The organism is Streptomyces maremycinicus (assembly GCF_001184025.1).
GTDB classification, from domain to species: Bacteria; Actinomycetota; Actinomycetes; order Streptomycetales; family Streptomycetaceae; genus Streptomyces; species Streptomyces maremycinicus.
Genome location: NZ_BBYG01000011.1, coordinates 198,916 through 314,258, shown reverse-complemented (window position 1 = coordinate 314,258; position 115,343 = coordinate 198,916). Strand labels below are relative to the sequence as shown.

The window sequence follows — 115,343 nt, the reverse complement described above, 5'->3', positions numbered from 1 at the left end:
GCCCGGTCGTTCTTGAAGGTGTTGGCGACCGAGGTCCAGAACGACGGGCTGTACTGCATGTCGGGCATCGGCTTCTGGCAACTGGCGTGCACGTCCGAGCAGCCCGCCGAATTGCCGGTGTACTGACCTTGGCTCCAGTGCAGTTCGACGACGGGCGTCATGCCGTGCGCCTCGACGCGGGCCACCAGGTCCTTGACCGCGTCGACGTAGCGGGTGCCGCCGTAGGCGGAGTCGATGTTCGAAAGGCCCAGCCAGCACTCCTCGTTGAGCGGGATGCGCACGGTGTCGACGTGCCAGTCGGCGATCGCCCGGACGGCGGCGTCGTCCACCGGGCCGTCCCAGATGCCGCGTCCCTGGACGCACATGAACTCGCCGCCGGAGCGGTTCACTCCGAGCAGCCGGCGGGTGTCGCCGTCGGCGTCCACGAGCCGGTTGCCCGAGACGTGCAGCGCGGGGGGCTCGTCACCGGTGTCCGGCGGTTCCGTCGTGGGTGGCGTGGTGGGTGTGGGCGTGGGAGTCGGTTCGGTGGCCGCGTTGCACCTCGTGCCGTTGAGCTCGAACGCCACCGGTACGGTGTTCGCCTTCGCGGCGGTGGCGGCGATGAAGCCCGCGCTGACGCTCGCGCCGGTGCCCAGGGAGCCGTTCCAGCTCTCGTTCGCGGCGGTGACGGTGGTGCCGGACTGGGACCACTTCGCGCTCCAGCCCTGAGTGATCTCCTGGCCGTCGGCGAAGTCGAAGGTGAGGTTCCAACCGGTCAGAGCCGCCGCGTTGTTGGTGATCTTCACGGCGCCCTGAAAGCCGGCGTCCCATTGGCCGGTGACCGAGTACTCGACCGTGCACACGGGCACGGCTCCCTGCGCCGTGACGACCGGTGTCAGGGCGCCCGCAACGAGGGCGACCGTACCGGCGACGGCTAAAAGTACTGAACGCGGGGGGTGTCGCATGAGCGACTCCTTGCAGCTCAGGCGCGTCGTGAAAGGACGCGTCGACTGATGGAACCGCTCCCACTGGTGCCTCGAAGCTAGCGCCAAGTGTCGGCAAAGAACAGAGGCGTCACTGACTTTCCCTCAACATCGGCCGTCGAATCTTTTCGACTCTTCAAGCACCTTGACCGCTCCGACCCCCGTCCCCACTATGGGAGCGCTCCCACTGGTTCAAGGCTTGTTGCTCCTCCCCCACCTCTCCGAGCCGCAAGGAGGAACCAGCACCATGGATCCCTCACGCAGACGCCGCGGGGCGCGGCGCCTGTGGACCGCCGCCCTGGCGGCCCTCGCGCTCCCCCTCGCCATGCTGAGTACGAGCACAACTCCCGCTCAGGCAGCCGCACTTCAGTGCAGCGTCGACTACAAGACCAATGACTGGGGTTCCGGGTTCACCGCGGATCTGACCCTCACCAACCGGGGCACCGACCCGATCAGCGGCTGGGCCCTGACGTATTCCTACGCCGGCAACCAGAAGCTGACGAACGGATGGAACGGCAACTGGTCGCAGTCCGGTCAGCAGATCACGGTGAACAACGCCTCGTACAACGGGACGATCGCCGCCGGTGCCGCGGTCGGCACGGGCGCGCAGTTCACCTACAGCGGCACGAACGCCGCGCCGACGAGCTTCGCGGTCAACGGCACCACCTGCGCCGGCGCCCACCAGCCGCCCGTCGCGGTGCTGACCAGCCCGACCGCGGGCGCGGTCTACACGCAGGGGAACCCGGTCCCGCTGGCGGCGACCGCGGCGGCGGCCGACGGCGCGACCATCAGCAAGATCGAGTTCTATGACGACACGACCCTGCTGGGCACGGACACGAGCTCGCCGTACACCCTGTCCGCCACCGGCTTGTCCGTGGGCAGTCATTCTCTGGTCGCCAAGGCGTACGACAGCCTGGGCGCGTCGGCGTCGTCGACCCCGGTCGGCATCACGGTCGCCTCGGGACCGGCCGTCGTCGCCTCCACCAACCAGCTCGCCGTGCAGCAGGGCAGGACGGGCACCTACTCGCTGAAGCTGTCGACCCAGCCCTCGGCCAATGTGACCGTCACGACCGCCCGCACCGCCGGCAACACGGGCCTGACGGTGACGGGCGGCGCGAGCCTCACCTTCACACCGTCGAACTGGAGCGCCGCCCAGAACGTGACCATCACGGCCGACGCCTCCGGCACGGGCGCCGCGACCTTCGAGTCGACGGCCACCGGACACGCCAAGGCCTCGGTCACGGCCACCGAGATCGCGGGCACCAAGGCGTACGACGCCCGGTTCCTCGACCTCTACGGCAAGATCACCAACCCGGCGAACGGTTACTTCTCCCCCGAGGGGATCCCGTACCACTCGGTCGAGACATTGATCGTCGAGGCTCCGGACCAGGGGCACGAGACCACCTCCGAGGCCTACAGCTACCTGCTCTGGCTCCAGGCGATGTACGGGAAGATCACCGGCGACTGGACCAAGTTCAACGGCGCCTGGGACATCATGGAGAAGTACATGATCCCCACCCACGCCGACCAGCCGACCAACTCGTTCTACAACGCCTCCAAACCGGCGACGTACGCACCCGAGCTGGACACCCCGAACGAGTACCCGGCGAAACTGGACACCGGTGTCTCGGTGGGACCGGATCCCATAGCCGGTGAACTGAAGACCGCGTACGGCACGGACGACGTCTACGGCATGCACTGGCTCCAGGACGTCGACAACACCTACGGCTACGGCAACTCGCCCGGCAAGTGCGAGGCGGGTCCGACGGACACCGGCCCGTCGTACATCAACACCTTCCAGCGCGGCGCGCAGGAGTCGGTGTGGGAGACGGTGCCGCAGCCGACCTGCGACGCCTTCAAGTACGGCGGCACGAACGGATATCTCGACCTGTTCACCGGTGACGCCTCCTACGCCAAGCAGTGGAAGTTCACCAACGCCCCGGACGCCGACGCGCGAGCCGTGCAGGCCGCGTACTGGGCGGACATCTGGGCCGAGGCGCAGGGCAAGGGCGGTGACGTCTCCGCGACCGTCGGCAAGGCCGCGAAGATGGGTGACTACCTCCGCTACGCGATGTACGACAAGTACTTCAAGAAGATCGGCAACTGCGTCGGACCGACCGCCTGCGCGGCCGGCACCGGCAAGGACGCCTCGCACTACCTGCTGTCCTGGTACTACGCCTGGGGCGGCGCCACGGACACCAGCGCCGGCTGGGCCTGGCGCATCGGATCCAGTCACACCCACGGCGGCTACCAGAACCCGCTGGCCGCCTACGCGCTCAGCAGCTACGCGGACCTGAAGCCCAAGTCGGCGACGGGCCAGGCGGACTGGGCGAAGTCCCTGACCCGGCAGCTGGAGTTCTACCGCTGGCTCCAGTCCAGCGAGGGCGCCATCGCGGGCGGGGCGACGAACAGCTGGGCGGGCCGCTACGCGACGCCGCCGACCGGGACGTCGACCTTCTACGGCATGTACTACGACCAGCAGCCCGTCTACCACGACCCGCCGTCCAACCAGTGGTTCGGCTTCCAGGCGTGGTCGATGGAGCGGGTCGCCGAGTACTACCAGCAGACCGGGAACGCGAGCGCCAAGGCGGTTCTCGACAAGTGGGTCGACTGGGCGCTGTCCAAGACCACGATCAACCCGGACGGCAGCTTCCTGATCCCCTCCACGCTCCAGTGGTCGGGGCAGCCGGACACCTGGAACGCGACGAGCCCCGGCGCGAACACGGGACTTCACGTCACGGTCGCCGACTACACCAATGACGTCGGGGTGGCCGCCGCGTACGCCAAGACCCTGACGTACTACGCCGCCAGGTCCGGTGACACGGAGGCGAAGACGACCGCGAAGGCCCTCCTGGACGGGATGTGGGCCAACAACCAGGACGCCCTCGGCATCGCGGTGCCGGAGACCCGCGCCGACTACAACCGCTTCGACGACGGCGTGTACGTCCCCGGCACCTTCAGCGGCAAGATGCCGAACGGCGACACGATCAACTCCTCCTCGACCTTCGCCTCCCTGCGGTCCTTCTACAAGAACGACCCGGCCTGGTCGAAGATCGAGAGCTATCTCGCGGGCGGAGCCGCGCCCGTGTTCACGTACCACCGCTTCTGGGCCCAGGCGGACATCGCCCTGGCCATGGGCTCGTACGCGGAGCTTCTCGAATAGTCCCCCGCCGAGCGCGCCGCGGGCAGGGCGGGGTTCGGCTGCGGGCCGGAAGTGACCGGCCCGCAGTACCCCCGCCCCCGGTCGCCCCTTCGGGCCGGGGGCGCGGGGTGGCCCCACCCCCCCCGTCGGCGTGCTCGAAGGCTCCGCGTACGCGGCCTCGTCACCGGACGACGAGGCCACCCGGCCGGGCGGTCCCCACCCGCACAGGGGACCGCCCGGCCCTCGCGCGCTCCTCTTCACGGAAGGACCCCCACCGTGCGAAGAACCCGTATCCTCACGGCCGTTCTCGCGCTCGCCGCCGGCCTCGTCGCGGGAAGCCCGCCCGTACTGGCCGCGGACGGCAGCCCGCGGACGGCACCGGCCGCAGAGTCGTACACCTGGAGGAACGCCAGGATCGACGGCGGCGGCTTCGTGCCCGGCATCGTCTTCAACCGCAAGGAGAAGAACCTCGCCTACGCGCGCACCGACATCGGCGGCGCGTACCGCTGGCAGGAGTCGAGCAAGACCTGGACCCCGCTGCTGGACTCGGTCGGCTGGGACGACTGGGGGCACACCGGCGTGGTGAGCCTGGCCTCCGACTCCGTCGATCCGAACAGGGTGTACGCGGCGGTCGGCACCTACACCAACAGCTGGGACCCGGGCAACGGGGCCGTGCTGCGCTCCGCCGACCGGGGCGCCAGCTGGCAGAAGACGGACCTGCCCTACAAGCTGGGCGGCAACATGCCCGGCCGCGGCATGGGCGAGCGCCTGGCGGTCGACCCGAACAGGAACAGCGTGCTGTATCTGGGCGCGCCGAGCGGCAAGGGCCTGTGGCGGTCGACGGACTCGGGCGTCACCTGGTCGCAGGTGACGAACTTCCCCAACGTCGGCAACTACCAGCAGGATCCGACCGACACCAGCGGGTACGCCAGCGACAACCAGGGCATCGTCTGGGTCACCTTCGACGAGTCCACGGGGACGTCCGGCACCGCGACGAAGACGATCTACGTCGGCGTGGCGGACAAGGACAACGCGGTGTACCGGTCGACCGACGCGGGCGCGACCTGGACACGGCTGGCCGGGCAGCCGACGGGATACCTGGCGCACAAGGGCGTGCTGGACACCGTCAACGGTCACCTGTTCCTCGCCTACAGCGACAAGGGCGGGCCGTACGACGGCGGCAAGGGCCGGCTGTGGCGGTACGCGACGGCGACCGGGACCTGGACGGACATCAGTCCGGTGGCGGAGGCCGACTCGTACTACGGCTTCAGCGGGCTGACCGTCGACCGGCAGAAGCCCGGTACCGTCATGGCCACCGCCTACAGTTCCTGGTGGCCGGACACCCAGATCTTCCGCTCGACGGACAGCGGCGGCACCTGGACCAAGGCGTGGGACTACACCTCGTACCCCGACCGTGCGAACCGGTACACGATGGACGTCTCGTCGTCGCCGTGGCTGACCTGGGGCGCCAACCCCTCGCCGCCGGAGCAGACGCCCAAACTCGGTTGGATGACGGAGGCGTTGGAGATCGACCCGTTCAACTCCAGCCGCATGATGTACGGCACGGGCGCGACGATCTACGGCACGGAGAACCTGGCCGACTGGGACAGCGAGGGCCGGTTCACCATCAAGCCGATGGTGCAGGGGCTGGAGGAGACGGCGGTCCTGGACATCGCCTCCCCGCCGTCCGGCGCGCCGTTGCTCAGCGCGCTGGGCGACGTCGGCGGCTTCCGCCACACGGACCTGACGAAGGTGCCGTCGATGATGTTCACCTCCCCGAACTTCACCTCGACGACGAGCCTGGACTACGCCGAGACGAACCCGAACACCGTGGTCCGCGTCGGCGATCTGGACTCGGGGCCGCATGTGGCGTTCTCGACGGACAACGGCGCCAACTGGTTCGCGGGGACGGACCCTTCGGGAGTCAGCGGGGGCGGGACGGTCGCCGCGGCGGCGGACGGCAGCCGCTTCGTCTGGAGCCCGGCGGGCGCCGGAGTGCAGTACACCACCGGTTTCGGCACCTCGTGGCAGGCGTCGAGCGGAATCCCGGCCGGGGCGATCGTCGAGTCCGACCGGGTCGACCCAAAGACCTTCTACGGCTTCAAGTCGGGCAAGTTCTATGTGAGTTCGGACGGCGGCGCGACCTTCACCGGGTCCGCGGCGGCCGGTCTGCCCGGCGGGGACAGCGTGCGGTTCAAGGCGTTGCCGGGCACGAAGGGCGATGTCTGGCTGGCGGGCGGGGCGAGCGACGGAGCGTACGGTCTGTGGCACTCCACGGACTCCGGCGCGACCTTCACCAAGCTGTCGGGGGTCGAGCAGGCCGACACGATCGGGTTCGGCAAGGCCGCGACGGGCGCGTCGTACCAGACCCTCTACACCAGCGCGAAGATCGCCGGTGTCCGGGGCATCTTCCGCTCGACGGACAAGGGCGCGACCTGGACCCGGATCAACGACGACGCCCACCAGTGGGGTTGGACGGGCGGGGCGATCACGGGTGACCCGAGGGTGTACGGGCGGGTCTACGTCTCGACGAACGGCCGGGGCGTCGTCTACGGCGACATCTCCGACACCGGCGGCGGGGGCACGGATCCCACCGATCCGACCGACCCCACGCCGACCGGTGCCTGCGCGGTGACGTACACCGTCACCAACCAGTGGTCGGGCGGTTTCCAGGCGGACGTCGAACTCGCCAACACCGGCACGAGCGCCTGGTCCGGCTGGAGCCTCGGCTGGACCTTCCCGAACGGCCAGACCATCGGCCAGCTGTGGAACGCGGTCCACACCCAGTCGGGTCCGGCGGTGGCGGCGAGGAACGTGGGCTGGAACGCCGATGTGGCGGCCGGTTCGTCCGTGAGCTTCGGCTTCACGGGCAACTGGACGGGCACGAACACGAAACCGACGGCGTTCAAGCTGGGTGAACAGAGCTGCGCGGTGAACTGACCGCCGCCGCGGCGGGTGCGCGTCCCGGGGACCGGTCCGGGACGCGCACCCTTCGCGCGCTCAGGGCGTGTAGACCGCCGGGCGGGGTGCGGTCGGCATGCCGTTGCCGAGGAAGTAACTCGGGTGCGGCGGCTGGTTGTAGGCGGTGTTCTGCCAGGCCAGGCCGGTGCGGTACATCGTGTCGTGGAGCAGGGTCGTGATCCGTGTCGTGGTCTCGTACGGCGTGGAGTAGATACGCAGGGCCGTGTTGTCGCTGGTCGGCCAGACGACCTCCTCGCGCCAGTCGCCGAGGATGTCGCCGGACAGCGACGGGGTGGCCTTGGTGCCGTTGTTGGAGTGGACGCCCGAGCCGGTCAGCAGGCGGGTGTCCGAGGACGTGCCGTACTTGTCGATGTGGGTGGCGTCGAGGAGCTCACGGACGGGGTCGGCGTCCCACCAGGAGAGGAAGTTGACGGAGGACGGTTCCCGGCCCTTCGTCGCGCCTGCCTCGTCCCGGATCGAGGTGTCGGAGGCCGACCAGACCTCGGCACCGTCGTTGCCCGCCCAGATGTCGCCGGCGACCCCGCGGCCGTTGTCGCAGCAGGCGGCCAGCTTCCAGGCGACGGTGCCGTTCGCCGGGTGGATGTACAGCTCGGCGGGCTGGCCGGTCGACTCCGAGACCTTGAAGTACTCGAGGCCGGCGTGCGAGGGATCGAGGTCGCCGAGGTGCTGGGCGTCGCCGTGTCCCGTCTTCGTGGTCCACAGGCCGTTCCCGTTGTCGTCGACGGCCATCGCGCCGTAGACGATCTCGTCCTTGCCGTCGCCGTCCACGTCCCCGACGGAGAGACTGTGCGAGCCCTGGCCGTCGTAGCCCTTGCCGGTGTTGGTGGAGGAGCTGGTGTCGAAGGTCCAGCGGCGGGTGAAGGCGCCGTTGCGCCAGTCCCAGGCCGCGATGACAGAACGCGTGTAGTAACCGCGGGCCATGATCAGCGAGGGCCGGGCACCGTCCAGGTAGGCGGTTCCCGCGAGGAACCGGTCGACGCGGTTGCCGTAGGAGTCGCCCCAGGAGGAGACCGTGCCGCGGGCCGGGACGTAGTCGACGGAACTCATCGCCCTGCCGGTCTGCCCGTTGAACATGGTCAGGTACTCGGGGCCGGACAGCACATAGCCGCTGGAGTTGCGGTAGTCGGCGGAGGAACTGCCGATCACCGTGCCCGTGCCGTCCACCGTCCCGTCGGCCGTCTTCATGGCGATCTCGGCCTTGCCGTCGCCGTCGTAGTCGTAGACCTGGAACTGTGTGTAGTGGGCGCCCGAGCGGATGTTGCGGCCGAGGTCGACGCGCCACAGGCGGGTGCCGTCGAGCTTCACGCCGTCCACGACCGTGTTGCCGGTGTAGCCCGACTGGGAGTTGTCCTTGGCGTTGGTGGGCTGCCACTTCAGGACGATGTCCAGGGCGCCGTCGCCGTCCAGGTCACCGACCGAGGCGTCGTTGGCCTCGTAGGTGTAGGCGACACCGTCGGGGGTCGTGCCGCCGGCCGGCGGGGTGACGGGGACGTCCTTGTAGCCGGTGCGGAACTGGATCGCGTGGACGGAGTCGGCCTGCTCGACGCCGTTCACGATCGCGCGGACGGTGTAGTCGGCCTGCGCCGGGGCGCCGGAGTGGAAGTAGTTCGTGGAGCCGGTGACCGGGGACGCGTTGACCTTGGTGCCGGCCCGGTAGACGTTGAAGGAGACGCCGTCGGGGTCGGTGCCGAGCCAGCGCCAGCTGACCAGGTTGCCGCTGTCGGTGTGCACGCTGACGACACCCCGGTCGAGGGCCTCCACCTGGCGGGCCGTGGCCGCCTCGGCGGTTCCGGCGCCGGCCCTGGTCAGCCCGGCGCCGACCAGGGCCGTGGTGGCGACCAGCGCCGACAGGACGGCCCAGCGTCCGCGGCGCCGGCGGGGCGAGCGATCCGCGTGCGGAGGGGACGGTGGCAGTGACGGGGAACGCGGGGAAGAAAGGGAGTGCGGGTGCGGGTGCTGCACGGGGCGTACCTCCCGGGAGGGGCGGATGGGTTCCGCCTCTCAGTTGCCGCCGGGGAAGGGCGAGTTGCCGTACACCGCGGCCAGTTCCGTCACCGTCCGCGCGATCCGCTCGCGCAGTTCGGGCGGGCCGAGCACCTCGATGTCCGCGCCCAGGCGCAGGAATTCGGCGTGGGCGTGCTCGACGGACTCGATGGGGATCCTGGCCACCGTCCAGCCGTCCGCCCCGGCGGGACCGTCGAGTCGCACCGCACGGGCGAGGGTCACCCCCGGTGCCAGCCGGACCACCGCCTCCACCCGGTCCCGGTACAGCCGCTCGTGGAATCCCTGCTGGTACGCCGTCCAGTGGGCGGCCAGGTCGAAGCCGTCCGGCCGGGTGAACACCTCGTCGCAGGCGGTGAGCCGGAGGATCTGGTCGACCCGGAACGTGCGCGGGCCGGGGCCTGCCACGACGTACCAGCGGCCCGCCTTCAGGACCAGGCCGTAGGGCTCGATCCGGCGTTCGACGTCGGTGGGCTCACGCCAGCGCCGGTATCCGATGCGCAGCGTCCTGCTGTTCCACACCGCGTCGGCGACGGCCGCCAGATACCGCGTCCCGTCCGTTCCCGCGTCCGTGTACCAGCCGGGCGCGTCCAGGTGGAAGCGGCCGCTGATCCGGTCCGCGTGCGCCCGCAGTTCCGGCGGCAACGCGGCGCGGACCTTCAGCTGCGCGGCGGCCAGGACCTGGCCGAGACCCAGCTGGGCGGCGGGACCGGGGGCACCGGCCAGGAAGAGGGCCTCCGCCTCGTCGGCCGTCAGTCCGGTCAGGCGGGTGCGGTAGCCGTCGAGCAGGCGGTACCCCCCGGCGTGACCGGCGTCGCCGTACAGCGGGACGCCCGCCGCGCCCAGTGCCTCCACGTCCCGGTAGACGGTGCGCACCGACACCTCCAGCTCCTCCGCCAGCTGGGCGGCGGTCATCCGGCCCCGGGTCTGGAGCAGCAACAGGATCGAGACGAGTCGGCTGGACTTCACTGACACAGGATGTCAGTGAAGCGGGCCTAGCGTCCTGCCCATGACCTCCGTCTCCCAGGATCCGCGTCCTCCCGCTCCCTCCACCGCCCCTCCCTTCGCGGAGAAGCAGCTGACCGTGCTCCCGCCGATCGAGGTGGCGGGGCGGTGGATCAAGCGCTACCACGTCACCTCCGACCCGGCGGGCATCGCGCCCGAGGTGGAGCGGGCGGCGTACGCGATCCTTCCCGAGCTGCTGCCGGCGCCCGACGGGACGCCGCCCGCCGGCTTCGTCGTGCTGCACCGGGGCGACGACGACGGCGCCTACCTCAACGCGTACAGCTGGGTGTGGGACAACGTCCTGCACTTCCGGGGAGCGGCCGCCGGCCAGCCGGTGCTCGACTGTCCGGACGACGACCCGAGCCGTTTCGTCACGACCGCGACCGACCGGCCCTGGATCGGCTGCGTCTGGGAACTGCCGCCGATCCTGCACGAACGCAACGCGTGGGTACGGCACATACTCACCCCCCGCGCCCCCGAGGTACCGGACCTCGACGCCTACCTCACCGATTCCCTGCCCGCAGGAACGACCGGAGTCCGCTCATGAGCGGCCGGCACGACTTCGACTTCCTGCACGGCGGGTGCGAGGTCCGCCACCGCCGGCGCACCGAGTTCCTCGACCCGGGGAGCGACCGGGAGGAGTTCGCCTCCACGACCCGGTGCCGGCCGCTGTTCGACGGGGCCGCGAACGTCGACGGGATCGACATGCCGCACCTCGGGGCGAGGGGGCGGACGCCGAGGCTGCGGCGGGGAGACCCGGCTGACCACCTGGGTCATGGACTTCACGCGTCCTGGAGCGGGCCGGGAACCGGTTTGCGGAACGCACTCAGCGTGAACGCGGGGTCCGGGCGGGGCCGGTCCTGGTCGGGCAGGGCGGCGAGCCGGGCGGCGAACTCGTCGGCCAGGGGGTGACCGGGCGGCAGGGTGACGAACCAGCCGCGTCGCAGGTCCGTGATGGCGCGGCGCGGGCTGCGGCCCTGCCCCCGCCCGTCGAAGCCGGCCTGCCCGGCCGGGACCAGGCCGGCTCCGACGGCGTACGACGCCACCTGCGCCGCGGTGTCGGAGGCCGGCCGCCGCGGGCGGGCGGACAGCACGACATCGATGTCGCTGCCCACGTTGTGGGAGGCGCCCTTGTCGACGGTGGTGATGTACACGCCGCCGGGCCGCAGCACCCGCGCGCACTCCGCGACGATCCGCCGCGCGTCGGTGGCGTCCTCGACGAGGTGCAGCAGCCAGACGCTGCTGACGGCGTCGAACTCCTCGTCCCGGAAGGGGAGTCGGCGGCCGTCGGCGAGGACGACCGCTCCGGGCAGCCGGGCGGCGGCATGCCGGACCATGGCGGGCGCCAGGTCCACGCCCGTCACCCGCAGGCCGGGCCGTCCGGCCGCGAGGCGCCGGGTGACGATGCCCGTGCCGCAGGCCACGTCCAGCAGGCTGCGCGCCCGCGTCGGTACGAGGCCGAGGACACCCTCCGCGGCGGCCGCCGCCCGGGGCTCACCGCCGCGCCAGGCGTCGTAGCGGTCGGCTTCCTCGTCGTAGTCCAGCACCCGCGCCCCCGTTCCCTCACCGCCGCGCCTCGCCCGTACCGTCACCGCCGCGCCATGCCCGGACCGTCCCGGACCGGGCCGCACCGGTCCCACCTGCCCCGCCGTCCCACCTCACGCCGAACCGCCCGTCGCCGGCGTCAGCGCGCTCCGTGCGCGGGTGCCACGGCCTCCACCCGTCGTGCGAGTTCGACGTCCAGCTCGGTGACGGCGCCGCCCGCGCTGTGGGTGTTCACGGCGAGGGAGACCGAGTGGTAGCCGAGGGTGAGCTCCGAATGGTGATCGAGCTCGTCCTGGATCCGCGCGACATGGACGACCAGGGAGGCCGCGGCGAAATGGGAGTCGAGGCGGTAGGCGCGGGTGAGGCGGTCGCCGTCCAGGGACCAGCCGGGCAGCTCGGACAGCCGGTCCTCGATCTCCTTCTGCGACAGCGGTTCGACGGCCATGGCACGGCTCCCTTCCTGATGTCGCGTACCTGTCCAGCGTGCCACAGGAGCGCCCTGACGGCCCTGGCCGAAGAGCCGCCACCCGGCCCGGTCGCGGAGGGATCGAGGGGGCGCAGACCGCCCCGGTGCGCCAGGCGTACGGACGCCGGCTCGGGACCCGGCAGCGGTCGGGTCCGGCAGCGGTCGGGTCCGGTCGACAGGGTCGCGGGGCCGGCTGCTCGCCGAGCGCCGGCTCACGCCCACCGCGCCCCCGGCGACGCCCGTCCGTCCGGGCCGGCCCGGACGCCACGTACCCGGCCCGTGGGCCGCGCGGATCTGGTCGAGGGAGTCGAGGGAGGACGACTCGACCGCGCGGCCGAGGGTGTCACCGAGCGCCCAGCCGAGCGGACGGCCCCGCACCCGGGCTCGGAACACCGTCGTCGACTCGCGGGACTTCAGCCGGTCGTTCACCGGCGTGCTCCTCAACTACGGTCTTCCGTATGACCATTGTCCCGGCGGGTGCGCACGCCGCCTCCGCCGCACCTGATGACCGGGGCGTCGGCCCGCTGCTGCGGGCCTGGCGGGAGCGGCGGCGGCTGAGCCAGCTGGAGCTGGCCCTGCGCGCGGACTCCTCGGCCCGGCACATCAGTTTCGTCGAGACCGGCCGTTCCCGGCCCAGCGAGGAGATGGTGCTGCGGCTCGCCGAGCACCTCGACGTGCCGGTGCGTGAGCGCAACGCGCTGCTGCTGGCGGCCGGTTACGCCCCGCACTACCCGCAGACCCCGCTGGACGATCCGGCGCTGGACGCGCTGCGCGCCGGCCTGGAGCGGCTGCTCCAGGGCTACGAGCCGTATCCGGCACTGGTGTTGGACGCGCGGTACGACGTGGTGGCGGCCAACCGCGGGATCACCATGCTGCTGGACGGCGTCCCGGAGTCGTTGCTCACGCCCCCGCTCAACGCGATGCGTCTCACCCTGCACCCGCGGGGTCTCGCACCGCGCATCCGCAACCTGCGTGAGTGGCGCGGTCATCTGCTCGCGCAGATGGAGCGGCAGATCGCGCTGTACCGCTCGGCGCCGCTGCGGGAGCTGTACGAGGAGGTCGTCGCCTACCCGGTGGCGGAGCGCGGGCCGGCGACGGCAGGGGGGCACCTGGCGGACGAGCCGGAGGAGCCCGTGCCGCCCTTCGCGCTGCCGATGCGGATCGAGCACGGGGGACGGGTGCTCTCGTTCATCTCGTCCGTCTCCACCTTCAACACCCCCATGGACGTGACGGTCGCCGAGCTGGCCGTCGAGACGTTCCTCCCGGCGGATCCGGCCACGGTCAAGTACCTCCACTCGCTGGTCGGCTGACGGCGCCCGGCCACGGATCCAGATGAACGTTCGACTCCGTTCCTGTGAGAGCGACGCCCGGACGTGCCACACTGACCCGCGTACCTCGACGCGTAGGGGAGACGTGGGGTGAGTGAGCGACGGCCCGCACCCACGGTGGGCCAGGTGGTCCTGGGCAGGCGGCTTCAGGAGTTGCGGGAGGCGGCAGGCCTCGGACGCGAGGAGGCGGCCCGCGCGCTGCGCGTGGCCCCGGCGACCGTACGGCGCATGGAGACGGCCGACGTCGCACTGAAAGTCCCTTATGTGCAGGTGCTGCTGGAGACGTACGGCGTCGGTGCCGAGGAGGCCGAGGCGTTCGTCTCGCTCACCGAGGAGGCCAACCGGCCCGGTTGGTGGCAGCGCTACCACGACGTGCTGCCGGAGTGGTTCAGCCTGTACGTGAGCCTGGAGGGCGCGGCCCGGCTGATCCGCTCGTACGAGCCGCACTTCGTGCCCGGGCTGCTCCAGACGGAGGCCTACGCACGCGCCGTGCTGGAGGCCGGGACCGTCGGGCAGACGACCCCGGAGTCGATCGAACGGCACGTGGCGCTGCGCCTCGCCCGCCAGCGGCTGCTGGAGGCCGCCGACCCGCCCCATCTGTGGGTGGTGATGGACGAGACGGTGCTGCGCCGTCCGGTCAGCGTGGACGCCACCGTGATGTCCCAACAGCTCGACCGGCTCATGGAGTTCGCCGAGCGCGACCGGATCACCTTGCAGGTCTCCGAGTTCGCGGCCGGCCCGCATCCGGGGACGTCGGCGCCGTTCTCCCTGTTCCGTTTCGCCGAGCCCGAACTGCCCGACATGGTCGTCACGGAGTACCTGACCGGCGCGCTGTACCTCGACGACCGCACGGAGGTCTCCGCGCACCTGGAGGTCCTCGACCACATGACGACGCACGCCGCGTCCGCGCAGCACACCAAGAAGATCCTGCGGGACGCCCGCGCGGCCCTGTGAGGCGCCGCGCCGCCCCGGGCCCCGTCCGGGTCCCTGACGGGCGCTTACCGATTCCCGACCCCTGGCTCCTGACTCTCCTGGAGGCGAGACCCGCATGACCGGATCCGAGCCCGAGCGGGCCCCCGCCCGCATCGACACCAGCAGGCCGCACCCGGCCCGGGTCTACGACTGGTGGCTGGGCGGCAAGGACAACTACCCCGTGGACGAGGAACTGGCCCGCAGGATCCTCGCCGTGGACGGCACGGTGCTGCGCGGTGCGCGAGCGAACCGCCGGTTCATGCAGCGGGCCGTCCGCGCGGCCGCCGAGGCCGGGATACGCCAGTTCCTCGACATCGGCACCGGCATCCCCACCCAGCCCAACCTGCACCAGGTGGCGCAGGGCGTGGCCCCGGAGTCCAGGGTCGTGTACGCCGACAACGACCCGATCGTGCTGCGCCACGCGGAGGCACTGCTGCACGGTTCGGCCGAGGGCTCCACCCGGTACGCGCACGCCGACGTCCGTGACCTCGACACCCTGCTGCACCGGGCCGCCGAGACCCTGGACCTCACGCGGCCGGTCGCGCTGTCGCTGGTGGCGCTCACGCACTACCTGGACGACGATCCGGCGGGCGACGACGTGCACGGCCTGCTGAAGAAGTACGTCGCCGCGCTCGCGCCGGGCAGTTGGCTGATCCTCTCCCAGGTCACCCCGGACCTGAACCCGGCGGCCATCGAGCAGGCCGCGGAGAGCTTCCGGCGCAGCGGAACCCCTTTCCACCCGCGTTCCCTGGCGGAGTTCGCCCGCTTCTTCGAGGGCCTGGAGCTGCTCGGTCCGGGCGTCATCCCGGTCTCCGGCTGGCGCCCGGAACCGGAGGACGTGGCGGTCCAGGCGGAGGGCATCGTGCCGGTGTACGCGGGGGTCGCCCGCAAGCCCTGAGCCGGTACCGGACGCGCGTTCCGGGCCGGTGGGGGTCGGGTGAAGGCCCGCGCCCGCACCCCCGGCGCCACCGCCCCCTCCGGTAGCATCGGTGACCGGGAGCCGACGGTGCGTCACGGGCGGGCGCTGCGGGGGAAGCGGGCATGGTCAAGAGGTACGTGGTCGCGCCGCGGGGCGGTCGTGGCACCCATCCCGACATCGGGTCCGCGCTGCGCGCCGCGACCGCGCGGGGCCGCGCCGCCCGGGTGGAGATCATCCCCGGCCACTACGCGGAACGGCTGGCCGTCCGGGGCGAGATCGAACTCGTCGCGCTGGGTGACGCCGGCTCCGTGACGGTGAGCGTTCCGCGCGGCACCGTGCTCGACGCCTCGGGGTCGATCATGGTCCGCGGTCTGGTGCTGGTCGGCCGGGACGCCGAGGCCGGTGTCGTCGACTGCCGGGCGGGCACCCTCGCCCTCGACCGGGTGGCGGTCCGGGCGCACGACGGGGTCTGCGCGCACGCCCGGCCGGGCACGTCCATGACGCTCACCGACAGCGATCTCCGGTACGGCCGGACCGTCTTCGCCGGTGCCACCGGGCTGGTCGAGCGGTGCCGGTTCACCGCCGCCGCCGACAACGCGGTCGCGGTGATCGAGAACGCCCGGGTGCTGGTCCGGGACAGCCGGTTCGACGGCAGCCGGATCCACGGCGTACGCGTCAGCGACGCCTGGGCCCACCTCGTCGGGTGCGAGGTCACCGGCGCCGAGCAGGCGGCCGTCATGGCGGACAGCCGGGCGGAACTGACCGTCGAGGGGTGCACGGTCGTCGCCACGCACCTGGCGGGCCTCGCCTTCATCGAGCAGTCCCGGGGCTCGGTGCGGGACACCCGCGTCACCGACGCCGAGAACGGGATCCTGGTGGCGAGCGGCGCCGACCCGGTGGTGCGCGGCTGTGTGTTCGCCGACTGCCGCGACACCGGCATCCACGTCCAGGACTCGGGCCGCGGCACCTTCGAGGACTGCGAGATCACCGGCGCGGGAAACGTCGGGGTGCTGTCGACCCGGGGCGGCGCCCCGCAGGTGACCGGCTGCCGCGTCTCGGCGGGCAATGTCGGCATCGCCGTCACCGACAAGGCCCGAGGCCGCTTCACCCGCGTGGACGTGCGCGACCTGACCGGCGTCGCGCTGCGGGTCTGGGACGAGAGCAAGGCCGAGTTCGCGCAGGTCCGCGTCGAGCGCTGCCCGTTCGGCCTGGAGACGCGGGGCAACGGCGGGACGACGGCCGCGCTCACCGACGCGCGGATCCTCGACTTCGACATGGCCGCCGTGGCCGCCGTCGGGCAGTCCCGGGTGACGCTGAGGGGCGTGTCTGCGGAGCGCGGCCTGCTGGGGTTCGGCGCGGGCGAGGAGGCCCAACTGCACGTGCACGACAGCGGGGTCTCGGCCGTGAGCACCGGTGGCGCCCTGGCGTTCGGCACGGCGCGGCTCGTCGCGCGGAACCTCACCGTCACCGGCGCGGAGTCGTACGGCCTGTGCGGGACGGGTTCCGCGTATCTGGACGTCGCCGACAGCCGTTTCGAGGACTGCGCGGCCACCGGCCTGCGCTGCGACGACGCGTGCGGCGGCCGGCTGGCGGACTGTGCCGTGACCGGCACGACGGCGGTGGCCGTGCAGCACAACGGCCGCGTCAGGCTGGTGGGACTCCGGACGGCGCTGCCGGTCAGCGAGATCACGGAGCCCGCCCCGCCGCCGACGATCGTCAACCACTACCACGGGCCGGTCTTCGTCGAGGCCGTCCACAGCGCCCAGTTGGCGTGGAACAACACCCACGTCATCCAGCAGCAGACCGGGCACAGCAACGACAGCGATCAGGACGGAGTCGGCCGATGAACGACCCTCAGCAGGTGCACCACTACGACGGTCCGGTGTTCCAAGGAGGCGTGTCGAACTCCCAGTTCGCCTGGAACAACGAGACGGCCACCCAGAACCAGCAGCTCAACGGCCCGGTCGCGGCGGGACATGAGGCACTCGCGACGCTGGTGTCCGAGCTGCTCCGGCAGCTGCCCGCGGCCGGTCTCGGCGCCCAGGAGCGCGAGGACGCCGAGAGCGCCGCCCAGGAGGTCCTCGCCGAGATCACCGGCCCGGAGCCGCCCGAGCCGGGCCGGCTCCGCCGCTCGGTGACCATGCTCAAGGGGGCCCTGGCACCCGTCGCCACCGGACTCGCGGCCGGGACGGCGGTCGGGGCGCAGGAGTGGGCGCAGTCCGCGATCAGGGGCCTGGCCGGACTCGTCTGAGCGGTCGGGCCCCGCCCGGCGGGGCCCGACGGCACGACGGGGCGCGGGGGCCTCGTGCGGCTCCCGCGCCCCGCACCCGGTGCGGCGGACTCAGGCGAGCTTGGCCGACAGGGTGATGGTCGTGCCGGTGAGGGCCTGGCTGACCGGGCAGTTCTTCTTGGCGTCCTCGGCCGCGGCGGCGAACGCGTCGTCGTCGAGGCCGGGGACGGTGCCCTCCACGGTCAGGTGGATGCCGGTGATGCCCTCGCCCGGCTGGAAGGTGACGTCCGCGGAGGTGACGAGTTTGGTGGGCGGCGTACCGGCACCGGCCAGGCCGTGCGACAGCGCCATCGAGAAGCAGCTGGAGTGGGCGGCGGCGATGAGCTCCTCCGGGCTGGTCTTGCCGTTCGCCTGCTCGGCGCGCGAGGGCCACGACACCGGCTGCTGACCGATGCCGGAGGAGTCGAAGGTCACGACCCCGTTGCCCTCGAGCAGGTTGCCTTCCCAGACGGTGTGTGCGGAGCGCGTGGTTGCCACGACGAATCCTTTCGAACTGTGATGGTGGAGACAGCGGGCGGTTCCGTTGACGGATGCCTGGCACCCATCCGATCACACCCGGCGTCGATCCACCCAGCGGACACCGACTCCCCGTGGGGGCTTCGGCGGTCCCGCGGTCCGGCTGACGAACGACTTCGGGAGGGTCCGCTCCGGCCACCGGGCCCGCCGGTGACGCGCCCGGTACGGCGAGCCGTTCACCGCACCCGGAACACCGGCCCCTTCGCGGTGAACGGCAGCCGGCGACCCTGCGGGATCAGGTACGCGTGCTCGCGCCGTACCCGCAGCACGTCGCACCAGCCGTCGGTGATGACGAGCAGCGGCGCACCGGGCGGGAAGTCGTCGGCGCGGTGCAGCAGGTCGATGCCGGGCTGGAGGACCGTGCCGCCGCGGCCGTGCACCCGGACCCGGCCGGCGATCTCGGTGACCGGCAGATAGCCCGCGTCGTGCGCGGCCGCGTCGCAGAACACGACCCGGGCGGCCGGGACGTCGCGGGCCTCGGCGTACGAGGCGATGGCGCCGAGCGCCTTGCCGAGCAGGGTGCGGTCCATGGAGCCGGAGGTGTCCAGGACGACGCCGAAGGTGCAGCGGGCGATCTCCTCGGGCGGGCGGTACCGACCGGCGCGCGGGATGTCCGGCGTGGACGCCTGCCGGCGGGCGGGCCGGGCGTAGCTGCGCACCGACTCGGGGCGGGGCACGAACTCGTCGAACCAGCGCGCCAGTCGCGCGTCCCAGGGCAGCGGCGGGTGACTGAGGGCGCGGATCTCCTCGACCAACCCGCCGGGCAGGAAGCCGCGTTCCTGCCGCTGGTGCAGTTCGAGGCCCTGGGCGAGGCCGCGCCGGTAGAAGCCGTCGAGGTCGACGTAGTCGTGGGGCGGGCCGAGCGGGGCGCCCAGGATGTCGCCGAGGCCCTTGCCGCGCAGCGTCGCCAGTCGCCGCATCCGGCGCAGGTCCACCGTGATGCGGTCGTAGACCTCCTCGGCGGACAGGCCCGCCAGCTCGGCGTCGTACAGGAGCCCTTCGGGCATGGTGCCGATCTGCATCTCGCGCAGCCAGCCGTTGATGACGTAGTCGCAGGCGACGTTGAAGAGATAGGGGTCGCGGGTGCCGCAGCGGTCGCCGTGGCGCAGGGCGGCGTGCAGCATCTCGTGGGCGAGGACGAACCGCCACTCCTCGTCGTCGTAGCGGCGAAGCGGGTTGATGTAGATCTCGCCCGCCTCCGCGTTCACCGCGGCGATCGAGATGCCGTGGGCGCGGGCGAGTTCGGCGTCGGCGACCAGCCTGATGCCTGCCGCGAGGCCGCCCAGCAGCGGGTAGGACGAGACGAACCAGCTCAGCGCGCGTTCCCAGGGGCGGCGGACGGTCACCTCGCCGGTGAGGGACTCGCGGCGGCCGCCCGCCATGTCCATCGCGGCGGACACGGTGCGGGTCAGGGCGGTGGCGAAGGCCAGCGGCCAGTCCGGCATCGGCTGCCCGGACCAGGTCCACCGCACGAGCACCTGGTCGGCGGCCGTCCCCGCGGTGCCGCAGTGTTCGTAGGCGGCCGGGATCCCGGTGCGCCGCCAGCGGTCGGCGATCTGCTCCTCGTCGCCGCCCGGGTAGGACGACGGCAGCCCGTCGGGGGCGCGGCCGACGGGGAAGGCGAGCAGAAAGCGGTTGACGACCGTGCAGCGCGCGGCGAGGTCGTACCGGTCGGGCTGGTCACGCTCGTTCGCCGACGCCGGGAGGTGTCCGAAGGCGAGGTGGAGGGCGGCGTGCGCGAGGGACCAGGCCCAGTGGGCGGGATCGGCGATCCGGGTGGGGTGGGCGTGCAGGGTGCCGTTGGAGTCGGCGCGGACGAGTCCGTCGCGGGGAGCCATGGTGCACTCCTCGCGGCGGCAGAGGTCGAAGTCGACGGCGGCCAGCGCCGGGTTGCCGCGCAGCGCCACCCTTCCCGACTCGAACGCCTCCGCCGCGAGGTCGCGCTTCTTCTTGTCGCGGTCCTCCCGTCTCACCGGCGCGCCTCCACCAGGCGGGGCATGTCCCGGGCCGCCTCGACCAGGAACCAGGCGGGCAGCACCGGGTTGCCGTCGGCGTCGGAGGCGATGACGGTCTGGGCGACCTCGACGGAGATCTCGGCGAGCTGTACCAGCAGCGACTTGGCGCGGTACGCGGTCTGCCGGCCCTTCGTCGACATGTGCTCGCGGACGGCGGGGAGTTCCTTGACCAGGCGGCCCCGGAACGAGTCGGCGAGGTAGTAGAGGAGGTCGCGGTCCTCGACCCCGCGCGGCCAGGGGGCCTCGCCCTTGAGGATGGCCTCGATGCCGTACCGGCTGCGGACGATCTTGACGTAGCCGCGGAAGGCGGTGGCGTGCGCGGGCGTCAGCGTGCCGTGCGCCAGCACCGTGAGGGTGTCCTCGTCGAGGTCGGGCCCGAAGGAGTGCAGCGCGTCGGAGAGCATGTGCCAGGAGCGGGGGGTGGAGAACGGCTCCTCGGTCTTCGGCGGCTTGGACCACAGGTGGTCGGGCCGATCGGTGAGGTGGTCGAGGATCCACGGGTGGATGCCGTTGCCCGCGGCCCATGTCAGCCAGTCCTTCGCGGAGGCCTCCAGATGGACATGGGTGAGGCGGTTGACGAGCGCGGAGGCGATGGGCCGGGCGAGCGCGTTGTCCGTGGCCCGGTTCCCGGCTCCGATGACGATCGAGCCCTCGGGGAGCTCGTAGGTGCCGATCCGCCGGTCGAGGATGAGGGAGTAGAACGCCTTCTGCACATCGGGCGTGGCCGCGTTCAACTCGTCCAGGAACAGGCAGTAGGGCTCGTCCCGGGCGATGGCCTCGGGCGGGCAGAAGACCGACCGGCCGTCGCGGATCTGGGGTACGCCGATCAGGTCCTCCGGCGCGAGCTGGGTACCGAGCAGGCTCACGCACTCCAGCCCCAGCGACTCGGCGAACTCCCTGACCAGGGAGGACTTTCCGATGCCGGGGGCGCCCCAGAGGAACACCGGCCGCACGGTGGCGAGGCCGAGGAGCAGTTCGGGGACACGGGAAGGCGTGACGGTGACGGCAGCCTGCAAGGCAGGGGCTCCTCGAGGGACGCGGAAGGGGCGCGAGTGCGCGGGATCCGGAGACGACCGGACCGGTACCGACAGTGTGTGCGTACGGCTCCCCGGGCGCAGCCCAATTTCAGGCGGCGCGCTCCTCCGGCGCTCTGTCGAGCGGCACCTGGGGGCCGTCGGTCTCGCGCAGCCAGCGGCGCAGCACGCGGTGCACCTGCTCCGCGCCGGTCAGCTCCTCGTCCTCCGCGACGGGTGCGGACAGCGCGAGCGGGGACAGCAGGAACGGTCTGGACTGGGCGCCACCGAGGCCGCCGTGGGAGCCGATCTGCTCCTCGAAGGCGAGGACCTCGCCGTCGGCCGGGTCGTGGAAGGAGTTGACCATGATGTCGGCGGTGTGCGGGAAGGAGTGGGTGCGCCGCACGGCGTCCGCGGCGCCGGGCCCGAAGGCGGCCAGCGGGCCGGGCGTCCGGTCGAGTCGGTCGAGCGGTATCTCCGCGCCGTACGCGCCGAGGACGACCCCGCCGTGCTCCTCGCTGCGCACCAGGAGGAAGCCGATGCCGGGGTGGTTGGCGAGGGTGGTGAGCAGGGCGGGGTGGCGGGCGTCGATCTCCTCCTTGCTCATCCGGTGCGGCACGTCCGGGAAGGAGATCAGGCCGAGGTTGCCCGAGGCCAGCACGATCGGTTCCGAGCGCCGGCCGACCGGGCGCCGGCGTCCGCCGGTCTGCTCGACGGGCCGGCGCAGCGCCGCGCGGACGGCCGCCCGGGCCTCGGCGCCGCTGTGGGTGCGTTCGGCCTTGCGCGACACGGGCAGCCCGCAGCCGGCCCGCACCAGGTCGCCGAGGGTGAGGCCGTAGCGGGCGCGGAACGTCTCGCCGGGGCTCTGGCCGTGGTCGGACAGCACGACGATCCGGTACGGGCGGGGCGCGTGCTCGGCGACGTTCTCGATGAGCGCGAGGGCGCGGTCGAGGCGGCCGAGGACCTGCTCGGTGTCCCGGCCGAGCGGCCCGGAGTGGTGCGCGACCTCGTCGTACGCCACCAGGTCGGCGTAGACGGCGGTGCGGCCGGCGAGCATGTCGCCCATCACCGCGGCCACCACGACATCGCGTTCGACGACCGTCGCGAAGGCGCGGACCAGCGGGTAGAGGCCGCCGCGTCCGACGCGTGGGCGCTCCTTGCGCAGCCGGGCGCGGAGGGACTGGCCGGTCTCGCGGCCGACCTCGGCGACGAACGACAGCGCGGTGCGCACGGCGTTGGCCGGGTCGGAGAAGTAGGCGAAGTAGCCGGCCCGGGACCGGGTCTCCCGGCTGCGCCGGCGGGTGGCGATGGACAGCACGAGGGCCTGCTCGTCGGCGCCGCCGCCGAAGAGGTTGCCGCGGCTCGCGCCGTCGGCGGACAGCAGGCCGCCGTCACCGGTGTGCTCGACCGCGCGGCGCTGGAGTTCGGCGGCGCTGGTGGGGCGGTTGCAGACCATCACCTCCCCGGTGTCCTTCTCGTACCAGCGGAAGGCGGGCACGTCGTGGTTGCTGCCGTGCAGGATGCCGAGCTGGCTGGCGCCGGTCTGGCTGGACCAGTCGGTGTGCCAGGCGGTGAGCCGGTGGGTGGGGCGGGGGGCGCCGGTTCCCGTGCGGCCGGGCGCACGGCCCTGCCCCGGGTCGCCGCCCAGCCATCGGGCGACCGTCGGCATCAGCCCCTTGCGCACCGCCGCGGCCAGCACGTCGTGGCCGACGCCGTCGAGTTGGAGGAAGACGGTGCCGGGGGTGGCGGGACAGGCGGCGCCGTCTCTTCGGCGGCGGTCGGCGAGCCGGTACAGGCGGCGGCGGTAGGCCTCGTCGTCGCGTACGGCCAGGGCGCCGCCCGTCGCGGAGGCGACCGCGGACATCACGGCGGCGACGATCACGGCGGTCTCCGGAGCGGCCTCGCTCTGCCCGGAGGGGTTCAGCCGCAGGGCGAGCAGCAGCAGCGAGCCGTTGAGGAAGAACACCAGCAGGCCGAGGACCAGCGCCGGGACGAGCAGCAGCAGGCGCACCAGCAGCGGCCAGGCCAGGGCCGACAGCAGTCCGAACGCCCCCGCTCCGACGGCGGCGGTCCTGGCGATGGTGGTGGCGCTGTCGCCTCCGGGGGACTGGAGCCGGAAGTCGGGCAGGATCCCGGCGAGCGCCAGCATGGTGAGCGTGGAGACGATCCACACCGCCGCGCTCCGGCCGGCCTGACTGGCGGCACGCCGCCACCGCACCCCTCGCACGCCCCGTACACCTCACGTTCCGGCCCCGACACCCGGGGGCCGCCTCCACCCTGTCATACGGCGCCGGCAGGCACTCCGCGGCTATCGCCCGTCGTAGCCGGCCGTCGGCATCGACAGCCTCCGGTGCACCCGGGCCTTCATCTGGGCGTCGTAGGCGGGCTCGGCGCTGCCGACCGTCTCCACCCGCACACCGCGCCGCGCGCACTCCGCGGAGAACTCCTCCACGGAACTCAGCGCGCTCTCCAGCACTCGGCGGCTGGGCGCGACGAACAGGTCGACGCCCGCCCGGATCCCGTCCCACAGCACGCAGTGGTCGGCGCGCAGCCCGCGGACCAGCAGTTCCCGGCCGACCACATAGCCGCGCTCGGCGGCCCACCGCGCGCACATGGCGTGCTGGCTGCGGGAGTCCACCAGGAAGGGATCGGCGTCCAGTTCCTCGAGCGGCGTCAGACTCGCGATCGCCGTGACCCGCATGACCCGCACCGGTCCCATGGCGTCCCCCCTCACCTCCGGGTTTCGCCGCCGACCCTACTCCTGCCCGTAGGCTTCGGGGGAGTCGCGCGAAGGAGGCAAAGAGGTGGCGGTGGAGATCACGTGGTGGGGGCACGCCACCTGTACGGTCGAGGATTCGGACGTACGTGTGCTCACCGACCCCCTGTTCGCGCGCCGTCTCGCACATCTGCGCCGCCGCCGGGGCGCGCTGCCCCCGCCCGACGCCTGGAGCGCGGACGTGGCGCTCGTCTCCCACCTGCACGCCGACCATCTGCACGTGCCCTCGCTGGCGCGCCTTGCGCCGGGCACGCGCCTGCTGGTGCCCCGGGGCGCGCCGCGCGCCGTGCCCGGGCTGCGCCGGCTGCGGCATCTGCGGTTGAGCGAGATGGCGCCGGGGGACGAGGTCACCGTGGGCGACGTGCGGATACGGGCCGTGCCCGCGCACCACGACGGGCGGCGGCTGCCGGTCGGGCGGCACCACTCCCCCGCGCTCGGGTACGTCGTCGAGGGCGAGGCCCGGACGTACTTCGCCGGGGACACCGGCCTGTTCGACGACATGGCCGAGCAGGTCGGACCGGTCGACGTGGCACTGCTGCCGGTGGGCGGCTGGGGGCCGTATCTCGGCGAGGGGCACCTGGACGCGGGGCGCGCGGCCGAGGCACTGGTCCGGCTGGCGCCGCGCACCGCGGTCCCGGTGCACTACGGCACGTACTGGCCGATCGGCATGGACGCCGTGCGCCCCCATGAATTCCATGCGCCCGGCGAGGAGTTCGTCCGGATCGCGGCGGAGCGCGCGCCGGGAGTGGCGGTCCACCGGCTCGCGCACGGGCAGAGCGTGCGCCCGGGAGTCCCGCGGTGAAATGGTGGCTCGCCGCGACCGTGACGGTCGTGCCGACGGAGGCCACCCAACAGGCCCTCGGTTATCCGTCGTTGTTCCTGCTGGTGCTGATCGGGGCGCTGGTGCCGGTGGTGCCGACGGGGGCGCTGGTGAGTACGGCGGCGGCGGTCGCCGTCCATCAGACGGTGCCGTTCGCCCTGTTGATGGTGTTCGTGACGGCGTCGCTCGCGGCGTTCTGCGGTGACGCGGCGCTGTACTGGCTGGGCCGGCGCGGGATGCGGTCGAAGAACGGCTCGCGCTGGCTGGAGGCGATCCGCTCGCGGGCGCCCGAGGAACGGCTGGAGCAGGCGCAGGACAAGCTCGCCCGTCACGCCACGGCCGTCCTGGTGCTGTCCCGGCTGGTGCCGGCGGGCCGGATACCGGTGATGCTGGCCTGTCTGATGGCGAAGTGGCCGCTGCGCCGTTTCGCGCGGGGCAATCTCCCGGCCTGTCTGGCCTGGGCGGCGACCTACCAGCTGATCGGGATACTCGGCGGCTCGCTGTTCCCCGAGCCCTGGGAGGGCGTGGTCGCCGCGGTCGCGCTGACCGTGGTGGTCGGAGCGGCCCCGAGCCTGTGGCGCCGGGTCCGGGGGGCCAGGACCGCGTAGGCCGAGCGGGGCGGCGGCCGGGCCCGTGGCGGGGCTACTCGAGGACCCTGGCGCCTCCCACCGGCAGGTCCCACAGGTCGTCGCGCTCCAGCCCCGCCTTCTCCCAGGCCGCCCGCACGCGTGTGAGGGGTTCCAGAACGGGCTCCGCGGACAGCACGAACGTGCCCCAGTGCATCGGGGCCATACGGCGCGCCCCGAGGTCGAGGGCGGCGCGGACCGCCTCCTCCGGGTCGCAGTGGACGTCGCTGAGCCACCAGCGGGGGTCGTACGCGCCGATGGGCAGCAGGGCGAGGTCGATGCCGGGGTAGCGCTGTCCGATCCGGGAGAACCAGTGGCCGTAGCCGGTGTCCCCGGCGAAGTAGACGCGCCGTCCGTCGGGCGCGGTGAGCACCCAGCCGCCCCAGAGGGAGTGACAGGTGTCGGTGAGGGAGCGCTTGGACCAGTGGTGGGACGGCACGAAGTCGAAGCGGACACCTGAGAGTTCGGCCGCCTCCCACCAGTCCAGCTCGGTGACCCGGGTGAACCGGCGGCGCAGGAACCAGCGTCCGAGCCCGGCCGGCACGAACACCGGCGTGTCGCGCGGGAGGCGGCGCAGCGTGGGGGCGTCGAGATGGTCGTAGTGGTTGTGGCTGATGACGACGGCGTCGACGCGCGGGAGCGCCTCCCAGGGCACGCCCACCGGGGTGATCCGGGCCGGGGTGCCGAGGATGCGGCGGGACCACACGGGGTCGGTCAGGACGGTGAGACCGCCGACGCCGATCACCCAACTGGCGTGCCCCGCCCAGGAGACGGCGACGGTACGGGTGTCCGCCCGGGGCAGCGGGGCGGGTGCGAAGGGGAGCCGGGGAATGTCGGCGAGGCCGTCCCTGCCGGGGCGTACGGAACCCTCGCGGGCGAACCGGGCGAGGGCCTTGAGGCCGGGCAGGGGTGAGGTGAGCCGGTCGTGGAAGGTGCGCGGCCACACGCGGCGCTCCCCGATCGGGCGGGGCTCGGCGAGCGGCGGGGCGGGGGGCGCGAGCGGGGACAGGGGGGTCGGGGCACCGGCGTCCTCGGTGGTCACCGTGCTGGTGGTGGTCGACTCGGACTGCTGCGTCATCGAGGAGGCTCCCATCGCTGAGCGTCGTCACGGAGATCGTCGAAGACCGACCTCAAGAGCATCAACGCGCGTTGCACGTGTGGCAGTTCCAACGGTGTGGGTGAGGTGAGGGCTTCCGTGCGCTGCGCGTCCGTACCGTCCAGCAGCATGCCGGTGGACAGCCGGACGCGCAGGGCCCCGAGTTCGTCGCCGAAGCGGTGCCCGCCCGGCGCGGGCATCCGGAGCCGGGCGGAGAGGAAGTCCTCCAGGTCCTGGGCGTCGCCGACGCCGTGCGCCGCGAGCGCGGTGCGCAGCGGGCCGAGATCGGCGTACAGGTGGCGGCCGGCCCGGGGAGGCAGGGCGAGGCCGCCCGCGGCGACCACGGTGGCGTGCACGGCGTCCGCCACGCGCGCGTGCAGGCGTACGGCGGCGGCGACGCGCGCGGTGACCGGCTCGGGCTCGGTCAGGGCGTACCCGGCCGCGGCGGCGACCGGAGCGGCCACGCGCGCGCCCAGCGCGGTGAGGACGTCGAGCACCCGCGCGTGCAGGCCTTCCCCGGTGGCCGAGGCGGGGAAGCGGGCGACGGCCGCGGGCCAGCCGGTCGGCAGCAGCGCGCCGGCGAGGTCGCTGACGACGGTGACCTGTTCCGGAAGCATCTCGGACGGGCTGACCAGCACGGTGTCCTGCGGGGTGTGCAGCGTGTCGCGCCAGGTCTCGTCGCTGACCAGGTGCAGGCCCTCGCCCGCGGCGGCCTCCACCGCCTCGTGCAGCACCTCGGGCGGCGCCACGGTCGCGGTGGGGTCGTCGGCGACGGACAGCACCAGCAGCCGCGGGTCGCCGCCCTCGGCGCGCACCCGGCGCACGGTCTCCAGCAGGGCGTAGGGGTCCGGGACGCCCCCGCACTCGGCGGGCGTCGGCACATGGAAGACGGGCCTGCCCAGCAGGCGGGCGTACGGCGCCCACCAGGCGGCGCAGGGCCGGGGCACCAGGACGTCGCCGCCCAGGGCTGCGGTCAGCGCGAGCAGCAGGGCGGGCGCGCCGGGCCCGGCCACGATCCGTCCGGGCTCGGCGGGGGTCCCGCGCCGCTCCCAGTAGCCGCGGGCGGCGTCCAGCAGCGCGGGGCCGCCGCCCACCGGCTCGGCCTCGGCGCGGCCCGCGGCCCGGGCGAGCACCGAGACGAGTTCCGGCAGCACCGGCAGGCCGTCCGAGGGGAGCGGCGGGCCGTAGCGGACGGGCCCGTGGTCCTCCGCTGCCGTCCGCCGCATGTCGTCCTCCGCGCAGTCCGTCCTTGCCGCCCTGTCCGGCCCTGATCCCCGACGGTCCCGGTGTCTGCCCGGTCCCGGTGCCTGCCGCTCCGGGTGTCCCGCCCGGCTTCGGTGCCCGGTGGGTGCCGGGTCCGGGGCTGTGCCGTACCCGGCCGTCGGACGTCGTCGTGGGTCGGGTGGGGTGGCCCGTCCCGTGCGGGGACCGGTCGCCCCGCGGGGCCGCATGCCCGTACGAGGCCGATCGTGCCCCTGCGCTCTGAGTACCCCGTGGGACCTCACCCCATGGCCGCCCCACGCGTTGCGCCGGTCACAACGCGGGCCGGGCCGGCTCTCGGCCGGTCAGACCCTGCCCTCGGGGTCCCGGCGGCGCAGCCGGTGCACCGCCGCGCCGAGCGCGCCGGCGATCAGCAGGCCACCGGCGGCGAGTGCGGGGACGGAGTCGGTGAAGGCGCCGCCCTCACCGGCCTGAACCCCGTGCCCGACGGTGGCGGGGGCGCAGTCCTCCTCCAGGGGCGCGGCGGCGTGGGGCTCGGCGGCGTGGGGCTCGGCGGCGCGGGGCTCGGGCGGGGAGCAGGGCCGGACGGTGCGGCAGGCGTCGCCGCCGGCCGTGGCGGGGTCCAGCGCCGGCGGACACGGCCGGGCGGGGGCACAGGACGCGGCGGACGCCGACCCGCACGGCGGCGGTGTGCCGCGCGCGACGTCCAGGGTCGCGCTCCACGGCTTGCCCTGTCCGCCGGGCGCCGCGGGACAGGTGCCGTCGACGGTCCAGGCGGCGTCGGGACCGACCGCGTCCGGGCTCACCTGGAGGTCGTCGGCGGGCGCGACACGGGCGGTGCCACGGTAGGCGGTCCCGGTCTGCGCGCCGTCGGCGCCGGGGACCTTGCTCAGTTCGACGGTGCCCTCGGCGAAGGCCTGCGAGGTGGCGTCGAGGCTCTCGGGCGCGGTCGCGCCGAGCGGCCCGCAGGAGACGGACACGGTGACGCTGCCGCCCGGGGCGACGCTGCCCGGGCTGACCTCCGCCGCCGGGTCCGCGGACGCGGTCGTTCCGACGGCGACCAGGGCGGCGCCGGCCATGGCGAGGGCGGAGAGGAGATGGGCGGTGCGACGCATGGGACGGTTCCTTCGGCCGACGGCTGCGGACGGGGCGTTGCCGCCCACAGCCATCAGAGCCCGAGGACCGGCCGGCCGCGCGCGGCCGGACGCCATTCGGACGCCTTTCGCAGCCCATGGGCAGACACGAACCCCCGACCGGGTGACCACGACCACCCCGCCTCCGCCGGACTTCGGCACCACCCGACGACGCCGGATTTCGGCGAACACCGACCCGCTCGGCGCGCGCCGACGGGCCCGGCGTACTGCGGCAACGGGCCCCGGGGAGCCCCGCCACGCTCCCGGCGAGCGCCGATGGGCTCCGAAAGCCCCCGATGAGCCCCGACGGGCCCCGACAGCGGCTGTGTACGGCGGGCCTCGACGGGGTCCGGCGGGCTTGGACGGACCCCGACGGGCCGCGACGGCTACGGGGACCGGTGAGTGCCCGCGGGCTCGGGCCGGCGCCGACAGGCTCGGCGGGCTCCGGCGGGCGCCGGTCGCGTCTCGCTGTCACGCCGGGTCGTTCAGGACCTGTTCGCGCAGGCGGTTGCAGCATCGGTTGATCAGCCGGGACACATGCATCTGCGAGATGCCCAGCCGGTCCGCGATCCGGCTCTGTGTCATGTCCTCGAAGAACCTCATGTACAAGATCGCCCGCTCGCGCTCGGGCAGCGCGGCGAGGCGGGTCCTGACGGCCTCCCGGTCGACGACCGTGCCCAGCGCCGGGTCCACCGCGCCCAGTACGTCGCTGAGCGAGTAGCCGTCCTCGGCGCCCGGCAGGTCCGCGTCCAGCGACAGCGCTGTGAAGCTCTCCAGCGCCCCCATCCCGATGCGTACGTCCTCCTCGCTGAGCTGCGCGTGCTCGGCGATCTCGGCGACGGTGGGCCGCCGTCCGGAGACGGTCTGGGACAGGTCCTGGTCGGCGAAGCGCACCCGGTTGCGCAGTTCCTGGACGCGGCGCGGCACGTGCAGGGTCCACATGTGGTCGCGGAAGTGCCGCTTGATCTCACCGGTGATGGTGGGGACGGCGTAGCTCTCGAACGCGTTCCCGAGTTCGGGGTCGTAGCGGTCGACGGCCTTGACCAGGCCGAGAGCGGCGACCTGACGCAGGTCGTCGAAGGCCTCGCCGCGGCTGCGGAAGCGGCCGGCCAGACGGTCGGCCATGGGCAGCCAGGCCTCGACGATCTCGGAGCGGAGCGTGTCGCGTCGGGGGCCGGGGGGCAGGGTGGCCAGCCGGCGGAAGGCGTCGGCGGTGTCGGGGGCGTCGTCGTGCGGTCGGCGCTTCGCGTTCGCTCTGTTCGGCATGGGGTGTGGCAACTCCCTCGGAAGTGCTCTGGGTTGGCCGGTCACCGGGGAAGCGCGACAGCGGCCCGACCGGGCTGCCGGGGGACGCGAAGTCGCGGCCTCTCACGGACGTGCCTCCGGTCCGAAGCACTGTGGCGCGCCTGCCCCGGACTCCCCCCGCCAAACACCCGCCCAGGTTTTCCGGCGGCCCCTGGGGTCACACGGAACGGAACACGACCTTCACATCGTGTCCATGTCCCCTGCCCAGGAGGTCACTTCCATGAGCGTCAAGGTCTCCGACCATGTCCTTCAGCGGCTGCGGGAGTGGGGGGTGGAGCAGGTCTTCGGCTATCCCGGCGACGGCATCAACGGCCTGCTCGCCGCCTGGGGCCGGGCCGGGGACGAGCCCCGTTTCGTGCAGTCGCGGCACGAGGAGATGTCCGCGTTCCAGGCGGTCGGCTACGCCAAGTTCAGCGGCCGCCTCGGGGTGTGCGTGGCGACCTCGGGGCCCGGTGCGATCCATCTGCTCAACGGTCTGTACGACGCGAAGCTCGACCATGTGCCGGTCCTCGCGATCGTCGGCCAGACGCACCGTTCGGCGATGGGCGGCTCGTACCAGCAGGAGGTGGACCTGCACACCCTGTTCAAGGACGTCGCCTCGGAGTTCGTCGAGACGGTGACGGTGCCCGAGCAGTTGCCGAACGTCCTGGACCGGGCGATCCGCACCGCGTACGCCCGCCGCTGCCCGACCGCGGTCATCATCCCCGGGGACGTGCAGGAGCTCACCTACGCGGCGCCCACCCACGAGTTCAAGATGGTGCCGTCCAGTCTCGATCTGAGCGCCGGGACGACGATCCCGTCGGAGGAGGCCCTGAGCCGGGCCGCCGATCTCCTCAACTCGGGCGACAAGGTGGCGATCCTGGTCGGTCAGGGCGCCGCCGGGGCCCGCGGCGAGGTCGAGCGGATCGCCGAGCTGCTCGGCGCCGGCGTCGCGAAGGCGCTGCTCGGCAAGGACGCCCTGAGCGACGAACTGCCGTATGTCACCGGCTCGATCGGCCTGCTCGGCACCCGCCCGTCCTACGAACTCATGCGTGACTGCGACACCCTGCTGACGATCGGCTCGTCCTTCCCCTACTCGCAGTTCCTGCCGGAGTTCGGCAAGGCCCGGGGCGTGCAGATCGACATCGATCCGCACATGATCGGGATGCGCTACCCGTACGAGGTGAACCTCGTCGGCGACGCGCGGGAGACCCTGCGCCGGCTGATCCCCATGATCAGGGGCGAGGAACGCGGCCGGGAGTGGTTCGACACCGTCTGTGACAACGTCCGGCGCTGGGACGACGTGCTGGACCGGCGGGCACGGGTGTCGGCGGACCCGATCAACCCGGAGTACGTGGCCCGCGCGCTGTCCCCGCTGCTTCCGCCCGACGCGATCGTCACCTCGGACTCGGGCTCGGTGGCGAACTGGTACGCCCGCCACCTCACGCTGCGCGACGGCATGCGCGGCTCCCTCTCCGGCACGCTGGCGACGATGGGCTGCGGTGTGCCGTACGCGATCGGCGCGAAGTTCGCCCATCCGGACCGGCCGGTGATCGCGCTGGTCGGGGACGGGGCGATGCAGATGAACGGACTCGCCGAGCTGATCACGGCCGCCAAGTACCGGGACCGCTGGTCGGACCCGCGGCTGGTGGTCGCGGTGTGGAACAACCGCGACCTCAACCAGGTGACGTGGGAGATGCGCGCGATGGGCGGCGCCCCGTCGTTCCTGCCCTCGCAGGAGCTGCCCGACGTGTCGTACGCGGCGTTCGCCCGCTCCCTGGGGCTGACCGGAGTGCGGGTGGAGACGCCGGAGGACGTCGAACGCGGCTGGCGTACGGCCCTGGAGGCGGACGGACCGGCGGTCGTCGAGTTCCTCACCGATCCGGCCGTGCCGCCGGTACCGCCGCACGCCACCTGGGAGCAGATCGAGGCCACGGTCGCCTCGGCCCTCAAGGGCGACGCGGACGGTGGCTCCATGATCAGGCAGGGCTTCATGGCGAAGGTGCAGGAGTTCCTGCCGGGGCGGCAGGAGAAGTAGCCCGGCCTTGCCGAACGGCCGACGCGCGGTTGCGGCGGACAGCGGACCAGCCCTTCTGTCGCGCTCGGTCGTTCGACATGGTCGGTAAACTGACGCCCGATGCCGGAAACCCGTCAGCCCTCGCCGACGTCCACCGAGCGGGACGAGCCGATCCTGCGAGGGGGCGCGTGGCTGCCGCACGGCTACCGGCTCGACCCTCACTCGCATGCTCACGGGCAGCTCGTGTACGCCGCCGCCGGCGCCCTGGCCACCGCGACGGAACGCGGGACCTGGGTCGCCCCGGCCAACCGGGTCACCTGGACGCCGCCGCGCTTCGCCCACTCCCACCGCTTCTACGGCCGGACCGACGTGCGCCTCGTCGTCGTCCCGCTCGAACAGTGCGGCGGGCTCGTGCGTCACCCCAGCGTCTACGCGGTCAGCCCGCTCCTGCGGGAGGCCCTGCTGGCCCTGACCGACGGTCCGGAGAGACGGCCCGGCGCGCACGGGCGGCTGCTCGCCGTGGTCGTGGACGAACTCGCGGACGCCGCCGAGCAGTCCCTGCACCTGCCCGAGGGCCGTGACGACCGGCTGCGCGCCGCGACCGCGCTGCTGCACGAGGATCCCGCCCGGCCGGCCACCCTGGCGGAGCTGGGCCGCGCGGTGGGGGCGAGCGAGCGCACGCTGAGCCGGCTGTTCCGCACGGAACTGAGCATGAGTTTCCACCGCTGGCGCACCGTCCTGCGCATCCATCAGGCCCTGGCCCGTCTCAGCGACGGCATGTCCGTCACCGAGACCGCGGTGGCCTGCGGCTGGTCCAATCCGTCCAGCTTCATCGACGCCTTCTCCGAGGTCGTCGGTCAGACGCCCGGCCGCTACCGGGCGGACCTGCGCGACGGCCGGTAGCCGCGGATCCACCGCCGCCCCGTCCACCTCGGATGCGGTGAACCGGAGCGACCCCGTGTCGGCCTCCTGTCCTCGGGTACGCGGTGCGCACCGACCGAGAAGGACCCGAAGAAGGATCCGAGGAACGACCTGAGGAAGGTCCTGGAGGGAGAGACATGCAGCGAGGCAGCGACCGGCTGAGCGTGCACCGGGACGACGAGATGAAGCACGAATTGCAGGGTCTGCTGAGGTCCGGACACCCCACGCGGGTGGAGGAGTGGCACGACCCCGAACCGTCGGCCGAGGACGACCCCGAGCTCTGGGGCGGGCCGGTGGTGCCCGGCAGCTCCCGGGCGACGCTGGAGACCGTGCGGCTGGAGCTGGCGCGGACCCTGGGACGGAGTTCCTTCCCCGCTGGCGCGGGCGCGCTCGCCGTGGGCCTGCGCCGCAAGAACGCGCCGGACGCGCTGGTGGACGCGGTACGGCAGCTGCCGGGCAAGGACCGGTACACCAACGTCCAGGAACTGGCCGAGGCCCTGGTGGGCCGCGGCCGGTGACGGCGGGCACCGCAGCAACGACAGACACCGCGAGGACACGGAAAGGACGTTGAACCCCATGCGCATCGCGTTTCTGGCGGCGCCCGAAGGCGTCGAGCAGGTCGAGCTCACCGATCCCTGGCAGGCGGCGGCGGACGCGGGCCACGAGCCCGTCCTGGTGTCGACCGAGGCCGGCGAGATCCAGGCGTTCAACCATCTCGACAAGGCGGACACCTTCCGGGTCGACGAGGTGGTCGGTGACGCGTCCGCGGAGTCGTTCGGCGGGCTGGTCCTGCCGGGCGGCGTCGCGAACCCCGACTTCCTGCGTGGCGACGACAAGGCCGTGGCGTTCGTCAAGGACTTCTTCGAGCAGGGCCGCCCGGTCGCCGCGATCTGCCACGCCCCCTGGACCCTCATCGAGGCGGACGTCGTACGGGGCCGGGTGCTGACCTCGTGGCCCAGCCTGCGGACGGATCTGCGCAACGCGGGCGCCACCTGGGTCGACGAGCAGGTCAAGATCTGCGACCACGGGCCGAACAAGCTGGTCACGAGCCGCAAGCCGGACGACCTGAAGGCCTTCAGCGGGGCGTTCCTGGAGGTGTTCGCACAGCAGGCGGGCTGACCGCGGGGCACCGGCGGCGGGCCGTCGGCGGTCGGCATCGGTCGACGGCCCGGCCGCGCGGGTCGTCCGGCGGCCGGGCCGCGCGCGCTGTGCGGTCGGGTGGCTCCGGTGGGCTCAGGCCCCGCCGGGGCCGCTCGCCGTTCCCGGGCCCCACTTGCCGACCGGGGTCTCGGCCCCGCCGACCGGAGTCTGCGCCGGGGCGCCCTCCGCGCCCGTCCGGCTGCCGGCCGGGGTCTGGCGCGAGCGGGCTCGGCCGGCTTCCACGGCCCGTTCCCTCGCCCCGTCCCGGGTGCGGCCGGGCGAGACGAAGCGGCGCGGGTTGCGGCGCAGGTACTCGCCCTCCAGCTGGGCCATGCGGCCGTTGTGGGCGCGCAGGGCGTCGTTCGAGCCGTACAGCAGGGTGTCGTGGCGCGTGCGGTGGATCGTCTCCAGCTCTTTCATCAGCTGCTGGTCGTCCAGCCGGTCCGGGTCGACTCCGGTCATGGTCATGCCCCGCTCGTCGTGTCGTCCGTGCGGTTCGGGTGTCCCACCCGTGAGCACGTCTCCGCATCCACTGTACGAACATTCGGGTCGGCGGGCCCCCGGGCCGCCGCGCGGGCCCGCCCCGCCCGGCCCCCGCCTACCTGGCCCGCTCCACGCGCCGCTCGTCCCACACCGGCTCGGCGGTCTCCCGGATCCGGCCGTCGCTGCCGAAGACCAGGTAACGGTCGAAGGAGCGGGCGAACCAGCGGTCGTGGGTGACGGCGAGGACCGTGCCCTCGAAGGCCTCCAGGCCCTCCTGGAGGGCTTCGGCGGACTCCAGGTCGAGGTTGTCGGTGGGCTCGTCGAGGAGCAGCGCCGTGACTCCTTGCAGTTCCAGCAGCAGGATCTGGAACCGGGCCTGCTGGCCGCCGGACAGCCGGTCGAAGCTCTGTTCGGCCTGCTGGGTCAGCTCATAGCGGCGCAGCCGGGACATGGCCGCGCCCCGGTCCTGGGAGTGCTCGCTCCACAGGATGTCCAGGAGGGTGCGGCCGAGCAGCTCCGGATGGGCGTGGGTCTGCGCGAAGTGTCCGGGCACCACGCGCGCGCCGAGCTTCCACTCCCCCGTGTGCGCCACGGTGTCGCCGGCCAGCAGCCGCAGGAAGTGCGACTTGCCCGAGCCGTTGGAGCCGAGGACGGCGACCCGCTCGCCGTAGAAGACCTCCAGGTCGAAGGGCTGCATCAGACCGGTCAGCTCGAGTCCCTTGCAGGTGACCGCGCGCACGCCGGTGCGGCCGCCCTTGAGGCGCATCGTGATGTCCTGCTCGCGGGGCGGCTCCGGCGGCGGGCCGGCCTCCTCGAACTTGCGCAGCCTGGTCTGGGCCGCCGCGTAGCGGGAGGCCAGCTCATGGCTGATGGAGGCCGCCTGACGCAGGCTCAGGACCAGCTTCTTCAGCTGGGCGTGCTTCTCGTCCCAGCGGCGGCGCAGCTCCTCGAAGCGGGCGAAGCGTTCGCGGCGGGCCTCGTGATAGGTGGCGAAGCCGCCGCCGTGCACCCAGGCGTCGGCTCCGGCCGGGCCGGGCTCGACGGAGACGATCTTCTCGGCGGCACGGGAGAGGAGTTCGCGGTCGTGGGAGACGAACAGGACCGTCTTGCGGGTCTCCTTCAGCCGCTCCTCCAGCCACCGCTTGCCGGGCACGTCGAGGTAGTTGTCCGGCTCGTCGAGCAGCAGCACCTCGTCGGTGCCGCGCAGCAGCGCCTCCAGCACCAGCCGCTTCTGCTCACCGCCGGAGAGGGTGCGCACGAGGCGGAACTGGGCCTTGTCGTAGGGGACGCCGAGCGCGGCCGTGGTGCACATGTCCCACAGGGTCTCGGCCTCGTACCCGCGCACCTCGGCCCAGTCGGAGAGGGCCTGCGCGTACTGGAGCTGCGCGGCCTCGTCGTCGACGGCCATGATCGCGTGCTCCGCCTCGTCGACGGCCCGCGCAGCCTCGCGGATACGGGGCTGGGCCACGGACACCAGCAGGTCGCGGACGGTCGTCTCGTCCCGCACGGAGCCCACGAACTGGCGCATCACCCCGAGACCGCCGGACACGGTGACGGTGCCGCCGTGCGGTTTCAGCTCGCCCGAGATCAGCCGCAGCAGGGTCGTCTTGCCGGCGCCGTTGGGTCCGACCAGCGCCACCACGGCCCCTTCACCCACCCGGAAGGACACGTCGCCGAGCAACGCCCTCCCGTCGGGGAGGTAGTACTCGAGGTGCGCGGCTTCCAGGTGTCCCATGAGGACGCATTCTGCGGGCCGTCCACGGGATGCGGCAAACCGTTATGCGCGGCCCGGCCGGGGAGGCGGACCGTCGCCCGTCAGCCGCCGGCGCCCGGCACCGGCTGTCCCGCCGGGCCGCCCTCGCCCGCCGGCGCGACCGTCGCGCCCGCCCAGGACAGGGCCTTCCAGCCGTCGGCCGGGGAGCCTTCGAGGACGACGGTGCCGGTGTTGGCGAGGCGGTTCGCCGCGGCGAAGGGAATGTCGACGTTGTCGGCGCGGGTGGCCGCCCAGGCGCGGATCGCGGCGCCGTGGCTGACCATCGCGACGGTGCCCGCCCCGCTCGCCGCGGCCTCGGCGATCACTGCGTCGTACCGCGCCAGGAACTCGGAGCCGCTCTCGCCGCCCGGCATGCGCAGCCCGACGTCGCCCGCCGCCCAGGCGAACACCGTGCGCATGTAGAGCTCGCCGCGCTCCGAGTTGCCGGACACCATCTCCAGGTCGCCCGCGGAGATCTCCCGGATGCCGTCGCGGACGAGGATCTCCAGACCGCGCGCCTCGGCCAGCGGGGCGGCGGTGAGCCGGGTGCGCAGGAGGGTGGAGACATAGAGGGCTTCGATGTCCTCGTCGGCGAGGGCCCGCGGCAGCGCGGCGGCCTGCTGTGCGCCGAGTGCGGTGAGGCCGGGGCCGGGCACGGCCGTGTCGAGCAGGTACTCCACGTTCGTGGGGGTCTGGCCGTGGCGGACGAGCAGCAGGCGCATGCGGTGACCCTCCGGTCTCGACAGCCGCCCCGCGCAGGAAACGGCCACTTCAGGGTACCCGCAGCGGATGATGTCCGACGTCGATCTCACCGTCCTCAAGCCCGGCCGGCACGGCCTGCGCGATGCGTTCCTCGCCCTCGACGACCAGGTGTTCGCGTTCGCCGCCGAGCGGCACTGGCCGGCCGCCGAGCCGGTCCTGCCGCGACTGAGCCGCAGCGCGAACCACGGCCTGCTCTGGTTCGCGACGGCGGCCGTCCTCGCCGCGTCCGGCACGCCCCGGGCCCGCCGCGCCGCCGTGCGCGGGCTGACCTCCCTCGGCCTGGCCTCCCTCACCATCAACACCCTCGGAAAGCGCTCGGTGCGCCGGTCCCGGCCCGTGCTGGACGCGGTGCCGCGGGGGCGGCGGCTGAAGCGGCAGCCGATCACCACCTCCTTCCCCTCCGGTCACGCCGCGTCGGCGGCGGCCTTCGCGGCCGGGGTCGCCCTGGAGTCGCCGGAGTGGGGCGCGGTGGTGGCGCCGGTCGCGTTCTCGGTGGCGATGTCCCGGGTGTACACGGGCGTCCACTTCCCGAGCGACGTGCTCGCGGGCGCGGCGCTGGGCGTGGGCGCCGCGTTCGCCGTCCGGCACGTCTCGCGGCTGCGGCGGCGACGCCACCCGGAGCCGCGGCACGACGGCACGGAGGTCGAGGCCATGGAGCTCGAAGGCGTGGACGTCGAGGGCACGGACGTCGAGGGCACGAAGGGCGAGCGGGCGAGCCTCGACTGACTTGGCGTCAGTTCACATGGCAAGACGAATGGTCTCAGCATCCGAGCATCGGCGTACGGTGTGGGAACCGGGGACCCGGTTCGTCGAGAAGGGGTAGAGCCATGTCGAAAGCACAGGAGACGGCCGTCTACACGCACGGACACCACGAGTCGGTGCTGCGCTCGCACACCTGGCGGACCGCCGCCAACTCGGCGGCCTACCTGCTCGGTTCACTGAAGCCGCACATGAGGATCCTGGACATCGGCTGCGGCCCGGGCACCATCACCGCCGACCTGGCCGCCCTGGTCCCCGACGGACACGTCACCGGCGTCGACCACGCGCCGGGGATCCTGGAGCAGGCGCGGGCCACGGCCGCCGAGCGGGGCCTGACCAACACCGACTTCGCGGTGGCCGACGTCCACGCCCTGGACCACCCGGACGACACGTTCTGCGTCGTCCACGCCCACCAGGTGCTCCAGCACGTGGGCGACCCGGTGCAGGCGTTGCGCGAGATGCTGCGGGTGACGAAGCCGGGCGGCTACGTCGCCGTCCGCGACTCGGACTACGCGGCGATGACCTGGTACCCCGCCTCGTCCGGGATGGACGGCTGGCTGGACCTGTACCGGCGGGTGGCCCGGGCCAACGGCGGCGAGCCGGACGCGGGACGCCGGCTGAAGTCCTGGGCGCTGAGCGCCGGATTCACGGACATCACGGCCACCTCCGCCACCTGGACGTTCAGCACGCCCGAGGAGCGGGCCTGGTGGAGCGGCCTGTGGGCCGACCGGACCGTGGCCTCCGCGTACGCGGAGCGCGCCACCCGGGGCGGCCACGCCACGGCGGAGGAACTGCGCGCCGTGGCGGAGGCCTGGCGGGAGTGGGGGCGGCGGGAGGACGGCTGGTTCGCCGTCCTGCACGCGGAGATCCTGTGCCGCAAGGCCACCTGAATGGCCACCTGATCCGCGGGCGGTTCGGGGACGTTCCGTAAAGGAAACGAGAATGATTCCTGCAATGCGGGAAACACGCATTGCAGGAGGTTGACACTATGGTTCCCGTTCTGCTGGTTCTGCTGCTGGTGCTGATTCTCTTCGGTGCCGGATTCGCGGTGAAGTTGCTCTGGTGGATCGCGCTCGCGGTTCTCGTTCTCTGGCTGCTCGGCTTCCTGGCTCGCGGGACCACGTCCGCGGGAGGCAGGGGCCGCTGGTACAGGTGGTGAACCGAAGGCGGCGAAGCACCACCCGCTTCCCCCGGGCGTGAGCGACTCACTCCCGGGGAAGCAGCGGCCCCAACGGCCCGAGGTCCAGATTCAGGTCCTCGGGCCGCAGTCCGTAGCGGTCCCGCAACTCGCCCATGCGGTCGTCGAGCAGCATCAGCGTGAGCCCGATCCGCTCCTCCTGCTCCTCGTTCAGGTCGCCCGTGTCGAAGCGGCGCAGCGCCTGCCGTTCCATCAGCTGGCGCAGCAACTCCACGACGGTCAGAACGAGTTTCACCAGATCGCGCTCGACCGTGTCGGGCTCGAGGTCGAGATGCTTGCGGCGTTCGGTCACAGCGACTCCCCCCAGGGCGACGGCACCTGCTCGTTGACCGAGCTGATCAGCGCGTTGAGATCGATGCGGACCAGGTCGACGTCCGCGATGCGCAGGGTGATGTCCCCCGTGATGACGACCCCGCCGGCCAGCAGCCGGTCGAGCAGGTCGACGAGGGCGACCTCGCGGCGCTCCACCACGGTCATGCGCCCTCCCCCGGCTCACCGGCGGATTCCACGAAAGAATAGGCAGCCCACGGTCCCGTGAGTTCCACTCGCATTCCGGATTCCTCCCCCTTGGTGCGGTCCACCATTTCCACGAATTCCTCGGAATCCGCGCGGGGGACGAGATAGGCGGCGTTGAGCACATTCTGTCCGGACGCCTTGGACAGGGCGGAGTTCTGCGGCGGGTGGAGCCGGGAATCCTCGGCGTGCGCCGACAGCGTCTCGTGGAGACTTCCGGCGAACCGCTCGGCACGCTGCCAGGTGTCGTCCTGGGCCTGGGCCTTCCTGCGCCGCTGCATCAGGTAGTCCCGGCCCGAGGCGGGCTTCGTCACCGCCGCCTCGGGCTCCTGCGCCTCGGGCTCGACATACACCTTCACGCCCCACTCCACCCGCCCGGCGAGGCGTTCCAGGACGCGCCGGAAGTCCTCCTCGCGCTCCTCCATCATCACGCGGACGCCGCTGTCGTCCCGGAACACCGTGGCGAGCCGGAGCGGCAGCGGTGTGGTGACGGCCGTGAGGGCGTCGATCACCTGCTGATGGGCACGGGCGGTCTCCGTCAGCCAGTCCAGGTCCTCCAGACGGCGCCGGAGCGGCTCCTCGGCGAAGTCCCGCTCCGGCACATGGCTGACCACGGCGATCAGGCCGCGGTGGGTGAGCAGTCTGGGCGGATCGCCCGCCACCCCCGACAGGTCGGCCTGGAGGGGCGCGCCAAGGGGGTGACAGACGGCGTACACGTACCGCAGTCCGGTCATGGTGACTCCTCTCGGACGTCCTCGGGGGCGCGGCTCTCCTTCGAGGCGCGCCCCTCCTTCAGGGCCCGGCTCTTCTCCGGGGCACGACCCAGCTCCAGTTCCTCCAGCCGGGCCAGCCGTTCACGCAACTCGGCGTTCTCACGCGCGAGTTCGTTGCGGCGGGCGCCGGAGGACAGGGCCGGGTCGTCCTCCCACCAGTCGATGCCCATCTCCTTGGCCTTGTCGACCGAGGCGACGATCAGACGGAGCTTGATGGTGAGCAGTTCGATGTCGAGCAGGTTGATCCGGATGTCGCCCGCGATGACGATGCCCTTGTCCAGGACACGTTCCAGGATGTCGGCCAGGTTGGCGCCGCCGCCCTGGCCGTACGGCTCCGGCATCCGGCTCGGCATGCTCATCGCCGGCTCCTCCCCCTGCCGCGGCGGGTGTCCTCGGCCTGGGGCTCCTCCTCGGGCTCCTCCTCGTACTCGTCGTACTCGTCCTCGGCCGCCTCGGGCTCGCCCTCCTCCTCTTCCTCTTCCTCGTCCTCGTACTCGCCCTCGGGCTCGGCTTCCTCGTCCTCGGGCTCGTCCTCGGCGTACGGGCCGTCCTCCTCGTCCTCGTACTCCTCCTCATCGTCCTCCCGGCCGCCGTCCTCGGCATCCCGCGCCTCGGCGCCCTCCTCCGGCTCGCCGTTCTCCTCGGGCTCGCCGTTCTCGTCGTTCTCCTCGTCCTCCTCGGCCACCGCGTCCTCGTGGGACTTGACGACCTCGCCGTCGCGGATCTCACCGCGCCAGCTGTCCTGCGCCTCCCCCTTGATGGTGATGAAGCGGGCGTAGTTCTTCAGGTCGAGGCGGGCCCGGCGGCCCTGGGCGCGCCAGATGTTGCCGGTCTTCTCGAACAGACCCGTCGGGTAGTACTCGATGACCAGCAGGATCCGGGTGAGGCTCGGGGCGAGCTCATGGAAGGAGACGACACCCTTCGTGGTGCCCTTGGCGCCCTCCGAGGTCCAGGCGATCCGGTCGTCCGGCACCTGTTCGGTGGTCTTCGCCTTCCAGCTCCGGTTGGACCAGAAGACCTTCGCCTGCCAGTCGCTGGTGGTGTCGTCGGCGCGGTTCGCGCTCTTGACGCCCTTGGCGAAGGTGCTGAAGTCCTGGTACTGCGTCCACTGGTCGTAGGCGGTGCGCAGCGGCACGCCGACGTCGATCGTCTCCATGATCACGGTCGGCTTCTTGCCGGCGCTCTTCTTGCCCTTGCCGCCCTTGCCACCGAGGTTCTTGAACGCCCCGGTCACCTTGTCCTTGATCCGCGAGCCGCCGAGCTCCATCGCGGTGCGCAGCGGTCCCTTGCCCTCGGCGACCTTGCGGCCGCCTTCGAGGGCGAGCTTGGCGAAGCCGGGGCTGTTGCCCTCGGCGATGTCGTTCAGCTTGGCGGTGGTGTCCCCGAGCTTGTGCCCGACGCCGGTCAGCAGGCGGGTGGCCTGCGCGGCGAGGTACTCCTGCACCTCTGCCTTCAGCCGGTCGGCGGCCTCGCTGTTGGCGACTCCGGAGAGCGGGTTGCCGCCGCCCGCCGACTTGCCGGCCGCGGAGGTCGCGGACTTGGCCGATCCGAGGGTCTCGGTCATCGGTCGTCGCCTCCCTTCGGCCGCCGGGCCCGGGTGCCGGTACCCGAGGCAGCCCTCGATGCGGTCCTCGCGCCCGTCTTACGGGTCGACGCGGTCTTCTTCGCGGCGGTGGCGCGGGCCGGAGCCTTCTTGGCGGGCGCCTTCTTCGCGGGGGCCTTCTTGGCCGTCTTCTTCGCGGGCGCCTTCTTCGCGGGCGCCTTCTTGGCGGGCGCCTTCTTGGCCGTCTTCCTCGGCGGCTCCTCCTCGCCCTCTTCGTCCTCGTCCGCTTCGTCCTCGTCGGCCTCGTCCTCGTCGGCCTCGTCCTCGTCGGCCTCTTCGGCCTCGTCCTCGTCGGCCTCTTCGGCCTCGTCCTCGTCGTTCTCGGAGCCCTCCGGCTCCTCGTCCTCGTCGGCGTCCTGAGGCTCGTCGTCGTACTCGTCGTCCGCCTCTTCGTCCGCCTCGTCGTCCTCCCGGCCGCCGGGCACGACGCCCTCGAGCTGGTCGCGCACCTCGGCCGTGCGGCCGTGCAGCCGGTCCGCGAGCGCGTCGATCTGGCGCTCGACCATGGCGCCGGAAGCGGCCTTGCCGACCCCGCGCAGATCCTGGCGCAGCTGGTCCCCGATCTCCTTGAACTGCGGGTTGTCCCGCAGTTGCTGGGAGACCAGGTCCGCGATGCCCTTGGGGGTCAGGTTCAGCTTCTTGCCGGCCACGAAGGAACCGACGGCCAGCGCCAGTTTCAGTTTCTTGGTGCGCCCGAGGAGATATCCGGCCCCGACCGCGAGTCCCACTGCCGTCCGGTTCATCCTGTCCACCCGTCGTCCGTTCCCGCGCTTCTGCGCGTAGCGCTCTCCAGCCGGTCGAGGAGTACGTCCTCCTCCTCGTCGAACTCCTCCTCAGTGATCTCGCCGGCGTCCAACCGCTGCTCCAGACGGGCGAGTTCGGCTCTGACCGTGGCGGGGTCGTAGTAGATCCGCTCGGCCTCCTTGACCACCTGTTCGATCACCCAGCCGCTGCCGCGCACCGGGGCGAACGGCAGCAGCAGCACCTCTGAGATGAGTCCCATGGCGCACCTGCCTACTCCGTCCCGGCGTCCGCCGTCGCGGCCGGGCCGGGCTCGACGAAGCTGTACGGCGGCAGCGGCCCGTTGACCCGCAGTTCGAGGTGCGGACGGCCCACCCGCAGCTCCTCCGCGGCCTCCAGGAAGCCGGCCGCCGCGTCGCGCTCCACCAGGAACGAGACGTTGACCAGCCAGCCCGTGGACTCGGGGCCCACGCTGGTGGCCGAGGCCAGCGGCGTGAGGCTCTGCTGCACGTCGGCCGCGTCCTCGGCCTCCTTGGCCTTGACCGCGGCGGCGACCATCTCGCCGAGCTGGATCTTCTGCTCGTAACTGCCGCCGCCCGCCTGCCGGTTGGACTCCGCGAGGCCACGCAGTTCGGGGCTGTCCGCCATCACCTGGTGCAGGACCGCCTCTTCGACGTGCGAGGCCTTGATGTTGTACTCGACCTTGCCCTCGAGGGCCCGCAGGCGCTCCTCGTAGTGCTCGGCGCGCTCGGCGAGGACCCCGGTGACCGAACTGTCGTCGGGCGCGACACTGCCGAACCGCATGGGCAGCACGCAGCCGTCGGCACCCGCCTCGGCGAGCACGGTCTGGTGGGCGAGCAGCTCCCTGCGTTTGGGCCGCAGTCCCTCGGGGGCGTCGCTGACGATCGCCGCCAGGGTGCCCTCCTTCAGGACGCGCACCGGCAGGGCGGGGTCGCCGACACCGGACAGCCCGTCCGGAAGGTCCGCGTGCGAACTCGCGACGATGCCGTACACGTAGGTGCTCACTCCTGCTCCTCCTTACGGCGCGCGGTGGTGCTCTTGCGCGTCCGCGGCCGGGGTTCCCGCTCCTCCTCCTTGGAGGAGCCCTCGTCACGGGCCTGCTTGAAGGCGCCGGAGATGGTCTCCGCGGCGCCGGAGAGCGCGCCCTTGGACTTGCCGCGCGCGCCGGACTCGGTGATCTCGCCGACCAGGTCGGGCAGGCCCGGGCTCTTGCGCGGCCCCGCCTCCAGGTCCAGTCGGTTGCACGCCTCGGCGAAGCGCAGATAGGTGTCCACGCTGGCCACAACGACCCGTACGTCGATCTTCAGGATCTCGATTCCGACCAGGGAGACCCGTATGAACGCGTCGATGACGAGACCCCTGTCGAGGACGAGCTCCAGCACGTCGTAGAGGCCGCTGGAGCCGCCTCCACCACCGGACTGTTGTGCCGGGACAACGGTCATGTCGACCGCTCCTCCTTCTGTGTGGATGATCGGGAACGAATGCGGGCCGACGGCCTAGCGGCCGCCCGGCCGATGGGAGTCGGAGCGCCCCCGCTCGTAGCGGCGAACGCGCCGGTAGCCGGTGAGCTGCCCCTGGGGATCGAGATCCACCTGGTAGCTCGCCATCAGGCTCATCGTGTCGGGCACGCGGGCGAGCTCCAGGACCTCGACGTCCAGGGACCAGCCGTCCTCCGTCTGCTCGAAGGAGGAGACGCTCTCGGCGGTCATGCCCGTCAGCTCCGTGAGCTGGGCGCGCGCCTCGCGCAGCACCTCCATGGGGCTCGGCCGGTCCTCCGCCACGTCGTCCTTGCCTTCCCTGTTCGTCGTGGTCCGGGCACGCTCCGGACTCTGTGTTCTCTTTGTTCTCTGGGGTCTCTGGGGCTTCTGGGTTCTTTGTGAAGTCTTATGTGGTTCGCGTGATGCATGTGACTCTGATGTGTCTTTTGTGTTCACCATGGCCACCTCTTCTTCCGGGTGGCCCGAAGGCTCTTGGCCAAACCTTCACGAGGCACGGAGTGCGTCGAGCCGGCGCCTGGCGGGGCCCAGGGCGCGTCCGCGGCCCGGCAGCGCCGACCAGGGACGGGTGTGGGCCTGCTCGGCCGCGTCGGCGATGGTCCAGCGGCGCGGACCGAGCTCCGGATCGCCAAGCTGCTCCCAGCTGACGGGCATGGCGACCGGCGCCCCGGGCAGCGCGCGCACCGCGAAGGGGGCGACGGCCGTCTGCGCGTAGCCGTTGCGCTGGACGTCCAGGTAGAGCCGGTCGCCGCGGTCCTTCTTGCGGGCGGCCGTGGTCAGCCGGTCGGGGTGCTCCGCGACGAGCAGCTCGGCGGCGTCCCGGGCGAAGCCGCGCACCGCGTCGAAGTCGTCGCGCCCGTCGACCGGGACGACGACGTGCAGTCCGCGGGAGCCCGTCGTCATCAGGGCCGAGGGCAGCCGCAGCTGGTCGAGGAGCTCGCCGAGCTGTTCGGCGGCCTCCCGGACGGCGGCGAAAGGGGAGCCGTCGGCCGGGTCGAGGTCGAAGACCATCAGGTCCGGACGGTCGACCCGGCCGACCCGGGAGAGCCAGCGGTGCGGGGTGAGACAGGCCTGGTCGGCGAGGTAGGCGAGGGTGGCGGAGTCGTCGCAGACGGTGTGGCGGACGGTGCCGTCCTCCTTGGCCACCTCGGCCCGCGTGATCCACTCCGGGTAGTGCTCGGGGGTGTTCTTCTGCATGAAGCGGGGGCCTTCGATCCCGTCCGGATGCCGTTCCAGCATCAGCGGACGACCACGCAGCTGCGGCACCATGAAGGCGGCGACCGACCGGTAGTAGGCGACGAGGTCGCCCTTGGTGTACTGCTTCGCGTCCTCGCCGCCCGGGAAGAGCACCTTGTCCGGCCGGTGGACCTCGACGCTGCGCCGGCCCACCCGCACCTTGCGTACGTCGTCACCGCTCACGGCGCGATCGCCTGCTCCACCAGCAGCCGGGCGGACGCGGCGATCGACTCGGCGTCGATGCCCGCCGCGTGCAGCTGCTCGGCCGGGCTCGCCGAGCCGGGCATCGTCCGGACGGCGAGCCGCACCAGCCGGGGCACCGGCCGCCCGTCGAGGAAGGCGTCGAGGACCGCGTCCCCGAGACCGCCCTGCTCGTGGTGGTCCTCCACGCTCAGCAGCAGACCGGTCTCCTCGGCCGCCTGCCGCAGCGTCGCCCGGTCGACCGGCTTGACCGAGTAGAGGTCGACGACCCGGACCGCGATGCCCTCGCCTTCGAGCGCCTCGGCGGCCTTCAGCGCCTCGTGCACGGTGACGCCGGCCGCGACGATCGTGAGCCGGTCACGGTCCGAGGAGCGCAGCACCTTGCTGCCGCCGACGGGGAACTCCTCGTCCGGCCCGTAGAGCACCGGGTCGGCGCCGCGTGAGGTGCGCAGATAGCGGACACCGTCCAGGCCGGCCATGGTGGCGACCAGCCGCGCGGTCTGGTGGGGGTCGCAGGGATAGAGCACGGTCGAGCCGTGCACGGCCCGGAACATCGCCAGGTCCTCCAGACCCATCTGCGAGGGCCCGTCCTGTCCGATGGCGACCCCGGCGTGCGAGCCGACGAGGTTGATCCCGGCCCCGCTGACCGCGGCCATCCGCACGAAGTCGTGGGCGCGGGTCAGGAAGGCGGCGAACGTGGAGGCGTACGGCACCCAGCCGCGCGTCGAGAGACCGACCGCCGCGGCGACGAGCTGCTGTTCGGCGATGTAGCACTCGAAGAACCGGTCGGGGTGCTCCTTGGCGAAGGCCTCGGCGCGGGTGGAGTCGCTCACCTCGCCGTCGAGGGCGACCACGTCCTCGCGGGCAGTGCCGAGCGCCGCGAGGGCCTTGCCGTAGGCGTCACGGGTCGCCACACCCTTCTCGCGGTCCTCTCCCTCCCAGCGGGGCAGCACGAGGGGCCCGGTGGGGACGGAGTGCAGCATGCGGGCGTCGGCCGGCTCGCGCACCCGGACCCGCAGGTCACGGACGCCGCCCAGTTCCGCGACCGCCTCGTCGGCGTCGGGCAGCGGCTTGCCGTGCATGCCCTCGCGGTCCTCGACGGAGCGGACGCCCTTGCCCTTGAGGGTGCGGGCGAGGATCGCGGTGGGCTGCCCCAGGGTGGAGGCGGCCTCGCCGTAGGCGCGGTCGACGGCGTCCACGTCGTGCCCGTCGATCTCTATCGTGTGCCAGCCGAAGGCCTGGAAGCGGCGGGCGTAGGCGTCGAGGTCGTGGCCGTGCCGGGTGGGGCCGCGCTGGCCGAGCCGGTTGACGTCGACGACCACCGTGAGGTTGTCGAGGTGTTCGTGGCCCGCGTGCTCGGCGGCCTCCCACACCGAACCCTCGGCGATCTCGCTGTCGCCGCACAGCACCCACACGCGGTAGCCGACGCGGTCCAGCCGCTTGCCGGCCAGCGCGATGCCGACGCCCACCGGGAGCCCCTGGCCGAGCGAGCCGGTGGCCGTCTCGACCCACGGCAGCCGCTGCGGCGTCGGGTGCCCCTCGAGCCGGCTGCCGAGCGCGCGGAAGGTCAGCAGCTCCTCGTCGTCGATGGCTCCGGCGGCCTTGTAGGCGGAGTACAGCAGCGGGGAGGCATGGCCCTTCGAGAGGACGAAGCGGTCGTTGCCCGGGTGCGCCGGCCGGTCGAAGTCGTACCGGAAGTGGTTCGCGAGCAGGACGGCCATCAGGTCCGCGGCCGACATCGAGGACGTCGGATGCCCGGACCCCGCAGCCGCGGCGGCGCGTACGCTGTCGACCCGCAACTGCTGGCCGAGTTCGATGAGTTCGGCGGTGTCCATCGGGCTACCGGTCTCCTTCCGCGCTGTCGTCGCCGGAGTCGGGCTCGTTCCCCGCCCCGTCCCGGCCGGACGGCTTCCGCGCCGGCCCGGTGCTGTGCCGGCCCACCTCGGGGGTCGGCGAGTCGATCGACTGGGAGCCCTCCTCCGGCGACGACTGGCCCACCCGGGCCCCGCTCCCGCCGCCCGAATGCTGTCCCACCTCGGGGGTCGGCGAGGTGATCGACTGGGAGCCGTCCTCCGGGGAGGGGTGGTGCTCGCCGGACCCGCCGGCCGCCTTCTTCGCGTCGTTCGCCTCGTTCACTTCGTTCCCGTCCTTCATGTCGTTCGCCTCGTTCCTGTCGTCCGTGGTCGTGACGTGTGTGGTCGTGACGTGTGTGGTCGTGCCGTGCGTGGTCGAGCCGTGTGTGGTCGAGCCGTCCGTGGTCGGGTTCGAGCCGTCCGTGCTCGGGCCGTCCGTGCTCGGCTTCGAGCCGTGCGTGCTCGGGCCGTCCGCGCCGTCCGTGCCGTGCACGTCCGCCGCGGTGGCCGCGCCGGGGCCGGATGCCGAGCGTTCGCGTGCGATGTCCCCGGGTGCCCGCGCCAGTTCCGGCGACGCCGTGTCCAGCGGCACCGACCAGGACCGCACCAGCCCCAACTGGACCTCCTGACGCGGGAGTACGGCGTCCAGCAGCCAGTCGGCGGCGACCCGCACGCGGTTGCCGGGCATGGCGGCGAGATGGTAGCCGCGGGTCACCGCGCCGGCCGCGGGGCCGGAGAGATGGACGCCGAGCGGATTGGCCGCGGCCTGCACCCCGCCCAGGTCCACGACGAACCCCAGGTCCTTGTGTCGGTAGGGCCGCAGACCTGCCGCACCGCCGCCCTCGACGAGCGAGGCGGCGACATTGCGCCCGGCCACCTTGCCCTGCCGCCACGCGTGCTGCGCGGTCATCGGCGTGTACTCCCCGGGCCGCTCCAGATCCGGCACGGCGGCCGCGTCGCCGCACGCGAACACCTCGGGCCTGCCCGGCACCTGAAGGGTCGGTTCGACGAGCAGCCGACCGCGTTCCATGGGCAGCCCGAGCCCCTCGGCCAGCGGATCGGGCCGGACGCCCACACACCAGGCCAGGGTGCGGGTGCCGACGAACTCGCCGTCGGTCAGCAGGACTCCCTCGCGGGTCGCCTCCTTGACCGAGGTCCCCGTCCGCACCTCGACGCCCCGTTCGCGCAGCACCCGGTCGGCGGTGCGGGAGAGCCGTTCGTCCAGCTCGGGCAGGACGCGCGACGCGACGTCGAGCAGCAGCCAGCGCGGCCGCATGCCCTGGCGCAGGGGGTGCGCGCGGACCAGGGCGTCGGTCAACAGCTGGCCCTGTGCGGCGACTTCGGTGCCGGTGTAGCCCGCGCCGACGACGACGAAGGTGCAACGCGCCGTGCGTTCCGCCGCATCGGCGCCCGAGGCGGCCAACTCCACCTGCCGGGTGAGGTGATCGCGCAGGTAGAGGGCTTCGGGCAGACCGCGGAAACCGTGTGCGTGCTCGGCGACGCCGGGAACGGGCAGCAGCTTGTTGACGCTGCCGGCGGCGAGCACGAGCCGGTCGTAATCGAGGGTGCCCCGGTCGCCCTCGGGGTTGGTGTAGTGGACGGTGCGCGCGTCGAGGTCGATGTCCGCGGCCTCGCCGAGCACCGGCCGCACCTCACGCAGGGTGCCCGACAGGGAGACGGTGACCCGGCGCGGCTCGAGGATGCCCGCCGCCACCTGGGGCAGCAGGGGCACGTACAGGAAGTAGTCGGTCGGGTTGAGCAGTGTGATGTCGGCCCGGCCCCTGGCCGCCCGCGCGAGGGTGCGGGCCGCCCGGTAGCCGGCGAAGCCGGCTCCGACGATCACGATGCGGGGACGCCTCAAGGTGGGCCTCCGAAGGGGTGCGGGCGGTGTGCGTACGGAGGTTTCCGCGTCCCCCAGGCAGGAGCCCCCAAACGTTGCGCCGGTGTCCCCTCCGGGCCGCCGGTGTCCGGAACGCGACGGCCGCGGGGGGAGGCCGGGAACGCCCGCAGACGCCGGGCGGCCCCGCGGCAGCAGGTGCCGCGGGGCCGCCCGGATGCCGAACACGTGACGCGGGCGCGTCGCTTCGGCCGCGGTGCACCGCGCGTCAGAGCCGGTGCGGCCGCTCGGGGTCGATGTCGTCGGCGCGCGGTGCGCCGCCCGGCTCCGGCACCTGGGCGCCGGGCGCGGTCGGCGGCATCGGCGGGTAGGGCAGGCCGGTACCGCCGGGCGGTGCGGCCGGCGGGGTGCCGCCGACGACCCGGCCGGGGCCCGCGTCCGGCGCGGTCCCGACGCCTGCCGCGGCCGGGGACGAGGCGTGCGGCCTGGCGGCGCCGCGCAGCAGGTACGCCACGGCGGCGAGGATCGCGGCGGTGATGAGTGCCGCGGCCCAGTCCGGCAGGCCGATGTCGAGGGCGAGCCCCACCGCGAGGGCGACGGCCGCGCCCGCGTAGAGGGCGACGGCGCCGGACGCCGCGTACATCATGGCCGTACGGCGCTGCTTGCGGGTCTGCTCGCGCAGTTCCTCGCGGATCGTCTCGCGCGCCACCTGCGCCAGCTCGTCGACCAGATGCTTGTCCAGATGCTCCAGGTGATCCATGCGCTCCATGGGCCTCGGGTACCCGCTGTCATCGACGCTTAACTCCGTGGACGCGCCCGCCGGAGCGTCGGGGAGCGGGCGGGAGCGGGGAGCGGGCGGGGATCGGGTGAAGGGATCACCTCGCCGGGGTCGTCCCAACTAGGCTCGTCCGCATGGACATTCTGGGAGCCACACTGCGTGTCTGTGTCGACGATCTGGAGAGCTCGGTCTCCTTCTACGAGCGGCTGGCGGGCACCGGCGCGCTCCGCTTCGAGCGGGGCGGGGTACAAGTGGCCGCGGTCGGCTGCTTCCTGCTGATGAGCGGGCCCCCGGCCGAACTGGAGCTGCTGCGCAAGGTGGCCGCGACGATCGCGGTAGCGGACGTGGAGGAGGCCCACCGGACCCTCACCGCGCTGGGCGCGGATGTCATCGCCGGTCCGGTACCGACCCCGGTGGGCCGCAACCTGATCGCCCGGCACCCGGACGGCACGGTGTACGAGTACGTCGACCGGCGCGGATCGTGAGGCGCCGGGCGCGGGGAAATTCCGTGGGCGGCGGGTCGTCGCGGACGTAGAGTCGGGCGTTCGACGACAGGCGCGAAGGAGCGGCAGTGAGCGAGCAGCACACCTACCGGGTGATCGTCCGAGGCACCTGGGACGGCCTCACCGACGAGAGCCGGTCCCGCCTCCTCGCCGAGGCCGCCGACCACGGTCTGACGAGTATGCGGTTCACCGAGGAGGGCACGCTGTCGTACGAGCCGTCTCCGCTGAAGCACTTCTCGATGCGGTACGTGGTGGTGTCGGACGCGGCGGACGGCGAGGAGATGGCGGGCGCGCTCGCCGAGGAGCGCGCCGAGGCGACGCTGCGCGAACTCGGCCACGGCTTCACCGGGCTGCGGTCGACGGTCACCGACCTCGACACGATGAAGATCAACTACAAGTCCGCATCTCGACGGTGATCGCCCACCGCTCGTGGTCCCGCCAGGCTCCGTCCATGTAGATCATCTTCGGGGAGAACCCCTCCTTGCGGAAGCCGCAGCCACGGGCGAGGGCGATCGAGGCGACATTGCCGGGCTGCGCGTTGATCTCCAGCCGGTGCAGCCGCATCGGACCGAACGCGTGGTCCATCACGAGGTCGAGCGCCTCGCGCATCAGCCCGCGCCCGGCCGCGTGCGCGAAGGCCCCGTAGCCGAGGGCTCCGCACTGGAAGCCGCCCTCGACGATGTTGTTGATGTTGACGAACCCGGCGACCGCCCCGTCCTCCAGGGTGCACACGAGGAAGCCGGCCTTCGACGGGTCCTCGATCAGCCGGCCCGCGTAGGCCGTGTACGCGTCCGCGGTGAGCGGCGGGAACAGCCACGGGTGGTGCAGGTCCTTGCTCTCCCGCGCGCGGGCGGTGAACTCCGGCCCGTCCTCGTGGGTGAAGTGGCGTATGCCCACGCGGGGGCCCTCGGCGAGGTATCGGGATGCGGTGTGCGGCATCGGCACAGCCTACGACGAGGTCACTTGCGGCGTTTCCTGAAGTACGCGAAGGAGGCTCCGCACAGGGCGCCGATGATCCACATCGCGAGGAGCGCCGTCCACAGCGGCACCGTCACCTCGGGGACCAGCAGCCGGATCTCCGTGGGGCTGGTGTTCTGGAAGATGAAGACCAGGGTGAGGACGGCGAGCGCCAGGACGACGATCCGGCCCGGTGTCAGAGCCTCGTTCCTGCTCCTGGAGGTCTTCGGGCTCATGCCACCAGCCTGGTCCCTGCGCCGCTCGCCCGCACGGCGAGACGCGCCCTCCGGGTGAGGCGCTCCCCGGATCAGCGCAGGGCGGGAGCGTCGAGGGTCAGGGTGCCCTCGTCCGCGTCGAGCACGGCGGACACGCCGAAGGGCACGGTCAGCGCCCCCTCGCAGTGACCGAACCCGAGCTCCTCGACGACGGGGACGCCGAGGCCGCCGAGCCGGTCCACGAGCACCGGGCGCAGCTCCTCGTAGGGGCCGCAGCGGTCCCAGGAGCCGAGCGCCACCCCCTCGACGCCGTCCAGCCAGCCGGTGCGCAGGAGTTGCGTCAGGGCCCGGTCGACGCTGTACGGCCGCTCGCCCACGTCCTCCATCAGCAGCAGCCCGCCGCGGGCACCCGCCCGGGTGTGCGGGGTGCCGTGGCCGGTGGCCAGCAGGGCCAGGCAGCCGCCCAGGGTGACGCCCCGCGCCCGGCCCGGCGCGATGGCCGTACCTGCGGAGGCGAGCGTGCGGACGGTATCCGGGGCGAACAGGGTGGCCCTGAGGTGCTCCTGCCCCCGGGCGCTCTTGATGAAGTCGATGCCCGCGGCCGCGGGCCCGTACAGCGTGACCAGGCCCAGCCGCAGGGCGAACGCCTCGTGCAGGGTGGTGCTGTCGCTGAAGCCGACGAACACCTTCGGTCCGGCCGCCCGCATGGCGTCCCAGTCGAGCAGGTCGACGATCCGCTGGGCGCCGTAGCCGCCGCGTGCGCACAGCACGGCGTCGACGCCCGGATCGCACCAGGCCCGCTGGAGGTCGGCGGCCCGGTCGGCGTCGGTGCCCGCGAGGTACGGCAGCCGGTCGTCCCGGTCCAGTGCGTGCGGGGCGACCACCGGGTCGAGGTCCCAGCCGCGCAGCAGGTCGAGGCCGGCCTCCAGCCGGTCCTCCGCCACCGGTCCGCTGGGCGCGACGACCGCGACCCGGGCGCCGGGGGCGAGCCGGGACGGCCGCACGAGTTCCTTCACCGCACAAGCTCCAACCTGGGGATTCCGGGCGGGCACAGCCCGAACACCTGAGCGTACAGCGACAGCTCGGCCTCCAGGGCGCGCACCGTCGTTGCCGCCTGCCGGAACCCGTGTCCCTCCCCCTCGAACGCCAGGTACGCGTGCGGGACCGGCCGTCCGGCCAGCCGGGCCAGGAACCGCTCGCACTGGGCGGGCGGACAGATCACGTCGTCCAGCCCCTGGAGGAGCAGGAACGGCACGGTGATCCGGTCCGCGTGCTCGATCGGCGAGCGTTCCGCGTAGCGGGCGGGCACCTGCGCGAGCGGCCCGACGAGACTGTCCGGGTAGCGCGACTCGAAGTCGTGGGTCTCCCCCGTCGCCCAGCCCACCAGGTCCAGCACGGGGTAGCGGATCGTGCCGCAGGCGTAGACGTCGGTGGCGGCCAGCGAGACCGCGGCGGTCCAACCGCCCGCGCTGCCGCCCCGGACGGCCAGCCGCCCGCGGTCGGCGGTGCCCTCGTCGGCGAGCGCCAGGGCGACGGCCGCGCAGTCCTCGACGTCGACCACGCCCCACTGCTCGCGCAGCCGCTCCCGGTACTCCCGCCCGTACCCGGTCGAGCCGCCGTAGTCGACCTCGACGACCCCGATGCCCCGGGAGGTGAAGTAGGCGATCTCCAGATCCAGCACGAGCGGGGCGCGGTCGGTGGGCCCGCCGTGCGCCCACACGACGTAGGGCGGCAGTTCGTGGCCGGGCGCGACGTGTCCGGGGTGGTGCGGCGGATAGACGTGGGCGTGGACGTCCCGCCCGTCGGGGCCGGTGAACGTGCGGATGCGGGGCTCGGGGTAGTGGGCCGGGTCCACCGCGTCGTCGTGCGCGGCCCCGATCACCCGGGCCCGGCCGGTGCTGGCGTCCAGCTCCACCACTTCGTACGCGCTGCGCGGACTGGCCGCGACGGCGACGACACGGTCGCCCTGCACCGCGAGGGTGGGCGCGAACTCCGTCCACGGTCCGGCCGCGTCGACCAGCTCGCCGGTCTCCGGGTCGAGGATCCCGAGCACGGTGGCCCCCCGGCCGTGGACGACGGCGACGAGGCCGCTCTCCAGCGGCGCGAACCAGCGCTGCCCCAGCTTCCACAGGGCGCCGCCGAACTCCTCCTCGCGGGGGCAGACGGGCCGGTGGTCGCGGTACAGGTTCCACCAGCCGCCGCGGTCGCTCGTGTACAGCAGGCGGTCCGCCGCGGGCTGCCGTCCGTCCTCCGCGGACCGCTCCCCGTCGCCCGCGGACCGTCGGCCGTGGTCCGGCGACCTCGGCCCGTACGCCGTCACCGGCATCCAGTCGACCTGCGCGATCGACTCCCCCGGGCCGCCGGCCACCACCCGGGCGCCGCTCAGGGTGCCGTCCCGCGCGACGTCGGCGACGACCACCTCCGTGCCCTCCCACGGCATCCGGGGATGGTCCCAGGCCAGCCAGGCGGCCCGGCGCCCGTCGGACGAGAGACGCGCGCCGGTGACGAACCGGTGCCGCCCGTCGGTGAGTTCACGCACGGCGGCCCGGTCGTCGGCGGCCGAGCCGTCCAGCGGCACCGCGGCGAGCACCCGGCGCACGTCGGTCGGCCCCTCGCCCGTGAACTCCTCTAGCACGCACCACACCTCCCCGCGCGCCGTCAGCAACTGCGGCTCCACCCAGCGCAGTCCGCCTCCCACGGACGAGACGGGGGTGAGCGGGCGCGGGCCGCCCCCGGACGCCGACCCGGGCTCGTACACATACAGCCGCTGATCGGCGAAGTGCACGAAGACCACCAGGATCCGGCCCTCGTGCACGACTCCGGCCCAGGGCTGTCCGCCGTACTCGACGACCCGGCTGCGGACGTTCCAGGGCGCCGGCAGTACGGACTCCTCCGTACCGTCGGGCCGGCGCCGGACGAGGGTGCGGCGGCCGTGCTCGGCCGGCCTGGGCGCGGTCCACCACACCTCGTCGCCGACCCAGCCGACGTACTCGGGGCGCCCGTCGTGCGCGGCCGCGAGGGCCGCGTCGATGGGCGAGGGCCAGGAACCGTACGGCAGGACCTGCACGTTCTCCCCGTTCTCCTAGGCGGTCCGCAGGAACCGGTCGAGCACCCGGACGCCGAAGTGCAGCGCCTCGACCGGCACCCGCTCGTCGACGCCGTGGAAGAGCGCCTGGTGGTCGAAACCTTCCGGGAGCTTCAGCGGGGCGAAGCCGTATCCGGTGATGCCGAGCCGCGAGAACTGCTTGGCGTCCGTACCGCCGGACATGCAGTACGGCACCACGTACCCCTCGGGCGCGAACTCCTCGACGGCGGCACGCATCCGGTCGTAGATCGGGGCGTCCACCGGTGCCTGGAGCGCCACTTCGCGGTGCTCGAACTCCCACTCGACGTCGGGGCCGGTGAGCCGGTCGAGGGTGGCGACGAACTCGTCCTCGCCGCCCGGGAGGTAGCGGCCGTCCACGTGCGCCACCGCCTCCCCGGGGATCACGTTTACCTTGTAACCGGCTCCCAGCATGGTCGGGTTGGCGCTGTTGCGGACGGTCGCCTCCACCAGGGCGGCCGCCGGGCCGAGCTTCGCCAGCAGCGCGTCCACGTCGTGGAGGTCGGCGTCGACGCCGTACAGCGCGGCCAGTTCGGTGAGGGCGGCACGGACCGTCGGGGTCAGCCGCAGGGGCCACCGGTGCTCGCCGATGCGCGTGACGGCGGCGGCCAGGCGGGTCACCGCGTTCTCCCGGTTGACCTTGGAGCCGTGTCCGGCGCGCCCGCGCGCGGTGAGCCTGACCCAGCCGGTGCCGCGCTCGCCCGCCGCGATGGGGTAGATCTCCCGCCCGGCGCCGTCGTGGAAGGTGAACGCCCCCGATTCGCCGATGGCCTCGGTGCAGCCCTCGAACAGCCCCGGATGCCGGTCGGCGAGGAACCCGGAGCCGTCCTCGGCGCTGGCCTCCTCGTCGGCGGTGAAGGCGACGACGAGGTCGCGCCGGGGCCGGACGCCCTGCCGGGCCCAGGCCCGCAGCACCGCCAGGATCATCGCGTCCATGTTCTTCATGTCGACGGCGCCGCGCCCCCACACGACCCCGTCCCGCACCTCGCCGGAGAAGGGGTGGACGCTCCAGTCGGCGGCTTCCGCCGGGACCACGTCCAGGTGACCGTGGACGAGCAGCGCGTCCGCGGCCGGGTCGGTGCCCTCGATCCGGCCGACGACGTTGGTACGCCCCGGGGTGCGTTCGAGGAGTACCGGCTCGATGCCCGCCTCGGCGAGGAGTGCGGCGGTGTACTCGGCGGCGGGCCGTTCCCGGCAGTCGCCACCGCCCCGGTTGGTGGTGTCGATACGGATGAGATCGGAGGTGAACCGGACGACCTCGTCCCGCGCCCGCGCGTCAGCCATACTGCTCCTCGATCGCGGCCGACACGATCGTCGTGACCGCCTTGAAGGTACGGATGCCCTCGTACATGGTGCCGCTGGTGTACGCGATCCTGCGCTCACCGGTCCGGGCGACGCCGGGCACGACGGTGGCCGCCATCGCGAGGTGCTCGGCGTCGAACTCCACCGCCACCGTGAACGGACCCTCGTCGACCGGCTCCTGACGGACCGCCAGCTGCACTGCCTCCTTCGCCGCCGCGCGGATGTCGGCGGCCGTGCGGGCCGGGGTACGGCACACGGCCGCGTACCGCGACACGTGGTCCTTGACCGCGACCTTCAACGCCTCCGGCGCGTACCCGAGCGCGTCCTCACAGGCCACGTCGTCACCGGTGACGAGGACGACCGGTACGCCGTACTCGGCGACCACCCGCGCGTTGAGCAGGCCCTCGCTGGCCCGTTCGCCGTTCAGCCAGACGCCGGTGAGGGAGTTGGCCAGGTAGGTGTGGGCGAGGACGCCCTCCATGCCGGCGCCCGCGTGGTATCCGACGAACGCGATGCCGTCCACGTCCCCGTGCTGGACGCCCTCCACCATGGAGAGGGACTTGTGCCGGCCGGTGAGCATCTCCACCCGCTCGTCGAGCTGTTCGAGCAGCAGGTTGCGCATGGTCCAGTGGGCCTCGTTGACCAGGACCTCGTCCGCCCCGCCGTCGAAGAAGCCGAGCACGGCGGCGTTGACGTCCGAGGTGAACATCGACCGGCAGCGCTGCCACTCCGGCGTCCCCGGCAGGACGTCGGCCGGCCAGGTGACACCGGTGGCGCCCTCCATGTCGGCGCTGATGAGGATCTTCACGTCCGGCCCCCGTCCTCTACGGAGATCCGAGCCTAGCGGGACACGCTCGGGTTTTCCGGGGAGCGACTCCCCCGACCGCCGCGACCGCACCGATCGCCCTGGCAGTCCGGGTGTCCGGGCTGTCCGGGCTGTCGCGCAACGGCCCGCCCGTGAAGACCCCTTCGGGCGAGGGACGCCGATGCGGCCGACCGCGCCCGTGTGGTGATGTGGGGACCCACGCCTTCACCGCAGTGCCACGAACGGGGACCCGGCCATGACCACGCACACCGCCCTGCCACCGGAACGCTTCGAGGCCGACCGGCCTCGTCTGCGGGCCGTCGCCTATCGCATGCTCGGCTCGCTCGGCGAGGCGGAGGACGCCGTGCAGGAGACATGGCTCAGGGCGGCCCGGGCGGACGTCGGTGACGTGGAGAACCTCAGCGGGTGGCTGACCACGGTCCTGGGCCGGGTGTGCCTGAACATGCTCCGCGCCCGCGGAACACGCCCCGAGGTTTCGCTCGACGCCCGGGTGGCCGAGCCCGCGGTCGCCGCGGCGGCGGGCGGCGACCCCGAGGAAGAGGCGGTGCTCGCCGACTCGGTCGGGGTGGCGCTGCTGGTGGTGCTGGACACGCTCACCCCGGCCGAGCGGCTGGCGTTCGTGCTGCACGACCTGTTCGCCGTGCCCTTCGACGCCATCGCCCCGATGATCGAGCGGACCCCGGCCACGACACGGCAACTGGCCAGCCGGGCCCGACGCCGCGTCCGGGGCGGCGCGCCGGATGCCCCCGCCGCTCCCGGCACCGTGGCCGACCGGGCCAGGCAACGCCGGGTCGCCGACGCGTTCCTGGCCGCGACGAGGGGCGGCGACTTCGAGGCGCTGCTCGCCCTGCTGCACCCGGACGTGGTCCTGACCGCCGACCGCTTCGTCGTGCCGACGCCGGAGCCCGTCACGGTCACCGGTGCCCGGCCCGTGGCGGAGGGCGCGATGGCGGCGACCGGCCGGGCCCGGTTCACCGGCCTCGCCCTGCTCGACGGCCGGGTCGGCCTCGCGATGGCGCCGCACGGCAGGCTGCGGCTGGTCCTGCTGTTCACGATCAGCGAGGGCGGGATCACCGGGATCGACGTGGTGGCGGACCGCGAGCGGCTGGACGCCATCGAGGTGGCGGTGCTCGACACCGTCGGCGCGGGGGCCGCGGGAGCCGTGGCCGCCGACGACTGACGGCGGCTGACGAACGGGCGGGGGCCGGCCCGGTCTCCTGGTCGGCCCCCGCCCGTCCCTCACCCGCTGCCCCGCTGCCCCCGCTCAGAAGGCCAGCACCAGCGAGGCCACCGCCGGGGCCGCGTAGACCAGCGGGAACGGCAGATGGGCGAACCAGCGGGCGCGCAGCACGGTGCCGGCGGCGCCGAGGAAGTACAGGACCAGTCCGATCGCGGCGAGCACACCGATCACGGGCACGAACAGTCCGACGAGCAGACCGGCCGCGCCCGCGGCCTTGGCGGCGCCGAGCCACGGCCACCACGAACGCGGCACTCCGTAGTCGGCCAGCGGCTTCACCGTCCACTCGGCGCCGAGCAGGATCGAGGCGGCCGAGAAGCCCGCCATGACGGCTCCGACGACGGTGACGACGACGTACGCGGTGCTCTGCTCGATGATCATCTCAGCGGCTCCTCGAGGGGTTGGTCGGCGTTCCTTCACCCCCCTGACACGCCGCCGCGCGCAAGTGTGACCGCCCCGGGAGCCCCTTTCGATGTGACAGCGGTCACCCGACGCGGGCGGCCACGTGCCACTTCGAGGGCAGTTCGATCCGGGTGCCGTCGGCCGTGAACTCGGTGGTGACGAGCGGAAGTTCGCCGGAGGCCAGCACGGTGAGTCCGGCGCTGCCCAGATAGGCGGGCACCGCGTCGTCGGCCACTTCGCCGGGGGTGAGGCCGTGCCGGAAGACCGGCGCGAGTTTCGGCGGCGGACCGTCCGGGCTCTGGGCCAGTCCGCCGAGGACGGGACGGGCGGCCTCCGACAGTTCGACGAGGAAGAGCCGGCCGCGTTCGCCCAGCAGCGTGGCGAGCCCGTCGACCAGCGGCTGCCGGTCGTCGGGTGCGCACTGGTGCAGGACGCCCCTCATGTAGACGTTGGCGTCGCCGAGTTCGGCGTGCAGCGTCCCGGCCGCGCCCTTCTCGGCCGCGTCCAGCAGCCGGTACGTCGCCTGTCCTGCGCGGTCGGCACGGCGGGCGTGGTCGAGGGCCGCGGCGGACAGGTCGGCGCCGACGACGTGCGGGAAGCGGTCGGCGAAGTACCGGGTCTGGGTGCCGTTGCCGCAGCCGACGTCCACCAACGCCAGCCCCGGGTCGGCGAGATGGGGTTCGAAGAGGGCCAGGTGGAGGGCGGCGGTCACCTTGGGATCCGCGTCCCAGAACACCTCGCCCGGTTCCTCCGGAGCCTCGCGCCAGAATCCCTCCCACGCCTCCCGGTACCGACTCGTCACGCTCATGCACAACTCCCCAGGACGCAAGGCCGATCCGTCGTGAGTGACGGGCGAGTACGGTCTATCGCTCCCTGGTCGGCGCGACAAGCGCGGAGGCCGTTCCTTCACGCCGCGTTCGAGGTCCGTCCGCCGTCCGGCGCACCCCGGCCGGCCCGCTCAGCGCCCCGCGGCCCGGCCTGGCAGCGTCAGTTCGAACCACACGGTCTTTCCCGCGGCCGTACGGCTGGTGCCCCACTCGCGGGCCAGCGCGCTCACCACGCGCAGTCCTCGCCCGGCCTCGTCGCCGGGTCCCGCGCTCAGCAGGGTCGGCAGTTCGTGGTCGTCGTCCTCGACCTCGCACAGCAGCGTGTCGCCGCGGACGAGACGCAGGGCCACGGGGCTCCGGCGGGAGTGCAGCAGGGCGTTGGTGACGAGCTCGCTCACCATCAGCTCGGCGGCGTCGGCGAGCCCGGCCAGGCCCCAGTCGTGCAGGTGTTCGCGGACCACCGTGCGGGCCCGGCCGACCTCCGCCGGGTCGAGCGGGAAGCGCCATTCGGCGACGTCGTCCGGCTCGATGCCGTTGAGACGTGCCATCAGCAGGGCGACGTCGTCCTTGCGGCCGCCGCGGGTGTTGAGGGCGCGGATGATGGTGTCGCAGGCGTCGTCCATGGAGGCGGCCGGGTGGGCGGCGGACTCGCAGAGGGTCGCGAGCCCCACGCCGATGTCCTCGCCGCGCACCTCGACCAGCCCGTCGGTGCACATCACCAGCCGGTCCCCGGGCTCCACCCGCACGCGTACCGCCTCGAAGGGCACCCCGCCGACCCCGACGGGCGCTCCGGTGGGCAGGTCCAGGAGCTCGCTGCGGCCGTCGACGGCACGCACCAGCACGGGCGGGATGTGACCGGCGTTGGCGAGGTGCAGCTCGCCCTCGATCGGATCGTAGACGGCGTACAGACAGGTCGCGAGGTAGGTGTCGCCCAGCCGTTGCGCCAGGTCGTCGAGATTGCGCAGGAGTTGGGAGGGCGGCAGGTCGAGGGCGGCCATGGTCTGCACCGCCGTGCGCAACTGGCCCATCATGGCGGCCGAGTTGAGTCCGTGTCCCATCACGTCGCCGACGACGAGGGCGGTGCGCGCGCCGGGCAGCTTCACCGAGTCGAACCAGTCGCCGCCGACCCGTCCGAGCAGCGTGCCGGGCAGATAGCGGGTGGCGATGTCACAGCCCGCCATGCGTGGCGGGATGTGCGGCAGCATGCTGTCCTGGAGGGTCTCGGCGACGCTCTCCTGGTAGGTGTACATGCGCGCGTTGTCGAGCACCAGGCCCGCACGGGCGGCGAGTTCGGCACCGGTGGCCCGGTCCATGTCGTTGAAGAGGGCGCGCTCGGGGTGGCGCAGCAGGATCATGAAGCCGAGGACGACGTCACGGGCCTTCAGCGGGACGACCAGCATGGAACGGCCGGTGATCAGGGGCCGGATGTCCCGTTTGTCGAACTGCGAGGCGATGGCGTGGCCCAGTTGCTCGCTGATCCGGGGCACGAGGACGGGCTGTCCGGTCGTCATGCACTGGAAGAACGGGGTGTGCGCGGGGAACGGCATGGCCTCGCCGACGGGTACGACGTCGTCCCAGCGGCCGGGTTCGTCGGTGTGTTCGAGGGCGACCCGGTGCCACATGGTCGTCGTGTCCGGCACGCCGTCGGGGAATCCCTCCCCGGCGACGACCTGTTCCCGCAGATAGGTGCCGGCGACGTCGGTGAAGCGCGGGACGACGGCCTTGCTGACCTCGACGATGGTGCGGGAGAGGTCGAGGGATGTGCCGATCTTCGCGCTGACCTCGTTGAGGAACTCCAGCCGCTCGCGGACGGCGACGTACTCGAGGTCCTCGCCCTCGTCGGCCGGGTCCTGCGGTAAGGGAGCCCCGTCGGCGGCGGCGCGGGCCGCCCGCTCACGGCGCGCTCTGCGCTCCACGCGCCGGGCGACCCCCCAGTCGGGGGTCACGGGCACCCGGTCGTTCTGACTGAACTCCAGGACCGGGTAGCCGAGTTCGAGGATCTGGGCGACGATGCGGGCGCTTTCGCCGACGCTCATGCTGGGCAGGATCTCGGGCAGCCGTCGGGCGAGTTCCGCGGCGCCGGGGAAGTCGGTGTGCAGGGCGAAGGCGGGCGCGATGCGTTCGACGGCCAGCGGGTCCGCCGGGTCGTCCCGGTGCAGTCCCGCCGCGTCCGCCGCCAGCACCAGCAGCCGTTCCGCGCCCGGCCCGACCAGCGGGTACGCCCACCACAGCACGTCGACCCGGCCGCGGTCGCGGTCCTGCCCCGGCACGGTCAGCCGGGCCCGCCCGGCGGCCGGGTAGCCCAGACCCCGGTCGAGGGAGGAGTCGAGGCCGGGCCCGAGCCCGTCGTAGGCCGCGTGGTCCCCATAGCCGCCGTAGCCGCCGTAGCCGCCGTAGCCGCCGTCCGGAAGATCGTCGTCGGGTTCGGGGAGCGCGCCGGAGACGGGGAGCAGGTCGATCGCGGGCCGGCCGAGCGCCTCCTCCTTGACGACGCCGAAGAGCCGGCGCGCGCCGGTGCTCCAGTGCGAGACGAGCCCCTCGCGGTCCACCACGACCACGGCCAGCGGGACGCGCCCGGCGTCGTCGGCCTCTTCCCCGCCCTCCGGGTGAGGGGACGCCCCCGGCGCGTCGCGCACCGTCCCGGCCGCGCCGCCGCCTGCTCCGCGGCGGGGAGGTACGTCCCTCTCGATGCCACGGTCCATGGCCCAGGCCCTCTCTCCCCAGAGCTGTGCAAGATCTGTCCCGCCGTCACCACCGTACGGCGCACGTCGGTCGGCATGTGCGGCAATCCTGGAATTGGTTTCAGCCGGGCGCGCCGGGGTACGCCGCACGTCCGGGCGTCCGCTCCGGGCGGTGTCAGTCCTCGTGACCGAGCTGGAGGTCGCGTTCCGTGCGCCCGCCGCCGGCCACTTGGAGCACGGTGGCGACCGGCGGGTAACCGGCGGCGATGACGGTGTACTCGCCGCTGGACCGGTCGACGAAGCGGAAGGTGCCGTCGGGCCCCGTGGTGAGGGTGTCCACGACGTTGCCCGCCGCGTCCAGGAGGGTCACGCGCGCGTCCTCGACGGGCCGCCCGCCGGTGGCCCGGACCGTGCCGCGCAGCAGGGCGCCGCCGGCGAGTTCGATGTCCTGGCGGGTCTCCCGGGCGGCCTGGACGCCGACCGGAACGGCGGCCGGGCGGAAGGCGGGCGCGCCGGCGGCGAGGGTGTACTCCCCGGCGACGAGTTCGGGGATGAGGTAACCGCCGTCGCGGCCGCTGCGGGTACCGGCGACCACCTCGCCGTGGATGTCGGTCAGGGTGACGGTGGCGTCCCGGACCGGGGAGCCGTCGGCGCTCAGCACGTTCCCGGCGAGACGTCCGGCGCCGCCGAGGACCACGTCCAGTTCGACGGGGCGCTCCGCGACGGTGACGGGGACGGCCCGCGGCTGGTGGCCGCCGGCCGCGGCGATCAGGACGTAGGTCCCGGAGCCGGGCGCGGTCAGCGCGAACCGTCCGTCGTCACCGCTCGCGTCCCGGCCGATCTGCTGTCCGCCCACGTCGATGAGCGTGAGCGCCGCGCGGGGCACCGCACCGCCGTCCGGGTGCCGCACCGTGCCGCGGACGGGGGTGCCCGCGGTGGGCGGCGCGTGCGGTGTGAAGGGCTGTGTGGCCGCCGGGTCCCCCAGCACGGGTTCCGCTGTGGCGGCGGTCTGGGAGACCAGCGGTTTCTCCTCGAGGAAGAAGGCGACGAGCAGGCCGAGGACCAGCACCGGCACGAGATACAGGAAGATCCTCGGCATGGCGTCGGCGTAGGCGCGGATATAGGGATCGCGCAGCTGCGGGGGCAGGGCGTGGACGAGCTGCGGCGTGAGGGACTCGGGGTCCGGCAGGCCGGCGCCCGTGCCGGCGGGCAGGCGGGTGCGCAGGGCGTCGGTGAGCCGGTCGGCGAAGAGCGTGCCGAAGACCGCTGCGCCGACGCTGCCGCCGATCTGCCGGAAGTAGTTGTTGGCGCTGGTGGCGGTGCCGAGGTCGGCCGGGCGCACCGAGTTCTGCACGGCGAGGACCAGGACCGGCATCACCAGCCCGATGCCGGCGCCGAGGACGGCCATCCAGAGGCTGTACTGGAGCCGGGGCGTGTCGGCCTCGAGCCGGGACAGCAGCCACATGCCGAGGGCGGCGAGGCCGCTGCCGAGCACGGGATAGGCCTTGTAGCGGCCGGTGTGCGTGATGAGCTGCCCGGAGAGGACCGAGGCGCCGACGATGCCGCCCATCATGGGCAGCATCAGCAGCCCGGACTCGGTGGCGGTGGCCCCGTCGACCATCTGGAGGAAGGTCGGCAGATAGCTCGCGGCGCCGAACAGCGCGACGCCGATCACCAGGCCGACCAGGGCGCTGACGTTGAAGACGGAGTCCCTGAACAGCCGTAGCGGGATGAGGGGTTCGGCGGCGGCGCGCTCCACGGCGAGGAACAGGGCGGCGGCGGCGGCCGCTCCCGCGCCGAGGCCGAGGATGACGCCGGAGTCCCAGGCGTGCCGGGTGCCGCCCCAACTGGTCAGCAGGACGAGGCAAATGGAGGCGGCGGCGAGCAACAGGGCGCCGAGGACGTCGAACCGGGGCCTGGCCGTCGGCTTCGGCAGCTTCAGCACGACGGTGACGACGGCGAGGGTGAGCAGGCCGAAGGGGACGTTGATGTAGAAGCACCAGCGCCAGGACAGATGGTCCGTGAAGTAGCCGCCGAGCAGGGGTCCGGCGACCGAGGCGAGGCCGAAGGCGGCGCCGATGAGGCCCATGAACCGGCCGCGCTGCCGGGGCGGGACGATGTCCGCGATGATCGCCTGCACCCCGATCATGAGGCCGCCCGCGCCGACGCCCTGGACCGCGCGGAAGGCGATCAGCTGATCCATGGTGCGGGCCCGCCCGGCGAGCGCGGAGCCGATGACGAAGACGACGATCGCGAACTGGAAGACGCCCTTGCGGCCGAGGAGGTCACCGAGTTTGCCGTAGATCGGCAGTCCGACCGTGGCGGTGAGCAGATAGGCGGTGATCGCCCAGGACATCCGGTCCAGGCCGTGCAGTTCACCGACGATCCTCGGCAGGGCGGTGGCGACGATCATCTGCTCCAGGGCCGCGAGGAGCAGGGCGAGCATCAGCGAGAAGAAGACCAGTCGCACCCGGCGGCGCTCCGGTCGCGCCGGTCCGGCCGGCGCGGGCGGCCGGTCCTCCGGGGCAGGTGCCGTGACCGGCTCGTCCTGTGCCGGCGTGGTCCCGCCCATGTACCGCTCCCTCGTCGCGCCTGCCCCGCAATTCCCGCGTAAAGCGACAACTACGAGCAAGCGCGACGAGTTACGGCGCCATCCCGGTCACAAGAGAGAACCACTCGAACCGGTGAAGTGAGTCAACGCGCGCGGAGCGCACGGGCGTTGCTCTACTTCTCGACCTCGGTGGCGAGATTGGCCAGGATCAGCTCGTAGATCCGGTTGAGGCCCTTGGGCGCGAAGGTCCTCTCGAAGAAGCCGCCGATGCCGCCGGCTCCGTTCCAGGTGGTGGTGACGACGACGCGGGACCTGCCCTCGCCCGCCGGGGTGACCCGCCAGACGGTGACCATCGAGGAGTTGCGGTCCTTCTCGACGAGCTCGCCGTCGGTCGGCTCGGTGACCTCCAGGAGGCAGTCCCGCACGCGCTTGCTGGTGGCCTGGAGCTTCCAGTGGACGACGGTGCCCTCGCCGTCGCCGCCCTCGCGCACCTCGTACTCGCTGAAGTGCTCGGGCAGCAGCTTCCCGCGCGCGCCGCTGTAGTCGGCGATGGTGTCGAACACCTTCTCCGGGTCCGCGGCGACGACCCGCTCGGTGGTGGCCTCGACCTGCGCCATGGGGGTTCCTCCAGGTCCGTGTTGCTCAGGGTTGTTCGGGGTTCCTCAGGTTCGGGGCAAGCCAACCACCCCGGTCCACGGCCGCCCAAATCGGGGTCCCGGAAGCGATCGCGGGGCGGTCGAAAAGGGCCTCCGAAAGGTCTTCCGCACGATCATGGGAACACATGTTCTATTGTGGGGGCAGTGCTACCGAGGAGGCGTCATGCGCTGGGACAACCTCACCGTGGAGACCCGTCACGACCGGCCGGCCGACGCCGCGCTGTTCGCCGCGGACGCGGTCACGACCAGGACGTTCGACACGCCCGAGTTCGCCGGCATCACCTTCCACGAGATCCGGGCCCGCTCGATCCTCAACCGGGTGCCGGGCGCCTCCCGGATGCCGTTCGAGTGGACGGTGAACCCCTACCGGGGCTGCACACACGCGTGCGTGTACTGCTTCGCCCGCAAGACGCACAGCTATCTCGACCTCGACACCGGGACCGGCTTCGACACCCAGATCGTCGTCAAGGTGAACGCGCCGGACCTGCTGCGCCGCCAGTTGGCCTCGCCCCGCTGGCACGGCGAGCACGTCGCGATGGGCACGAACGTCGACTGCTACCAGCGCGCAGAGGGCCGCTACCGGCTGATGCCGGGCATCCTGTCCGCCCTGCGCGACCGGGCGAACCCCTTCTCGATCCTGACCAAGGGCACCCTGATCCTGCGCGACCTCGACCTGTTGCGGGAGGCCGCCGAGGTGACCGACGTCGGCGTCTCGGTCTCCGTCGGCTTCATCGACACCGAGCTGTGGCGCACCGTGGAACCGGGCACGCCGGCCCCCGAGCGGCGTCTGGACGTCGTACGGACCCTCACCGACCACGGGATCGGCTGCGGGGTGCTGATGGCCCCGGTGATCCCCTTCCTCGGCGACGAGCCGGCCCAGCTGCGCGCCACCGTGCGAGCCGTCGCCGCCTCCGGAGCCACCTCCGTCACCCCGCTCGCGTTGCATCTGCGCCCCGGCGCCCGCGAGTGGTTCATGGCGTGGCTCGGACAGCACCACCCCGGTCTGGTGCGCCGGTACGAGCGGCTGTACGCGGACGGCGCCTACGCCCCCAAGTGGTACCAGCGGCGGATCACCCGTCAGGTCCACGAGTTGGCCGAGGAGTACGGGATCGGCCCCACGCGCGCGGGGATGCCCCGCCGGATCCCGCGGCCCGGGCCGGGGACGGAGGCGGTGGCGGAGCCGGCCGGGTCGGGCCCGACCCAGCTCTCGCTGATCTGAGCGCGTTCGAGCGCATCCGGCGACCCGAACGGGTCAATCGACAGCGGAACAGGTTCCTCGGGACGCCCTTCCCGGGACGATGCGGCAAGGGCCGTGACGTGTGCGGTCCGGCCGTCCTCGGCCCCTCCGTCGCCTCGGGAGCACTCCATGAACCACCGCGCAGCCGTGCTGTGCGCTGTCGCCGTCGTCCTGGCCGGGACGGTCACGGCCGCGCCCGCCGCCGCGACCCCCTCGCCCGCCGCGACCCCCTCGCCGGCCGGGGAGTCCGCCCGCGCGGCGCTCGCCTGGAAGGGCTGCGGCACCACCGCGCAGCCGAAGCTCCAGTGCGCGTCCCTGAAGGTGCCGCTCGACCACGAGCGGCCGGGCGGCGAGCAGATCACGCTGGCGCTGTCCCGCGTCCCGCACACCGCGAAGACGTACCAGGGACCGCTGCTGGTCAACCCGGGCGGTCCCGGCGGCGGGGGGCTGAGCCTCGCCGGGTTCGTCGCCTCGGCGCTGCCGAAGGCGGTGTCGGCCCAGTACGACGTCATCGGCTTCGACCCGCGCGGGGTCGGCAGGAGCACGCCCGCGCTGGACTGCGCGCCCGGCCACTTCGCCGCCGTCCGCCCGGACTCGGTGCCGAGCACCGAGGCGATCGAGGACGCGAACATCGCCCGCGCCCGGTCCTTCGCGGCGGCCTGCGCCAAGAAGTACGCGCGCGTGCTGCCGTACATCGACACGGTCAGCGCCGTACGGGACATGGACGCGATCCGGGCCGCGGTCGGCGCGCCGCGGCTGAACTACTTCGGCTACTCCTACGGCACCTACCTCGGCGCGGTGTACGCCAAGCTCTACCCGCAGCGGGTGCGGCGGCTGGTCCTGGACTCGATCGTCGATCCCACGGGCGTCTGGTACGAGGACAACCTCACCCAGGACCTGGCCTTCAACGACCGGCACCGCGCCCTGATGGCCTGGATCGCCAAGTACGACAAGACGTACGCACTGGGGACCGATCCGGAGCGGGTGGAGACCGCGTGGTACGCGATGCGGGCGGCGCTCGCCGAGAAGCCGGCCGGCGGCAAGGTGGGCGCCTCGGAGCTGGAGGACACGTTCCTGCCCGGCGGCTACTACAACGGCTACTGGCCCCGCCTCGCCGAGGCGTTCGCGGCGTACGTGAACCGCAAGGACACCGGCCCGCTGGTCGAGGCGTACGAGAACTTCGCCGCCGTCGACTCCGCGGGGGACAACGGCTACAGCATCTACTCGTCGGTGCAGTGCCGCGACGCCTTCTGGCCGCGCGACTGGGACGAGTGGCGCGCGGACAACTGGGCGACGTACGTGAAGGCGCCCTTCATGACCTGGAACAACGCCTGGTACAACGCACCGTGCGCGTTCTGGCCGACGGGGTCCGTGGGTCCGGTGGACCTCACCAACGGCAAGCTCCCGCCGGCCCTGCTGTTCCAGGCGACGGAGGACGCTGCCACGCCGTACGAGGGCGGTGCGACGGTCCACGCGCTGCTGCGCGGCTCGAGCCTCGTCGTCGAGGAGGGCGGCCAGAACCACGGTGTCACGCTGAGCGGGAACACCTGCCTGGACAAGCACCTGGCGGCCTACCTGACCGACGGCACGGTGCCGCGCGGGTCCGGCGGGGTCGACGCGGTGTGCGCGGCGCAGCCCGACCCGAAGCCGTCGGCGCCGAAGGCGGCGGCACCCACCGGCCACGGCTCGACGCTGCACGGGCTGCTGGGGTTCCGTGGCTGAGCGGTGACCGCAGGCCCCCCGGGGGCGTTGTCAGACCCGTGGTCCACCATGGACGCATGAGCGAACCGACCAGGATCACCGCCCCCGACGGGGTCGCCGCCGCGGCCCAGTACTCCCACGTCGTCATGGGCACCGGCCGTTTCGTGGCCGTCTCCGGTCAGCTTCCGCTCGACGAGCAGCGCAGGCTGGTCGGCGAGGGCGACCCGCAGGCCCAGGCCCGCCAGGTCTTCGAGAACCTGCGCCGCTGCCTCGCCGCGGCCGGCGCGACCTTCGACGACGTCGTCAAACTCACCTATTTCGTGACGGACATGGCCCACATGCCCGCGATCCGCACGGCCCGTGCCGCCCACATACCCGACGACCGCCTCCCGGCCGCCTCGGCCGTGCAGGTCGCCGCCCTGGTCCACCCGGACTTCCTGATGGAGATCGAGGCCTACGCGGTGCTGGCCGACTGAAGCCGCCGACGGGTCACCCCGATAGCCCCCGGCCGGCCCCCGCCGGCGGAGCCCGCCCGTGGGTACCGGAGGGGCTGTGGAGGGCCGTCGTCCGTGGTCCGGTCTCAGAGCACGGGGTCGGCGTACGCGGGGAACCGCAGGTACAGACCGATGTCCGCCGGCCGGTCCGGCGAGATCGTCCGGTAGCTGCACAACTCCTGTACCTGCCGCGCGTCCTTCGGCTGCTCCGCCGTCAACTGCCGCAGGATCTCGGCGTGCGGGCCCGGGTCGATCCCCTCCAGCTCCATGAGCCGGGCCACGCGTACGGACGCCTCGGCGTCGGAGCGGGTGTTGTCGGGCAGCCTCAGGTAGACGTTGGCCTCCTCGGGGCCGGACACGCCCTCCCGGAACGCCAGGCAGGTCATCGGCTCGTTGCGCACGACGCCAGTGTCCCGCCCGTAGATGACGGCGGCCGCGCGGGCCGCCCGGACCGGGTCGTGGCGGTGCGCCATGGCGGCCACGGTGTCCAGTTCCTCCATCGGCATGGGGCGGTGCCGGAAGTAGACCTTCACCCGGGAGGCGCCCCCGCCGTCCAGATCGAGGGCCATGAGCTCCAACTCGTGCCCGCGGCGCTCCAGTTCCTCGCTGCGCCGCGCCACCGGTTCCCAGGCCTGCGCCAGGCCCAGCCGGTGCATGGCGTGCGCCATGACCTCGTACGCGCGGTCCAGGCCGTGCACCTGCGGGTTGAGGTAGACCTTGTAGTGAGGCCGCTCCCCCGGCCGCCAGGCCAGCGAGTGCCAGATGGTGGCGCGGTAGCGATCGGGGTCGGACGTGAGGAACAGGTCCTCGACACTCAGGCAGCGCGTGATGTCCGTCCCGGGTCTGCCGCCGAGTCTCCGGGTCAGCTTGCGGCCCGCCTCCTGGCAGCCGAGGGGGGTGCCGTCGGAGCCGAGCGACTCGAACAGCACGCGGACCTCGGGCCGGCCGGCCTTCCAGCTGACGGAGAGTTCGGCGGGGAAGCCGTCGGCCGAGACGAACGACGGCGGATCACAACGCGTTCCCATGGGCCGCCCGCCCCACGGGTGGAGCGCCTCCCGCAGGTCCCGGAGCACACTCTCCGTCTCCTCTGCGTCCGTCCCCAGGCCCCGGCAGACCGCTGACCACTTCTCCTCCAGGAACTGCCCGAAGGTCGTGGTCGCGTCCTGAGGCGGGCTCAGGAGCGATATCTCGTCAGGGAGTTGAGTGCTGGTCACGCCTATCACCCTCCACAGCCGGACTGGTCCGGCTCGTCCGCGGTCACTTCGGCAGCAGCCCGACGGGCGCGCCGGCCCTCTAGTCCGGCCGGAAGGCGATCTTCCCATCGCGAAGATATTCGAATCTCGAACTAATGGGCGACAAGTGCCCGGCTTCCCCAGCAAACGGACCACGGACGGACAAGGAGGGGCGCCTCCCTTGTCCGTCCGTGGTCCGACGGTGCTCAGCGCTGCCCGGGGATGCGCGCCAGCGCGTGTACGGCCGCCTCCGCCAGGGCCGGGTGGGCCAGGGCGTCGGTGAGTACCGGTCGCGCGCGGTCGTCGGCCAGCGCGCCCAGGCCCTCCACACAGGCGAGGGCCACCCGGCGGTAGGGGTCGTGCGGGCTCAGACGCCGCCGCAGGGTCGTGATCAGCGCGGGCACCGACTCGGGTGCGCGCAGGTCCACCAGCAGCCGGACCGGGTGCAGGGCGTAGGCGACGCGCAGTTCATTGGTGGCCAGGGCGGCCGCGGCCCGGGCGGTGCGGGGATCGTCGAGCCGGGCCAGTGCGTGGGCGGCGGAGGCGCAGCGCGGCGGGTCGCGGTGGTTGAGCAGCAGGACGAGCGCCTCGAAGGCGCGCCGGTCGCCGGCGCATCCCAGCCGGAACGCGGCCAGTTCGCGGGCCCAGAGGGGCTGCCCCGACTCGGTGAGCACGCCCGCCAGTTCGTCGTGGTCCGCGGTGCGCGCCAACCGTTCGTACACCGCCGTCCCGCCGGACTCGCGCCGTAAGCGCTCCGTGAGTGATCGCAACTCTTCGTCCATGTTCCGAGCGTAGGGGGCCGGGTTCGGCGCGGTGACGCGAACCGGGCACACGGCCCGCCGCGCGGGAAGGGGCGTTCGAGAGGGACAGGTCACACCGCCGAGGGCTGGCGCGCTCGTTACCCACTGGTTAAGCTCATACGAGCGAGTTACCCACTCGCCTCACCTCCTCGTGGTGGCCTGGTGACGCAGTCGCCGCGAGAAGTCGGTTCGGTGCCACAGGTACCGCTGTACGACCCGGCCACGGGACAGGGCCGGTCGGATCCGCCGTTCGCTCCGGGCGTGTGCGCGCCCTCGGCGACGGCACCGGGCGTGTGCGCTCGTCAGCCCGGCAACACCCGCAACTCCTTCTCCGCACCCGGTGCGCCCAGGCTTCCGTGAGGCCGTCCGGCGCACCCGGGCGCGTTCCCAGTCGTCACCTCATTTCTGGAGTCCCGCGATGGCCGCTCCCCTGTCCGACATCCCTCTGTCCCCGCTCCAGACGATCGCCGTCATCGGCCTCGGCACCATGGGCACCGGCATCACCGAGGTCCTGGCGAAGGCCGGACGCGAGGTGATCGGCGTCGACATCAGCGAGGCCCAGGCCGCGCGGTCCCTCGCCGCCGTGGAGGCCTCCACCGCCCGCGCCGTGCAGCGCGGCCGGCTCACCGAGCAGGAGCGCACGGCGGTCCTGGCCCGCGTCCGCGTCTCCACCGACCTGCGCACGGCGGCCGAGGCCGACCTCGTCATCGAGGTGGCTCCGGAGTCGTACGAGATCAAGCAGCAGATCTTCCGGGAGCTGGACGGGCTGGTGCGGCCCGAGACCATCCTCGCCACCGGCACCAACGCGCTCTCCGTGACCCGGCTCGCCGCCGAGTCGGCGCGTCCGGAGCGCGTGCTGGGCCTGCACTTCTTCAACCCGGCGCCGGCCATGAAGCTGGTCGAGGTGGTCTCCTCGGTGCTGACCGCGCCCACCGCGGTCACCGCCGTCACCAACCTCGCCCTGGACCTCGGCAAGGAGCCGGTCGCGGTCGGCGACCGTCCGGGCTTCGTCGCCGACGGCCTGCTGTTCGGCTACCTCAACCAGGCCGCGGCGATGTACGAGGCCCGGTACGCCTCGCGGGAGGACATCGACGCCGCGATGCGGCTGGGCTGCGGACTGCCGATGGGCCCGCTCGCCCTGCTCGACCTGATCGGCGTGGACACCGCCCGTACGGTCCTGGAGGCCATGTACGCCGAGTCCCACGACCGCCTGCACGCCCCCGCGCCGATCCTCAAGCAGCTCAGCGAGGCGGGCCTGACCGGCCGCAAGTCGGGCCGCGGCTTCTACACCTACGACGCGCCGGGCGGCGCGACGGTCGTCCCGGACGCGCTGACGCCCCTGTCCGGCGCCGGCGCGGCACCGGGCCGTACGGTCCGTTCGGTCGGCGTGGCCGGTTCCGGCACCATGGCCTCCGGTATCGCCGAGGTCTTCGCCAAGGCCGGCTACGACGTCGTCCTGGCCGCCCGCAGCGAGGAGAAGGCGCAGACCGCCAAGGCCCGGATCGGCAAGTCGCTCGCCCGCTCGGTCGACAAGGGCCGGCTGACCGCGGAGGCCGCCGCCCAGATCCTGGACCGGGTCACCCCGGCCGGCTCCTACGACGCCTTCGCCGACGTCGACCTGGCGCTCGAGGCGATCGCCGAGGACCTGGAGATCAAGCAGCAGCTGTTCGCGACGCTGGACAAGGTGTGCAAGCCCGGCGCGGTCCTCGCCACGACGACCTCCTCGCTGCCGGTCGTCGCCTGCGCCCGCGCCACCTCGCGCCCGCAGGACGTGATCGGGATGCACTTCTTCAACCCGGCGCCCGCGATGAAGCTGGTCGAGGTCGTCCGTACGGTGCTGACCGCCGAGGACGTCCACGCGACGGTCCGCGAGGTGTGCGGAAAGATCAAGAAGCACGCGGTGGACTGCGGGGACCGCGCGGGCTTCATCGTGAACGCGCTGCTGTTCCCGTACCTCAACAACGCGATCAAGATGGTGCAGGAGCACTACGCCTCCCTCGACGACATCGACGCGGCGATGAAGCTGGGCGGCGGCTACCCGATGGGCCCCTTCGAGCTGCTGGACGTCGTCGGACTGGACGTCTCGCTGGCGATCGAGAAGGTGCTGCACCGCGAGTTCCGGGACCCGGGGCTGGCCCCGGCGCCGCTCCTGGAGCACCTGGTGGCCGCGGGCTGCCTCGGCCGCAAGACCGGCCGCGGCTTCCGCGAATATGCCCGCCGCTGACGGGACCGGCGAACGGCTGCACGCGGACGAGGACTGGGGCGGGCTGCTCGACCCCGTCCCGGGGTTTCCCCCGCCCCCCGAGGGCGGGGGAAACCCCGGACACGCGCACCGAGCTGCGCACATGCAGTACGTTCGGGTCATGCCCCAGCCCGCCAGGTCCTCACGTACACCCGCCACGCCCGATGCGCCGGAGAGCGCCGCGGGCAGCCGCGCGGCAGCCCAGCGGCTCAAGATGCGCCGCGAACTGGCGGCCGCGGCGATGGAGCTGTTCGCGACCAAGGGGTACGAGGCGACCACCGTCGACGAGATCGCGGCAGCGGCCGGAGTCGCCCGCCGCACCTTCTTCCGTCACTTCCGGTCCAAGGAAGAGGCGATCTTCCCCGACCACGACGACACCCTGATCCGGGCGGAGGCCGTGCTCAACGCGGCCCCGGCGCACGAGCATCCGCTCGACACCGTGTGCCGCGGCATCAAGGAGGTCATGAAGATGTACGCGGCCCGGCCGGAGATCTCGGTCGCCCGCTACAAGCTGACCCGCGAGGTGCCCACCCTGCGCGAGGCGGAGATCGCGTCGGTGGCCCGCTACGAGCGCCTCTTCACCCGCTACCTCCTCGGCCACTTCGACGAGCACGCCCACGACGACGACGCCAACGACGATCCGCTGCTCGCCGAGGTGGCCGCGTCCGCCGTGGTCACCGCCCACAACCACGTCCTGCGGCGCTGGCTCAGGGCCGACGGTCAGGGCGACGTGGAGACCCAGCTCGACCACGCCTTCGCGATCGTGCGCAAGACGTTCGGGACGGGCATCGGAGCCGGCCGCAACAGCGCCGGCGCCCCGCAGCACCTCCCCGCGGCGGTCTCCGCGCAGGGCGAGGTCCTGGTGACGGTCGCCCGCACCGACGCCTCGCTGGACGAGGTCATGCGCACCATCGAGCAGGCCCTCAAGGAGCGCTGAGCTCTCCTCGGAATCCCCTCCACGCTGTGACGACGGCCACCCCACCGGGTGGCCGTTTTGGCATGTCAGAGCACCTTTTCGCGCGGATTTCAGGGCCCGTTCGATCGATCATCGCTCATTTGTTACGTAAAGATTTCATCTGAGACCAAGTTCTGGCACTCAGTGCCTTGCGGGGTGACACGCGGTGTCATACGTTGAAGGTGTCCGGGCGGCCGGCGTGCAGAGACCTTTCGTACGCCGGCTGTCCCCGCAAACCACTCGGCTTGCGCGCCCGGACGCCTGCGTCACAGGCAACCTCCCGCGCCACAAAGCGCTGCCGAACAGCACATCCGCCGAACCGACGGCACGTTCGACCCGACCCTCAGCAGCACCGACGTAACCCTCAGCGCCCCGCCCTCAGGGCGCTCACCGCCGGAGGCAACACCGTGACCATGCAGAAGATCCTGGACGCGATCCAGTCGCCGGACTCGACGCCGGACGACTTCGCCGCTCTGCCGCTCCCCGAGTCCTACCGCGCGATCACCGTGCACAAGGACGAGGCGGAGATGTTCACCGGGCTCGAGAGCCGCGACAAGGACCCCCGCAAGTCCCTCCACCTGGACGAGGTGGCCCTGCCCGAGCTGGGCCCGGGCGAGGCCCTGGTGGCCGTCATGGCCTCCTCGGTCAACTACAACTCCGTGTGGACCTCGATCTTCGAGCCCGTGTCGACGTTCTCCTTCCTGGAGCGCTACGGCAGGCTCAGCGAGCTCACCAAGCGGCACGACCTGCCGTACCACGTCATCGGTTCCGACCTGGCGGGCGTGGTCCTGCGCACCGGCCCGGGCGTCAACGCCTGGAGGCCGGGCGACGAGGTCGTCGCGCACTGTCTGTCCGTCGAACTGGAGTCTTCGGACGGCCACAACGACACGATGCTCGACCCCGAGCAGCGCATCTGGGGCTTCGAGACGAACTTCGGCGGCCTCGCGGAGATCGCCCTGGTCAAGTCCAACCAGCTGATGCCCAAGCCGGACCACCTGTCGTGGGAGGAGGCGGCGGCCCCCGGCCTCGTCAACTCCACCGCCTACCGGCAGCTGGTGTCCCGCAACGGCGCCGGCATGAAGCAGGGCGACAACGTCCTGATCTGGGGCGCCAGCGGCGGACTGGGCAGCTACGCCACGCAGTTCGCGCTGGCCGGCGGCGCCAACCCGATCTGTGTCGTCTCCTCCCCCGAGAAGGCCGACATCTGCCGGGCCATGGGCGCCGAGGCGGTCATCGACCGCAACGCCGAGGGCTACCGGTTCTGGAAGGACGAGCGGACCCAGGACCCGAAGGAGTGGAAGCGCTTCGGCAAGCGCATCCGCGAGTTCACCGGCGGCGAGGACATCGACATCGTCTTCGAGCACCCGGGTCGTGAGACCTTCGGCGCCTCGGTCTACGTCACCCGCAAGGGCGGCACCATCACCACCTGCGCCTCGACCTCGGGCTACATGCACGAGTACGACAACCGCTACCTGTGGATGTCCCTGAAGCGGATCATCGGCTCGCACTTCGCCAACTACCGCGAGGCCTGGGAGGCCAACCGGCTGATCGCGAAGGGCAAGATCCACCCGACGCTGTCGAAGGTCTACTCCCTGGAGGAGACCGGCCAGGCCGCCTACGACGTGCACCGCAACCTCCACCAGGGCAAGGTCGGCGTCCTCGCGCTGGCTCCCGAGGAGGGGCTGGGCGTGCGCGACGAGGAGAAGCGCGCCCAGCACATCGACGCCATCAACCGCTTCCGCAACATCTGAGACACCCGAGGTCATAGATGACTGAGCGTCAGAAGGACCGGCCGTGGCTCATGCGCACGTACGCCGGTCACTCCACGGCCGAGGCGTCCAACGAGCTGTACCGGCGCAACCTCGCCAAGGGCCAGACGGGTCTGTCGGTCGCGTTCGACCTGCCCACCCAGACCGGCTACGACTCCGACCATGTCCTCGCCCGCGGCGAGGTCGGCAGGGTCGGCGTGCCGGTGGCCCATCTCGGTGACATGCGCAGGCTGTTCCAGGACATCCCCCTGGAGCAGATGAACACCTCGATGACGATCAACGCCACCGCCATGTGGCTGCTGGCGCTCTATCAGGTCGTCGCCGAGGAGCAGGGCGCGGACGTCACCCTGCTCCAGGGCACGACCCAGAACGACATCGTCAAGGAGTACCTGTCCCGGGGCACGCACGTGTTCCCGCCGGGGCCGAGCCTCCGCCTCACGACGGACATGATCGCGTACACGGTGTCCCACATGCCGAAGTGGAACCCGATCAACATATGCAGCTACCACCTTCAGGAGGCCGGGGCCACCCCGGTCCAGGAGATCGCGTACGCGATGTCCACGGCGATCGCGGTGCTGGACGCCGTCCGTGACTCCGGACAGGTGCCGGCCGAGAAGTTCGGCGAGGTCGTCGCCCGGATCTCCTTCTTCGTCAACGCGGGTGTCCGCTTCGTCGAGGAGATGTGCAAGATGCGCGCCTTCGGCCGCATCTGGGACCGGATCACCCGCGAGCGCTACGGCATCGAGAACGCCAAGCAGCGCCGCTTCCGCTACGGCGTCCAGGTCAACTCCCTGGGCCTGACGGAGGCGCAGCCGGAGAACAACGTCCAGCGGATCGTCCTCGAGATGCTCGCCGTGACGCTGTCCAAGGACGCACGCGCGCGTGCCGTGCAGCTCCCCGCCTGGAACGAGGCCCTCGGCCTGCCCCGCCCCTGGGACCAGCAGTGGTCGCTGCGCATCCAGCAGGTGCTCGCCCACGAGAGCGACCTGCTGGAGTACGAGGACATCTTCGAGGGCTCGCACGTCATCGAGGCGAAGGTCGCCGAGCTGGTCGAGGACTCGCTCACGGAGATCGAGCGGATCCAGGAGATGGGCGGCGCGATGGCCGCCGTCGAGTCCGGCTACCTGAAGTCGCAGCTCGTCTCCTCGCACGCCGAGCGCCGGGGCCGGATCGAATCCGGCCAGGAGAAGATCATCGGCGTCAACATCTTCGAGACGACCGAGCCCAACCCGCTCACCGCGGACCTCGACACGGCCATCCAGACAGTCGACCCGGCGGTCGAGGCACGGGTCGTCGCCTCCCTGGAGAACTGGCGCGACACCCGCTACCAGCCGCCCTTCAACCACCCGCGCCCGTGCAAGGCGCTGGAGAAGCTGAAGGAGGCGGCCAAGGGCACCGCCAACCTCATGGAGGCCACCCTGGAGTGCGCCCGCGCCGGGGTCACGACCGGCGAGTGGGCCGGGGCGCTGCGTGAGGTGTTCGGCGAGTTCCGCGCCCCGACCGGTGTCTCGTCGGCGCCGGTGGCGGTCCCGGCCGAGGAGGGCTCGGCCATGGCCGACGTCCGCCGCCGGGTCGACGCGACCGCGAAGGACATGGGCGTCGGCAAGCTGCGCTTCCTGGTCGGCAAGCCGGGCCTGGACGGGCACTCCAACGGCGCCGAGCAGATCGCCGTCCGCGCGCGGGACGCCGGCTTCGAGGTCGTCTACCAGGGCATCCGGCTGACGCCCGAGCAGATCGTGGACGCCGCGCTGGAGGAGGACGTGCACGCCGTCGGCCTGTCCATCCTCTCCGGCTCGCACGCCCAGCTGGTGCCGGACGTCCTCGAACGGCTGCGTGTGGCCGGTGCCACAGACATCCCGGTGATCGCCGGTGGCATCATCCCGAATGGAGACGCCGAACAGCTCAGGGCTGCCGGCGTGGCCGCGGTCTTCACCCCGAAGGACTTCGACATCACCGGAATCATCGGCCGCATCGTCGACGAGATCCGGAAAGCGAACAAGCTCGACCCCCTGGAGGTCCCCGCATGACCGTCAACCGTCTGCGTCCCCGCCGCTCGTGTCTCGCGGTCCCGGGCAGCAACCCCCGCTTCCTCGAGAAGGCGCAGGGCCTCCCGGCGGACCAGGTGTTCCTCGACCTCGAGGACGCGTGCGCGCCGCTCGCCAAGCCCGAGGCGCGGCACACCATCGTCAAGTTCCTCAACGAGGGCGACTGGACGGGCAAGACGAGGGTGGTCCGGGTCAACGACTGGACGACCGAGTGGACGTACCGCGACGTCGTGACGGTGGTCGAGGGGGCCGGCCCCAACCTCGACTGCATCATGCTGCCGAAGGTGCAGAACGCCCAGCAGATCGTCGCGCTGGACCTGCTCCTGACGCAGATCGAGAAGACCATGGGCTTCGAGGTCGGCCGCATCGGCATCGAGGCGCAGATCGAGAACGCGCAGGGGCTCAACAACGTCAACGAGATCGCGCAGGCCTCCCCGCGCATCGAGACGATCATCTTCGGCCCGGCCGACTTCATGGCGTCGATCAACATGAAGTCGCTGGTCGTGGGCGAGCAGCCGCCGGGCTACCCGGCGGACGCCTACCACTACATCCTGATGAAGATCCTGATGGCCGCCCGCGCCAACGACCTCCAGGCGATCGACGGCCCCTACCTCCAGATCCGCAACGTCGACGGCTACCGCGAGGTCGCCGGACGCGCCGCCGCGCTCGGCTTCGACGGCAAGTGGGTGCTCCACCCGGGTCAGGTCGAGGCGTCCAACGAGATCTTCTCGCCGTCGCAGGAGGACTACGACCACGCCGAGCTGATCCTGGACGCGTACGACTACTACACGTCCGAGGCGGGCGGCAAGAAGGGCTCCGCGATGCTCGGCGACGAGATGATCGACGAGGCCAGCCGCAAGATGGCGCTGGTCATCTCCGGCAAGGGACGCGCCGCCGGCATGCAGCGCACCGGCAAGTTCGAGATCCCGGAGGCCTGACCATGCAGTTCGGACGCACCTACGAGGAGTTCGAGGTCGGGGCGACGTACAAGCACTGGCCGGGCAAGACGGTCACGGAGTACGACGACCACCTGTTCTGTCTCCTCACCATGAACCACCACCCGCTCCACATGGACACGAACTACGCCGAGAAGACGACGGACTTCGGCAAGAACGTGGTGGTCGGGAACTACATCTACTCGCTGCTGCTCGGCATGTCGGTCCCGGACGTCTCCGGCAAGGCGATCGCCAACCTGGAGATCGAGTCGCTGAAGCACGTGGCGCCGACATTCCACGGGGACACGGTCTACGGGCAGACGACCGTGCTCGACAAGTGGCCGTCGAAGTCGAAGAACGACCGCGGGATCGTCCACGTCGAGACCAAGGGCTACAAGCAGGACGGCACGCTGGTCTGCGTGTTCCGCCGCAAGGTCATGGTGCCGACCGAGACGTACATCAAGGAGCGCGGCGGCGAGCAGCCGGGCCGCCCGGAGCTGAACGACCCTTCGGAAAAGACGGAGAAGTAGCCATGGCGCGCCTCGCCCAGACCGCCGGTCTGACCGACATCCAGCAGGAGATCCTCTCCACCGTCCGCGATTTCGTGGACAAGGAGATCATCCCGGTCGCGACCGGGCTGGAACACCGCGACGAGTACCCGCAGCAGATCGTCGACGGCCTCAAGGAGTTGGGCCTGTTCGGTCTGATGATCCCCGAGGAGTACGGCGGTCTGGGCGAGTCGCTCCTGACGTACGCCCTGTGCGTCGAGGAGATCGCCCGCGGCTGGATGTCGGTCTCCGGCATCATCAACACGCACTTCATCGTGGCGTACATGCTCAAGCAGCACGGCACGCAGGAGCAGAAGGACCACTACCTGCCGAGGATGGCGGCCGGCGACATCCGCGGCGCCTTCTCCATGTCGGAGCCGGCGCTCGGCTCGGACGTGTCCGCGATCACGTCGAAGGCGGTGAAGGACGGTGACGAGTACGTCCTCAACGGCCAGAAGATGTGGCTGACGAACGGTGGTACGTCGTCGCTGGTGGCCGTTCTGGTCCGAAGTGACGAAGGACACTCCCCCGAAGAGGCGGCCGCCAAGCCGCACAAGTCGATGACGACCTTCCTGATCGAGAAGGAACCCGGCTTCGGTGAGGTCCGCCCCGGTCTGACCATCCCGGGCAAGATCGACAAGATGGGCTACAAGGGGGTCGACACCACCGAGCTCATCATGGACGGCCTGCGTCTTCCCGCGGATCGTGTGCTCGGCGGGGTCACCGGCCGAGGTTTTTACCAAATGATGGACGGCGTCGAGGTGGGCCGCGTCAATGTCGCCGCCCGTGGTTGCGGCGTCGCCCAGCGTGCCTTCGAGCTGGGCGTGTCGTACGCCCAGCAGCGCCACACGTTCGGCAAGCCGATCGCCCAGCACCAGGCTATCCAGTTCAAGCTGGCCGAGATGGCTACCAAGGTCGAGGCCGCTCATGCCATGATGGTGAACGCCGCACGCAAAAAGGACTCTGGGGAACGAAACGACCTTGAGGCAGGGATGGCGAAGTACCTCGCCTCCGAGTACTGCAAGGAGGTCGTGGAGGACGCCTTCCGCATCCACGGAGGCTACGGCTTCTCCAAGGAGTACGAGATCGAGCGCCTCTACCGTGAGGCCCCGATGCTGCTGATCGGTGAAGGCACCGCAGAAATCCAGAAAATGATCATCGGGCGCAGGCTGCTCGAGGAATACCGGTTCCAGGGCTGATTGTCCGGGTTGGGGGTGTTTTCTTCGAGAAGAAGATCACACCCCGTCACCTTCCCCCTGCCGTCGACTCGGTTTCCTTGCTTACCCAGTTGTGGCCCCGAACCGCTACGATCGCGGAAAGCCGCCGTCCCCCCGTCGAAGCGCGGCATCATCCGCTACGAAGGTCATCCATGCCCCACAGCCAAACCTCTGCACACCGCGACAGCCTGGTAGGCGCACGCCTCGCGCGCGGAGCATCGCCGTGGCTTCTGCCGACCGTCGCCACCGCAGCCGTCAGCCTGCTGCGCGCCCGCCGCTCGGGTGCCGCCAAGGCCGTCGCCGTGCCCGCCACCGCTCTCGCGGCGGGCATGCTGTGGTTCTTCCGCGACCCCGAGCGCGAGATCGCCTCGGGCCGGGTCATCTCCCCCGCCGACGGTGTGGTGCAGAGCATCATGCCGTGGAAGGACGGGCGCACCCGGGTCGCGATCTTCATGAGCCCGCTCAACGTCCACGTCAACCGCGCGCCGCTGGCCGGCACCGTGACGTCGGTCGAGCACATCCCGGGCGGGTTCGTGCCGGCGTTCAACAAGGAGAGCGAGAACAACGAGCGCGTCGTCTGGCACTTCGACACCGAGCTCGGTGACATCGAGATGATCCAGATCGCCGGAGCCGTCGCCCGCCGCATCGTCCCCTATCTCCCCGAGGGCACGAAGGTCGAGCAGGGCGAGCGGATCGGCCTGATCCGCTTCGGTTCGCGTGTCGACATCTACCTCCCCGAGGGCGTGGACGTCGCGGTCGAGGTGGGGCAGAAGACCGTGGCAGGGGTGACTCGCATTGACCGTGATTGACCCGGAGACCCAGGCGGGCTGGGTGCCCGAGGCCGACGAGGTGGACGACGAGGAGGAGATGCCCCTCTCTCTGCGCCTGTCGATAGCGGACACGCTCACCCTCGGCAACGCGACGTGCGGATTCATGGCGGTGTACTTCACCACCACCGGCATCCTGATCCCGCACCTCACCGGCAGCCAGGAATCCGGCATGGCCCGCCACAGCGCGGCCACGGCGGTCATCCTGATGCTGTGCGCGGCGGTCTTCGACCTGTTCGACGGCCTGGTCGCACGCAAGCTCCGTTCCTCCCCGATGGGCGCGGAACTGGACAACCTCTCGGACCTGATCAGCTTCGGTCTGGCCCCGGCGTACTTCGTCCTGGTCTACGGCATGGTCGCGGACGACGCCCACCAGCGGGTGGCGGCGGTCGGCGCGATCGTGGTGCTGCTCGCGGTGGTGCTGAGGCTCGCGAGATTCTCGTGCGTCACCGTCAAGGACGGCACCTTCCAGGGCATGCCGTCGCCGTTCGGCGCGCTGACGGTCGTCTCGATCGTGCTCCTCGAGCTGCCGTTCGTCGCCACGCTCATGGCGATCATCGGCACCGCCTGGCTGATGGTGAGCCGGGTCGAGTACCCGAAGCCGCGGGGCCGCCTGGCCGGCGCGATGCTCGCCTGGATCGTGCTGTCGATGGGCCTGCTGGCGGCCTGGGCGTTCGACGCCCCGAGCGGTCAGCTCCTGCTCCAGACCGGCTGCGCGCTTCAGCTCGTCATGGGCGCGGTCATCCCGCTGTTCGCCACGGCCCGCCGGGTGAACAACTTCCGTGACAACCGGCGCGAGGCACGAGCGGCACAGCTGCCCTGACCTCGCTGCACCGCTCGACGGGCGTGGCCCGGACCTTCGAGGTCCGGGCCACGCCCGTTTCGCGTTCAAGGACGTCCGTCGTACGACCTTGCTCCGTCAACTACCGGCGATCAGCGCGCGGTTGCAGAGCGTGAGGAAGAGGAGGACGGTAGAGGAGGGGGGATTGTACGAGAAATGCCCCCTTTGCACCCATCGGGAGATGGTCATGCCCTCACTCGTCCTCAAGGAACATCTCGTACCGCACATCTCGAAGATCCCCGCCAACTTCGGCGACGCGGTGCTGCTCGCCGTCCGGGAGTACGACGGCACCCACGGCGGCAACCCGCGCAAGCCGGTCCTGATGCTGCACGGCAGAAGCGTCCCGGCACTGGCGGGGTTCGACCTGGCCCCGGTGCCGAACGGGCACGCCACCCGGTACAGCTGGGCCCAGGAACTCGCGCAGGACGGCTACGACGTCTTCGTCATGGATCTCCAGGGGTCCGGCCGGTCGACGCGCCCCAAGGTGATGGACGAGCCGTGCAACGCCAACCCGGCGCAGCAACAAGCGGTCCTCGTCCCCAATCCGCTCCCGGAACCCTGCGCGAGCCTGCCCCCGTACCCGCACGAGCTGGGCAATTCGGAGAGCGAGGCGGCGGAGCTCGAAACGGTGGTCAAGTACATCAGGGCCGTGCCCGGCCTGGACAAGCCGATCCGTTTCGTCGGCTGGTCCGCGGCCGCGCTCGTCATGGGCCCCTACACGCTCCGCCATCCCGAGAACGTCGAGAGCCTGTTCCTGCTCGCCCCGGTGTTCCCGCCCAAGGGACGCTGGTCGGGGAACCCCGCCGACCCCTTCGGACGGCCCCCCGGTGTATCGACGCTGCCCGTGTCCACGCCGGCCAACCAGTTCGGCTTCCCGATGCACGTCGCCGGAAAGACCGGGTTCAAGGCCTCGCTGGCGAGCACCCCCGCCCTGTGGGAGCCCGGCATCGACGAGCGCGCCTGGGACGCGTGCGTGCAGGACGACGCCCTCACCGTCAAGTGGGGCCATGAGGAGGCACCGGGCGTGTACGAGGGTGTCCTGCGGTACCGGAACACGTACTCGTGGGGCTGGAACAGCCAGACGGCGGGGTACGAGAACCCGGCCGGCACACGGGTGCTCGGCAAGCGGGTTCCCGTCCTCATCGCCTACGGGGAACTGGACCGGACGGCGAACAGTCCCGCCACCTTCCCGGACAACCTGCGTTTCTCCGTGCCGGCCCTGTACGACGCCGTCAAGGGACCGAGGACGCTGATGTTCTGCCTGGCCGGCGCGGGTCATTCGCTGGTCTGGGAGACGACCTCGAAGACCGTCCACCACTTCTCGAAGCAGTGGTTCAAGCACGGCGAGGTGGAGGACCTCGCCAACGGCAGCTACTTCAGGGAGACCGACGGCGAGCTGATCCCCTTGCCGTAGCCCCCCTGCCGTAGCACCCTGCCGCAGCCCTCGCTCAGCTCAGGAAGTCGCGGCCGATCTGTTCGGCCACCCGCTCCAGGATCGGCCCGGCCTCCGAGATGCACCGGGCGAGGTCCGGCTCGGCGTCCGTCAGCGGATACGCGCGGCGGATGCCGGCCCGGCCCAGCGCCGCCGGCGGCAGGGCGAGGCGGCCGCAGACGGCGACGACGTCCTTGCCGGCCGCCCGGGCTGCCGCGGCGACGCCCGCGGGAGCCTTGCCGTGCAGGGTCTGCTCGTCCAGCGAGCCCTCACCGGTGATCACCAGCTCGGCCCGCTCGAGGGCCGGCGCGAAGCCCAGCACGTCGAGCATGACCTCGATGCCGGCGCGGAACCGGGCGCCGATGAGCAGCGCCCCGTAGCCGATGCCGCCCGCGGCGCCCGCGCCGGGAGCCGCGGCGTACTCCGCCGCCTTCGGCCCGAGCTCCGTCTCCAGCACCTTCGCGTAGTGCGCGAGCGCCGCGTCCAGCGTCTCGACGTCGTCCGGCGAGGCGCCCTTCTGCGGGCCGTACACCGCCGGTGCGCCCTTGGGGCCGGTCAGCGGATTGTCGACGTCGCTCGCCAGCACCAGTTCCACGGAGGACAGCCGGGGATCCAGCGCCGACAGGTCGGCACGGGCCAGCTCCGCCAGACCGCCGCCGCCCGGGGCCACCGGTTCGCCGTCCTCGCCGAGGAACCGCGCGCCGAGCGCGGACAGCATGCCCGCGCCGCCGTCCGTGGTGGCGCTGCCGCCGACCCCGAACACGATCGTCCGCACCCCCGCGTCCAGCGCCGCCCGCAGCAGCTCGCCGGAGCCGTACGTCGACGCCGTCAGGGGCGCGAAGACGCCGGCCGGGAGCCGCTGGAGGCCGCTCGCCTCCGCCATCTCCACGACCGCGGTGTCACCGCGCACCGCGAACGCGGCGGTCACCTCCTGCCCGAGCGGCCCGGCGACCCGTACCTCCCGGCGCTCGAAGCCCGCCGCGACCGCCGCGGCGACGGTCCCGTCACCGCCGTCGGCGACGGGGAGGGACTCCACCTCGATGTCCGCCACCGCCCGGCGCAGGCCCGCCGTCACCCGCTCGGCGACCTCCACGGCCGTCAGTGAGCCCTTGAACTTGTCCGCGGCCACGAGCACCCTTCGGGTGCCCCGCGCTGGAGCGTCCGTCACCTTGCATCCCCTTGCTCTCCGGGCCCCGCGCACGTCAGGGCCAGTCGCGCCGCTGCGACCTTAACCGGAAGCAGCCCCCGCCGTCATGCGGTGCCCGGACCCTGGAACAACCCCGAGCGACGGCTGTGCGGCCGTCGACGCCCTCGCGCGCGGCCGCCGGATCGGGTAGACCGGACGCATGACCCCTGTGGGCGGCGAGCCGGAGCTCGCCGACCGCGTCCTCGGGGGCTGGCTGGGCCGGATCGCGGGCAACATGCTCGGCAAACCGGTCGAGCAGGGCGATCTGTGGACGCGCGAGCGCATCGACCGCTATCTGCGGCGGGCCGCCGCCCTGCCGCTCACCGACTACCTGCCGGAGCCGGCCACCGAGGAGGACGGCCTGCGGCTGCGCCCGGAGTGGCGGGCGTGTGTGCGCGGCCGCATCCACGGCAGTTGCCGCGACGACGACGTCGACTACGCGATCCTCGGTCTGGACCTCCTGGAGACCCACGGCTTCGGCTTCAGTACCGAGCAGGTCGGCGACCTGTGGCTGCTGCGGCTGCCCTGTCTCCAGACGTTCACCGCCGAGCGGGCCGCCTACCGCAACCTCACGGCCGGGCTGAAGCCCCCGCTGACGGCGACCTACGACAACCCGTACCAGGAGTGGATCGGCGCCCTGATCCGCGCCGACATCTACGGCTGGACCTGCCCGGGCCTCCCCCGCCGCGCCGCCGGCCTCGCCCGCCGGGACGCGGTGCTCTCGCACACCGGCAACGGCGTGTACGGCGCGATGTTCGCGGCGGCGCTGATCGCGGCGGCGTTCACCGCGCCGACGGTGCGCCACGCGCTGGACGAGGCGCTGGCCGTCGTCCCGGCGAGCAGTCGGCTCGCCCGCACCGTGCGCCGGGTCGCCTCCCTCCACGACACCCGCATGACCTGGGAGGACACGCTCACCGCGGTGAGCGAGGAGACGGCGGGCCTGGGCTGGATCCACACCGTCCCGAACGCCGCCGTCCTCACCGCCGGACTGCTCTACGGCGACGGCGACTTCACCCGGACCGTCACGCTCACCGTGCGCGGCGGCCTGGACACCGACTCCAACGGCGCGACGGCCGGTTCGGTGGCCGGTGTGCTGACCGGCGCCTCGGCGATCCCGCCGCAGTGGACGGAGCCGCTGGAGGACACCGTGCGCAGCGCCGTGTTCGGCTTCGACGGCGCCCGGATCAGCGAGCTGGCACGGCGCACGCTACGGCTGACCGAGGCACGGGACCGCCCGGCACGCGGCTGAGCCGTCGGTTGCGCCGGGGAGTCTCGACGGCGGCCATGACTGTCCTCCGGACGGAGGCGACGGACGTGCGGGGGGGGGAGGGGCGGCGCCGCGAACCCGGAAGTCCCGTACCTGGCCCGGGTGAAGGTCGGACGAACGGTGGGCCCCGCCCGGCAAAGGCCCTCCGAGACCCTCCCAGACCCTCCCAGACCCTCCCAGGCGCAGGTCATGCAGAGGTCATGTATGGCGGGAGCGGTCCGTCGACCGCCCCCGGGTCCTCACGCCTCGAGCGTGAACAGGGTCGCGTCCGCGGGGGCGTTGCCGCTCTCGAAGGCCAGCAGCCGCCGCTTGCGGTCCAGGCCGCCGCCGTAGCCGGTGAGACCGCCGCCGGCCCCGATCACACGGTGGCAGGGCACGATGATGCCGATGGGGTTCCTGCCGTTGGCGAGGCCCACCGCGCGGGAGGCCGCCGGATTGCCGAGGGCTTCGGCGAGTTCGCCGTAGGTGCGGGTCTCGCCGTACGGGATCTTCCGCAGTTCCGCCCAGACGGAGCGCTGGAACGGGGTTCCGTGCAGGCGGAGTTCGACGCCGAAGTCCTTGGACCCGCCCGCGAAGTACGCCTCCAGCTGTTCCTCCGCCTCGCCGAAGGGGGTGGCGTCGCGCGGGCCGAAACTCTCCTCGGGCGGGCGGTGGCGCTGGTCGGTCATGTACAGGCCGCACAGGACGCCGTCGTCGGCGACGAGCGTGAGAGGGCCGTACGGGCTGTCGACGATCGTGTGCTGTTTCACGGAGATTCCTTACACGGGCAGGAAGTTGATCGGGTGGCTGTCGGTGGCCCAGAGGTACTGGACGGCGTACGCCCGCCAGGGGCGCCAGCCCGCCGCGCGGGCGGTGAGCGCCGCCGGCGTGGAGGGCAGGCCCAGCTCCTTCGCGGCGCGCCGGATGCCGAGGTCGGTGGCGAGGAAGGCGTCGGGGTCGCCCAGGGCGCGCATCGCGATGACGTCGACCGTCCAGGGTCCGAAGCCGGGCAGCGCGAGCAGCAGGGCGCGCGCCTTCGGCCAGTCGCTCTCCACCCCCAAGTGCAGTGTCCCGTCGGCGAGTTGTCCGACGAGGGTGGTGAAGGTGGTGCGGCGGGTGCGGGGCATCGCCAGGGTGCCGGGGTCGACGGCGGCGAGCGCCTCGGCGGTCGGGAAGAGATGGGTGAGGCCGCCCTCGGGGTCGTCGACGGGGTCGCCGTGCGCGGTGACCAGACGGGCCGCGTGGGTGCGGGCGGCCGCCGTGGAGACCTGCTGGCCCAGCACGGCCCGGACCGCGAACTCCGCCTCGTCGACCGTACGGGGCACCCGGCGGCCGGGCGCCTTGTCCACCAGGGGGGCGAGCAGCGGATCCGTGCGCAGCTGATCGTCGATGGCGACCGGGTCGGCGTCCAGGTCGAGCATGCGACGGCAGCGGCTGATCGCGACGGTGAGGTCGCGCAGGTCGCTGAGGGTGAGGCGGCAGCCGATGTGGTCGGCGTTCGGGGTGAGGGCCACGATGCCGTGTCCGTACGGCAGCCGCAGCGTGCGCCGGAACGCGCCGTCCCGCCATTCCTCGACGCCCGGGACGCCGGTCGCGGCGAGATGGCCGAAGAGGTTGTCGGGGTTGAGCGGGGCGCGGAAGGGCAGGCGCAGGGCGAGCGTGCCGGGCGTCGCCGGGCGGGCGGCGGGGTTCTTCCGCGGGACGCGGGCCCGCAGTTCGCTCGGGGAGAGCGCGAAGACCTCGCGGACGGTGTCGTTGAAGGTGCGGATGGAGGCGAAGCCCGATGCGAACGCGGCTTGCGCCATGGGGAGTTCGGTGGTCTCGATGAGCAGCCGGGCGGTCTGGGCGCGCTGCGCACGGGCCAGCGCGAGCGGTCCCGCGCCGAGTTCGGCGAGGAGCTGGCGTTCGACCTGGCGGGTGCTGTAGCCGAGGCGGGCCGCGAGTCCGGGCACGCCTTCCCGGTCGACGACGCCGTCGGCGATCAACCGCATCGCGCGGGCGACCAGGTCGGCGCGCCGGTTCCACTCCGGGGAGCCCGGTGTCGTGTCGGGCCGGCAGCGCTTGCAGGCGCGGAAACCGGCCTGCTGACAGGCGGCGGCGCTCGGGTGGAAGACCATGTTCTGCGGCTTGGGCGGGACGACGGGGCAGCTGGGCCGGCAGTAGATGCCGGTGGTCAGGACGGCCGTGAAGAACCAGCCGTCGAACCGCGCGTCCTTGGACTGCACGGCGCGCAGACAGCGCTCCCGATCGGTGTACATCCCGTTCTGCATGCGTCCAGCATGGGCCGGTCACCGGCCCGGCGCTGGCGAGAATCCGACATCGACCTCGCGCGACCCGCCCCTCGGCCGGCTCCCGCGCGGGTACCCGGAAGCCTTCGTCCGGGTCCTCAGCCCGTCCCCCGCTCCTGCCACGTCGCCAGCGACCAGATCACGAACACGTCGATCGCCATGACGACGACCGACCAGAGCGGCTCGTAGGGCAGGAACAGGAACTGGGTGACCAGGCTCAGCGCGGCGAGGAAGATGCCCGCGAAGCGCGCCCGGGCCACGCCCTTGAGCAGGGCCGCGCCGGTGACCGCCGCGACGACGCCGAGGACGAGGTGGATCCAGCCCCAGCCGGTGAGGTCGAGTTCGTAGGCGTACGAGCCGACGCGGGCGTAGATGTCGTCCTCGGCGATGGCCGCGATGCCCTGGAGAACGGCGAGCACGCCGCCGCACAGCAGCAGGACGCCGGCGAAGACGACACCGTCGGCCGGGCGGTCGTGCGCGCCGGGCCCGGAGGGGCCACCGCCGCGTGGCGTGGACCAGGCGGTGCCGATCTCACCGTGCGGCTCTCCGGTCGGCGAGTGCGAGCTCATGCGGGGCTGTCCTTTCGGTGGGGCCGGGTCGCGAGGAAGTCGACGATGCCGAGCGCGAAGAGCAGCGCGAGGGCGAGGCCGATCACGACCCAGCCGGTCGGATACGGCCACAGGAGAAAGGCCAGGACGGCTCCCGCGGCCAGGATCCAGGTGATCCAGGTGCGGTAGCGGTCGACGAACGGGCCGACGGGACCGGTGCGCAGTCCGGCGTGGTCGGCGGTGCCGCGCACCGCGCCGATGCCCGAGTGCCAGAGCCGCCGCACCAGGGCGGCCTGACGCCAGGGCCCCGTGAGCCAGGCGGCGATGGCGATCACCACGCCGAGGGCCACCACCGAGCGCACGGAGGTGCGCAGGAAACGGATGAGCGTGTCGTACACGGACCCGGCGGCCGCCTGGGAGACACCGGCCGGGAGGGCGTCCAGGTAGACGACCCGGAAGACGGACAGGGCGACGCCCAGGAGGAGCGCGGCGAAGGCGAAGCACAGTGCGGCGACGATCAGGACCCGGCGGCGGTGCGTCGAGAGCAGGACGCCCCCCGCCACCAGCAGGACCGCGATGACCGGGAGCCAGAAGCCGATCAGTTCGAGCATCCGGAAGTAGGTCTTGACCTTGCCGATGTCCTCGGACTCGACGACCGTGAAGTCGGTGTGGATCTCCGGGATCTTCCCGGCGATGGTCATCCCGGAGTCGACCAGCCGCTGCTTGACCTGCTCGACGACGGGGGCGAGGTCGACCTTCACCGTGTCGTTCTCGATCTTCACCGCGCCGCCGCCCCGGCCGGTCAGGGCCTTCTCGACGGAACTGTGGATCCGGCGGTTGGCGTCGACCCAGATCCGCTCGAAGGCGTCGGAGGCCACGACCGCCTGCGCCTTGTCGTGCACGAAGCTGCGCACGGCGCTCTCGAGCGAGGGGCCGAGCCTGCCGAGGGCCTTCTCCAGCAGGGGGCGCTGGGCCGGGGCCGCGTCCTGGAGGAGGGCGGTGAGGTCGATGCGGTCCATCAGCGCGTCCGTGACGCGGGTGGCGGCCGCGTTCTGGATGTCCTTGTCGGAGGCCAGCGGACGGACGGTGGCGACATAGCGGTCGGTGTCGCCCACGATGCTCGAGGTCCAGGCCGCCACCAGGCCCAGCGGGACCAGGACACAGCCGAGGACGATGAGGAGGACCGCGAAGACCGAGCGGACCCGGTGGTGGGCGGGAGGACGGGTGCGCTCCTCCTCCAGAGCCGCGATGCGGGCCCTGAGCGCCTCCAGCTCCGCGTCGGCGGGGACACCGCTTTCCGGCATGGCAGGCTCCCTCGCCGTCGGTCGGTCCGGCCCGGGGTCGGTCCGGTGGATGCCAGCACATCCCGGCCGTACGGCGGCGGCGAGCGGGGCGGGGTCGTTCGGGTGAACGACCCCGCGTCCGCGCAGAGCCCGGGGCGACAGAAGAGCCCGGACCGCTCGGCGGGCCGCTACATGTTGATCATGTGTCCGGCCAGGCCGTGGACCGCCTCCTTGACGGCCTCGCCCAGCGTCGGGTGGGCGTGGACGTTACGGGCGACCTCGTGGACGGTGAGGTCCCACTGCTGGGCGAGGGTCAGCTCGGGAAGCAGTTCGGTGACGTCGGGGCCGATCAGATGACCGCCGATCAGCTCGCCGTACCTGGCGTCGCTGATCAGCTTCACGAAACCGGTGGTGTCGCCGAGGCCGTGCGACTTGCCGTTCGCGGTGAAGGGGAACTTCGCCACCTTGACGTCGTAACCCTTCTCCCGTGCCTGCGCCTCGGTGTAGCCGAAGCTGGCGACCTGGGGCTGGCAGTAGGTGGCGCGCGGGATCATGGCGTAGTCCAGCTCCATGGTCTCCGCGTCGGCGAGGGTCTCGGCGGCGATGACGCCCATCGCCTCGGCGGCGTGCGCGAGCATGAGCTTCGCGGTCACGTCGCCGATGGCGTAGATGTGCGGGACGGAGGTACGGCAGCGGCCGTCGACGTCGATCGCGCCGCGCTCGGTGACCCGCACACCCGTGTTCTCCAGGCCGTAGCCGGTGACGTTGGGGGCGAAGCCGATCGCCTGGAGCACCTTGTCGGTCTCCAGGACCTGCTGGGCGCCGTCCTTGCCGGTGACCGTGACGCGTACCCGGGGACCGGACTCGTCGATGGACTCCACCCGGGTGGAGGTGAGCACGTCGATGCCCAGCTTCCGGTACTGCTTGGCCAGCTCGGCGGAGACCTCGGCGTCCTCCAGGGGCGCGACCCGGTCCAGGAACTCGACGACCGTGACCTTCACGCCGTAGTTGTGCAGGACGTACGCGAACTCGATGCCGATGGCGCCGGCGCCCGCGATGACGATCGACTGCGGAAGGTCGTCGGCGAGGATCTGCTCCTCGTACGTCACCACACGGGCGGTCCGGCGGGTGCCGGGGAGCAGCCTGGGGGTGGCGCCGGTGGCGATGACGCAGTGGTCGAACCCGAGGGTGCGGGTCTCCCCGTCGTAGCCGGTCACCCGGAGGGTGTGGTCGTCGACGAACTCGCCGCGGCCGTCGAACTCGGTGATCTTGTTCTTCTTCATCAGGTAGTGGACGCCCTTGACCCGGCCGTCGGCCACCTTGCGGCTGCGGCGGTACGCCTCCCCGTAGTCGAAGGAGACCTGCCCGTTGACCTTGATGCCGAAGGTCTTCGCCTCACGGGTGAAGATGTGGGCGAGTTCGGCGTTGCGCAGGAGGGCCTTGGTGGGGATGCAGCCCACGTTGAGGCAGACGCCGCCCCAGTACTTCTCCTCGACGACGGCGACGCGCTTGCCCAACTGGGCGGCCCGGACCGCGGCGACGTAGCCGCCCGGACCGGCGCCCAGGACCACGACGTCGAAGCGTTCGTCCTGCTCGGTCATGGATTCGTTTCCTTTTCCGTGGAGTGCGCCGTGGAGTGCGCTACGGGTGATGCGTGCTGCCGCTCCCGATTCTCTCGCGCCGAGGGGAAGAATGTGTGAGTGATCGATCACTGCCGCGCCCGAGCCGCCCCGCCGGGCGCGGTGGAGACCGCGGAAGCGGTCACCCGGAGGTCGCGGTAGGGCGCCGTGAAGCGGCCCTCACCCGGAGGTCGCGGTCGGGCGCCGTGAAGCGGCCGTCGCCCGGTCGACGTCGGTCAACGGCCGGAGCCGGTAGGTGTAGGCGTAGTCGCGGTCGGCGAACAGTTTGTACTCGTCGTGCGTGTGCGCGCCCCAGCTGTTGTCACCGCCGACCCCCATCTGCCGGTGGTTCACCCGCAGGACGACCTCCTCGCGAGGGGTGAGCTGGTAGTCGTGGCGGGCGCCGACGGACAGGTCCTCGGGGGTGAAGTGCGAGGCGTTGAACTCCAGCAGCGGCTCGCCGGAGACCAGCAGGCCGCCGCCGTCGCCGTCGGTGAGCGCGACCCAGCGGACGTCGGTCCTGTTGCCGTTCTCCTGGGGCCGCAGATAGGAGGTCCACTGCCCGCCGACCGTGCCGGAGTAGAGGCCCACGTCGGTGGCGTCGTTGCGGTCCCAGTGGTTCTCCTCGGGGCCGCGGCCGTAGTAGTGCAGTGTCTCCAGGCGGGCGGGGAGGAACAGCAGCGTGCCGATCTCCGGGATGTACGGCAGGGAGGCGGCGCCCGGGTGCAGGGTGTTGTCGACCTTGATCTCACCGTTTCCGAAAACGGTGTAGGTGGTGGTGTACGTCGATGCGGTCGTGGTGGGCAGCGTGCCGGCGACCCTGATCTCGACGGCCCGGTCGCGCAGCGCCCGCACCTTCACCTCGGTCACCTCGCGCCGCGCGCCGGCGTCCCGCCAGGTCTGGTTGCGGGTGTGCTGTCCGTTCCCCCGGTCGTTGTCGGTGGGGGCGCGCCAGAAGTTGGGGGCGGGTCCGGAGGAGATCAGCGGGGTGCCGCCCGCCTCGTAGGAGGTGATGACGCCGGTCTCCCTGTCGACGGTGACCGAGAAGTCCCGGCCCTCGACGGTGACCGATCCGGCTTCGTCCCGGTGGCTGAGCGCGGGCACGCCGGCCAGCGGTACGGGCGTGACCGCGGGGCTCCCGGCGTCGACGGCGAGCTGGTGGCGCGCCACCTCGAAGCCGGCCTTCGCCCACTTCGTCGCCTCCCTGGTGGTGAACGACAGCTGGAGGAAGTACTCGGCGCCCGGCGCGGGGCGGTCCGGCAGCTCGAAGGGCACGACGACGTCCTCGCTCGACAGCGGCGCCACCGCCAGCTGGGCGCGGCTCAGCTTTCCGCGCCGGACCACCTCCCCGTCCCGTACGAGCTCCCAACGGCCGTCGAATTCACGGAGGTCGGTGAAGAGGTACTCGTTGGTGAGGGTGACCGCCCCGCCAGGCGCGAGCAGTTCACCGGCGGCCGGTGCGGCACCGACGGCCTGGTAGATCCGCTTGACCTCGGCGGACTTTCCGGTCGCCCCGCGGTCGGCGGTCACGATGCCGTCTCCGGAGAAGGCCCCGTCGTTGGGGTTGTCGCCCCAGTCGCCGCCGTAGGCCCGGAACGTCTTCTCGCGGGGGCGCTTCTCGGTGAGGCCGACGGTGGCGGCGTCGAACCAGAACCGTACGCCGTCGTCACCGGGCCCCCGGTCATCGGAGGCCAGTTCGGCCGCGCTCAGCGCCCGGGCGTACACGCGGGCCCGCCGGACGGTGCCGCTGAACTCCCGGGTCGGGTTGTCGACGTCGGTGGCCAGGGACAGCGGCGCGGTGTTGACGCCGGGGCGCACCGTGGTGGTGCGGGTCGCCCGGACCGTGCCGTCGACGTAGAGGGTCAGCGTGCCGGCGGCCGCGTCGAAGACGCCCGCGACCCGGTGCTCGGTGCCGGTCCAGTCGGACGGCAGGGCCCAGCTCGCGGTGATCCACTGACCGCTGCCGTAGATGAAGAACTCGAGGGTCCCGCCGGTCTGCTTCAGGGCGTACTGGGTGTCGCCCTTGGCGAGGATCGGCTGGTGGTAGCCGGTCACGTGCGGGGTGATCCAGGCCTCCAGCGTGAGCGAGCCGGTGAGGTCCAAGGACGCGTCCCGCGCGAAGACGGTTCCGCCCGAGATTCCCTCGTCGCGGGTGAAGCCGCCGCCGGAGGCGATGAGTTCGCCCTCGATCGCGGCGGGCCCGGCTTCGGTGAACAGCTTGCGGACGGGCGTGGGCCAGTCGAGGGCCTGGTCGGCGAAGTCCCAGATCCAGCCGCCCTGGAGCACGTCGTGACGGCGGATCAGGTCCCAGTACTTCTTGAAGTTCCCGCTGGAGTTCCCCATCGCGTGGGAGTACTCGATCATCACGTACGGCCGGGTGTCGCTCGTGTCCTCGGCCCGTGCCCGGACGCGGGCGGGCGTGTCGTACATCTCGGAGCGGATGTCGCTGATCCCCGGGCGGTCGTCGCCCTCGTACTGGATGACGCGGGTGGTGTCGTAGGAGCGGATCCAGTCGTGCATGGCGTTGAAGGTGGTGCCGCCGCCGGCCTCGTTGCCGAGGGACCAGATGACGACCGAGGCGTGGTTCTTGTCCCGGTGGACCATGTTCTGGGCGCGGGCCACGCAGGCCCTGGTCCACTCGGCGTGGTCGCCGGGGTACTCGCCCCGGATGCCGTGGGTCTCGAGGTTGGTCTCGTCCACGAGGTACAGGCCGTACTCGTCGGCGAGTTCCAGCCATTGCGGGTTGTTGGGGTAGTGCGAGGTGCGGACGGTGTTGATGTTCAGCCGCTTGATGATCCCGATGTCCTCGACGAGGTCGGCACGGGTGAGGGCGGAACCCCGGGCCGGGTGCATCTCGTGCCGGTTGGTGCCCCGCAAGGAGACCGGCTTGCCGTTGATGCGCATCAGGCCGTCCTCGAGCGCGAACTCGCGCAGGCCCACACGGTGGGAGAGGGTTTCGATCACCTTTCCGGACGGGTCGCGCAGGCGCAGCACGGCCGTGTAGAGGTACGGGTGTTCGGCCGACCACAGGCGGGGCGCGGGCACGGCCTTCGCGGCCCGTACGGCCGTCTCCTCCCCGGCGCCGAGCGTCAGGGTCTGCTGGAGGGGCCGGGGCCACACCGGGTGCCCGCTCGCGTCGTACAGCCAGGTCTCGACGGAGTACCGTCCGGCGCCCTGTCCGCCGTAGTCCCGCACGCTCGCGGTGACCGACAGCTCGGCCGCCCTGTGGTCGTCGCTGAGTGGGGTGTCCAGCCTGAAGTCACGCAGGTGCACGGCCGGTGTGGAGTACAGGTAGACCGAGCGGAAGATGCCGCTCAGCCGGATCATGTCCTGGTCCTCAAGCCAGTCGCCGTCCGAGTAGCGGTAGACCTCCACCGCGATCTGGTTGGTGCCGGGCTCGAGGTGCGGGGTGATGTCGTACTCGGCGGGGTCGTAGGAATCCTCGTGGTACCCGACCAACTCGCCGTTGATCCATACGTAGTGGGCGGACTTGACCCCCTCGAAGTGCAGGAACGTCCGCCGTCCCGCCCAGTCGCGCGGGACCGTGAAGGTGCGGCGGTACTGCCCCACGGGGTTGTAGCGGGTGGGCGCGGCCGGCGGCTGCGCCTCCTCCCCCAGTCCGTTGGCGCCCCACCACGGGTAGGTGATGTTGATGTAGATCGGACGGTCGTAGCCGTGCAACTGCCAGGCGGCGGGGACCGGGATGGTGTCCCAGCCGCTGTCGTCGACGTCGGTGCGGTGGAAGTCGGGGTCCCGGTCGTCGGGACGGTCGGCGTGGGCGAACTTCCAGGTGCCGTCCAGGCTGAGCCGGTAGGGCGAGCGGGTGCGGTCGGCGGCGAGCGCCTGGTCGAGATCCGCGTACGGCATGAGGGTGGTGTGCGGGGCTTCGGTGCCGAGCCGGAAGACGTCGATGGCGCCGTTCCACTCCGGGGTGCCGTCCGCCGCGACGGCCGTTCGGGCGGTGGACGGAGCGGACAGGGCGAGCGCGCCGAGGACGGCGGCCGACCCTTCGAGCAGACGACGACGGCTGACGACCGTCCGCCGGGGGTGGTCCGGCTCCACCCGCTGGGGGCGGTCCGGCCGGTCCATGGACGACACGTGCGGGTGCGACATGACCACGACCTTCCTCGGGGCGACCCGTGCGCCTTCGCACGGACGGAGGGTGCGTCAGATCTTGTCCACTCCTGTTGAAAAAACGAACATAGACGCGCCGCGATGGCCGAATATCAACTCACTTCGGCGCAACGCCACTTGGCGCCCGCCCCTTCCCACGGGTTCTTTTGGTGACTCCCGTCAGTAGACGTCCCGCACATACCGCTTGTCGGAGGCGAGCTGCTTCACATGGGCCACCGCCTCCGGCTCGCTCAGGCCGCCGTGCAGGACCGCGACGTCGCGCAGGGCCAGGTCGACGTCCTTGGCCATCCGCGAGGCGTCCCCGCAGACGTAGAAGTGGGCGCCGTCCTGGAGCCACGACCACAGGTGCGAGCCGTGCTCGCGGATCCGGTCCTGGACGTAGACCTTGGCCCGCTGGTCGCGCGAGAAGGCGGTGTCCAGCCGGGCCAGGGTCCCGTCGTCCCGCAGGGCGGCCAGCTCCTGCTCGTAGTAGAAGTCCGTCGCCCGGTGTTGCTCACCGAAGAACAGCCAGTTGGGAGCCCGGTGCCCACGGGCCCGGCGCTCCTCCAGGAAGCCGAGGAACGGTGCCACGCCGGTGCCGGGGCCGACCATCACCATCGGGGTGGCCGGGTCGGCCGGCGGCCGGAAGTGCGGGCTGCGCTGCACATGGACGGCGACCTCGGCGCCGGGCGCGGCGTCGGCCAGGAAGGGCGAGCAGACGCCCTGCCGGGGGCGGCCGGCCAGGTTCTCGTACCGCACGACCGAGACGGTGAGCGAGACGAGGTGGGGGTCGGTCAGCGGGCTGGACGAGATGGAGTACAGCCGCGGCTGGAGCCGTCCCAGCAGCTCGGCCCACTCCTGCGGGTCGGCGCGGACGCCGAACTCGGCGACCACGTCGACGGCCTGGCGGCCCCAGGACCACTTCGCCAGCTCGCCCTTGTTGTCGGGACGCAGCAGCTTGCGCAGTTCCCGCGGGTCACGCGTGCGGTCGGCGGTGAAGCGCAGCAGGGCCGGGGTGATCCGGGTGATGTCGAGATGGCGCAGGAAGGCCTCACCGAGAGCGACCTCGCCGACGCCGTTCACCCGCACGGGCGTGTGCGGGTCCAGCCCGGTGACGCCCAGCCACTCCGCCACCGTCTCCGGGGAGTTGAGGGGGCGCACCCCGAGGGCGTCGCCCGCCTCGTAGACGAGCGGGGTCTCGCTGTCGCGGGTGTCGAAGGTGAAGCGGCGGACCTCCTTGCCGGAGCCCGGCAGGCTCAGCGGACGGTTGCCGGTCAGACGCGCGGTGACCGGCGCGGGGCGCTTGGAGCGCGGCGCGACGCGGGCCTTCGTCACGGTGGCGGCGGAGACGGTTTCCGTGACGGAGACGGCTTGCGCGACCGACACCGTTCCCCCGGCGGCGAGGGTTTCGCTACGGGTTGCCGGTGCGTGAGCGGTGGCGGGACCCGGAGCGACCGGGAGCCCGGCCGGGGCCGCGGGCATCGGCTCCGCGGCCTCCTGAAGCGCGGTGGTCACCTGGTCCAGCCAGGCCTGCGCCTCCGTCTCGTAGTCCGGTTCGCAGTCGGTGCGGGGAGCCAGCCGGACCGCGCCGAGTTCGTCCAGCCGACGGTCCAGCCGGCGGCCGTGCCCGCAGAAGTCGTCGTACGAGGAGTCCCCGAAGGCGAGGACGGCGTACCGGTGGCCCTCCAGGCGGCCGGTGTCCAGCGCGGCGAGGCCGTCCCAGAACCCGGCGCCGTTGTCGGGGGCGTCGCCGTCGCCGAAGGTGCTGGTGATCAGCAGCAGGTCGGCGTCCGAGGGCAGTGCGGCGGGGTCGGCCTCGTCCATGGCGACGAGGGACGCCAGGTGACCGCCCGCGGTGAGCCGCTCGGCGGTGGTGGAGGCGAAGTCCTCGGCGTTGCCGGTCTGCGAGGCCCACAGGATCACCACCCGGCGCGCCGGGACCTGCGGGGGTGCGGCCGCCGTCGTGGCCGTGGTGCGGGAGTACATGCCGGCGAGGGTGCCGTTGACCCACAGCGCGTGCTCGGGGCTGAAGGGCGCGTCCGCCGGCAGCACGGGTACGCCCGGGGCGCCGGCCGGGATCCCGGCGAGGAAACCGACCAGATACTGCCGCTCCCGCTCGGTCAGGACCGGCGGCGGGGCGGGGCGCAGACCGAAGACCTCGGCCGCGGACGGCAGGACGGCGGTCGGCACGAGGGCGGCACCGGGCCCGTCCGGCAGCGGGGAGCCGGTGCCCGGCCCGCCCACGGACGGAACCGCCGGGGCCGGGGTCTGCGAGGCCGGGGTCTCCGGTGCCGGGGTCTGTGTGACGGGCGGCTGCACGCTGACCGGTGTCGACACCTTCGTCAGGGCGACCGCGCACACCTTCAGCTCGGGCTGGAAGGACAGCGGGTCGACGGCGTCGCTGGTGACCGCGTTGACGCTGAGGTACTCGCCGAACAGGTCGTTCCAGTGGAACGGCGCGAAACAGGAGCCGGGCAGCACGCGGTCGGTGACCACGGCCGGCAGCACGGCACGGCCGCGCCGCGAGGCGACCTCTACGGAGTCGCCGTCCGCCACGCCGAGCGCGGCCGCGTCCTGCGGGTGCACCTCCACGAACGGGCCGGGATCCAGCTTGTTGAGCTTGGCCACCCTCGCGGTCTTCGTCAGGGTGTGCCACTGGTGCTGGAGGCGGCCGGTGTTCAGGAAGAACGGGTAGTCGTCGTCCGGCATCTCGGCGGGCGGGACATGCGGACGCGGGTGGAACACCGCGCGGCCCGACGCCGTGGGAAAGGTGAGCGAACCGTCGTCGTTCACGTAGCGGATCGGGTTGCGGTCAGGACCGTCGGCGGTGGCCGCCGGCCACTGGACGGGGGTGGCACGCAGCCGGTCGTAGGTCACTCCGCGCAGGTCGTAGCCGGTCTGCGCGTTGTGGGCGCGCTTGATCTCCTCGAAGACCTGCTCGGCGGTGTCGTAGGCGAAACCGTCTTCGTACCCCATGGCGCGGGCGACGGCCGCGATGAGCCGCCAGTCCGCCATGGCCTCACCCGGCGGGTCGGCGGCGGGCCGGGCCAGGGTGAGGTTGCGTTCGCTGTTGATGAGCACGCCCTCGGTCTCGGTCCACAGCGCGCCCGGCAGGACGACGTCGGCGTAGGCGTTCGTCTCGGTTTCGGCGAACACGTCCTGCGCGACGACGAACTCGGCGGCCTCCAGTCCCTCGATGACCGTCCTGCGGTTGGCGACGGAGGCGACCGGGTTGGTGCAGATGATCCAGCAGGCCTTGATGTCGCCCTCGGCCATCCTCCGGAACATCTCGACCGTGCCCTTGCCCACGCCGTCGGCCCTGATCGTGCCCGGCGCGAGTCCCCACAGCTCCTCGACGAAGGCACGGTCGCCCTCGACGAGCACGGAGCGCTGGCCGGGCAGCCCGGGGCCCATGTAACCCATCTCCCGGCCGCCCATCGCGTTGGGCTGACCGGTGAGGGAGAACGGGCCGCTGCCCGGGCGGCAGATCCTGCCGGTGGCGAGGTGGAGGTTGATGAGCGCGTTGGTGTTCCAGGTGCCGTGCGTGGACTGGTTGAGGCCCATGGTCCAGCAGCTGGTCCACTCCCCCGCCTCGCCGATCAGCCGGGCCGCCGCACGGAGGTCGTCCTCCGGTATGCCGGTGATCTCGGCGACCGTCGCGGGCGCGTAGTCGGCGAGGAACTCCGGCATGGCCTCCCAGCCCTCGGTGTGCGCGGCGACGAAGTCGGGATCGGTGTGGCCGTTCTCGTGCAGGAGGTGCAGCAGGCCGTTGAGCAGGGCGAGGTCGGTACCGGGCGCGACCTGGAGGAACAGGTCGGCCTTCGCGGCGGTGGCGGTGCGCCGCGGATCGACGACGATCAGCTTGGCGCCCGCCTTCACCCGGTCCATCATCCGCAGGAACAGGATCGGGTGGCAGTCGGCCATGTTGGACCCGATGACGAGGAAGACGTCCGCCTTGTCGAGGTCCTCGTACGATCCGGGCGGGCCGTCGGCGCCGAGGGAGAGCTTGTAACCGGTTCCGGCGCTGGCCATGCAGAGCCGGGAGTTGGACTCGATCTGGTTGGTGCGGAGATAGCCCTTGGCCAGCTTGTTGGCCAGGTACTGCGCTTCGAGACTCATCTGGCCGGACACATAGAGGGCCACCGCGTCGGGGCCGTGCTCGTCGACGATCGCCCGCAGCCGCCGTCCCGTCTCGGCGATCGCCGCGTCCACCGGGGCGGGCTCCGGTTCCGCGCCGCGATCCGGGCGGACGAGCGCGCTGGTGAGCCGGCCGGGCGCGGCGAGCATGTCGGCGGTGGTCGCACCCTTGGTGCACAGCCGGCCGAAGTTCGCGGGGTGCCGCTTGTCGCCGGACGCCTTCAGGACCGTACGGCGCCCGTCCGGACCGAGGCCGATGTCGAGGAGCATTCCGCAGCCCACACCGCAGTACGAGCAGACCGTGCGCACCTTCGTCGTGGTCGCGCTGTCGGTCCGCGGGTCCAACGCGGCCACGGGCGCCCCTTTCCGTCTGACGATCGGCCTGGTGAGAGCCTCTGCAAGCCTCTGTGACGGTACGAAGCGTGCATTACGCAGGTGTCTCCCGGACCGGCCACCAGGAGTTAAGCCCGGCGCACACCGAGGGGCGGACGGATGTGAGCGGGCCGCCGCCCCGCGGGAGGACAGCCTGCCCGGGCGACAGGCGACAGGTGTCGGACGACGGACGACGAGCGACGCCGATACGGGCGGGTGACGGCACGCGTCACCCGCCCGTATCGGCGTTGCTCGCGGGCAGGAACGGTCGCAGCCGTTCCCGTCACGCGTCCGACAGCTCTAGGCGTAGGTCTCGAACTCGGCGATCTTCGGCGTGGCGCTGGAGCCCGTGATCTCGAAGGTGACCTTCTTCAGGGAGGTGGACGCGAAGGAGATGGTGCCCGCTCCGCTGCCCGAGGTCAGCTGCGCCCCGGTGTCGGCGTTGAGCACCCGCCAGGAACCGATGTTCCCGGTGGCACCGGACGCCTCCCTGATGTTGATCTTGGAGATGGTGGTCGCCGAGCCCCACTTGATCGAGATGGAGCCGGTCGACCCGCTCGGCGACCAGTAGGTGCCCGTGTCACCGTCGCGGACGTTGCCGTAGCTGGTGCCGGAGGCCTTGCTGGAACCGTCGGAGTCGGCGCCGATGCTCAGGTTGGTCCCGCTGGGCGTCGAGGTCGCGGTGGCCGTCGGCGTGGCGGTGGCGGTGGCCGTCTGCGTGGGAGTCGAGGTGGCGGTCGCGGTGGGCGTCGTCGCCGCGCAGTTGCCGTCCGACACCTTCAGGCCGTTGTTGGCGCCCGCCGTCGCGGTCACGATCGACGGCACGCAGGACGCGGCGTCGAGAGTGTAGGAGTAGGGGATGCCGACGGTCGTGTTCGACGTCGGGTTCGGCCCGGCGGGGTTGTTGTCCTCGCCCGGCTCCGACCAGGTCACGTTGTCGAAGATGTTGCCGCTGACCTGCCAGTACCCGGGCAGGTCGGTGTAGAAGGTGCCGAGGACGTCCTTGGAGTCCTTGAAGTAGTTGTTGTCGACCTTGGCCTTGCCGCCGGCCCGGGGGTTGATGCCCGACTCGTTCAGGCTGACGTAGTAGTTGTTGTAGATGTGGGCGGTGGCGCCGCGCAGCAGGGGCGTACGGGAGTCGATGTTCTCGTAGCGGTTGTGGTGGAAGGTGACCGGTCCGTTGGCGAGGTCGCTGTCGCTGGAGCCGACGAGACCGCCGCGGCCGGAGTTGCGCAGGATGCTGTAGGACAGGGTCACGTACTGGGTGCCGTCCTTCATGTCGAACAGGCCGTCGTAGCCCTCCGACTCACCGCCCGAGGCGATCAGCGTGGCGTGGTCGACCCAGACGTTGTGCACGTCCGACTCCATGCCGATGGCGTCGCCGCCGTTGGAGGTGGGCGAGCCGGACTTCTTCACGTTCTGGACGGTCACGTTCTGGACGATGATGTTGCTGGACTGACGGATGTGGATGCCGATCTGGTCGAACACCGCCCCGCCGCCGACGCCGACGAGGGTGACGTTGCTGATGCCCTTCAGCTCGATCACGCCGGCGGCGGTGTTGCACCCGGTGCCCGACACCTTCGCGGTGTTGGCGACCGTGATGGTCCCCTCGACCTGGATGGTGATCGGGGTGCTGGTGGCGGCCCGGCCGCACAGGGCCTGGTGGATCTGGGTGCCCGTCGTGGCCTTGACCGTCGTCCCGCCGGCGCCGCCCGTGGTGCCGCCGTTCTGAGTGGCGAACCCGGTCGCGCCGGCGGCGGCCGCCGACGCGGTGGGCATGGACAGGACCACGCCTGTCGCCGCCGCCAGGGCCAGCGTGCCGAGTGCCGCGGAGAGTCGCAGAGCGACTGGCTTTCTCATCCTTGCCTCGTCTTTCGTGATCGCGTACCGGGGTGACGCGCCGGTCCGTGCCCGGATCCGGGACGGCCGGGATCGCGCACCCATGCCATGTTCATGCCATGCGTATGCCGAAGCGGGCCCCGGCCCGCCGCCGCGGACGCCGTTCGCGCGACGGAACGGAAGGGACGGGGCGGAAGGGACGCAACGGTGATGCCGAGGTGGTGCGAGCGGAGCCGATGTGGTGCGGGCGGAGCCGATGTGGTGCGGGGGACGCCTCCGGACGCGGGGCGACCGGGCCGACGGGGGCCACGGAGGCCCGACCGACCCCTGGTGCGGGTGACTGGCCGCCGCGGCCACGGCGACGAGCGCGATGCGTCCGCGCCCCGGAGCGCATCCCGGCGGCCTGGCGCGTCGGCATTTCGGTGCGGTCGGCCCTGATCAGCCGGGCGCCGGATCGGTTGCGGCCCACGGACTGCCCCACGGCCGATACCGCGGGCCGCCTCCACCGGCACGGTCAACAGGTGCCTGGAAAGCGCTTTCTCCCCGTGAGGATAGGGCGGCCACTACCGGCTGACAAGTATGTGAACACCGATCGACCAGACAGCCTCCCGATGCCGCCCGACCCGGACTCCCGGGAGTGCCGGAACACAGCAACGGAGGGCTGCGGACTTCCCGCACGGGCACCTCGCATCGCGACTCCGTAGTTCATATACATGAACGAGCGTCTCGCTGTCGCCGACACCTGGCGCCGCCACGCCCCGCCCTACCCTCACCCCCGCCGTCGCCCTGGCTCTCACCCTCGCCCCCACCCACGCCATCGCCCTCGCCCTGACCGTCGCCCTCGCCTCCATCCACCGCCCTCCGCACTCCGCACTCCGCACTCCGCACTCCGCACTCCGCCACGGGAGCCACCACGCGCCCCCTCACCGTTCACCCGACGGCACCTCGACCCCGCCACAGGAAGGCCCGCCCCGAGAGCCCGCACCCGAAGAGCTCCAGCGCTCTGAGCGGGGGCGTTGCGTCCGGTTCCGGGGTGGACCCTTTACCCGCCCCTGATGGCATGGCCGCGTCAAATCTGTCAGGCTTCCGGCAGCCGTCGCGCACCGCCCTCCGGCACACCCATGCCGTCGGGGACAGCCACCGAGCAGGCCGGAAACCCGGCCGCCGCAAAGGAGCCACGTGTGAGACCCACCCCCCGCAAGGCCTTCGCCTCGAGCGCACTCACCCTCGCCGCGCTGGCCGCCGTCTCGCTCCCCGCCACTTCCGCTGCCGCCACGCCCGCTGCCGCAACACCCGTGAGCGCCACCGCCACCGCCACCGCCACCGACGCCGCCGTCACCTCCGCGGCCGACGCCTGCACCCCGGCGCAGGTGATCACCAACGGCGGCTTCGAGAGCGGCGTCTCGCCGTGGACCCAGTCCTCGACCACCGTGATCACCAGCCGCACCGGCCAGAGCGCCCACGGCGGCACCGCGTTCGCCTGGCTGGGCGGCGTCGGCAGCACCCACACCGACACGCTCTCGCAGAGCCTCACGATCCCGTCCGGGTGTGCCGCCGCCACCCTCACGTTCTGGCTGCACATCGACACGGCCGAGACGACCTCGTCCACCGCCTACGACAAACTGACGGCCAAGATCGGCACGACGACGCTGGCCACGTACTCGAACCTCGACAAGAACACCGGCTACGTCCAGAAGTCGTTCGACGTGTCGGCGTTCGCGGGTCAGACCGTGAGCCTCGCCTTCACCGGCACCGAGGACTCCAGCCTCCGGTCGAGCTTCGTCCTCGACGACCTCGCGCTCACCACCTCCGGTGACACCGCTCCGCCCGCCGACGCCACCCGCACCCCGGCGGCACCCTCGTACACCGTCAGTCTGACCAGCAACACGGCCGGCACGGTCTGGACCGGTCACGAGAGCGCGACCTTCACCAACGCCTCGGCGACCGCGCTCAGCGAGGTGTACCTGCGGCTGTGGGACAACTACCACGGCACCTGCACATCGATGCCGATCGCGGTCGGCAACGTCACCGGTGGCACCGCGGGAGCCCTGTCGGTGGGCTGCACCGCCCTCCAGATCACCCTCGCCAGTCCCCTGACCCAGGGGCAGAGCGCCACGATCGGCTTCGACCTGGGCATCACCGTGCCCAGCGGCGCCGACCGGTTCGGCTACGACGGGGCGTTCAGCTTCATCGGCAACGCCCTGCCCCTGCTGGCGGTGAAGGACGGCGCGGGCTGGCACCTGGACCCGTACACGAACAACGGCGAGTCCTTCTACTCGCTCGCCGCGGACTTCAGGGTGACCCTCGACCATCCGACCACCCTCCTGGTGCCGGCCACCGGCGCCTCGGTCGACGTCGCGGGCACGAGCGGCCGCACCGTCACCACGGCCACCGCCACCAAGGTCCGTGACTTCGCGTGGGCGGCCGGCCCGTTCAGCAAGATCTCCGGCACCTCGACCGCCGGGACCCCGATCAACGTCTACTCCGTCACCGGCATCAGCTCGGCCAACGCCCAGTCGATGCTCACCACCGCCAAGACCGCCGTCGACGCGCATTCCTCCCGCTTCGGCGCCTACCCGTACGGCGAGTTGGACGCCGTCATCGACAACAACTTCTGGTTCGGCGGCATGGAGTATCCCGGCTTCGTCCTCGACCTGGTCAGCACCACGGCCCTGACCCATGAGATCGGCCACCAGTGGTGGTACGGGATCGTCGGCGACGACGAGTACAACAGCCCCTGGCTGGACGAGTCGTTCACCGACTACGCCACGGACCTGGCGCTCGGCAAGACGGGGACCAGCTGCTGGAGCAGCGTCTCGTGGGCCTCGTCGGCGGAGAAGATCACCAACTCGATGGCCTACTGGGACACCCACTCCTCCCGGTACTCCACCGTCGTCTACGGCTACGGCAAGTGCGCCCTGCACGACCTGCGCAGACTCATCGGTGACACCGCGATGGCCAAGCTGCTGAAGGACTACGCCGCTTCGCACTGGTACGGCGTCTCGACCACGGCCGAGTTCAAGGCGGCCGCCCAGGCCGCCACGACCACGGACCTGACGTCGTTCTGGACGACCCACCGCATCGAGGGCTGACCCCGGCCCGACGCTCGCTCCCTGTCCACCGGCCGCCCTGTCCACCGGTCGCGTGGGTGACCCGTCCGGCGTCACCCACGCGGCCTGTCCAGCGGGCGGCCGAACCGGCGAGGCGGACGAGGCGGCAGGGCGAGCGGGGCGGACCGGGCGGGGCGGACCGGGCGGGGCCGTCAGCCGGTCTGCCGGGCGAAGGCTTCGTAGGCCTGCTCGTCGAAGAGGACGAACCTGACCTCCTGGACGTCCGTCGGCGTGGCCCGGACCGTCTCCACGGCGATCCGGGCGGCGTCGTCCATCGGCCAGCCGTAGATGCCCGCGGAGACCGCCGGGAAGGCGACGGTACGGGCGCCGACCTCGTCCGCGACCCGCAGCGACTCCCTGAAACACGAGGCCAGCAGCTCCGACCGGTCCTCGGTGGCGCTGTACACGGGGCCCACGGTGTGGATCACCCAGCGCGCGTCCAGCTCGCCCGCGGTCGTGGCGACCGCCCGGCCGGTGGGCAGGCCCTTGCCGTAGTGCGAGGCGCGCAGCCGACGGCAGTCGGCGAGGATCTCGGGGCCGCCCCGGCGGTGGACGGCGCCGTCGACACCTCCGCCGCCGAGCAGTGAGGAGTTGGCCGCGTTGACGATGGCGTCCACGGACTGCCGGGTGATGTCGCCCTGGACGAGCGTGATCGTGGTCATGCCTGCGTGTATACCAACCGGACCGGACGACCGGTCGCCTCTGTGCCGCGACCTGCTCACCCTTGCTGCCGCGACCTGCTCACCCTTGTTGCCGCAGTCTGCGCCACACGGCCTTCGCCGCGTTGTGGCCCGACATCCCGTGCACGCCCGGGCCGGGCGGGGTGGCCGACGAGCAGATGAAGACGGCGGGGTGCGGAGTGGCGTACGGGAACGGCGTCAGCTTGGGCCGCAGCAGGATCTGGAGCCCGGAGACCGCTCCGGAGGCGATGTCCCCGCCCACGTAGTTGGCGTTGCGGGCGGCGAGTTCGGCGGGGCCGGCAGTCGCCCGCGCGATGACCCGGTCGCGGAACCCCGGGGCGAAGCGCTCCAGTTGGCGTTCCATGGCGTCGGTGAGGTCGCCGGTCCAGCCGCTCGGCACATGGCCGTAGGCCCAGAAGACGTGCTTTCCGGCAGGGGCGCGGGTGGGGTCGACGACGCTCGGCTGCACCGTGATCATGAAGGGCCGGTCGGGTGCCCGGCCCTCCCGGGAGACCGCTCTGAGGGCGGTGCCGATCTCCGCGCTGTCCGCGCCGATCTGCACGGTGCCGGCGGCGCGGGCCTCCTTCGCGGTCCACGGCACCGGTCCGTCGAGCGCGTAGTCGATCTTGAAGACGCCGGGGCCGTACCGGTATCCCTCGTAGTAGTTGCCGAAGCCGGCGATCCGGCCGAGCGCGGTGGGCGAGGTGTCGAAGACGTAGGCGCGCGCCGGGGGCAGGTCGTCGAGCCGCTTGACCTCGTAGTCGGTGTGGATGCTGCCGCCGAGATCCTCGAGGTAGGCGGCGAGGGCGTCCGAGATGGACTGGGAGCCGCCGCGGGCCACCGGCCAGCCGCGGGCGTGCGCGGCGAGGGCGAAGACCAGGCCGACGGCGCTGGTGGCGAAGCCGCTCAGCGGGGCCATGACGTGTCCGACGAGTCCGGCGAAGAGGGTCCTGGCCCGCTCGTCGCGGAAGCGGCGGATGAGCCGGCTGGACGGGGGCAGGCCGACGAGGCCGAAACGGGCCAGGGTGACCGGGTCGCGCGGGAGCGCGGTCAGCGGCAGGGACATGAAGTCGCGGGCCAGGGTGTCCCACTTGGGCAGGAAGGGCGCCACCAGCCGGCGGTAGGTGCCCGCGTCGCGCGGTCCGAAGGAGGCGGCCGTCTCGGCGACGGACCTCGACAGCACCGCCGCGCTGCCGTCGAGGAAGGGGTGGGCCATGGGCAGGTCGGCGTTCAGCCACTCCAGGCCGTAGCGCTCCAGGGGCAGCGCGCGGAACGCGGGTGAGTTGATGCCGAGGGGGTGCGCGGCCGAGCACGGGTCGTGGTGGAAGCCCGGCAGGGTCAGCTCCTCGGTGCGGGCTCCCCCGCCCACGGTGTCGCGCGCCTCGAAGAGCGCCACGGAGAAGCCGCGCCTGGCCAGCTCCACCGCCGCGGTCAGCCCGTTGGGCCCCGCTCCCACCACGACCGCATCGAGCATCGACGGCACTTCGCGACCCCTTCGTCAGCCGGTGACCTCCGTAGACCGGTGGCCCCCGCGATCAGGATATGCCGGGGGTACGACAGCACCCGCGGCGCGGGGCCCCCGGAACCTCCCCGAAGGCTTCCACCGGGACCTGTCCGGACGCCTCCACCGGGACCTGTCCGGACGCCTCCACCGGGACCTGTCCGGACGCCTCCACCGGAGCACCTGTCGGGGCGTCCGCCGGACGACCCTCGGCGGATGCCGGATGCGGCCGCACAGGCCGGACGCGGGCCGGGCACCGCCCAGGGTCTCCCGGCGCGGCAGGGGCTCGCTCGCGCCCGGCCGGAGTGGCTCCGGTCCCGTCGGCTCACCGGAACCGGACGGGCGCCTACCCGGTCCGTCTCACCTGGGGTCGGGCCCCGCCCCCGACAGGATTCCCCGCACGCGCCGGGCCGTCGCCGCGTCCCGGGCGGCCGTGAAGGGAAGGGAGTTGCCGCCCCTGACCCGGAACGGACGGCCGTCGAGCGTGAGATGGGCGCCGCCCGCCTCCTCGACCAGCAGCAGTCCGGCCGCGTGGTCCCAGGCCGCCTCCCAGGAGAACGCCGTGGCGTCCAACTCGCCCCGGGCTATGGCGAGATACTCGAGGCCCGCCGATCCGCAAGCGCGCGGCGCGACCCCGTCCGTCCACAGCCCCAGCAGGGCACCCTTCTGCTCGTCGGTCGTGTAGTCGGGGTGGGAGGTGGCCACCACGAGGTCGCGGCCCGGCTCGGGCGGGCCGGCGAACAGCCGCACGCCGTCCAGGAAGGCGCCGCCGCCTCGGACGGCCGTGGCCAGCTGGTCGCGGGCCGGGGCGTAGGTCCAGGAGGCGAGCAGGACCCCGTGCCGGACGAGCGCGACCAGGGTGCAGAAGCCGTCGTCCCCGTGCACGAACTGGCGGGTTCCGTCGACCGGGTCGACGATCCAGACCGGTGCGTCACCCTGTATCGCCTCGTACGTGGCCGGGTTGGCGTGCACGGCCTCCTCGCCGACGACGACCGAGCCCGGCAGGAGGGCGCCGAGGGCCTGGGTGAGATACAGCTCCGCGTTGCGGTCGGCGTCCGTCACCAGGTCGTGCGGTCCGCTCTTCTGGTCGATCTCGTGCGCGCCGAGCTGCCGGAAGCGGGGCATGATCTCGGCCGCGGCGGCCTTGCGGACCGCCTCCTCCACGTCGGCCGAGTGGCGGGCAAGAAACTCGTCGATGGTTTCCGTGTCTTCGATCATGTCTCCATGAGAGCACGTCCCACTGACAATCCCCGCCCGCCCGGTGCATCCCGGGTGGAATCGGGATGAAGAACAGGAACGCGTTCCTCCGTTCACGCGCGTCCGCAGTCCCTGGCCCGCTCCCGCCGTGGATGACCCACCTCGCACCCGGACGGCACGCACCCCGCACCCGTGCGGCGCCCGCCCCGCCCCCGTACGGCACGCACCCCGCACCCGTACGGCGCCCGCCCCGCCCCCGGACGGCACGCACCCCGCACCCGTGCGGCGCCCGCCCCGCCCCTGTGCGGCGCCCGCCCCCACATCCGTGCCGGGCCCCTGTCAGCGGCCCACCGCGTATCCCTGCATACCGCGCGGGTTCGCGGCGGCGAGCAGGATCCCGGTCTCCGGGTCGCGGGCCACCGCGCACAGCCGTCCCTCGGACCACGGATCGCCGAGGGTCACGTCGTGGCCGCGTCGCCGCAGTTCCTCCACCACGCGGGCCGGCATGCGCGACTCCACGGTGACGCTGCCCGGCCGCATGCCGCGCGGGTAGAAGGAGCCGGGGAAGGCGTCGTTGTGCCAGTTCGGGGCGTCGATCGCGCCCTGGAGGTCGAGACCCCCGCGCACCCGCGCGCGCAGCGCGACGGCCAGCAGGAAGTGCAGCTGCCACTGGTCCTGCTGGTCGCCTCCGGGGGTGCCGAACGCCAGCACCGGCACCCCGCCGCGCAGCGCGATCGAGGGGGTGAGGGTGGTCCGGGGGCGACGGCCGGGCGTCAGCGAGTTCGGCAGTCCCTCCTCCAGCCAGGTCATCTGGAGCCGGGTGCCGAGCGGGAAGCCCAGCTCGGGAACGACCGGGTTGGACTGGAGCCAGCCGCCGCTGGGTGTGGCGGCGACCATGTTGCCCCAGCGGTCCACGACGTCGAGATGGCAGGTGTCCCCGCGGGTGTCCCCCAGGGCGCCGACCTCCGGCTCGCCCGGCGCGGGGGCCGTGGCGCTGCGGGCGACCGTCGGCTCGCCCGCGCCCAGCGGGTCGAAGGCCGGGTCGTCGTCGGCGACCACGTACGCGTGCGTGCTCAGCCGCGGGGTGCGCCCGCCGGGGCTGCCGGGCCGCAGCTCGTACGACGCCTTGTCGCCGATCAGCCGCCGCCGGTCCGCGTTGTATCCGGTGCCGAGCAGCTCGCCCAGCGGGACCTCGGCCGCGTCGCCGTACCAGGCCTCGCGGTCGGCCATGGCGAGCTTGCAGCCCTCGATCAGGAGATGGACGTACTCGGCGGAGCCGTACGCGGGCAGTTCGGGCGGGAGCAGGGCGAGCTGCTGGAGGAGGGCCGGGCCCTGGCTCCAGGGGCCGGCCTTGCACACCGTCCAGCCGTTCCAGTCGTACGTGGCCGGCGCCTCGTAGGACGCGGACCAGCCGGCCAGATCGGCGGCCGTGAGCGTGCCGGTATGCCGCCGCCCGCTGGTGTCCAGGGTGGGCCGGGCGGCCTGCCGGACCAGGGCCTCGGCGACGAACCCGGTACGCCACACCTCCCGCGCGGCCTCGATCCGCGCCTCGCGGTCGCCCGCCCCGGCGGTCTCGGCGAGCAGCCGCTTCCAGGTGGCGGCGAGGGCGGGGTTGCGCCACAGCGCGCCGGGGCGCGGCTCCTTCCCGTCCGGCAGGTACACCTCCGCCGACGTGGTCCACTCCGTCTCGAAGAGCTCCCGTACGGTCCGGACGGTCGCGCCGACGTTCTCCACGGGCGCGTGCCCGTGTTCGGCGTACCCGATGGCGTACTTCAGCACCTCGTCGAGGGACCGGGTGCCGTGGTCGCGCAGGAGCAGCATCCAGGCGTCGAACGCGCCGGGCACCGCCGCGGCCAGCGGTCCGGTGCCGGGTACGAGGTCCAGGCCGAGTGACCGGTAGTGGTCGACCGTCGCGCCCGCCGGCGCCACGCCCTGTCCGCACAGCACGCGCACCTCGCCGCCGGCCGGGGCGAGCAGAATGGGCACCTCCCCCGCGGGCCCGTTGAGATGCGGTTCGACGACGTGCAGCACGAAGGCACCGGCCACGGCCGCGTCGTAGGCGTTGCCGCCGCTCTCCAGGACGGCCATCGCCGACTGCGAGGCCAGCCAGTGGGTGGACGACACCATGCCGAAGGTGCCTTGGAGGGTGGGGCGGGTGGTGAACACGGGGGCTCCTCACTGCGCTGCGGCCGCTCCCGGGATCGTACGCACCCGCCCGCCGCGCCACACCGCCCCACACCGCCCCACACCGCCCCCGAGCAGTCCCCCGATCCCTTGATCCCTCGATCCCGGATGTCTCACGAAGAGCGGTGATGTCCCGGTTGGGCAGGGCCCCTTCGTCACCGTGCCGCCACGGAGCGAGTTCACACTTCCGCCCCACAGGGAGTCGTGTGACACTGGCGTCCACTGTCCGCTCCGCGGACTCCGTCCGCACCGTCCCCCACGAAAGTGCGCCGTGCGCTCACTCCCACTGCCGCTCGCCCTCACCGCGCGCCTGACCCCCGTGGTCGTGCTCGCCTGCGCGGGCTGGGCGATGTCGTCCGGCCCGCTCACCGAAAAGCAGGACACCGCGGCCAAGGACACGCGGAAGACCCAGTCCGAGAAGACGGCCGGCCCCTCCTCCACGGCCGTGTCGAAGACGTACGCCGCGGCCCCCGCCCCGTGCACCAGCATCGCCGCGAAGACGGTCACCGGGCTCGTGCCGGGCGCCAAGACGGCCGGCAAGGAGATCCCGTCCACGGACTCCGATCTGCGCCGCACCTGCTCCTGGAACGCGCTCAAGGGCTACGACTACCGATGGCTCGACGTCTCCTTCGAGATCACGGAGTCGGACGACGCGGCGAAGACCTCGTACAAGGAGCGGACGGGCGAGAAGAGCGGCGGCGGGGCGGTCCCCGGACTCGGTGACGAGGCCTATTCGGTGGTGAACCTCACCACCGAGGACAAGCAGCAGACCCGTGAGGGTGTCGTCCTCGCCCGGGTGTCCAACGCGCTGGTGATCGTCAACTACAACGGCAGCGACTTCGAGACGAAGAAGGCACCCAGCACCGACGAGATCAACAAGGGTGCGATCAAGGCCGCGAAGGAAGTCGTGGCCGCGCTGCTCAACGGCAAGCAGGCCTGAGAGCGGCCGCCGCGGCTCGCGCGGCGACCGTGACCCTTTGACTTGTCGCCTGTGACTTGCGACTTGCGACTTGCGACTTGCGACTTGCGACGGGAACGGCCGGAGGAGCCTGGTCGCTCCTCCGGCCGTCTCGCGTCGTCCGTCAGACGGCGTGCTGTTCCTGTCGCGGAGGCAGCAGCAGCATCAGGGCCAGGTACAGCGCCATCGAGGTGCCGAGCCCGACCGCCCAGCCGTAGTCGGCGAGGGATTCCAGCGCCGGGATCGGCCGCCCGTCGATCAGCGGCTTGAAGCTGGCGCCGCCGACCGCGAGCACTCCGCCGGTCGCGAAGGCCACCACGGCCCGCCAGTTCCAGCCGCCGTCGTACCAGTAACGGCCGCCCGTACGGTACAGATCGGTCAGGTCGAGCTTGCCGCGGCGCAGGATCCAGTAGTCGGCGATGAGGATGCCGGCGACCGTGCCCAGCAGACCGCCGACCAGACCGAGCCAGGTGAAGATGTAGCCCTGCGGGTCGGAGTACAGCTTCCACGGGAAGATCAGCACGCCGAGGACACAGGTGGCGAGGGCGCCGGTGCGGAAACTGATCCTCCGGGGCGCGATGTTGGAGAAGTCGAAGGCCGGCGAGACCAGATTGGCCGCGACGTTCACGGACAGGGTCGCCACCAGCACGGTCACCAGCGCGAACAGCAGACCGAAGACGTTGTCGGTCTTGGCGGCGAGCTGTACCGGATCCCAGATCGTCTCGCCGTACACCGCCTGCGAACCGGAGGTGACCATCACCGACAGCAGCGCGAACAGGGTCATGGTGGTCGGCAGGCCGAGCGCCTGACCCCAGGTCTGCGCCTTCTGCGACTTTCCGTACCGGGTGAAGTCCGGGATGTTCAGCGACAGCGTGGACCAGAAGCCGATCATGCCCATCAGGGACGGCCAGAAAAGCTTCCAGAAGTCGCCGCCCCAGCCGAGCTTGGACGGCTGGTCGAGCAACGGGCCGAAACCGCCTGCCTTGTCGCTCATCCAGATCAGCATCACCAGCGCGCCGACCAGGACGAAGGGCGCCGCCCAGTTCTCGAAGCGGCGGATCGTCTCCATGCCCCGGTAGATGATCGCGACCTGGATCGCCCAGAAGATCGCGAACGACAGCCACATGGTCCAGGCGTAGCCGCCGATCTCCCCGGCCTCGCTCCAGCCGTTGCCGATCAGTTTCCCGGCCAGGAAGTAGATCGCCTCGCCGCCGATCCAGGTCTGGATGCCGAACCATCCGCAGGCCACCAACGCCCGTACGACGGCCGGCAGGTTGGCGCCGCGGATCCCGAACGAGGCGCGGGCGAAGACCGGGAAGGGGATCCCGTACTTCGGTCCCGCGTGCCCGGTGAGCAGCATCGGGACCAGCACGATGACGTTGGCCAGGGCGATGGTGAGCACCGCCTGCTTCCAGTCCATGCCGACGGCGATCAGACCGGAGGCGAGCGTCCACGACGCCGTGTTGTGGGCCATGCCGACCCACAGCGCGGAGAAGTTGTACGTCGTCCAGGTGCGCTTCTCCACAGGGACCGGGAGAAGGTCCTCGTTGGCGTAGGGGCCGCTGGGCTGCGGCGAACCAGGGGCGATCTCCACCCGGCCGTCGGCGAGGGTGACTTGTGAGGTCGGCGGTATGGCCGTGGGAGCGGTGTCGGTCATGGGCAGGCCAATCAAACGAGGGGCGGATCCGGAAAGGCCGTGCGGGATCTCCGGCCCCCTCCTCCGGGTGCCGGAGGAGGGGAGAACTGGAGTGGGGGGTCGGGGAGTCGAGCGGTCAGCCGTTGAGGGCCGGGATGACCCGCGCCCCGTAGGCGTCGATGGTGGCCTCCCGGGCGTCGTGCATGTCGTAGACGGCGAACTGGTCGACGCCCAGCTCACGCAGTGCCTGGAGCTTCTCGATGTGCTTCTCGACCGGTCCGACGAGGCAGAACCGGTCGACGATCTCGTCCGGCACGAACGCGGTGTCGGGGTTGTCGGCGCGCCCGTGGTGCGAGTAGTCGTACCCCTCGCGGGACTTGATGTAGTCGGTCAGTTCGTCCGGTACGGCCGCGGAGTGCTCGCCGTACTTGGACACCAGGTCGGCGACGTGGTTGCCGACCATCCCGCCGAACCAGCGGCACTGCTCACGCGCGTGGGCGAGCGCCTCGGGCGAGTCGTCCTCGGTGACGTACGCCGGGGCGGCGACGCAGATCTTCACCTCGGCGGGGTTGCGGCCGGCGGCGACGGCGGCGTCCTTGACGGCCTTCACCATGTACTCGGTGAGGTAGAGGTCGGCCAGCTGGAGGATGAAGCCGTCGGCCTCCTCGCCGGTCATCTTCAGCGCCTTGGGGCCGTACGCGGCCATCCAGACGGGGAGTCGAGCGTCCTCCCTGATCCACGGGAACTTGACGACCGTGCCGCCGAGGTCCGCCTCCTGGCCCGAGCCGAGTGCCCTGATGACCTTCATGGCGGCGCTGATCCGGGCGAGGGTGTTGGGGGCGCGGCCCGCGACGCGCATCGCGGAGTCGCCGCGTCCGATGCCGCACACCGTGCGGTTGCCGAACATGTCGTTGAGGGTGGCGAAGGTGGAGGCGGTGACCTCCCAGGTGCGGGTGCCCGGGTTGGTCACCATCGGGCCCACCGTCAGCCTGCTGGTGTTCGCCAGGATCTGGCTGTAGATCACGAACGGTTCCTGCCAGAGCACGGCGGAGTCGAAGGTCCAGCCGTACGTGAAGCCGTTGTCCTCGGCACGCTTCATCAGCTCGACGACCTTCGAGGCCGGCGGGTCGGTTTGCAGGACGAGTCCGAAGTCCATGAGCGCTGCTCCTAGTTGAGGTACTGGCAGGTGGAGCGCGGGGTGTAGACGCCGTGACCGGCGTGTCCGGTGTACTCCCGCTCGGTGATGACGAGTTCGCCCCGCGACAGGACCGTCTCGACGCGGCCGGTGAGCCGCTTGCCCTCGTACGCCGAGTAGTCGACGTTCATGTGGTGCGTCTCGGCGGAGACGACCTGCTCGGCGTGCGGGTCGTAGATCACCACGTCGGCGTCGGCGCCCGGGGCGATGGTGCCCTTCTTCGGGTACATGCCGAACATGCGGGCCGGAGTGGCGCAGGCGATCTCGATCCAGCGACGGCGGCTGATGTGCCCGTCGACGACGGCCTGGTGCAGCAGGTCCATCCGGTTCTCGACCCCCGGCAGACCGTTGGGGATCTTCGAGAAGTCGCCCCGGCCGAGCTCCTTCTGACCCACGAAGCAGAAGGGGCAGTGGTCGGTGGAGACGACCTGGAGGTCGTTGGTCCGCAGGCCCTGCCAGAGCTTGGCCTGGTGCTCCTTGGGCCGCAGCGGCGTCGAGCACACGTACTTCGAGCCCTCG

General features: G+C 72.2%; 94 protein-coding genes and 2 pseudogenes (2 of these 96 only partly in view). 36 read left to right on the top strand and 60 right to left on the bottom strand.

The annotated features are described in order from the left end of the window. A protein-coding gene (locus tag AOQ37_RS11875; RefSeq protein ID WP_199824984.1) for a cellulase family glycosylhydrolase crosses the window boundary here: on the bottom strand, positions 1-944 show its 5' portion. 577 nt of this gene lie to the left of the window's left edge; 944 of the gene's 1,521 nt are visible here — the first part of the coding sequence; its start codon is at positions 942-944; the stop codon falls past the left edge of the window. Between the two features lie 265 nt (positions 945-1,209). Between AOQ37_RS11875 and AOQ37_RS11870 the strand changes: the two genes are divergently transcribed. Both AOQ37_RS11870 and AOQ37_RS11865 read left to right on the top strand, forming a co-directional pair. Beyond that, complete coding sequence (locus tag AOQ37_RS11870; RefSeq protein WP_062644038.1) at positions 1,210-4,125, top strand: glycoside hydrolase family 48 protein; 2,916 nt, start codon at positions 1,210-1,212, stop codon at positions 4,123-4,125. A 255-nt stretch (positions 4,126-4,380) separates the two neighbouring features. Then, complete coding sequence (locus tag AOQ37_RS11865; protein ID WP_062644037.1) at positions 4,381-7,044, top strand: cellulose binding domain-containing protein; 2,664 nt, start codon at positions 4,381-4,383, stop codon at positions 7,042-7,044. Between the two features lie 60 nt (positions 7,045-7,104). Here the strand turns inward: AOQ37_RS11865 and AOQ37_RS11860 are convergent, their stop codons facing one another. Beyond that, positions 7,105-9,048 (bottom strand): rhamnogalacturonan lyase, encoded by a 1,944-nt coding sequence (locus tag AOQ37_RS11860; RefSeq protein WP_445407077.1) that lies wholly within the window; start codon positions 9,046-9,048, stop codon positions 7,105-7,107. Between the two features lie 39 nt (positions 9,049-9,087). Then, positions 9,088-10,056 carry a helix-turn-helix transcriptional regulator gene (locus AOQ37_RS11855; RefSeq protein WP_062644035.1) on the bottom strand — a complete coding sequence of 323 codons (969 nt, stop codon included), beginning with the start codon at positions 10,054-10,056 and terminating at the stop codon, positions 9,088-9,090. Positions 10,057-10,096: 40 nt separating this feature from the next. On the opposite strand from AOQ37_RS11855, the gene AOQ37_RS11850 reads away from it, so the two are divergent. Beyond that, on the top strand, positions 10,097-10,639 hold the full coding sequence (locus AOQ37_RS11850; protein WP_062644034.1) for a hypothetical protein: 543 nt from the start codon (positions 10,097-10,099) through the stop codon (positions 10,637-10,639). A gap of 235 nt (positions 10,640-10,874) precedes the next feature. On the opposite strand, the gene AOQ37_RS11845 is transcribed toward AOQ37_RS11850, so the two are convergent. Next, the gene (locus AOQ37_RS11845; RefSeq protein ID WP_062644032.1) at positions 10,875-11,639 is read right to left on the bottom strand and encodes a class I SAM-dependent methyltransferase; all 765 of its coding nucleotides are present in this window, start codon (positions 11,637-11,639) and stop codon (positions 10,875-10,877) included. A gap of 137 nt (positions 11,640-11,776) precedes the next feature. Further along, a complete protein-coding gene (locus AOQ37_RS11840; RefSeq protein WP_062644030.1) occupies positions 11,777-12,082 on the bottom strand; it encodes a 4a-hydroxytetrahydrobiopterin dehydratase in 306 nt (101 codons plus the stop codon). Positions 12,083-12,561: 479 nt separating this feature from the next. On the opposite strand from AOQ37_RS11840, the gene AOQ37_RS11835 reads away from it, so the two are divergent. From AOQ37_RS11835 to AOQ37_RS11815, 5 genes are all read left to right on the top strand, one after another. Beyond that, a complete protein-coding gene (locus AOQ37_RS11835) occupies positions 12,562-13,413 on the top strand; it encodes a helix-turn-helix domain-containing protein (protein ID WP_062644029.1) in 852 nt (283 codons plus the stop codon). 108 nt (positions 13,414-13,521) lie between these two features. Continuing rightward, a complete protein-coding gene (locus AOQ37_RS11830) occupies positions 13,522-14,385 on the top strand; it encodes a Sco1979 family transcriptional regulator (RefSeq protein ID WP_062644027.1) in 864 nt (287 codons plus the stop codon). A 94-nt stretch (positions 14,386-14,479) separates the two neighbouring features. Further along, on the top strand, positions 14,480-15,301 hold the full coding sequence (locus AOQ37_RS11825) for an SAM-dependent methyltransferase (protein ID WP_062644026.1): 822 nt from the start codon (positions 14,480-14,482) through the stop codon (positions 15,299-15,301). Positions 15,302-15,444: 143 nt separating this feature from the next. Next, positions 15,445-17,169, top strand: coding sequence for a right-handed parallel beta-helix repeat-containing protein (locus AOQ37_RS11820; RefSeq protein WP_062644024.1), 1,725 nt, complete (start codon positions 15,445-15,447; stop codon positions 17,167-17,169). After that, a complete protein-coding gene (locus tag AOQ37_RS11815) occupies positions 17,166-17,573 on the top strand; it encodes a hypothetical protein (protein WP_062644022.1) in 408 nt (135 codons plus the stop codon). The genes AOQ37_RS11820 and AOQ37_RS11815 overlap by 4 nt, the downstream gene beginning before the upstream one ends. 90 nt (positions 17,574-17,663) lie before the next feature. Here AOQ37_RS11815 and AOQ37_RS11810 read toward each other — a convergent pair whose 3' ends face one another. The 5 genes from AOQ37_RS11810 to AOQ37_RS11790 form a co-directional block, all read right to left on the bottom strand. Next, a complete protein-coding gene (locus AOQ37_RS11810) occupies positions 17,664-18,089 on the bottom strand; it encodes an OsmC family peroxiredoxin (RefSeq protein WP_020125610.1) in 426 nt (141 codons plus the stop codon). 215 nt (positions 18,090-18,304) lie between these two features. Then, positions 18,305-20,101, bottom strand: a complete 1,797-nt coding sequence (locus AOQ37_RS11805) for a vWA domain-containing protein (protein ID WP_062644020.1) — start codon at positions 20,099-20,101, stop codon at positions 18,305-18,307. Next, a complete protein-coding gene (locus AOQ37_RS11800) occupies positions 20,098-21,159 on the bottom strand; it encodes an ATP-binding protein (protein WP_062644019.1) in 1,062 nt (353 codons plus the stop codon). The genes AOQ37_RS11805 and AOQ37_RS11800 overlap by 4 nt, the downstream gene beginning before the upstream one ends. Before the next feature lie 109 nt (positions 21,160-21,268). Continuing rightward, a complete protein-coding gene (locus AOQ37_RS11795) occupies positions 21,269-23,383 on the bottom strand; it encodes a phage holin family protein (protein ID WP_062644017.1) in 2,115 nt (704 codons plus the stop codon). An 81-nt stretch (positions 23,384-23,464) separates the two neighbouring features. After that, on the bottom strand, positions 23,465-23,875 hold the full coding sequence (locus AOQ37_RS11790) for a hypothetical protein (protein WP_062644016.1): 411 nt from the start codon (positions 23,873-23,875) through the stop codon (positions 23,465-23,467). Positions 23,876-23,960: 85 nt separating this feature from the next. Here AOQ37_RS11790 and AOQ37_RS11785 point away from each other — a divergent pair, with 85 nt between their 5' ends. Continuing rightward, a complete protein-coding gene (locus tag AOQ37_RS11785) occupies positions 23,961-24,734 on the top strand; it encodes an MBL fold metallo-hydrolase (protein ID WP_062644014.1) in 774 nt (257 codons plus the stop codon). After that, the gene (locus AOQ37_RS11780) at positions 24,731-25,360 is read left to right on the top strand and encodes a DedA family protein (RefSeq protein WP_062644012.1); all 630 of its coding nucleotides are present in this window, start codon (positions 24,731-24,733) and stop codon (positions 25,358-25,360) included. The genes AOQ37_RS11785 and AOQ37_RS11780 overlap by 4 nt, the downstream gene beginning before the upstream one ends. A 34-nt stretch (positions 25,361-25,394) precedes the next feature. On the opposite strand, the gene AOQ37_RS11775 is transcribed toward AOQ37_RS11780, so the two are convergent. From AOQ37_RS11775 to AOQ37_RS11760, 4 genes are all read right to left on the bottom strand, one after another. Further along, the gene (locus AOQ37_RS11775) at positions 25,395-26,456 is read right to left on the bottom strand and encodes an MBL fold metallo-hydrolase (protein WP_062644011.1); all 1,062 of its coding nucleotides are present in this window, start codon (positions 26,454-26,456) and stop codon (positions 25,395-25,397) included. After that, entirely contained in the window at positions 26,453-27,700 is a 1,248-nt protein-coding gene (locus tag AOQ37_RS11770; protein WP_062644009.1) for an aminotransferase class I/II-fold pyridoxal phosphate-dependent enzyme, read from the bottom strand. The genes AOQ37_RS11775 and AOQ37_RS11770 overlap by 4 nt, the downstream gene beginning before the upstream one ends. Positions 27,701-28,039: 339 nt before the next feature. Beyond that, positions 28,040-28,810 carry a hypothetical protein gene (locus tag AOQ37_RS11765; RefSeq protein WP_062644007.1) on the bottom strand — a complete coding sequence of 257 codons (771 nt, stop codon included), beginning with the start codon at positions 28,808-28,810 and terminating at the stop codon, positions 28,040-28,042. Positions 28,811-29,299: 489 nt separating this feature from the next. Beyond that, a complete protein-coding gene (locus tag AOQ37_RS11760; RefSeq protein WP_062644005.1) occupies positions 29,300-30,094 on the bottom strand; it encodes an RNA polymerase sigma factor SigF in 795 nt (264 codons plus the stop codon). A gap of 259 nt (positions 30,095-30,353) precedes the next feature. On the opposite strand from AOQ37_RS11760, the gene AOQ37_RS11755 reads away from it, so the two are divergent. The 4 genes from AOQ37_RS11755 (at position 30,354) to AOQ37_RS11740 (ending at position 34,169) form a co-directional block, all read left to right on the top strand. Beyond that, on the top strand, positions 30,354-32,150 hold the full coding sequence (locus AOQ37_RS11755) for a thiamine pyrophosphate-requiring protein (protein WP_062644003.1): 1,797 nt from the start codon (positions 30,354-30,356) through the stop codon (positions 32,148-32,150). 99 nt (positions 32,151-32,249) lie between these two features. Then, entirely contained in the window at positions 32,250-33,032 is a 783-nt protein-coding gene (locus tag AOQ37_RS11750; RefSeq protein ID WP_062644001.1) for an AraC family transcriptional regulator, read from the top strand. A 155-nt stretch (positions 33,033-33,187) separates the two neighbouring features. Next, positions 33,188-33,568, top strand: coding sequence for a DUF2795 domain-containing protein (locus AOQ37_RS11745; RefSeq protein WP_062643999.1), 381 nt, complete (start codon positions 33,188-33,190; stop codon positions 33,566-33,568). Positions 33,569-33,626: 58 nt separating this feature from the next. Next, positions 33,627-34,169, top strand: coding sequence for a type 1 glutamine amidotransferase domain-containing protein (locus AOQ37_RS11740; RefSeq protein WP_062643997.1), 543 nt, complete (start codon positions 33,627-33,629; stop codon positions 34,167-34,169). A gap of 267 nt (positions 34,170-34,436) precedes the next feature. Here AOQ37_RS11740 and AOQ37_RS11735 read toward each other — a convergent pair. The 3 genes and pseudogenes from AOQ37_RS11735 to AOQ37_RS11725 form a co-directional block, all read right to left on the bottom strand. After that, positions 34,437-34,658: pseudogene (locus tag AOQ37_RS11735) on the bottom strand (DUF6158 family protein); the annotation flags it as partial. Positions 34,659-34,788: 130 nt separating this feature from the next. Next, positions 34,789-36,408, bottom strand: coding sequence for an ABC-F family ATP-binding cassette domain-containing protein (locus AOQ37_RS11730; protein WP_062643995.1), 1,620 nt, complete (start codon positions 36,406-36,408; stop codon positions 34,789-34,791). Between the two features lie 80 nt (positions 36,409-36,488). Continuing rightward, on the bottom strand, positions 36,489-37,148 hold the full coding sequence (locus tag AOQ37_RS11725; protein ID WP_062643993.1) for a histidine phosphatase family protein: 660 nt from the start codon (positions 37,146-37,148) through the stop codon (positions 36,489-36,491). A 67-nt stretch (positions 37,149-37,215) separates the two neighbouring features. Between AOQ37_RS11725 and AOQ37_RS11720 the strand changes: the two are divergent. The 3 genes and pseudogenes from AOQ37_RS11720 to AOQ37_RS11710 all read left to right on the top strand — a co-directional run. Beyond that, positions 37,216-37,777: pseudogene (locus tag AOQ37_RS11720) on the top strand (phosphatase PAP2 family protein); the annotation flags it as partial. Positions 37,778-38,015: 238 nt separating this feature from the next. Further along, positions 38,016-38,837, top strand: coding sequence for a class I SAM-dependent methyltransferase (locus AOQ37_RS11715; protein WP_062643991.1), 822 nt, complete (start codon positions 38,016-38,018; stop codon positions 38,835-38,837). Positions 38,838-38,935: 98 nt separating this feature from the next. Then, complete coding sequence (locus AOQ37_RS11710; RefSeq protein WP_057602533.1) at positions 38,936-39,106, top strand: hypothetical protein; 171 nt, start codon at positions 38,936-38,938, stop codon at positions 39,104-39,106. Between the two features lie 46 nt (positions 39,107-39,152). On the opposite strand, the gene AOQ37_RS11705 is transcribed toward AOQ37_RS11710, so the two are convergent. The 14 genes from AOQ37_RS11705 to AOQ37_RS11640 all read right to left on the bottom strand — a co-directional run bounded on the left by AOQ37_RS11705 (position 39,153) and on the right by AOQ37_RS11640 (position 50,188). Continuing rightward, positions 39,153-39,437: a gas vesicle protein K gene (locus AOQ37_RS11705; RefSeq protein ID WP_062643990.1), complete on the bottom strand. Its 285-nt coding sequence runs from the start codon at positions 39,435-39,437 to the stop codon at positions 39,153-39,155. Next, on the bottom strand, positions 39,434-39,622 hold the full coding sequence (locus AOQ37_RS11700; RefSeq protein WP_057602494.1) for a gas vesicle protein: 189 nt from the start codon (positions 39,620-39,622) through the stop codon (positions 39,434-39,436). Before AOQ37_RS11700 ends, AOQ37_RS11705 begins: the two co-directional genes overlap by 4 nt. Next, complete coding sequence (locus tag AOQ37_RS11695; protein WP_062643988.1) at positions 39,619-40,392, bottom strand: GvpL/GvpF family gas vesicle protein; 774 nt, start codon at positions 40,390-40,392, stop codon at positions 39,619-39,621. The genes AOQ37_RS11700 and AOQ37_RS11695 overlap by 4 nt, the downstream gene beginning before the upstream one ends. Continuing rightward, a complete protein-coding gene (locus tag AOQ37_RS11690; RefSeq protein ID WP_062643986.1) occupies positions 40,389-40,790 on the bottom strand; it encodes a gas vesicle protein in 402 nt (133 codons plus the stop codon). Before AOQ37_RS11690 ends, AOQ37_RS11695 begins: the two co-directional genes overlap by 4 nt. Further along, positions 40,787-41,995, bottom strand: coding sequence for an SRPBCC family protein (locus tag AOQ37_RS11685; protein WP_062643984.1), 1,209 nt, complete (start codon positions 41,993-41,995; stop codon positions 40,787-40,789). Before AOQ37_RS11685 ends, AOQ37_RS11690 begins: the two co-directional genes overlap by 4 nt. Further along, positions 41,992-42,777, bottom strand: a complete 786-nt coding sequence (locus tag AOQ37_RS11680; RefSeq protein WP_062643983.1) for a hypothetical protein — start codon at positions 42,775-42,777, stop codon at positions 41,992-41,994. Before AOQ37_RS11680 ends, AOQ37_RS11685 begins: the two co-directional genes overlap by 4 nt. Then, complete coding sequence (locus tag AOQ37_RS11675; RefSeq protein ID WP_062643981.1) at positions 42,774-43,037, bottom strand: gas vesicle protein GvpG; 264 nt, start codon at positions 43,035-43,037, stop codon at positions 42,774-42,776. The genes AOQ37_RS11680 and AOQ37_RS11675 overlap by 4 nt, the downstream gene beginning before the upstream one ends. 11 nt (positions 43,038-43,048) lie before the next feature. Continuing rightward, positions 43,049-43,801: a GvpL/GvpF family gas vesicle protein gene (locus tag AOQ37_RS11670; protein WP_062643979.1), complete on the bottom strand. Its 753-nt coding sequence runs from the start codon at positions 43,799-43,801 to the stop codon at positions 43,049-43,051. After that, positions 43,798-44,238: a gas vesicle structural protein GvpA gene (locus AOQ37_RS11665; RefSeq protein ID WP_062643977.1), complete on the bottom strand. Its 441-nt coding sequence runs from the start codon at positions 44,236-44,238 to the stop codon at positions 43,798-43,800. The genes AOQ37_RS11670 and AOQ37_RS11665 overlap by 4 nt, the downstream gene beginning before the upstream one ends. A gap of 54 nt (positions 44,239-44,292) precedes the next feature. After that, complete coding sequence (locus AOQ37_RS38630; RefSeq protein WP_078890152.1) at positions 44,293-44,733, bottom strand: gas vesicle protein GvpO; 441 nt, start codon at positions 44,731-44,733, stop codon at positions 44,293-44,295. A gap of 45 nt (positions 44,734-44,778) precedes the next feature. Beyond that, on the bottom strand, positions 44,779-45,711 hold the full coding sequence (ligD, locus tag AOQ37_RS11655) for a non-homologous end-joining DNA ligase (RefSeq protein ID WP_063781142.1): 933 nt from the start codon (positions 45,709-45,711) through the stop codon (positions 44,779-44,781). Continuing rightward, positions 45,708-47,564, bottom strand: a complete 1,857-nt coding sequence (locus AOQ37_RS11650; protein ID WP_062643974.1) for a transketolase — start codon at positions 47,562-47,564, stop codon at positions 45,708-45,710. Before AOQ37_RS11650 ends, ligD begins: the two co-directional genes overlap by 4 nt. Positions 47,565-47,568: 4 nt before the next feature. Then, entirely contained in the window at positions 47,569-49,425 is a 1,857-nt protein-coding gene (locus AOQ37_RS11645) for an FAD-dependent oxidoreductase (protein ID WP_234436877.1), read from the bottom strand. A 262-nt stretch (positions 49,426-49,687) separates the two neighbouring features. Continuing rightward, complete coding sequence (locus AOQ37_RS11640; protein ID WP_062643973.1) at positions 49,688-50,188, bottom strand: phage holin family protein; 501 nt, start codon at positions 50,186-50,188, stop codon at positions 49,688-49,690. A gap of 143 nt (positions 50,189-50,331) precedes the next feature. On the opposite strand from AOQ37_RS11640, the gene AOQ37_RS11635 reads away from it, so the two are divergent. Together AOQ37_RS11635 and AOQ37_RS11630 are read left to right on the top strand one after the other, a co-directional pair. Beyond that, complete coding sequence (locus AOQ37_RS11635) at positions 50,332-50,682, top strand: VOC family protein (RefSeq protein WP_062643970.1); 351 nt, start codon at positions 50,332-50,334, stop codon at positions 50,680-50,682. Positions 50,683-50,768: 86 nt separating this feature from the next. Further along, entirely contained in the window at positions 50,769-51,116 is a 348-nt protein-coding gene (locus AOQ37_RS11630; RefSeq protein ID WP_062643969.1) for a DUF6204 family protein, read from the top strand. On the opposite strand, the gene AOQ37_RS11625 is transcribed toward AOQ37_RS11630, so the two are convergent. The 6 genes from AOQ37_RS11625 to AOQ37_RS11600 form a co-directional block, all read right to left on the bottom strand. Further along, positions 51,088-51,639, bottom strand: a complete 552-nt coding sequence (locus AOQ37_RS11625; RefSeq protein WP_062643967.1) for a GNAT family N-acetyltransferase — start codon at positions 51,637-51,639, stop codon at positions 51,088-51,090. The genes AOQ37_RS11630 and AOQ37_RS11625 overlap by 29 nt on opposite strands. Before the next feature lie 20 nt (positions 51,640-51,659). Next, a complete protein-coding gene (locus tag AOQ37_RS11620) occupies positions 51,660-51,893 on the bottom strand; it encodes a lipopolysaccharide assembly protein LapA domain-containing protein (RefSeq protein WP_062643964.1) in 234 nt (77 codons plus the stop codon). Between the two features lie 71 nt (positions 51,894-51,964). Then, positions 51,965-52,888, bottom strand: a complete 924-nt coding sequence (locus tag AOQ37_RS11615) for a S66 peptidase family protein (protein ID WP_062643962.1) — start codon at positions 52,886-52,888, stop codon at positions 51,965-51,967. Beyond that, positions 52,885-54,939 carry a S9 family peptidase gene (locus tag AOQ37_RS11610; RefSeq protein ID WP_062643960.1) on the bottom strand — a complete coding sequence of 685 codons (2,055 nt, stop codon included), beginning with the start codon at positions 54,937-54,939 and terminating at the stop codon, positions 52,885-52,887. Before AOQ37_RS11610 ends, AOQ37_RS11615 begins: the two co-directional genes overlap by 4 nt. A 15-nt stretch (positions 54,940-54,954) precedes the next feature. Next, a complete protein-coding gene (locus AOQ37_RS11605) occupies positions 54,955-56,259 on the bottom strand; it encodes a M20/M25/M40 family metallo-hydrolase (RefSeq protein WP_062643958.1) in 1,305 nt (434 codons plus the stop codon). Then, entirely contained in the window at positions 56,252-57,085 is an 834-nt protein-coding gene (locus AOQ37_RS11600) for a M55 family metallopeptidase (protein WP_062643956.1), read from the bottom strand. The genes AOQ37_RS11605 and AOQ37_RS11600 overlap by 8 nt, the downstream gene beginning before the upstream one ends. Positions 57,086-57,338: 253 nt before the next feature. Here AOQ37_RS11600 and AOQ37_RS11595 point away from each other — a divergent pair, with 253 nt between their 5' ends. Continuing rightward, the gene (locus AOQ37_RS11595) at positions 57,339-58,283 is read left to right on the top strand and encodes a sigma-70 family RNA polymerase sigma factor (protein ID WP_062643954.1); all 945 of its coding nucleotides are present in this window, start codon (positions 57,339-57,341) and stop codon (positions 58,281-58,283) included. Positions 58,284-58,367: 84 nt separating this feature from the next. Here the strand turns inward: AOQ37_RS11595 and AOQ37_RS11590 are convergent, their stop codons facing one another. From AOQ37_RS11590 to AOQ37_RS11570, 5 genes are all read right to left on the bottom strand, one after another. Then, positions 58,368-58,721, bottom strand: a complete 354-nt coding sequence (locus AOQ37_RS11590) for a DoxX family protein (protein WP_062643953.1) — start codon at positions 58,719-58,721, stop codon at positions 58,368-58,370. Positions 58,722-58,824: 103 nt separating this feature from the next. Beyond that, on the bottom strand, positions 58,825-59,550 hold the full coding sequence (locus AOQ37_RS11585) for a class I SAM-dependent methyltransferase (protein WP_062643951.1): 726 nt from the start codon (positions 59,548-59,550) through the stop codon (positions 58,825-58,827). A 150-nt stretch (positions 59,551-59,700) separates the two neighbouring features. After that, positions 59,701-62,271 (bottom strand): SpoIIE family protein phosphatase, encoded by a 2,571-nt coding sequence (locus AOQ37_RS11580; protein WP_078890130.1) that lies wholly within the window; start codon positions 62,269-62,271, stop codon positions 59,701-59,703. Positions 62,272-62,425: 154 nt separating this feature from the next. After that, a complete protein-coding gene (locus AOQ37_RS11575) occupies positions 62,426-64,822 on the bottom strand; it encodes an MFS transporter (protein WP_062643949.1) in 2,397 nt (798 codons plus the stop codon). 152 nt (positions 64,823-64,974) lie between these two features. Then, the gene (locus AOQ37_RS11570; protein WP_062643948.1) at positions 64,975-65,418 is read right to left on the bottom strand and encodes an SRPBCC family protein; all 444 of its coding nucleotides are present in this window, start codon (positions 65,416-65,418) and stop codon (positions 64,975-64,977) included. Positions 65,419-65,620: 202 nt separating this feature from the next. Here AOQ37_RS11570 and AOQ37_RS11565 point away from each other — a divergent pair, with 202 nt between their 5' ends. The 3 genes from AOQ37_RS11565 to AOQ37_RS11555 all read left to right on the top strand — a co-directional run bounded on the left by AOQ37_RS11565 (position 65,621) and on the right by AOQ37_RS11555 (position 68,871). Next, complete coding sequence (locus tag AOQ37_RS11565) at positions 65,621-66,676, top strand: Rv2578c family radical SAM protein (protein WP_062643946.1); 1,056 nt, start codon at positions 65,621-65,623, stop codon at positions 66,674-66,676. 147 nt (positions 66,677-66,823) lie between these two features. Then, positions 66,824-68,416 carry an alpha/beta hydrolase gene (locus tag AOQ37_RS11560; protein ID WP_062643944.1) on the top strand — a complete coding sequence of 531 codons (1,593 nt, stop codon included), beginning with the start codon at positions 66,824-66,826 and terminating at the stop codon, positions 68,414-68,416. Between the two features lie 56 nt (positions 68,417-68,472). Continuing rightward, a complete protein-coding gene (locus tag AOQ37_RS11555) occupies positions 68,473-68,871 on the top strand; it encodes a RidA family protein (protein WP_062643942.1) in 399 nt (132 codons plus the stop codon). A gap of 104 nt (positions 68,872-68,975) precedes the next feature. Here AOQ37_RS11555 and AOQ37_RS11550 read toward each other — a convergent pair whose 3' ends face one another. Beyond that, positions 68,976-70,103: a tryptophan dimethylallyltransferase family protein gene (locus tag AOQ37_RS11550; RefSeq protein WP_234436876.1), complete on the bottom strand. Its 1,128-nt coding sequence runs from the start codon at positions 70,101-70,103 to the stop codon at positions 68,976-68,978. A gap of 224 nt (positions 70,104-70,327) precedes the next feature. Beyond that, on the bottom strand, positions 70,328-70,903 hold the full coding sequence (locus AOQ37_RS11545; protein ID WP_062643940.1) for an adenylosuccinate lyase: 576 nt from the start codon (positions 70,901-70,903) through the stop codon (positions 70,328-70,330). 436 nt (positions 70,904-71,339) lie between these two features. On the opposite strand from AOQ37_RS11545, the gene AOQ37_RS11540 reads away from it, so the two are divergent. The 10 genes from AOQ37_RS11540 to AOQ37_RS11495 all read left to right on the top strand — a co-directional run bounded on the left by AOQ37_RS11540 (position 71,340) and on the right by AOQ37_RS11495 (position 83,714). Beyond that, on the top strand, positions 71,340-73,145 hold the full coding sequence (locus tag AOQ37_RS11540; RefSeq protein ID WP_062643938.1) for a 3-hydroxyacyl-CoA dehydrogenase family protein: 1,806 nt from the start codon (positions 71,340-71,342) through the stop codon (positions 73,143-73,145). 139 nt (positions 73,146-73,284) lie between these two features. Further along, the gene (locus AOQ37_RS11535) at positions 73,285-74,100 is read left to right on the top strand and encodes a TetR family transcriptional regulator (RefSeq protein WP_062644460.1); all 816 of its coding nucleotides are present in this window, start codon (positions 73,285-73,287) and stop codon (positions 74,098-74,100) included. Positions 74,101-74,531: 431 nt separating this feature from the next. Next, positions 74,532-75,869, top strand: coding sequence for a crotonyl-CoA carboxylase/reductase (gene ccrA / locus AOQ37_RS11530; RefSeq protein ID WP_062644458.1), 1,338 nt, complete (start codon positions 74,532-74,534; stop codon positions 75,867-75,869). Between the two features lie 17 nt (positions 75,870-75,886). Next, positions 75,887-77,914, top strand: a complete 2,028-nt coding sequence (locus tag AOQ37_RS11525) for an ethylmalonyl-CoA mutase (RefSeq protein WP_062643936.1) — start codon at positions 75,887-75,889, stop codon at positions 77,912-77,914. Beyond that, positions 77,911-78,870, top strand: a complete 960-nt coding sequence (locus AOQ37_RS11520; RefSeq protein WP_057606081.1) for an HpcH/HpaI aldolase/citrate lyase family protein — start codon at positions 77,911-77,913, stop codon at positions 78,868-78,870. Before AOQ37_RS11525 ends, AOQ37_RS11520 begins: the two co-directional genes overlap by 4 nt. Before the next feature lie 2 nt (positions 78,871-78,872). Further along, positions 78,873-79,397 carry a MaoC family dehydratase gene (locus AOQ37_RS11515; protein WP_062643934.1) on the top strand — a complete coding sequence of 175 codons (525 nt, stop codon included), beginning with the start codon at positions 78,873-78,875 and terminating at the stop codon, positions 79,395-79,397. 2 nt (positions 79,398-79,399) lie between these two features. Further along, positions 79,400-80,614 (top strand): acyl-CoA dehydrogenase family protein, encoded by a 1,215-nt coding sequence (locus AOQ37_RS11510; protein ID WP_062643932.1) that lies wholly within the window; start codon positions 79,400-79,402, stop codon positions 80,612-80,614. A gap of 170 nt (positions 80,615-80,784) precedes the next feature. Then, positions 80,785-81,441 carry a phosphatidylserine decarboxylase gene (locus AOQ37_RS11505; protein ID WP_062643930.1) on the top strand — a complete coding sequence of 219 codons (657 nt, stop codon included), beginning with the start codon at positions 80,785-80,787 and terminating at the stop codon, positions 81,439-81,441. 22 nt (positions 81,442-81,463) lie between these two features. Then, positions 81,464-82,282, top strand: a complete 819-nt coding sequence (gene pssA / locus AOQ37_RS11500) for a CDP-diacylglycerol--serine O-phosphatidyltransferase (RefSeq protein ID WP_062643928.1) — start codon at positions 81,464-81,466, stop codon at positions 82,280-82,282. A gap of 205 nt (positions 82,283-82,487) precedes the next feature. Next, positions 82,488-83,714: an alpha/beta hydrolase gene (locus tag AOQ37_RS11495; protein WP_062643926.1), complete on the top strand. Its 1,227-nt coding sequence runs from the start codon at positions 82,488-82,490 to the stop codon at positions 83,712-83,714. Positions 83,715-83,748: 34 nt separating this feature from the next. Here the strand turns inward: AOQ37_RS11495 and AOQ37_RS11490 are convergent, their stop codons facing one another. Further along, positions 83,749-84,867 (bottom strand): glycerate kinase, encoded by a 1,119-nt coding sequence (locus AOQ37_RS11490; protein ID WP_062643924.1) that lies wholly within the window; start codon positions 84,865-84,867, stop codon positions 83,749-83,751. A gap of 211 nt (positions 84,868-85,078) precedes the next feature. Between AOQ37_RS11490 and AOQ37_RS11485 the strand changes: the two genes are divergently transcribed. Then, positions 85,079-86,167, top strand: coding sequence for an ADP-ribosylglycohydrolase family protein (locus tag AOQ37_RS11485; RefSeq protein ID WP_062643917.1), 1,089 nt, complete (start codon positions 85,079-85,081; stop codon positions 86,165-86,167). A 257-nt stretch (positions 86,168-86,424) separates the two neighbouring features. On the opposite strand, the gene AOQ37_RS11480 is transcribed toward AOQ37_RS11485, so the two are convergent. From AOQ37_RS11480 to AOQ37_RS11445, 8 genes are all read right to left on the bottom strand, one after another. Next, positions 86,425-86,934, bottom strand: a complete 510-nt coding sequence (locus AOQ37_RS11480) for a methylated-DNA--[protein]-cysteine S-methyltransferase (RefSeq protein ID WP_062643916.1) — start codon at positions 86,932-86,934, stop codon at positions 86,425-86,427. A gap of 9 nt (positions 86,935-86,943) precedes the next feature. Then, positions 86,944-88,434: an AlkA N-terminal domain-containing protein gene (locus tag AOQ37_RS11475; RefSeq protein WP_304956779.1), complete on the bottom strand. Its 1,491-nt coding sequence runs from the start codon at positions 88,432-88,434 to the stop codon at positions 86,944-86,946. 116 nt (positions 88,435-88,550) lie between these two features. Beyond that, on the bottom strand, positions 88,551-89,021 hold the full coding sequence (locus AOQ37_RS11470; protein WP_078890128.1) for a DUF7144 family membrane protein: 471 nt from the start codon (positions 89,019-89,021) through the stop codon (positions 88,551-88,553). Beyond that, positions 89,018-90,304: a hypothetical protein gene (locus tag AOQ37_RS11465; RefSeq protein WP_062643914.1), complete on the bottom strand. Its 1,287-nt coding sequence runs from the start codon at positions 90,302-90,304 to the stop codon at positions 89,018-89,020. The genes AOQ37_RS11470 and AOQ37_RS11465 overlap by 4 nt, the downstream gene beginning before the upstream one ends. 167 nt (positions 90,305-90,471) lie before the next feature. Then, complete coding sequence (gene lpdA, locus AOQ37_RS11460; protein WP_062643912.1) at positions 90,472-91,884, bottom strand: dihydrolipoyl dehydrogenase; 1,413 nt, start codon at positions 91,882-91,884, stop codon at positions 90,472-90,474. Positions 91,885-92,082: 198 nt separating this feature from the next. Next, complete coding sequence (locus AOQ37_RS11455) at positions 92,083-95,991, bottom strand: glycoside hydrolase family 2 TIM barrel-domain containing protein (protein ID WP_062644453.1); 3,909 nt, start codon at positions 95,989-95,991, stop codon at positions 92,083-92,085. 204 nt (positions 95,992-96,195) lie between these two features. After that, complete coding sequence (locus AOQ37_RS11450; RefSeq protein ID WP_374701496.1) at positions 96,196-100,422, bottom strand: bifunctional nitrate reductase/sulfite reductase flavoprotein subunit alpha; 4,227 nt, start codon at positions 100,420-100,422, stop codon at positions 96,196-96,198. Positions 100,423-100,824: 402 nt separating this feature from the next. Further along, a complete protein-coding gene (locus AOQ37_RS11445; RefSeq protein ID WP_062643908.1) occupies positions 100,825-102,384 on the bottom strand; it encodes a pectate lyase family protein in 1,560 nt (519 codons plus the stop codon). A 1,160-nt stretch (positions 102,385-103,544) separates the two neighbouring features. On the opposite strand from AOQ37_RS11445, the gene AOQ37_RS11440 reads away from it, so the two are divergent. Further along, positions 103,545-105,455: a M1 family aminopeptidase gene (locus AOQ37_RS11440; protein ID WP_062643907.1), complete on the top strand. Its 1,911-nt coding sequence runs from the start codon at positions 103,545-103,547 to the stop codon at positions 105,453-105,455. Between the two features lie 170 nt (positions 105,456-105,625). Here the strand turns inward: AOQ37_RS11440 and AOQ37_RS11435 are convergent, their stop codons facing one another. The 4 genes from AOQ37_RS11435 to AOQ37_RS11420 all read right to left on the bottom strand — a co-directional run bounded on the left by AOQ37_RS11435 (position 105,626) and on the right by AOQ37_RS11420 (position 111,017). After that, a complete protein-coding gene (locus AOQ37_RS11435; protein ID WP_062643905.1) occupies positions 105,626-106,135 on the bottom strand; it encodes an O-acetyl-ADP-ribose deacetylase in 510 nt (169 codons plus the stop codon). 79 nt (positions 106,136-106,214) lie between these two features. Then, positions 106,215-107,627, bottom strand: a complete 1,413-nt coding sequence (locus AOQ37_RS11430; protein WP_062644451.1) for a phytoene desaturase family protein — start codon at positions 107,625-107,627, stop codon at positions 106,215-106,217. 387 nt (positions 107,628-108,014) lie between these two features. Then, entirely contained in the window at positions 108,015-108,872 is an 858-nt protein-coding gene (locus tag AOQ37_RS11425) for an inositol monophosphatase family protein (protein ID WP_062643903.1), read from the bottom strand. A 318-nt stretch (positions 108,873-109,190) separates the two neighbouring features. After that, the gene (locus tag AOQ37_RS11420) at positions 109,191-111,017 is read right to left on the bottom strand and encodes a gamma-glutamyltransferase family protein (protein WP_062643900.1); all 1,827 of its coding nucleotides are present in this window, start codon (positions 111,015-111,017) and stop codon (positions 109,191-109,193) included. Positions 111,018-111,306: 289 nt separating this feature from the next. Here AOQ37_RS11420 and AOQ37_RS11415 point away from each other — a divergent pair, with 289 nt between their 5' ends. Next, positions 111,307-111,975, top strand: coding sequence for a hypothetical protein (locus AOQ37_RS11415; RefSeq protein WP_062643898.1), 669 nt, complete (start codon positions 111,307-111,309; stop codon positions 111,973-111,975). A gap of 142 nt (positions 111,976-112,117) precedes the next feature. Here the strand turns inward: AOQ37_RS11415 and AOQ37_RS11410 are convergent, their stop codons facing one another. The 3 genes from AOQ37_RS11410 to hydA form a co-directional block, all read right to left on the bottom strand. Further along, positions 112,118-113,650 (bottom strand): NCS1 family nucleobase:cation symporter-1, encoded by a 1,533-nt coding sequence (locus tag AOQ37_RS11410; RefSeq protein WP_062643896.1) that lies wholly within the window; start codon positions 113,648-113,650, stop codon positions 112,118-112,120. Positions 113,651-113,765: 115 nt separating this feature from the next. After that, positions 113,766-114,785: a TIGR03842 family LLM class F420-dependent oxidoreductase gene (locus AOQ37_RS11405; RefSeq protein WP_062643894.1), complete on the bottom strand. Its 1,020-nt coding sequence runs from the start codon at positions 114,783-114,785 to the stop codon at positions 113,766-113,768. An 11-nt stretch (positions 114,786-114,796) separates the two neighbouring features. Continuing rightward, positions 114,797-115,343, bottom strand: the 3' portion of a protein-coding gene (gene hydA, locus AOQ37_RS11400; RefSeq protein ID WP_062643892.1) for a dihydropyrimidinase. The gene runs 857 nt beyond the window's last position; only the last 547 of its 1,404 coding nucleotides appear in the window; its start codon lies beyond the right edge, outside the window — the gene reads right to left on this strand; it ends in the stop codon at positions 114,797-114,799.

What these genes read in the sequence shown, in the direction of transcription:
- AOQ37_RS11835 (WP_062644029.1), top strand. Translation starts at nt 12,562, where the DNA reads ATGACCATTGTCCCGGCGGGTGCGCACGCCGCCTCCGCCGCACCTGAT.
- AOQ37_RS11545 (WP_062643940.1), bottom strand. Translation starts at nt 70,903, where the DNA reads ATGGACGAAGAGTTGCGATCACTCACGGAGCGCTTACGGCGCGAGTCC.
- AOQ37_RS11525 (WP_062643936.1), top strand. Translation starts at nt 75,887, where the DNA reads ATGACTGAGCGTCAGAAGGACCGGCCGTGGCTCATGCGCACGTACGCC.
- AOQ37_RS11790 (WP_062644016.1), bottom strand. Translation starts at nt 23,875, where the DNA reads ATGGGACCGGTGCGGGTCATGCGGGTCACGGCGATCGCGAGTCTGACG.
- AOQ37_RS11455 (WP_062644453.1), bottom strand. Translation starts at nt 95,991, where the DNA reads ATGGACCGGCCGGACCGCCCCCAGCGGGTGGAGCCGGACCACCCCCGG.
- AOQ37_RS11475 (WP_304956779.1), bottom strand. Translation starts at nt 88,434, where the DNA reads ATGCAGAACGGGATGTACACCGATCGGGAGCGCTGTCTGCGCGCCGTG.
- AOQ37_RS11870 (WP_062644038.1), top strand. Translation starts at nt 1,210, where the DNA reads ATGGATCCCTCACGCAGACGCCGCGGGGCGCGGCGCCTGTGGACCGCC.
- AOQ37_RS11520 (WP_057606081.1), top strand. Translation starts at nt 77,911, where the DNA reads ATGACCGTCAACCGTCTGCGTCCCCGCCGCTCGTGTCTCGCGGTCCCG.
- AOQ37_RS11690 (WP_062643986.1), bottom strand. Translation starts at nt 40,790, where the DNA reads ATGAGCATGCCGAGCCGGATGCCGGAGCCGTACGGCCAGGGCGGCGGC.
- ccrA (WP_062644458.1), top strand. Translation starts at nt 74,532, where the DNA reads ATGCAGAAGATCCTGGACGCGATCCAGTCGCCGGACTCGACGCCGGAC.
- AOQ37_RS11590 (WP_062643953.1), bottom strand. Translation starts at nt 58,721, where the DNA reads ATGATCATCGAGCAGAGCACCGCGTACGTCGTCGTCACCGTCGTCGGA.
- AOQ37_RS11755 (WP_062644003.1), top strand. Translation starts at nt 30,354, where the DNA reads ATGAGCGTCAAGGTCTCCGACCATGTCCTTCAGCGGCTGCGGGAGTGG.
- AOQ37_RS11425 (WP_062643903.1), bottom strand. Translation starts at nt 108,872, where the DNA reads ATGATCGAAGACACGGAAACCATCGACGAGTTTCTTGCCCGCCACTCG.
- AOQ37_RS11575 (WP_062643949.1), bottom strand. Translation starts at nt 64,822, where the DNA reads ATGGGCGGGACCACGCCGGCACAGGACGAGCCGGTCACGGCACCTGCC.
- AOQ37_RS11555 (WP_062643942.1), top strand. Translation starts at nt 68,473, where the DNA reads ATGAGCGAACCGACCAGGATCACCGCCCCCGACGGGGTCGCCGCCGCG.
- AOQ37_RS11435 (WP_062643905.1), bottom strand. Translation starts at nt 106,135, where the DNA reads ATGACCACGATCACGCTCGTCCAGGGCGACATCACCCGGCAGTCCGTG.
- AOQ37_RS11730 (WP_062643995.1), bottom strand. Translation starts at nt 36,408, where the DNA reads ATGGGACACCTGGAAGCCGCGCACCTCGAGTACTACCTCCCCGACGGG.
- AOQ37_RS11485 (WP_062643917.1), top strand. Translation starts at nt 85,079, where the DNA reads ATGACCCCTGTGGGCGGCGAGCCGGAGCTCGCCGACCGCGTCCTCGGG.
- AOQ37_RS11665 (WP_062643977.1), bottom strand. Translation starts at nt 44,238, where the DNA reads ATGACCGTTGTCCCGGCACAACAGTCCGGTGGTGGAGGCGGCTCCAGC.
- AOQ37_RS11495 (WP_062643926.1), top strand. Translation starts at nt 82,488, where the DNA reads ATGCCCTCACTCGTCCTCAAGGAACATCTCGTACCGCACATCTCGAAG.
- AOQ37_RS11515 (WP_062643934.1), top strand. Translation starts at nt 78,873, where the DNA reads ATGCAGTTCGGACGCACCTACGAGGAGTTCGAGGTCGGGGCGACGTAC.
- AOQ37_RS11640 (WP_062643973.1), bottom strand. Translation starts at nt 50,188, where the DNA reads ATGGAGCGCATGGATCACCTGGAGCATCTGGACAAGCATCTGGTCGAC.
- AOQ37_RS11560 (WP_062643944.1), top strand. Translation starts at nt 66,824, where the DNA reads ATGAACCACCGCGCAGCCGTGCTGTGCGCTGTCGCCGTCGTCCTGGCC.
- AOQ37_RS11770 (WP_062644009.1), bottom strand. Translation starts at nt 27,700, where the DNA reads ATGCGGCGGACGGCAGCGGAGGACCACGGGCCCGTCCGCTACGGCCCG.
- AOQ37_RS11620 (WP_062643964.1), bottom strand. Translation starts at nt 51,893, where the DNA reads ATGAGCCCGAAGACCTCCAGGAGCAGGAACGAGGCTCTGACACCGGGC.
- AOQ37_RS11815 (WP_062644022.1), top strand. Translation starts at nt 17,166, where the DNA reads ATGAACGACCCTCAGCAGGTGCACCACTACGACGGTCCGGTGTTCCAA.
- AOQ37_RS11820 (WP_062644024.1), top strand. Translation starts at nt 15,445, where the DNA reads ATGGTCAAGAGGTACGTGGTCGCGCCGCGGGGCGGTCGTGGCACCCAT.
- AOQ37_RS11725 (WP_062643993.1), bottom strand. Translation starts at nt 37,148, where the DNA reads ATGCGCCTGCTGCTCGTCCGCCACGGCCAGACCCCCACGAACGTGGAG.
- AOQ37_RS11430 (WP_062644451.1), bottom strand. Translation starts at nt 107,627, where the DNA reads ATGCTCGATGCGGTCGTGGTGGGAGCGGGGCCCAACGGGCTGACCGCG.
- AOQ37_RS11410 (WP_062643896.1), bottom strand. Translation starts at nt 113,650, where the DNA reads ATGACCGACACCGCTCCCACGGCCATACCGCCGACCTCACAAGTCACC.
- AOQ37_RS11685 (WP_062643984.1), bottom strand. Translation starts at nt 41,995, where the DNA reads ATGACCGAGACCCTCGGATCGGCCAAGTCCGCGACCTCCGCGGCCGGC.
- AOQ37_RS11580 (WP_078890130.1), bottom strand. Translation starts at nt 62,271, where the DNA reads ATGGACCGTGGCATCGAGAGGGACGTACCTCCCCGCCGCGGAGCAGGC.
- AOQ37_RS11840 (WP_062644030.1), bottom strand. Translation starts at nt 12,082, where the DNA reads ATGGCCGTCGAACCGCTGTCGCAGAAGGAGATCGAGGACCGGCTGTCC.
- AOQ37_RS11445 (WP_062643908.1), bottom strand. Translation starts at nt 102,384, where the DNA reads ATGAGAAAGCCAGTCGCTCTGCGACTCTCCGCGGCACTCGGCACGCTG.
- AOQ37_RS11850 (WP_062644034.1), top strand. Translation starts at nt 10,097, where the DNA reads ATGACCTCCGTCTCCCAGGATCCGCGTCCTCCCGCTCCCTCCACCGCC.
- AOQ37_RS11700 (WP_057602494.1), bottom strand. Translation starts at nt 39,622, where the DNA reads ATGACCGTGGTGGAGCGCCGCGAGGTCGCCCTCGTCGACCTGCTCGAC.
- lpdA (WP_062643912.1), bottom strand. Translation starts at nt 91,884, where the DNA reads ATGACCGAGCAGGACGAACGCTTCGACGTCGTGGTCCTGGGCGCCGGT.
- AOQ37_RS11775 (WP_062644011.1), bottom strand. Translation starts at nt 26,456, where the DNA reads ATGACGCAGCAGTCCGAGTCGACCACCACCAGCACGGTGACCACCGAG.
- AOQ37_RS11510 (WP_062643932.1), top strand. Translation starts at nt 79,400, where the DNA reads ATGGCGCGCCTCGCCCAGACCGCCGGTCTGACCGACATCCAGCAGGAG.
- AOQ37_RS11635 (WP_062643970.1), top strand. Translation starts at nt 50,332, where the DNA reads ATGGACATTCTGGGAGCCACACTGCGTGTCTGTGTCGACGATCTGGAG.
- AOQ37_RS11535 (WP_062644460.1), top strand. Translation starts at nt 73,285, where the DNA reads ATGCCCCAGCCCGCCAGGTCCTCACGTACACCCGCCACGCCCGATGCG.
- AOQ37_RS11680 (WP_062643983.1), bottom strand. Translation starts at nt 42,777, where the DNA reads ATGAACCGGACGGCAGTGGGACTCGCGGTCGGGGCCGGATATCTCCTC.
- AOQ37_RS11505 (WP_062643930.1), top strand. Translation starts at nt 80,785, where the DNA reads ATGCCCCACAGCCAAACCTCTGCACACCGCGACAGCCTGGTAGGCGCA.
- AOQ37_RS11540 (WP_062643938.1), top strand. Translation starts at nt 71,340, where the DNA reads ATGGCCGCTCCCCTGTCCGACATCCCTCTGTCCCCGCTCCAGACGATC.
- AOQ37_RS11710 (WP_057602533.1), top strand. Translation starts at nt 38,936, where the DNA reads ATGGTTCCCGTTCTGCTGGTTCTGCTGCTGGTGCTGATTCTCTTCGGT.
- AOQ37_RS11405 (WP_062643894.1), bottom strand. Translation starts at nt 114,785, where the DNA reads ATGGACTTCGGACTCGTCCTGCAAACCGACCCGCCGGCCTCGAAGGTC.
- AOQ37_RS11605 (WP_062643958.1), bottom strand. Translation starts at nt 56,259, where the DNA reads ATGGCTGACGCGCGGGCGCGGGACGAGGTCGTCCGGTTCACCTCCGAT.
- AOQ37_RS11570 (WP_062643948.1), bottom strand. Translation starts at nt 65,418, where the DNA reads ATGGCGCAGGTCGAGGCCACCACCGAGCGGGTCGTCGCCGCGGACCCG.
- AOQ37_RS11565 (WP_062643946.1), top strand. Translation starts at nt 65,621, where the DNA reads ATGCGCTGGGACAACCTCACCGTGGAGACCCGTCACGACCGGCCGGCC.
- AOQ37_RS11625 (WP_062643967.1), bottom strand. Translation starts at nt 51,639, where the DNA reads ATGCCGCACACCGCATCCCGATACCTCGCCGAGGGCCCCCGCGTGGGC.
- AOQ37_RS11595 (WP_062643954.1), top strand. Translation starts at nt 57,339, where the DNA reads ATGACCACGCACACCGCCCTGCCACCGGAACGCTTCGAGGCCGACCGG.
- AOQ37_RS11695 (WP_062643988.1), bottom strand. Translation starts at nt 40,392, where the DNA reads ATGACCGGACTGCGGTACGTGTACGCCGTCTGTCACCCCCTTGGCGCG.
- AOQ37_RS11825 (WP_062644026.1), top strand. Translation starts at nt 14,480, where the DNA reads ATGACCGGATCCGAGCCCGAGCGGGCCCCCGCCCGCATCGACACCAGC.
- AOQ37_RS11465 (WP_062643914.1), bottom strand. Translation starts at nt 90,304, where the DNA reads ATGCCGGAAAGCGGTGTCCCCGCCGACGCGGAGCTGGAGGCGCTCAGG.
- AOQ37_RS11765 (WP_062644007.1), bottom strand. Translation starts at nt 28,810, where the DNA reads ATGCGTCGCACCGCCCATCTCCTCTCCGCCCTCGCCATGGCCGGCGCC.
- AOQ37_RS11675 (WP_062643981.1), bottom strand. Translation starts at nt 43,037, where the DNA reads ATGGGACTCATCTCAGAGGTGCTGCTGCTGCCGTTCGCCCCGGTGCGC.
- AOQ37_RS11760 (WP_062644005.1), bottom strand. Translation starts at nt 30,094, where the DNA reads ATGCCGAACAGAGCGAACGCGAAGCGCCGACCGCACGACGACGCCCCC.
- AOQ37_RS11650 (WP_062643974.1), bottom strand. Translation starts at nt 47,564, where the DNA reads ATGGACACCGCCGAACTCATCGAACTCGGCCAGCAGTTGCGGGTCGAC.
- AOQ37_RS38630 (WP_078890152.1), bottom strand. Translation starts at nt 44,733, where the DNA reads ATGGTGAACACAAAAGACACATCAGAGTCACATGCATCACGCGAACCA.
- AOQ37_RS11715 (WP_062643991.1), top strand. Translation starts at nt 38,016, where the DNA reads ATGTCGAAAGCACAGGAGACGGCCGTCTACACGCACGGACACCACGAG.
- AOQ37_RS11450 (WP_374701496.1), bottom strand. Translation starts at nt 100,422, where the DNA reads ATGCTCCTCGACATCGGCCTCGGTCCGGACGGGCGCCGTACGGTCCTG.
- AOQ37_RS11585 (WP_062643951.1), bottom strand. Translation starts at nt 59,550, where the DNA reads ATGAGCGTGACGAGTCGGTACCGGGAGGCGTGGGAGGGATTCTGGCGC.
- AOQ37_RS11470 (WP_078890128.1), bottom strand. Translation starts at nt 89,021, where the DNA reads ATGAGCTCGCACTCGCCGACCGGAGAGCCGCACGGTGAGATCGGCACC.
- AOQ37_RS11750 (WP_062644001.1), top strand. Translation starts at nt 32,250, where the DNA reads ATGCCGGAAACCCGTCAGCCCTCGCCGACGTCCACCGAGCGGGACGAG.
- AOQ37_RS11745 (WP_062643999.1), top strand. Translation starts at nt 33,188, where the DNA reads ATGCAGCGAGGCAGCGACCGGCTGAGCGTGCACCGGGACGACGAGATG.
- AOQ37_RS11740 (WP_062643997.1), top strand. Translation starts at nt 33,627, where the DNA reads ATGCGCATCGCGTTTCTGGCGGCGCCCGAAGGCGTCGAGCAGGTCGAG.